Genomic DNA, 115,343 nt, shown 5'->3' with positions numbered 1-115,343 from the left:
TCCCTCCCGCCCCGCGTTCGGGTTGCCGGTGCGCGCGAAATTCGTCCAGTATGACATCATCGCTTCGCTCACCTCGTGATTGTGCGGGTGTACGAAATTGCCGACGATCGGCAGGATTTTTTTCAGCGTGCCGAAGACATATACGACTTCAAGGCCATGCGGCGTGCCGCCGAGAACGCGCAACAACGGCGGCTGGAAATCGAAATTGTAATGGTAGACGGGCAAGCCGCTGCGGCTCGCCGCGCGGGCGATCATGCGCGCGGGCTCCACGAAATTGGCGTCGCCCCAGATGTGATCGGCGAGCGTGTCGGGCGTCATGATGAGTTGCGGGCGATAGAGCGCCGACATCTCGTCGATGCGGTCGGACACTGCGCGGAAGACATCGTCGGTCTTCACCTTCAGGGCCGCGCGCAGCAGCACGCCTTCATAGCTGTTCGATCCGACGACAAGCGGCACCTGCGCCTGTTCTCCCGCCTCGAACGCCTTCGCGATCTGCGTCGTGAAGAAAGCTCCATCGATGAAGGGCGAACTGTCGGAAAGCTTCGGATTGCGCCCGAGCGTTTCGACCAGATCGCGCCAGTTGATCGCGCGAAGACCCGCCAGGGCGAGGTCCGGGGGCAGTCTGAAGGCGCGCGCGGATGTTTCGCCGATCTCGTGCGCCGAGAGGTAGGTGGAGGTGGAGGCCGACAGCGTCGGCGCGATCCAGCGGCCGCCGCCCGACTGCACGATCGCTTTCTGAAAGAGGCCGCGCGCCGACGGCGCGGTCATGAGCGCGAGAACGCTGATGCCTCCCGCCGACTCGCCGAACAGCGTCACGTTGTTCGGATCGCCGCCGAACGCCGCGATATTGCGCCGCACCCAGTCGAGCGCGGCCTTCTGGTCGAGAAGGCCGAAATTCGCGGTGGGTTCTCCAACGGCGGCGGCCTCACGCGTCAGATCGGGATGGCCGAAAAAGCCGAGCACGCCGAGCCGGTAATTCAATGTCACAACCACGACGCCGCGATTTGCGAGCGCGGCGCCGTCGTAGATCGGCATGCGCGACGATCCCGTCGTGAATGCTCCGCCATGGACCCAGACCATCACCGGAAGGCGTTCGCTCGCGGCTTGTGCTGGGGACCAGACGTTGAGCGTGAGGCAGTCCTCGTTCATCTCGCCGGACTTGACCTGCCTGCTTTCCTTCTGAGAACAGGCGGCGCCGAAGGACGTAGCGCTGCGTACGCCGTCCCATGGCCGAGGCGGTTGCGGGGCGCGCCAGCGAAGCGCCCCGACCGGAGGCGCGGCATAGGGGATGCCACGGAAGATGCTGAGCCCCGTGAAGTCGCTTTCGCCCTCGACGATGCCGGTATCGAGGCGCGCGGTTGCGCGAAACTGGGCTGCGGCGGGATGGACGGTCGCTGCGAGAAACAGCGCGGCGAGCGCGGCAAGAAACGGGGATGCGGTACGCATGGTCGCCCCTGGGCGAGAGCAGTCGCGCCACTGTCGGCGCCAACAATCTTGAAGCGCACGATGAAAGCAATCTGAAGGCGAGCTTGCGTCAAGGCGCGGCAGACGAGCGAGGAAGGGCGAAAGACCTGATGCGCCGCTTTGAAGGTGACGCGGGCGCGGGCTTGGCGTAAAAAGCCGCCATGCGGATCCTCATCACGAACGACGACGGCATCGAAGCGCCCGGGCTCGATGTTCTTCAAAAGATCGCCAACGATCTTTCCGACGATGTCTGGGTGGTCGCGCCCGAGACCGACCAGAGCGGCGCCGCGCACTCGCTCACGCTGCACGAGCCGCTTCGCCTGCGCAAACTCTCGGACCGGATCTTCGCCGTGAAGGGCACGCCGACGGACTGCGTGATCATGGGCGTGCGCCATGTGCTGGCCGACAAGGCACCGGACCTCGTTCTGTCGGGCGTCAACCGCGGCTCGAATGTTGCCGACGACGTGACCTATTCCGGCACGATCGCGGGCGCCATCGAGGGGACGCTTCTCGGCATTCCGTCTATCGCCATGAGCCTCGCCGTCGACTGGGAAGACCTCGACAGGATCCACTGGCAGACGCCGATGCAGTTTGGAGCCGACCTCGTTCGGACGCTGCTGGAGGCCGGATGGCCGAAAGATGTTTTTTTAAATGTAAATTTTCCGGACAGGGAACCGGAACGTGTCCAAAGAATTAAGATCACCGAGCAAGGGCGTCGTGACCCTGACTATCTCCGCATCGAAGACCGCATGGATACGCGCAACAACCCCTATTACTGGCTGGGGTTCAAGCCGATGTCCATGATCACGGGGGAGGGGACCGACCTTCACGCGGTCAAGTCGGGCGCAATATCCGTCACGCCGCTTTGCCTCAACCTGACGCACAGAGAAACCTGTCGGAAGCTGGCAACCGTTATCGAAAAATAGGGGTTGGCAGTCGCGTCCGGAGGGGAAACCTTATGATGGACGAGCGGCTGGAAAGTCTGATCTACCTTCTGCAGCGGAACGCCATCGCCGATCCGCGCGTGCTCGCTGCCATGAGGGACACCCCCCGCGATTTCTTCATAGAGGCCGCAAATCTGAAGCCGCTTGCCTATGCCGACGAAGCGCTTCCGATCGAATGCGGCCAGACGATTTCACAGCCCTATATTGTCGCCTACATGACCGAGCGGCTGAACGTGCAGCGCAAGCACGATGTGCTCGAAATCGGCACCGGTTCAGGGTATCAGACCGCGATCCTCTCCCGGCTGGCGCGCCATGTCTATACGATAGAAATTCACGAGGAGCTTCACCGGCTGGCGGTCGGTCGTTTCAAGGCGCTTGGCCTCGACAACATCACCGCGCTCTGCGGCGATGGGTCGAAGGGCTGGCCGGAGCACCGGCTTTTCGACCGGATTCTCGTCACGGCGGGGGTCAGCGCGGCACCGCCCGACCTCGTGGGCCAGCTCGGCCCCTGCGGCGCCATGGTGATTCCCCTCGGCAAGACGTCCTCGCAGCGGATCGCGCTCGTCGCCCGCGCCGAGACCCGGGTGGATTATCAGAACCTTATTCCCGTCCGCTTCGTGCCGCTCCTCTGACCTGCGCCGCGCGGCTTGTGGCACGCAAAATTCTCTTGCCTTGGCGATGGCATCGGCGCATTGAGCCCCGCTTCAGCACGTTGAGGGGCTCATGGACTATCTTTCGCCTGAGGTCGCTGTCCTTCTGACAGCGGTCGGTCTTGTCGCCGGCTTCGTCGATGCCATTGCCGGCGGGGGCGGGTTGCTGGCGATACCGGCGTTGCTGGCGGCGGGCCTCCCGGTGCAGGCTGCTCTGGCTACTAACAAGCTGCAGGGCACCTTCGGAAGTTTCTCGGCTTCGTTGAAGTTCATCAGAAGGGGTTACGTTTCCTTCGATGAAATCCGCGTGCCGATCGCATTCACCTTTGCCGGCGGCGCGCTCGGGGCAATCCTCGTTCAAACGCTCGACCCGGGGTTCCTTCGGTCGCTGATCCCGGTGCTTCTGATCGCCAGTGCGCTCTACTTCATGTTCTCGCCTCACATTTCGGATGTGGAACGGCACCAGCGCATGAGCCACGCAATGTTCGGCGCGCTGGTCGGAACGAGCATCGGCTTCTACGACGGCTTTTTCGGACCGGGAACAGGCTCCTTTTTCGTGGTGGCGTGCGTGTCGTTGCTCGGCTTCACGATGACGAAGGCTACCGCGCATACGAAAGTGCTGAACTTCACCAGCAATATTGCCTCCCTCATCTTTTTCATCGTCGGCGGCAATGTGGTCTGGGAGGTCGGGCTGCTGATGGCGCTGGGGCAGGTGATCGGGGCCCGTCTGGGAGCCGAAGTCGTTATCGGCAGGGGCGCGGCAATCGTCAGGCCGATGCTCGTGACGGTCTGTTTGATCATGACGGTCAAGCTAGCGCTCGACGCCTATGCGCCGGGCTGGGGGCGAGCCGTCCTCGCGTTTGCCCATTAGCTGGGCCAGGTCGCTCGGTTTGACGCAGCGAGGCAATCAGCAACCCATACGCACGGGCGCGGATCGCCGTACCGCGAGCGTTGATCCCGGGTCGCCAGGTTCATTCGATATTCGTCGATCCGTTTAAATCAATATTAAGCACTCGCACGCATAACCTAAGGAAAGTGAGGTGTGCTGCGATGAGTAAAGTAAATGCGGTGGGCAAGCGCGAGCCCTCATATGTACGCGCAGCGTTAAAGATCGGTATCGGTTGCGTCCTGTTGGGCGGATGCAGCTCCGGCGGAACCGAGCGGTTCAGTTCAACGTCATTCGGAAGCGGCTACGAGACGGCCGCCGCGCCTTCCCAAGCCGCGCCTTCGAGTGTCGCGGACGCATCGCGTCAGGGAAGCGGCTCGGCAAGCTACAGCCAGAGCGCTTACCGGCAAAAGGCCAATCAGACTCAGGCGGCCTATCAGACGCAGGCCAATTATCAGCGCCAGCCCGCCGCCACCGGATATGCCCAGACTGCCGCGTATCAGCCGAACCAGCAGGGTGGCGGCTTCCAGCTTGCGAGCGCAACTCCCCAGCAGGGCGGTTATCTTCAGGTTTCGCGCGTCGATCTGCCTCCGCTCGCGGGGCAGCAGCAGTCTTCGGCCTCGAACGGCGTGAAGACGGCGGACGGTTATGGCCGCTACAATCAGGCGCCGCTACCCGATGGCAGCTATGCGGGGCCGCGCGTCTACACGCCCTACGATGATGGGCCTCGCGATTCCACGCCCCCGGCGCCTCCGCCGCCTCCGACGGTCTATGAACCGCGTTACGAGCGCGACGCACCGCCTCCTCCTCCGCCGGTCTATAATGATCGGCGATCGGATGTCGCGCCGCCCTACGAGCAACGGCCCGCGCCGCGCTACGCCGAACCGGCACCGCGCGACTATTCACCCGCGCCGCGAGAGTACTCTTCGGCCCCCGCCGCCGGAGAACGCGATTTCTATGAGCCGCGCCGCCGCGAAGAAGCGCTTACGCCGAAGCTCGGCCCGCGCGCTGGCTCTGGCGTGAATGGAACGGAGATCAAGTCGCCGAACTCGACGGTCGCGTCGGAACGCGGCATCGGCAAGACCATCACCGTGAAGCCCGGCGACACGCTCTATTCGCTGGCGATCCGCCACGGCGTCACGGTCGACATGATCGCCCGCGCGAACGGCCTCGACCGGCACAACAACGTCCGTCCGGGCATGGATTTGCTGATCCCCGGCTCAGATCCTGCGAAGATGGCGACGGATCAGGCGCCGAAGGCTCAGCCGGTCGGTTGCCAGGGCGACGGCTGCCACGTGGTGAAAAAGGGTGAGACGGTGGCCGCCATCGCTCGCGGGTATGGGCTCACCGAGAAGCAGATTCTCGAAGCGAACCATATCCCGAACGCGCGCCTCATCAAGGTGGGCCAGACGCTTGCCATCCCTGGACGAGAAGCCCCGCGCCAGGAAATCGCGTCGAACGGCGTGAAGCCGGAAGCACCGATTGCGGAGCCGCAGCAGCGGCAGACCGCCGATGCACAAGCCGCGCCGGAGCCCGCTCATCCGCAGGTGGCCGACGCGACCAACCCGCTGAAGGCGCCGCCGACCGACGTCAAGATGACGTCCGCGCGGCAGGAGCCGACCTGCGAGGCCGCGCTTGCCAATCCACTGCCGCGCATGGGCAAAAGCTTCCGCAAGCCGGTGGAGGGAATGGTCATCGGGCAGTTCGGTCCCCAGCAGGACGGCAGCGTGAACGAGGGGCTTACGATCTCCGTGCCGAAAGGCACGCCCGTCAAGGCCGCCGAGAATGGCGTCGTAGCCTATGTCGGCGACGAGCTGCCGGGCTTCGGCAATCTGATCCTGATCCGTCATGCCGACGAGTTCGTAACGGCTTACGCCCATACGGACGAGATCATGGTCAAGAAGTGCGATGTGGTGAAGCGCGGGCAGGTGGTTGCCAAGGCCGGTTCGACCGGCGACGCGAGCCAGCCGCAGCTCCACTTCGAGATCCGCAAGAACGCGAAGCCCGTCGATCCGGCGCCGCTCCTCGGCTCGTAATCTGAAATCGCGGGTACCGGCGCAACCGGTATCCGCTCCCCGCCCGCTCTCTTCCTTCTGTCTCCGTCTTCCTTCTTTCTCCCGTCTTCCGATCCGAAATATTTCGCCGCCGTTTTCCCGTGGCAGGGAGATGGCGCGAACGCGAAGGGAAAAGCCCTTCGCCCTAAATCCCGTGACGCGCCCTGTCCCCTTCCAGTACGGCGCGCACGGGATTTTTCATTTCGACGGGTGACGCGTCGAGTCGGGTGGCATCAGCTCTTGAACAGATCCTTGTGCGTCTCGCGCAGCACGTTCTTCTGCACCTTCGCCATGGTGTTGCGGGGCAGGGCGTCGACGAAGAACACGCGCTTCGGCAGCTTGTAGTTCGCGAGCCTCACCTTCAGCGCATCGTGGATCGCCTTCTCGTCGAGGCTTCCGTCCTTCGTCTTCACGACGACCGCGACCACGCCCTCGCCGAAATCCGGGTGCGGCACGCCAATCACGGCGCTCTCGAACACGCCCGGCAGCGCATCGATCTCGCTTTCCACTTCCTTCGGGTAGACGTTGTAGCCGCCGGTGATCACGAGATCCTTGCCGCGCCCGACGATATGCACATAGCCCGACGCGTCGATCTTGCCGAGGTCGCCGGTGATGAACCAGCCGTCGCGGAACTCGGACGCGGTCTTCTCCGGCATGCGCCAGTAGCCGATGAACACGTTCGGCCCCGTCACCTCGATCATGCCGATTTCGTCGGCGCCGAGAAGCTCGCCCGTCTCCGGGTTCGCGATGCGCACCGCCACACCCGGCAGCGGGAAGCCGACGGCACCCGGCACGCGCTCGCCGTCATACGGGTTCGACGTGATCATGTTCGTCTCGGTCATGCCGTAGCGTTCGAGGATGCGGTGGCCGGTCTTTTCCTCGAAGGCGCGGTGCGTGTCGGCGAGAAGCGGCGCCGAGCCGGAGATGAACAGCCGCATGTCCTTCGTCGCCTCGCGGGAGAGGCGCGCGTCGTCGATGAGGCGCGTGTAGAAAGTGGGCACGCCCATCATCGTTGTCGCGCGCGGCAGCAGGCGGAACACCTCGTTCGGGTCGAACTTCGGCAGGAACAGCATCGACGCGCCGGAACGGAAGATCACGTTCGAGGCGACGAACAGCCCGTGCGTGTGGAAGATCGGCAGCGCGTGCAGCAGCACGTCCTTGTCCGTGAAGCGCCAGTATTCGGCGAGGGCGCGCGCGTTCGAGGCGAGGTTCTCGTGCGTCGTCATCGCGCCCTTGGAGCGGCCAGTGGTGCCCGACGTGTAAAGGATCGCGGCGAGATCGTCCGGGCCGCGCGCGATATTTTCGAAGGTTTCGGCCTTGTCGGCGGCAAGCTCGATCAGCGTGCCGTCCCCCTCGGTGCCGAGCGTATAGCAGCCCGCGACGCCCGTTTTGGTGCAAAGCGCAGGCGCGTTGGCATGCGACGGACGCGCGATGAAGACGGTCGGCTCCGCGTCGCCGAGAAAATACTCAAGCTCGGCATCGGTGTAGGCCGTGTTCAGCGGCAGATAGGCGGCACCGGCGCGGACGCAGGCGAGATAGAGGAACAGCGCTTCCGGCGACTTTTCCACCTGCACCGCCACGCGGTCGCCCGGCTTGACACCGGCCGCGACGAGAGCGTTCGCGAACCGCGCGGTCAGCGCGAGGATGTCGCGGTAACGGAACTGTCGGCCTTCACCCGTCTCCAGCGCGACCTTGTCCAGATCGGCCCAATTCGCGCTCAGCTCGGAAAATAGATGGTTTGTTCCTGACATGGTGACACGTCCTGCTGCCCTGTTTTCCAGGCTAGCAAACACGCATGACATGGCGAAACAACCACCTCCTTAAAAAGTGTTGCACGCTCTGAAGTTAGCGTGATCGCGGCAAGTGTATGCAATATAGCTTTTTGAAAGTGCGCATTGCATACATAAGGCCCGGTGATTGCGTATCGTGCATGCGACTCCCGTTTTGCGGTCCGAGCGCAATCAACCGACATCTTTCCGTGTCCGCCGCGGCAGATGTGAACGGGCCATCGATGGCCTGGATTAACCTGATCGGATCCCGCTCCGGCGATTTTTGGTTGGAGTCAGGGAACGGACGATGCCCGAATTCGGGACGGCCTGTCTCGTGAAGCGACGGTTTCCGAGGTGGCGGAACCCGGCTGTCAGGCGCGCGTCATGACCAGCGCCGCGCCGACGAAAATCAGGCCGACGCCGATCCAGCGCGTCCTTGTCACTTCCTCGCGCAGGATGAAGCGCGAGAGGATGGTGATGGCGATGAGGTTCAGGCTGCAGATCGTGAAGGCCACGCTTACATCGAGGAGCTTCAGCGCTTCGGTGTAGATCAGCGCCTCGGCGGCGAGCGCGATCACGCCGGCGGAAATCCACATGAACCAGCGCATTTTCGTCATGGTGGATTTCTTGAGGAACACCTGCCCGATGCCTTCGAGAAGAGCGCAGAGGACGACGAGCAGGATTCCGAGGGTGGTGCCGTTCATGATGCTTCGGGCCGGGATGAAAGGTTGGGTTCGCTTGTGAGCGGTTTTGTCTGGCTGATGAAGAAGACGCCCGCGATCACGAAGATCACACCCGCCACTTCAACCGCATCGAAGGTTTCGTGCAGAAGCAGCACGGACGTGACCGGCACGGAAGCGAAACTAAGCGACGCAATTGGCTTCGCATAGGAGAGATCGGCTTCACCCAGCACCATGAGCCAATTGAAGAATTGCAGCGTCATGATGGCGACGACGCCGAGAAACAGCGGATTTCCGAAAATTCCCGACACTGTCGATGATACCGAGAGGTTGACTTCCGGCGCGTCCAGAACGGCGGTCTTCCAGACGACCTGAAGCGTCGTGTCGAAGGCGATCGCGGCGATAAGCCCGATGAGGAGTTTCCACCTCAGCCTGCCGTTTATGATCATGACGGTCCTCGATAGATTGGATGCATGCCATCCACCATTATCGGGGCGATTTCAGGACGGCCCGTTAACTTGTCGATGCCTTGGCTTTCCTGAGGCGGACGAGATCGAGTTCATGCACCGCTTCGCTGACGAGATGGTCGAGGCGCGCGTTTGCCGCTTCGTCGATGATCCGGCCGCCTTCGATGGTCTTGTCGGACAAAAAGATGCCGGTGGGCAGCGTCTTTGCGCCGAAGAATCCGAACAGCGGGCGAAGCTCATGCTCGATGACAAGCGCGTGGCGGTCGCTGCCGCCAACCGCGATGAGGCCCACCGGCGTCTTGAGCAGGGCAGGGTAGGCGAGAAGATCGATCAGGTGCTTCAGCATCCCCGTATACGATCCCTTGTAGACGGGGGTGCCGACGATGAGGAGGTCCGCCTTCTCGATGGCGTCGAGCGCGCGAATCACAGGCGGCGCCGCCTCGTCGCGACAGCGGATGGCGAGCCAGGGCAGAAGTTCCGCGATATCGAGGAGCGTTTGTTCGACATCGGGCGCATCCCCGACGCGGGCGAGCGTCGCCTCGACGACAGAGCGCGTCCGCGAGGGCGAGGACACGCTTCCCGTAACACCGACGATTTTAAGCACGTCTCATCTCCGGATCGGCGTTGGCTGCGCGAGCTTCGGGGCGCGAATCATGTCACGCGGCGGTGTGGGCGCCAAGCCCATGCACGCGGTTCATAAAAAAGTCTCAGAGTCGTGTCCCATAAACTTTAGTTAAAGGAGCTTTGATATTGGTCAAGTCTGCACTGCCCGTCCTTGAAGAAAGTGCCTCGGCGCATCGCCTTCTGAAGAGCCGCTCCGACCGGCGCCGGGAGGACACGCGCCGCAAGCTTCTGAGGGCGACATATGAAATCGTCGCCGAGCGCGGCCTCGAAGGGCTTGTCATTCAGGACATTACCGCGCGGGCGGACGTCGGCTACGGCTCCTTCTACAATCATTTCCCCTCCAAGGAAGCCATCGTCAGCGCGGCAATCGAGGCGTTTCGCCTGCATACGAAGGGTATGTATGAAAACCTCGACGGCCTCACAAGCGACCGCGTCGAAGCGTTCGCCAACGATGTGCGTGTCTGGCTGCGCGTCGCGAAAACCGATCGCATGTGGGGTTGGTTCATGATCCGCGCGGTTCTCTCGGGGAATGACTTCCGCTTCGGTATCGGCGATCTTATCCGGCGAGCCGTCGCGGCGGGCATCGAAGAGGGCGTCTTCAGGCATCAGGACGTTGACATGGCGCGCGAAACCGTCGCGGGTCTCCTGCTGCTGGCGACACTGAAGCTCGTTTCGGGCGAGGTGGACGACGATTACGCCGACAGGATCATCAGCACGGCGCTTTCCGTGCTGGGCGTGCCGGATGCGAGCATTCGCGAGGTGATGGCGAAGCCATTGCCGGATGTGGCGTTGCCCGCCTTTCTCGCGGCCGCCTGACGTCAGCGCGATGCGTAAAGGAAGTCGGCCGGCAACCCGAGACGCTGGCATGACTGTACGGCAGGGCTCGAATGAAGCACGATCCGGTCGGCAAGCGCGGCTGCCTGACGAAGGATCGCGCGTTCAAAGGGGCGCAGTCCGTAAGATGGCCCAAGCCCGAGACGTTCGCGGATCCGTGGCGGCGTCAGGCTCACCGCGGCGCGCACGAACAGCGGCTGGGCGAGATAGGCGGCGGGCGTGAGTGCCCGCGACACGGGCGGCACGATGCGTGTTGTGCGCATGATGTCGAGAAACTCGAAAATGATCGGCGATGGTTCGAGGCGGGGCAGCATGGCTGCGAACGCCGCGTCAAGCTCTGCCTCGGACCGGGGCGGCAGGGTCGCGCCATAGAGGCGGGCGGCGGTCTCCCCCTCGCGGTAGTAGCGGTCCCGGTCGGCCTGCGGGATCGGCCTGGAATACGTGTGGTAGGCTTGCAGGAAGCCGTAGGCGGCTGTCGCCTGCACCCAATTGAGAAGTTCGGGATCGTCGGCGCAGTAGGGCTCGCCGCCCGGCGTCGTGCCTTTCACGCGGGCATGCATGCGTCGGACGCCCGCGATCATCGCTTGCGCGGCGTTAGCCGGACCGTAGACCGTCATCATCGCCGCGAGCCCGGTCCGGCGCAGCCGTCGCAGCGGCTGCGTGCGAAAGGAGGTGCGCTCCCACACGCCGGTACGCACGCGCGGTTCCGCGAGTTCGAGGATAACGGCCGCCACCCCGCCTATGAAGACGGTGAGCGGGTTCTTGAATACGCGCCATGAAACCTGCGTCGGCTGGCCGAGGGCCGGCTCACCGGCCGCGCGGCTGAAAACCATCGCGCGCCCGTCTTCGGGTTCGAGGAGCGCGCGGCTCGCCCGGTCGAGGCGTCTTGCGAGCGCGCCGTGGAAAAACGTTTGCGCCGTTACGGCGTTCGATCCCGACAAGGATGCTCCCGGCTTCTGAGGTTCAGCACGAAAATCGCGGCCGCATAACACCTTCAGGTCGATACGGGTCCGCGCAGCGGCGCTCCCGTGCCCGTCCAAGTGTGACCGAACATTGTGGTTTTTTCCACGGGTGCTTGATGCAGCCCTTGTGGATTGGGCTGCGATATGCAATTTCACACGATCAGATGCGGGGCGAATGCGCCCGCGGCAACGATTCCCGTTGCTTCGATAACTTCGCCGATCAACGGCCAACGAGATTCCGGACAATGCAAGTTACAGAAACTGTTTCAGACGGGCTGAAACGCCAATTGAAGGTCGTCGTGCCCGCCGCCGATCTGAAGGTGAAGGCTGAATCGAAGCTCGAAGACCTGAAATCCAAAGTGAAGCTCAACGGCTTCCGGCCCGGCAAGGTGCCGCTTGCCCATGTGCGCCAGATGTACGGCAAGTCGGTCATGGCCGAAGTGCTGGAAGAAACCGTCGGCGAATCGAGCTCGAAGGCGCTTCAGGAGCGGAACGAACGCCCCGCCTTCCAGCCCGACATCAAGCTCCCGGAAGACGCCGAGGCGGTCCAGCGCATGATCGATGGCGCGGCCGATCTCGAATATACGATGTCTTTCGAGGTGCTGCCGAAGATCGAACTCACCGATCTCAAGGCGATCACGCTGACGAAGGATGTCGCCGATCCCAAGGAAGAGGACGTCAAGGGCGCCATCGACCGTCTTCTCAAGGCGAACGTGGCCTATGAGACGAAGGATGGCGCCGCCGAGGCCGGCGACCGCCTCACCATCGACTTCAAGGGCAGCATCGATGGCGAGCCCTTCGAAGGCGGCGCTGCCGAGGATGCGTTCCTCGTGCTCGGCTCCGGCCGGTTCATCCCGGGCTTCGAGGACGGTCTGATCGGCGCGAAGAAGGGCGATCAGCGCGACGTCAAGGTGACGTTCCCGCAGGACTATCAGGCGGCGCATCTCGCGGGCAAGGACGCGGTCTTCGACGTGACCGTCAAGGACGTCGCGAAGCCTGTCGACGCGAAGGCCGACGACGAGTTCGCGAAGACGCTGGGCCTCGAATCCTTCGCGAAGCTCGAAGAAGCGGTCCGCGATCAGCTTCAGAAGGAGCTTGACGGTGCGACGCGCGCAAAGCTCAAGAAGGCGGTGCTCGACGTGCTGGACGAGCGTCATTCCTTCGAATTGCCGAATACCCTCGTGACGAGCGAGTTCGAAGGCATCTGGCGCGGCATCACCCGTCAGCTCGAACAGGCCAAGAAGACCTTCGAGGACGAAGGCTCGACCGAAGAGAAGGCGCGCGCCGAATATCAGAAGCTCGCCGAGCGCCGTGTGCGCCTCGGCCTTGTGCTCTCCGAGATCGGCAATCAGAACGAGATCAAGATCCTCGATGAGGAAATTCGCCGCGCCGTCATCGACCGCGCCCGCCAGTTCCCTGGACAGGAACGCGAGGTCATCGAGTTCTATCGCAAGAACCCGAACGCGCTGAACGAACTCCGCGCACCGGTCTACGAGGAAAAGGTCATCAACTTCGTCCTCGAACTCGTGAAGACGGAGGAGAACAAGGTTTCTCCCGAAGATTTGATGAAGTCGCTGGCGGAGCTTGAGCGCGAGCAGGCCCTGCTGGACGGTGGCATCGAAGAGGAACACGAGCACGTGCATGGTCCCGATTGCGATCACGATCACGACCATGCCGGGCACAAGCACGGCTAAGGCAGCGCCGCGCAAGTTTTCGCGCGGATGATGCCGGACGGATCGTGATCGCGTTGATGACAACGGGATCGGCTTTCGAATGAGCGCGCGCTACCGACCGGTTGCGCTCCCGCTCAAATCATCCCATGTTTGGTGTGGCACCTCGTGTGCCGCACCAAATTCACAAGCCACCGGCTTCGGTCGCGCCCGCGCCTCGCGTGCTGCGGGCTCTCCCCAGAACGAAGTCATCTTCGGCTCTCATCACGGCCTGGAGTAACGCCATGCGCGATCCCGTTGAATTCTATACAAGCCAGCTCGTTCCCATGGTCGTCGAACAGACCAACCGCGGCGAGCGCGCCTTCGACATCTATTCGCGCCTTCTGAAAGAGCGCATCATCTTCCTGACCGGGGTCGTCGAGGACAACATGGCCTCGCTCGTGATCGCGCAGCTTCTGTTTCTCGAATCCGAGAACCCGAAGAAGGAGATCAACATTTACATCAATTCGCCGGGCGGCCATGTGACCTCCGGCCTCGCCATGTACGATACGATGCAATTCATCCGCCCGCCCGTTTCCACGCTTTGCGTCGGTCAGGCGGCGTCGATGGGTTCTCTGCTGCTTGCCGCGGGCGAGCCCGGCATGCGCTGGGCGCTGCCGAATGCGCGCGTGATGGTTCACCAGCCTTCGGCCGGTTTCCAGGGGCAGGCGAGCGATATCGAACGGCACGCCGAGGACATTCTGAAAACCAAGCGCCGGCTTAATGAAATCTATGTCAAGCACACAGGGCAGCCATACGAAGTCATTGAACGCACCCTGGACCGTGACCACTTCATGTCTCCAGAACAGGCGAAAGCGTTCGGCATTATCGACGACGTTCTGACGAAGCGCGCCGCCGCTGAAGAAACAGGAAATCCGGGACGTTCGTGACCGACCTAGAGCTTCACGGGCACGTTCGAAAGTCCGGGTATGATTTTTAACGGACTGGAAAGTATAAGCAGTCCAACGTCCCAGACGGCCTTCGGGCAGAGTTGCGAATCGAAGCTATGGACAATCGCCCCAGAAGCCGTAAGACTATGGGGAAGCATGCGAGGAGGGCGGTGGATCGCTGGCTTTGCGGGTGCGGAATAAACCGGGAACGGTTGTTCTGGTCATCAGTCGGGCACAATCCATCGCCACATTCTGGCATGTGGGTGCTAAGGTAGGTCAATGACGAAAGAAAGCAGGGGTCACGACTCCAAGAATACGCTCTACTGCTCGTTCTGCGGCAAGAGCCAGCACGAAGTCCGCAAGCTTATTGCAGGGCCTACGGTGTTCATTTGCGACGAGTGCGTCGAACTCTGCATGGATATCATTCGCGAGGAGAACAAAAACTCCTACGTGAAGTCCCGCGACGGGGTTCCGACGCCTCAGGAAATTTGCACGGTCCTCGACGACTACGTGATCGGCCAGGACTATGCGAAGCGCGTTCTTTCGGTCGCCGTCCATAATCATTACAAGCGCATCAATCACTCCGCGAAGAACAACGACGTGGAGTTGGCGAAGTCCAACATCCTGCTGATCGGCCCGACCGGTTGCGGCAAGACGCTGCTCGCGCAGACGCTCGCGCGCATCCTCGACGTGCCCTTCACCATGGCGGATGCCACGACCCTGACCGAGGCGGGCTATGTCGGCGAGGATGTCGAAAACATCATCCTGAAGCTGCTTCAGGCGGCGGATTACAATGTCGACCGCGCGCAGCGCGGCATCGTCTACATCGACGAGGTCGACAAGATCAGCCGCAAGTCGGACAACCCGTCCATCACGCGCGACGTGTCGGGCGAGGGCGTCCAGCAGGCGCTGCTCAAGATCATGGAAGGCACGGTTGCCAGCGTTCCTCCGCAAGGCGGCCGCAAGCATCCGCAGCAGGAGTTCCTGCAGGTCGACACGACGAACATCCTGTTCATCTGCGGCGGCGCGTTCTCCGGCCTCGAAAAGATCATCGCTCAGCGTGGGAAGTCGAGTTCGATCGGTTTCGGCGCCAAGGTGTCCTCGGAGGACGACCGGCGCACGGGAGAGATCCTGCGCGGCGTGGAGCCTGAAGACCTGCTGAGGTTCGGTCTCATCCCGGAATTCATCGGGCGCCTGCCGGTTCTGGCAACGCTTGAGGATCTCGACGAAACCGCGCTTGTGAAAATCCTGTCCGAGCCCAAGAACGCGCTCGTGAAGCAGTATCAGCGCCTCTTCGATATGGAAGGCGTGCAGCTCACGCTGTCCAACGAAGCGCTCAAATCCGTCGCCCGCAAGGCTATCGAGCGCAAGACCGGCGCAAGAGGTCTCAGGTCGATCATGGAAGCGATCCTGCTGGACAGCATGTTCGAGCTTCCCAGCCTGAAAGGCGTCGAGGAAGTCGTGATCAGCCCGGAAGTGATCGAAGGGAACGCCAAGCCCTTGCGGATTTACGCCGAGCGACTAGATGAATCATCGAGTGCCTGATGACACGGTTTGTTAACCGCAAGCCCGTCTCAGCCTATTTTCATCGGACCCCACCAAGCACAGGCAGCGCCGTTATCGGCGCTCCCTTTACTGCGGCCATTAACGTCTTGATAACTGCGCTATGGACTGACGGCTTATCCGGCATGTACTGTCGGATGAGCAGCGGCGAGACGCGGGTGGCGGCCATAAGGCCGGGATCTCCGGCTGCTACAGGATGATGACAGCGGGCCTTTGCGCTGTCGGATTGAGGAGAGCGACATGACGAATCCAACCGACAATCCCAGGGCGCCGGGCAAGGGCGAGATCTTTCCGGTGCTTCCCCTTCGGGACATCGTCGTTTTCCCATACATGATCGTTCCGTTGTTTGTGGGGCGCGAGAAGTCCATCAATGCGCTCGACGAAGTGATGCGCACCGACCGGCAGATCCTGCTCGCCGCGCAGAAGAACGCGGGCGACGACGATCCGGAGCCCGACGCCATCTACACGATGGGCATGCTCGCGACCGTGCTTCAGTTGCTGAAGCTGCCCGACGGGACCGTCAAGGTGCTGGTGGAGGGGACGACCCGCGCGCGCATCAAGGATTTCGTTCCGAACGACAATTACTTCGAGGCGGAAATCGAGCGCATCGAAGAGACGCTCGGCAATCAGGACGAGATCGAGGCGTTCGCGCGCTCGGCGATCAGTCAGTTTGAAAACTACGTCAAGCTGAACAAGAAGATCTCTCCCGAGGTTCTGAGCACGCTCAACCAGATCGACGATTATTCGAAGCTCGCGGACACCATTGCTTCCCACCTCGCGATCAAGATCGGCGACAAGCAGGAAATCCTTGAGCTTCTGTCCGTGTCGGAACGGCTTGAACGCGTCTTCACGCTCATGGAGAGCGAAATCTCGGTGCTTCAGGTCGAGCGGAAGATCCGCAGCCGCGTGAAGCGCCAGATGGAGAAGACCCAGCGCGAATATTACCTGAATGAGCAGATGAAGGCCATTCAGAAGGAACTCGGCGATTCCGACGAGCGCGACGATATCTCCGAGTTCGAGGAGAAGATCGAGAACACGAAGCTTTCGAAGGAAGCGAAGGACAAGGCCGTCGCCGAGCTGAAGAAGCTCAAGCAGATGAGCCCGATGTCGGCCGAAGCGACGGTGGTGCGCAATTACCTCGACTGGCTGCTTTCCATCCCGTGGGGGGTGAAAGGCAAGGTAAAGAAGGATCTCGAAGAAGCGCAAGCCGTGCTCGACGAGGATCATTATGGTCTTGAACGCGTGAAGGACCGCATCGTCGAGTATCTCGCGGTGCAGAAGCGCACGAACATGCTCAAGGGCCCGATCCTGTGTCTCGTCGGCCCTCCGGGCGTCGGCAAGACCTCGCTCGGCAAGTCGATCGCGAAGGCGACGGGCCGCGAGTTCGTGCGCATGTCGCTCGGCGGCGTCCGTGACGAGGCGGAGATCCGCGGCCATCGGCGCACCTATATCGGCTCGATGCCCGGCAAGGTCATCCAGTCGATGCGCAAGGCGAAGAAGACCAATCCGCTCTTCCTCCTCGACGAAATCGACAAGATGGGCATGGATTTCCGCGGCGATCCGGCATCCGCGCTGCTTGAGGTGCTGGACCCGGAGCAGAACCACGAGTTCAACGATCATTACCTCGAAGTCGATTACGACCTCTCGAACGTGATGTTCGTCACGACCGCGAACACGCTCGACATTCCGCCCGCGCTTCGCGACCGTATGGAGATCATCCGGCTCGCGGGCTATACGGAAGACGAGAAGCTCGAAATCACGAAACGCCATCTTCTGCGCGGCCAAATGGAGGCCCACGGCCTTCAGCCGGGCGAATGGACGGTCGATGACGATGCCATCGTCGAGGTCATCCGCCGCTACACCCGCGAGGCGGGCGTGCGCAGCCTTGAGCGAGAGATAGCCAAGCTTGCCCGCAAGGCCGTGAAGCTGATCGAGAGCGGCAAGCAGGTGAAGGTGCATGTCACGCTTGAAAACGTGCACGATTTCCTCGGCGTGCAGAAATACCGCTATGGCGAGGCCGAGCTTGAGGATCAGGTCGGCGTCGTGACCGGTCTCGCCTGGACGGAAGTCGGCGGCGAGTTGCTGACCGTCGAAGGCGTCATGATGCCTGGCAAAGGCCGCATGACCGTCACGGGCAATCTGCGCGACGTGATGAAGGAGTCGATTCAGGCTGCGAACGCCTATGTGCGCAGCCGCAGCATCGCCTTCGGAATCGAGCCGCCGCTGTTCGACAAGCGCGACATCCACGTGCACGTGCCGGAAGGCGCAACGCCGAAGGATGGCCCCTCGGCGGGTGTGGCGATGGTCACGGCCATCGTTTCGATCCTTACGGGCGTTCCGGTTCGCCGCGACGTGGCCATGACGGGCGAGATCACCCTGCGCGGTCGCGTTCTGCCCATCGGTGGCCTCAAGGAGAAGCTGCTTGCGGCTCTTCGCGGCGGCATCAAGCGCGTCATCATTCCGGAGGAGAATGCGAAAGACCTCGCGGAAATCCCGGATAATGTGAAGAACGCGCTCGAAATCATCCCGGTGGCGCGGATGGACGAGGTGCTGGCGATTGCGCTCACCCGCAAGCTCGATCCCATCGAATGGGACGAGGCCGCCGCGCTTGCCGCCGCGCAGATCAAGGAGATCGGCCAGACATCGGTTGCGGATGGCAGCGGCCTGCCGCACTGATGCCCGACTGCTGAAAAGTCAAAGTGCGAAGGACGAGGCCGCCGCCTCGTCCTTTTCTTTTTATCGGCTCCGGTTCAGAGCGTCTGCGGCGACCAGTCGGGGGGCGCGAGTTCAAAGCCTTCGAAGCTGAACGCCGGAGCCACGATGCAACTCACCAGCGTCCATGCGCCAAGGCTCACCGCCTCCTGCCAGGCGAAGGCCGGAACGACGCCCTGAAACGCTTCGCCGCCGCCCGCATTCGGGCCAAGGGTGATGGTTGCGCGTCTTCCGTCGGCGTGGGCTATGCCAAGCGCCAGCGGTGCGCCAGCCTGCCAGATCCAGATCTCCGCCGCATCGACGCGATGCCAATGCGACCGCTCACCCGCAGCCAGCAGGAACAGGATCGTGCTTGCTGCTCCCCGTCTATCGGCTTGCGGGGCGTCGTCGACTTGGGGCTCGTCCCGCCACAACTCGCGATAATGGCCGCCCTCGGGGTGTGGCTTCAGATCGAGCGCCGCGCGAGCCTGATCGGCGGTCAGCATGGGGTCGCGAAAATCGGCTTGCACACTCGTCATCGGAACCATCGGCATGTTGGCAATCGCGTTCGAGACAGGACTTTCGAAGCGTCCCAGCGTCGGCACAGGTCACAGAGCGATTTCAGCTTGTTCGAGCCGTCGTGGAAGCAGCGTCGAGCCCGGAATGTAGGCGTCGAATGCGGCCCAGAACTGTCCGCGAAGCTGATCGCGCTCCATGAGGATCTCATGGTGCGCGCCCGGAATCACGATGAGGCGGCAGTTCTTGACGCGGCTTGCGAAACGCTCCATGGCGGCGTTGGACACGATTTGATCGTTGCCGGCCGCGAGCATGAGGGTCGGCACGCGGATGCTCTCCATGAAGGCGGTCGAGGCGAGCGTCGCGATAGAAGCGCACGCGGCCTGCACCCAGCCGATGGTCGGCGCGCCGATGCCAAGCTCCGGGGCGGCGCGGAGCACGTCCTGCGCGCGCTCGTATCGAAGTCGATCCGACGTCAGCGGGTTGCCCTCGAACGGCGCACGCTCCCAAAGCTTGTCCTTCCCGCCGGGTATGAAACTGTCGCCGAAGCCCAGCAGCGTCAGCGCTTCCGCCGCAGCGCCGATGCCTCCCTTGCGCTTTTCGGTCTGTGCGAAATCGATCATCGGCGCGGTAAGAACGATGCGATCCCACCAGCACACCTTCGTCTGAGCGAGACGCAGCACGAGATGTCCGCCCATCGAATGCGCGAGGCAGTAATAGGGCGGCGGACAATCGGGCAGCACGATGCCCGACATGAAGCGGCGAACGTCGTCGTCGAACTGCGCGAAGTTTTCGACGTGCCCCTTGGAACGGTTCCTCAGCATGCGCGATGAGCCGCCCTGTCCGCGCCAGTCCATGGTCGCGACGGCGAAGCCCCTGCGGCGCAGGTCGCCGATGGTCTCGAAATATTTCTCGATGAACTCCGTGCGGCCGTGGAAAAGACAGACCGTGCCGATGCGCCGCTCCGCCGTCGTGTCCCACCGCGCATAGCGGATCTGCAAGCCGTCGCGCGTGGCGAAGGTGCCGCAGATGGCGCCGCCAGGGACGGGATTGCGGGTGATTCCGGCCAATTCGGCCGAGAGTGAGGGCGCCTTAGTCGCCATGTACGGGCGGTCCTTGCTGTTCGTGGAAAAACTCTACCGCATGCGCACTGCGCTGCTCAAGCACCCCTTGACAGCGAAGATGTCCGAAATAAATTTATGGGTGCAGGCCAGTCGGCTGCAAACCTACACTCCGGCCTTTAAGGCGGAGGAAACTTCTCGCTTGATAAGGAGAAAACACATGCGTCGTCTTGATCTATCCCCTCTGTATAAGTCCGCGATCGGCTTCGATCACCTTGCCAATGTGCTTGACCAGCTCTCTGGTCTCGAAAGCGAAAGCGGCTTCCCACCCTACAACATCGAACGTCTGGGCGAAAATGTCTATCGCGTTACCATGGCAGTCGCCGGTTTCGGTGAGAACGACCTCTCCATCGACGTGAAGGAGGGTACTCTTACCATCCGCGGCGAAAAGAAAGGTGAAGCCGCCAACCGGGCCTACATTCATCAGGGCATCGCCGCGCGCAATTTCGAGCGCCGTTTCCGGCTTGCCGATTACGTCGAGGTGTCCGGTGCCGCGCTTGAGAACGGACTTCTGCACGTCGATCTGAAGCGCGAATTGCCTGAGGCCATGAAGCCGCGCACGATCCAGATCACGAAGGGCGCTCCCCAGCCCCGCGTGATCGAGGGCGATGCGGCCCGCAAGGTGGAGGCGGCTGCGTAACGCAGCCCCGCGCCTCACGGCCTCAGCGAAGGGCGGGCGCAAGCCTGCCCTTTTTTGTGCGTGGGCGGCGGAAAAGCGCTGCGACCTCCACATGCGCCGAATAGCGAAACTGATCGAAGGCCGCGAGCCGCGTCAATTCGAACCCGCCTTCCGCAAGAATGGCAGCATCGCGCGCCAAGGTGGCGGGATTGCACGACAGCATCACGACGGCAGGAATTTTCGACTGCGCAAGCGCGCGCGCCTGCGTCTCCGCTCCCTCGCGCGGCGGATCGAGCACGGCGGCTGCGAAGGCGTTCAACTCCTGAAAGCCGAGCGGATTGCGAAACAGATCGCGGCGGACCGCCTTCACGGGCTTGAGGCCCTTCGCCTCTTTCGCGGCAAGGGACAGCGCGGCAACGGCGGCGGCATTGTCTTCGCAGGCGGTGACAGGCGCGCGTGTCGCCACCGGAAAGGTGAAGGCGCCGAGGCCCGCGAAAAGGTCGCATACCGGCCCCTTTCCCACTCCCGCCGCGTCGAGCGCCTCGACCGCGAAGGCGGCCATGTCGCGCTCGCACGCCTCGACCGCTTGCAGGAACGCGCCTTCGGGCAGCACCATGCGCGCAGGCCCGGCGGCGCCCCGCGGCGGGGCGTTGATGAAGATCGCCTCGCCATTCCATGCGGCCCGGATCGCGCCGGCCGCCTGAAGTTCAGCCTCGATTGCGTGCCGGGCGCTCGTCTGAAGGCGGGGCCCGGCGATGGCGACGTCGAGCCCGTTATCTGCGGCGGTGACGTGGATCTTCGCTTCGCCGCGCTCCGCCATCGCGCCCTTTAGCCCCGCGCGAAATCGCGGAAGCGCGGCGGCGATCCGTGGCAGCAGGATAGGGCATTCCTCTATGTCGACGAGATCGTGACTGCGCGACGCGTTGAAGCCGAGACGAAGCGCGCCATCCTCCTTGCGGGCGGTGAAAACGGCGCGGCGGCGGCTCGAAACGGGGTAGGTCTTAAGCGGCTCGACTGACGGCGCGCGGACGCGGGCGTGGGCGAGCGCCGCTTCCACAAGCCCGGCCTTCCAGGCGTCATAGGGCGCCGCTGCCCAATGCTGGAGCGCGCATCCTCCGCAGACGCCGAAATGGCGGCATACGGGCGCGATCCGCTCGGGGCTTGCGGCTTCCACCGCGATGAGCCGATTTTTGCCCGCGCGGACCTCGGCACGCACGACTTCGCCCGGCAACGCGAAAGGAATGTGCACAGCGACGCCGCCGACCCGCGCGACGCCGTCGCCCTGCGCACCCATGGTCTCGACGGCGAGCGTCACCGCTTCCGCGCGGTTCGGCGGGCTATCGCTCGCGCGAGGCTGCGACGAGTGTTTCTTCATTGCCGTCCTGTCCCTTGATCGGCGAGGCGATGGCGCCAATCGCGCGCCAGCCTTCCGCCTCGATGCATGCCGTGACGCGCTCCACCGCCGCGCGCCGCAGGCTTTCGTCCTTCACGATGCCGCCCTTGCCGATGCCGTCGCGGCCGACCTCGAATTGCGGCTTGACCAGCGCTACGAGCCACGCGCCGGGCGCGGCGAGCGGCAGCACCGCGGGCAGCACCTTTTCGAGCGAGATGAAACTCACGTCGCAGGTCACGGCCTCGATCGGCGCATCGAAGAGCGCCGGGGTGAGAGTGCGCGCGTCCCGCGCTTCCATCGACACGACCCGGACATTTTGACGCAGCGACGCATGGAGCTGATCGCGGCCCACATCCACCGCATGGACGCGGGTTGCACCCCTCTCAAGCAGCACCTCGGTGAAGCCGCCAGTCGAGGCGCCGACATCGAGGCAGTTTCGCCCGTGCGGAGACAGGCCGAATGCGTCGAGTGCCGCTTTGAGCTTGAGGGCGCTCCGCGCGACATACGGCATCTTTTCAAGCACTTCAACGTGTTCGTCTTCAGAGACTTCGAGTCCCGGTTTGACGTCGGTTCGTCCGCGCACGCGGACAACGCCCCGGCGGATCATGTCCTGCGCCTTCGAGCGCGTTTCCGCCAGTTCGCGCCGGACCAGAAGATGGTCGAGTCGGATTTTCACACGCAGTCCCAAACCTTCGTAAATATCGACATTAAGCTTGTTGCAAATGACAATGTTTGGCGCAATCATCGGCACCCTGTGTTGTCTTCGGCAACCGGATCAAGCGCTATTTCCAATCCTCTGAAGGATGTTGAAAAAGCACATGTGAGAGAAGACTGCCTCCTTCGCGGCCTAGGTCGCCAGAAGGCCGTGAAGCGCGAAGTAACCAGCGCATAGCCGTTCAGGCTCGAAAAGCAACCAACCTCACACAATACTTGGGAAATCAAACCATGATGCTTGTCCGCACCTATCTCTCGAACAGTGCGATCGAGGGGGTAGGCATTTATGCTGCCGAACCAATCAAGAAAGGAGACGTGATCTGGCGGCTGGAGCCGAAGTTCGACGTTTTCTTCACCGAGGCCGACATCGAAGAATTGCCAGCCCATATGCAGGATTTCATTCAGCGCTACTCCTACCCGCATATGACCAGGAAGGGAATCTGGGTTCTTGAAGCGGACAACGGCCGTTTCATGAATCATAGCGAGACGCCCAACACCGACTTCACCGATGCCGATCTGGGCTATGCCATCCGCGACATCGCGGTGGGCGAGGAAATCACCTGCAACTATCACGAATTCGATTCCACTTTCCAGGGGTGGTTCCCGAGCCTGACGAAGGTGAACGGAGACGCACACTCCCACACGTAAACCCGCAGAAGAGGCCCCCGGATGTAGCGTGTCCGGGGGCTCCGGTGCGCAAAGTGCTGTTGCGGCTCGGCCATAGGAACGAAATTATCGATTTTCGGCACGTGATATTTACCCAAACCGTGTCTATAGATTCCTGTTGGAATTTTTAGCGGGGGACGAATCATGCGGTCGGCTGCAAGGAAAAACTGGACGCGGGTTTTGTGCTTCGGGCTCGCCGGTCTGTCGGTGCTGACGGTTGCCGTGCCGGAAAACGCTGGGGCGGAGTGCTATGTTCAGGCGCCGCTCCGGCCCGTCCATCGGACCTTCATCCGCCGGGATGTGGTGGAACCGGGCGTTTACGAGGTGAGCCGTCGGCCGGGCCAGCATGGGGTGATACAGCAACAGGTTGCCGTCGCTGGCGCTGTCGTGTGGCACGAGACCCCGCCCGTATACAAGACGGTGACCGTGCGTGTCAGAAAGCCCGGCGGTTCCATCTGGCGCGAGCAGTGCGTGGGCGGTCAGGCCGCCGTGTGCCGCGTGCGCGTTCCGCCGCAGGAATTCCTCGTCGAAAAGCAGGTGCTCGTGCGCCGGGGCCACCGTTGGGCCGAGCAGGTGACGCCCGATGCGGTTGCGCTGACCGAGCGGCGCGTGCTGCTGCGTCCTTACAAGAACTATGCCCATTTCCAGCGGCCCTACATCGCGTTCTCTCGTGAGCGTGTGACCGTGCAGCCCGAGGGCGCGCGCTGGGTTCCGGCTCCGTCGCAGCCGCAGTGCTGCGAGCCGAAATGCTGAGTGATCGGCGGCACCGGTCGGAGTCTTCCAGACTTCGCGCGGGCCTCGCTGAGGCGGCGCGGCGGCGTGTCCCGACCGAATGCACCGATCTGCGTGCGGTGCTGGGGGGCGGCCATCATGAGCGGAGCAGGCTAGCGGCTTGATCAGGCGCTCGCATGCCGACCGCTCGAACTCCTTCGCACATTGAGAGGAGACGTTGTTGCAGCCAACGCCTCGTGCGTGCGTGCTGCTCGCCGAGGGTGTCATCCGGCCTGGATCGGCGTGCGTTTAAATCGGACTCGATCTGACGCAAGGAAGCTGACGGACCAAGGCCTCACCGCGTCGCGCCCACACGACGCGGCAGCCTCGCGCGGAGGGTTGGCCTAGAACGCGAGGCGACTGCCCGCGGAGCGTTGATCCTGGTGCCGGGGCCTCCTGCCCTGACCTTGCGCTTCCCCGTTTTCTGAATCAGAAGGTGCGCTCTATCTCTTGCCTCGTGGTGCGTCCTGTCAGCAGGCCCGCCATGCCGCGCTCCAGCGGGACGCCGGGAGCGAACAGGTCACGGCGCACGGACATTCATGCACTCGATGCCGGAACGCTTGAGCTTCTGGCACACCGATTTCGCCTGTGCCTCGTCGTCGAAGCGGGCGAAGCGGGCGCGGAACATCGTCGCGCCGCTCGACAGCGAAACCGGCATGATGAAGTCGGGATGCGACTTGCAGAAGGCCGGCCCCAGCGCTTGCCGCACGCTTTCAAGCCTGAGTTGCGCCTGCGAGTGGTCGGGGAACGCGCCCACCTGCACATGATAAGGGCCGGGCTGATCCATCGCCTCGCGTGCGCCTGTCGCTTCCGCCGTGGCGATGGTTCGAGGTTCAGGCGCGGCAGTCGACGCAAGCGTAACCTGAGCCGAGGCCAACCGAGGCGATGAATAAGGGGCGGCGTTTTCCTCAGCCTCTCCGTCGGTCTGGACGGCGGCAGCGGCGAGAGGCGCAACCTCGGGAAGCCGGACTGTCTTGTTGTGGACCGACATGTTCTTCGGCAATTTTTCACCGGGAGCGGGAAAAGTGACGGTGACGGCCACCTGCTTCGCGCCGGAGGCCGTCGCGCCATGATCGACCATCGCTCGGCCCGTCGCCTCCTCGGGCTCGTCCGTGGCGGTGTCTGATGTCTCGGCGGGCTCGCGGGTGGCGCGCACGGCAAGACCGTTTTCGAGCGACGAGAAAAGAATTGCGTTCGAAGTGCTGTCAGGCTTGCGCTTGAGTTGAAGCTCGGCGGTCGGCAGGCGCGACACGCGCCTCAGATGCCCCGTGCCGCCCGATTGCGCGGCCGCAGCCGGAGCAGGCTCCTTCGCGGCGGGCTCGGCGGACGCGACACGCTGCGGTTCCGGCGCGCGGCTCTCGCTCTTGCGATCGGCCGCCGTCGAAGGTTTCTGCGGCGTGGCCTGAGCGAATTGTTTCGGCGCGAAAGACGACACGAGCGCCCCCGCATTCTTCGCGGCGGTGAATGTCATGGCTTTCGGCCATGAAGCGTCAAGGATATTGCGCATGGCGGCGTTTCGCACGCTGGCGGACGATCCGCCCAGCACCACGGCGATGAGCCTCTTCTCTCCGCGTCGCGCGGTGGCAAGAAGATTGAAACCCGACGCCGAGGTGAAGCCCGTCTTCATGCCTTCCATGCCGTCATATGAAAACAGCATGGTGTTGTGGTTGCGGTAGATTTCGCCGCCATACTGGAAATATTTCGTCGAGAAGACGCGGGACCGCTCGGGGTAGTCGGTCAACACCGAGCGGGCGAGGATGACGAGATCCTGCGCCGTGGTCCGCTGTTCGGAATTCGGCAGGCCGGACGCGTTGCGGAACGTCGTGTTGAGCATGCCGATGGTGCGCGCCTTCTGCGTCATGCGGCGGGCGAATTCCTCCTCGCTGCCCGCCAGCGCTTCGGCAATGACGACAGCCATGTCGTTCGCCGACTTGGTGACGATGGCGCCGATGGCGTCGGAAACCGTGATTGTGTCGCCGGGATCGAGGCCGAGCTTGGTCGGCGACTGCGAGGCGGCGTAACTCGAAACGCGCAGCTTGGTGTTCATGGCGAGCTTGCCGTCGCGGAGCGCGTCGAACAGCAGATAGAGCGTCATCACCTTGGTGACGGACGCGGGGAAGCGCGGATCGGTGGGGTTCTTCGAGATGAGAATGCGCCCGGTGTGGAAGTCGACCACCATGGCGGAACTTGCCGGAGAGTAAGACGGCGTTCTGGCGGCTCTGCGGCGAGCATCGGCGGGACTGGAGAGCACGAGCAACAGAGCGCCCGCGAGCGCGCAAAGAAGCGTCCCACGCAAGGGCGCACCGGCGCATGCCATATCGACCCGAGGCCCCTCAGCCGGTGCCAAGCCCCTATTTTGCCACGGAAATTGAAAACGCAAATTTCGAACCACGGCGGTGTGAAACCCCAGAAACGTGTCTTCAGCAAGGCGCCGCGTCAAGGCGTCGCGTGAGCGATCAACCTCAATGCAAGGTTGTTCGTTCAGCTTGCTATACCTGCACGGGCATTAATTCGGTCTTACCCATTCCAGACGTGGGGCGTGGCATTTCGATCGGGCCGACGGCATTCTTGAGTGTTTGGAAACACCGCTGCGTGATGAACAAGGTGCCGCCCTTTCAATGTATGAAGGGGAGCACATATATTCGATGTGGCGCCGGGCTTCGGGGGCCTTGACAGACGAAACCGATAAACGGGATGATGCAAGGTGATGGCCTCGTTTCCGCGCGCGTTATGGAGGCGTCAGGCAGAATGGCAGACGCTTGAAACGTTCAGGCTTCCGATAGGGTCTCGAATGGTTGCTGCGATGGCGGGCAATAACGGTTTCAAGGACGACAACGGCCTGAAAACAGGTGTCGTAACAAAAACTCGTCCCAAGACGAAACGACCGAGCCTCTACAAGGTTCTCCTCCTCAACGACGACTACACGCCGATGGAATTCGTCGTTTACGTGCTTGAACGGTTCTTCAACAAGCCGCGCGAGGAAGCCACGCGCATCATGATGCATGTTCATCAGAAAGGCGTCGGGATCTGCGGCGTTTATACCTACGAAGTTGCTGAGACGAAAGTCACCCAGGTGATGAATTTCGCGCGCCAGCATCAGCATCCCCTTCAGTGCACTATGGAAAAGGAGTAGGTGCGGCAGTGCCATCATTCTCAAACAGCCTGGAAGAGTCGCTCCACCGCGCTATCGAATACGCCAACGAGCGGCATCACGAATACGCAACGCTGGAACACCTGCTCCTTTCGCTGCTGGATGACCGCGACGCGTCTTCTGTCCTTAGAGCCTGCAATGTCGATGTGGAGCGGCTCAGGGCCAAACTCACCGAATTTCTCGACAAGGAGCTGAACAACCTCGTCCTAGACCAGGACGGCGAGGCGCAGCCGACCGCGAGCTTTCAGCGCGTGATCCATCGCGCTGTTGTGCATGTGCAGTCTTCGGGCCGCGAAGAAGTGACGGGCGCGAACGTGCTCGTTGCGGTTTTCGCCGAGCGCGAGAGCAACGCCGCCTATTTCCTGCAGGAGCAGGACATGACGCGGTTCGACGCCGTGAACTTCATCAGCCACGGCATTTCGAAGCGGGCCGGCATGTCCGAACCGCGCGGGGTGCGCGGCGTCGAGGACGACGCGACGACGGTCGACGGCTCCGACGACAAGAAGCGTTCGACCGATGCGCTCGAAGCCTATTGCGTCAACCTCAATCAAAAGGCAAAGGACGGCCGCATCGATCCCCTGATCGGGCGCGACAAGGAAATCGAGCGCACCATTCAGGTTCTCTGCCGCCGGTCGAAGAACAACCCCCTTTATGTGGGCGATCCGGGCGTGGGCAAGACCGCCATCGCCGAAGGCCTCGCGCGCAAGATCGTGCGCGGCGAGGTGCCGCAGGTGCTCGCCAACGCGACGGTGTTCTCGCTCGACATGGGCACGCTGCTTGCGGGGACACGCTACCGCGGCGACTTCGAGGAGCGCCTCAAGGCGGTGATGAAGGAGATCGAGGCCTATCCGGGCGCGATCCTGTTCATCGATGAGATCCACACCGTGATCGGCGCGGGCGCGACCTCGGGCGGTGCGATGGATGCGTCGAACCTGCTGAAGCCCGCGCTGCAATCCGGCGTGCTGCGCTGCATCGGCTCGACCACCTACAAGGAATATCGTCAGCACTTCGAGAAGGACCGCGCGCTCGTGCGGCGCTTCCAGAAGATCGACGTTGCCGAGCCGACCGTGGAAGATGCGGTGGAAATCATGAAGGGGCTCAAGCCTTACTTCGAGGACTTCCACAACATCAAATACACGAACCAGGCGATCAAGGCGGCGGTGGAGCTTTCCGCGAAGTACATCCACGACCGTAAGCTTCCCGACAAGGCGATCGACGTGATCGACGAAACCGGCGCATCGCAGATGCTGCTGCCGCCCTCGAAGCGCAAGCGCACCATCGGCGTGAAGGAAGTGGAAGCGACCGTGGCCACCATGGCGCGCATCCCGCCCAAGACGGTGTCCAAGACCGACACGGAGCTGCTCCGAAACCTCGAAGGCGATCTGAAGCGCGTCGTGTTCGGTCAGGATCAGGCGATCCACGCGCTTGCCGCCGCGATCAAGCTCGCCCGCGCTGGCCTTCGCGACGCGGAAAAGCCCATCGGCTCGTATCTGTTCTCCGGCCCGACGGGTGTCGGCAAGACGGAAGTGGCCCGCCAGCTCGCGAGCCTGCTCGGCGTGCAGATCCTGCGCTTCGACATGTCGGAGTACATGGAGCGGCACACGGTGTCCCGGCTCATCGGCGCGCCTCCCGGCTATGTCGGCTTCGATCAGGGTGGCCTGTTGACGGACGGCGTGGACCAGAATCCGCATTGCGTGCTTCTCCTCGACGAGATCGAGAAAGCACACCCGGACCTGTTCAACGTGCTGCTTCAGGTGATGGACCACGGCAAGCTTACCGACCATAACGGCAAGCAGGTCGATTTCCGCAACGTGGTGCTCATCATGACCACGAACGCGGGCGCGGCCGACATGGCGAAGCCCGCCATCGGCTTCGGCAGCCAGCAGCGCGTGGGCGAAGACGAGGAGGCGATCAGGCGCATGTTCTCGCCGGAGTTCCGCAACCGCCTCGATGCCGTTATCCCGTTCGCCCGCCTCTCGCGCGAGATGATCGGCAAGGTGGTCGAGAAGTTCATATTCCAGCTCGAAGCGCAGCTCGCGGACCGCAACGTGGTCATCGAACTGACGCCGGAAGCCATGGAATGGCTCGCCGAGCACGGCTACGACGAACATTATGGCGCAAGGCCCCTTGCCCGCGTCATTCAGGAGAGCATCAAGAAGCCGCTGGCCGAGGAACTTCTGTTCGGCAAGCTCGAAAGCGGCGGGACGGTGCGTGTCGTTGTCGAGACCAAGGACGGGAACAGGACGCTGGCCTTCGAGGTCATCGAGACGAAGCCGCCGGTCAAGGTCGAAGATGCCGAGGCGGGCGAGGGCGATGGCCCGGCTTTGTTGCCGAAGGGCGCGGCCTGATCGAATGAAAGTCGCTGCGGGTTTCGCGGCGTTCGAAAGGAAAAAAAACGCCGGAGCGCACACCAGCGCCCGGCGTTTCGTATATGAAGGCTATGGGCTTGGCGGTCGGAAACCCCGGCGAGCATTCTATCTCCATGCCGCGAATAGGGTGCGCACGACGCCGCCGTTGAGTTGCGGGTCGATCAGCCTGTCAGCGTAGATCGAGCCCGTTTAACCGCAGGAAGGACACTGTCCCTCCGACTCTGGTTTTCGCAAATGCAATCACGAATACACGAAGGCCGCAGAGCGAAAGCTCTACGGTGTGGAGGTTACTCTTGTCTGATTGGCGAAATGCTGACGAACTGTCAGCCAGCATAAGGAACCAGCGGGATGAGCGTCAGTCCCGTGGCCAATGCAATTGCCGCCCACTCGGAGAAATTAAGCCTAGCCATATGAAGTCTCCTTCAACATGTTGTTGCCAAGGGTTTATTTTCCCTAGTCTGTATTGTCACTTTAGCCGCTGTATCGAGGATGATGAAGTAACAAAGTCTCACAAAGTCTTTATGGAACGATATCGCAACGGTGGATTCTCGGCGCATGCACATGCGGCTCCGGCCTGCTTGCGGGGTCGCCTCGCTGTCGCCAACGCCTGATGGGTTCCCGGGCGGGGCACGACCCGGCGTTTTTGAGCGTGCTTTCGAGCGGATCAGAAGCGATAACGCTCGAACGTTCATGGCCGCTTCGGCCGTCTCTTGAGGCCAGATTGCTTTGCACCCCAACCGTCGCCGCGTCGGCGAACATCACCCCCGATGACACGCACTGAAGCCGGTTTCCGCATGGCGTTTCGCGATGCCGCCCGGGCGCCCGCCGCCGTGCTCTGCCTTTCGTTCGTGGGCTTCGGCGTGCTGTGCCACGGCAACGGCGTGGGCCTCACCTTCTCGCTTTACACCACCATTTTCATGTATGCGCTGCCGGGGCAGGTAATGCTCGTCGACCAGATCGGGCGCGGCATGCCGCTCTGGACCGCGGCGCTGGCGGTCTCTTTCACGGGCGTGCGCCTGTTGCCGATGACAATCGCGCTCGTACCCTATCTGCGTGCGGGGCGAGGGACGCGGCCCGTCGATTATTTCGCCTCGCATTTCGTATCGGTGACGCTCTGGATCGAGAGCATGCGGCGGGTGCCGTTCCTGCCGCGCGGGCTTCGGCTGCCGTTCTATTTCGGCCTTACGACGATGCTGGTGGGCGTGAGCACGCTTGGCACGGTGGCGGGCTATCTCATCGCCGACCGCCTTCCGCCCATCGTGGCTGCGTCGCTGATCTTCCTCACACCCGTCTATTTCCTCATGGGGCTTTCCGCCAATGCGCGCGCCGCGGCCGACTTCGCGCCGATCCTCATCGGCTTTTGCCTCGCGCCCGTGTTCATGTGGCTCGTGCCGAGCCTCGACCTTGTGCTGAGCGGGCTTGTCGGCGGAACCGTCTCGTTCCTGCTGTTCCGGCGCAAGGTGTGGCGCGCAGGGAAAGCGTAAAGGCAGCCGCGATGCACGACAGCACATGGATCTGGCTTTCATTCGCCATCGTCGGGACCGCGGCGAGCGACATATGGCGGTTTGCAGGCGTGTTCCTGTCTCGCGGCGTCGACCCGGACAGCGCGGTGATCGCGTGGGTGAAGGATGTGTCGACGGCGCTGGTCGCCGCGCTCATCGCGCGCATGCTGCTTTCGCCCACGGGTGCGCTCGCGGGCGTCGGCGATGCGGTGCGTTTCATCGCGTTCGGCGCCGGGCTTGCCGCCTTCGGGCTGTCCGGACGCAGGCTCGCGGTCGGACTTCTGGCCGCCGAGGCCGCCTTTTTCGCCGCGCACGCCCTGCTCGAAACGTAGGGAACGCGCGTTTCGTTCGGCCATTGGAAATGGCCGTGCAACCGCCGATGTAAGGGGCGCAGACGCAGGCAATCGTATCGCCGTCAAGAAATTTGCGAAAAATCAAAACTGCGGTCGGCTTCCTGCAAGCCCCGCACGGTTTGATCATCGTCCATGGAGATGTCGAATGTCTCAAACGGCAGACCGAACGGGCGCAGGGTCTTCGATCCTTGCAGGCACACGCCCGCTCGTGGCGGATGATCTGGCCGCCCGCTTCGCCGCACAGCTTGTGTCCGAGTCCGGGTGCTCGGATCTCGCTTCCGATCGCGCCGCCACGTTTTCGGCGCTCGCGGCCGAGGCCTTCGAAAACCTGCGCCGGCGTCATTCCCACGCGCCGGAGATTTCGATCCGCTCCCTGACCTCCCACGAGGGCGAAAACATCGTCATCGACATCGCGAACGACGACATGCCCTTCCTCCTTGATTCTGTGCTGGGCGAGTTGCGCGAGCTTGGGCTCGTGCCTTTCCTTGTCGCGCATCCCATCTTCGAGGTCGAGCGGGACGGCAACGGCGTCCTTGCCGCGCTCGCGCCGGCCGCGCCCGAGCCGAACGGCCGCGTCCGCGAAAGCGTCATGCATCTCGAAATCGCAAGGCCCGGCATCGCGCCGTCGTTTGAAACCATCGACCGGGCCCTCCGCCGCGTCATCGCGGATACGGCGCTCGTGGTCGGCGACTTCCACGCCATGACCGACCGCCTCAAGGCCGCGATCTCCGACATCGAACGGAACCCGCCGCCCGCGTCGCCGCAGACGAACGCCGAAGGGCTCGATTTCCTGCGCTGGATCGCCGAAGACAACTTCATCTTTCTCGGCGTTCGAGAATTCGCCTACGACGCACGCGTCGGCGAACTCGTCCCGCAGACGGAGCGAAGTCTCGGCCTTCTGCGCGATCCCGACCGCATCGTGCTGCGCGTCGAGCCGAGCCGCGTGCTGACCCCCGAAAGCCGAGCCTATTACCTTAACGCGCCGCCCGTGGTCGTCATAAAGGCGAACGCGAAATCGACCGTTCATCGCCGCGTTCACATGGACGCCATCGCCGTCAAGTTGCACGACGCAGAACGCTGCGTGACGGGGCAGATCGTCTTCGCGGGACTGTTCACCGCGAGCGCCTTCAACCTTCCCGTCCATGACGTTCCCATCCTTCGGCGCACGGTGAAGAAGGTCCTTCGGCGCTCGCGACATCCGGCAGAGAGCCATTCCGGGCGAGCGCTCCTGAACGTCCTTGAGACCTTCCCGCGCGAAGAGTTGTTCCAGATTTCGCCGGAGCGGCTGTCGACCGTCTCCGAGGAGATCCTAAAGACCGAGCTTGCACCGCGACCGCGCGTGCTGGTCCGCCGCGACGAGTTCCGCCGTTTCGTGACTGTGCTCGTCTACGTGCCGCGCGAGAAGCACAACACGAGCGTCCGCGAGCGGATCGAGGCGATGCTCGCCGAGGCGTTCGACGGCCGCTTCGAGCAGACGACGCCGTATTATCCCGAAAGCGCGATGGTGCGCCTTCAGGTGGAGATCTGGAAGGCGGACGGCGACCTGCTCGACCCCGCCGAGCGGGATCTCGAAGCGAAGGTCGAGGACATCATCACCACCTGGGCGGATCGCTTTTCCGCGCGCGTGCTCGCCGAGCGCGGCAGCGACGGGCAGACGCTGATCGAGAAATACCGGGACGCGTTTCCGGCGGGCTATCAGGAGCGCAACGACGCCGAACGCGCGCTCAAGGATATCGAGCGGTTCGAGAAGCTCACGGAAGGGCACCGGACCGGCATCGACCTTTATCGCGCGGCCGACGCGGAGCCCGGTGCGGTGCGGGCGACGCTGCAACAGCTCGACGAGCCGCTGACGCTCTCGCGGCGGGTGCCGATCCTTGAAAATCTCGGCTTCGATGTGATTTCCGAGCGCACCTATCTGCTCACGCCGAAGGCCAATGGCGGCGCCAGGCGGTTCTATCTGCACGACATCGACCTCCGTCTGCGCGAGGGCGACGCGGCGACATTCTGCGAGCGGCGCGGGGCGCTTGAGGACGGCTTTCTCGCCGTGTGGGCCGACGCCGTGCCGAACGACCGCTTCAACGGCCTGATCCTCGCGGCGGGGCTCGACTGGCGGCAGGCGGCGCTCATCCGCGCCTATGCGGCCTATTACCGCCAGACAGGGGCGACCTATGCCGCTGCCTATGTCGCCGAAACGCTCGACAAGCATGGCGCAATCGCCGCCGACCTGTTCCGTCTGTTCGAGGCGATGTTCGATCCCGCGAAAGGCGGCGACGCGGATCGCGAGGCGGCGCGGGCCGAGATTTCGGCGCGCATCTTCGCCGCGCTCGACGCGATCCCGTCGATGGATGATGACCGTATCCTGCGGCAACTCACCTCGCTCATCGAGGCGACGCTGCGCACGAATTTCTACCAGAAGGGGCCGGATGGTGCGCCGCCCGAAACAATCGCCTTCAAGCTTCGAAGCCGCGACATTGCATGGCTGCCCGCGCCGAGGCCCCATGCCGAGATCTTCGTCTCGTCGCCGCGCTTCGAGGGTGTGCATCTGCGCGGCGGACCCATCGCGCGCGGCGGGCTTCGCTGGTCGAACCGCCCGCAGGATTTCCGCACCGAAATTCTCGGCCTCGCCAAGGCCCAGCAGGTGAAGAACGCCGTCATCGTGCCGCAGGGCGCGAAGGGCGGTTTCGTGCCGAAAGCGACGGGTGGCGCGAACCGCGACGCGACCTATGACGAAGGCGTCGCGGCCTACGAGGGGTTTGTTTCGAGCCTCCTGTCGCTCACCGACAATCTGGTGAAGGGCGAGATCGTGCCGCCTGCCGACACCGTGCGCCGCGATGGAGACGATCCCTATCTCGTCGTTGCCGCAGACAAGGGCACGGCCACGTTCTCCGACTTCGCAAACGAGATCGCCGCGAAGCGGGGCTTCTGGCTCGGCGATGCGTTCGCGAGCGGCGGCTCGGCGGGCTACGATCACAAGAAGATGGGCATCACCGCAAAGGGCGCGTGGGAGGCGGTGAAGCGCCATTTCCGGGAGATGAACGTCGACATCCAGACGACGCCGTTCACGGTGGCGGGCGTGGGCGACATGTCGGGCGATGTCTTCGGCAACGGCATGCTGCTTTCGCGCAAGATCCGGCTCGTCGCCGCCTTCGATCACCGCGACATCTTCATCGATCCGGCGCCCGACCCCGAGGCGAGCTTCGAGGAGCGCAAGCGCCTGTTCGAGCGCCCGCGTTCGAGCTGGCAGGATTACGACCGCGCGAAACTTTCGGCTGGCGGCGGCGTCTACAGCCGCAAGGAAAAGTCGATCGCGCTTTCGGAGGCCGCACAAAAGCTTCTCGGCGTCGGCGCGCAGGCGACCCCGCAGGATGTGATGGCCGCGATTCTTCGCGCTGACGTGGATCTCCTCTGGTTCGGGGGGATCGGCACCTATGTACGCGCCAGCACCGAAACGGACCAGCAGGCCGGCGACAAGGCAAACGACGCGATCCGCGCGGCGGCGAACGAGCTTCGCGCGAAGGTGATCGGCGAGGGCGCCAATCTCGGTGTCACGCAGAAAGGGCGCATCGAGTTTGCGCTCGCGGGCGGGCGAATCAACACGGACGCCATCGACAACTCGGCGGGCGTAAACACGTCGGACGTGGAGGTGAACATCAAGATCGCGCTTGGCCGCGCGGTCGCGGAAGGCAAGATCGATACGCCGGAGCGCAACGCCATTCTGTCCGCGATGACGGACGATGTCGCCGCCTCGGTGCTGCGCAACAATTACCTGCAAACGCTGGCGCTCAGCGTCGCGGCAAGCGACGGGCTGGCGGAACTCGGTTTTCACCAACGCCTGATCCAGAGCCTCGTGAAGGATGGCCGGCTCAACCGCGCCGTGGAAGCACTGCCGACCGACGCGCAGCTTGCCGAGCGCGCGGCGCAGGGAAAGCCGCTGACGCGCCCGGAACTCGCGGTGCTGCTCGCCTACGCAAAGATCGTGCTCGAAGACGATCTCGTGAAGTCGATGGTGCTGGACGATCCATTCCTTGCCCGCGAACTTCCGGCTTATTTCCCGCCCGCCATGCGCGAGCGCTTCGCCGCCGAAATCGACGCGCATCCGCTGCGCCGCGCCATCATCGCGACGAGCCTTGCGAACGATATCGTCAATCGCGGCGGCCCGACCTTCGTCGTGCGGCTGACGGACGAGACCGGCCAGCCGCCGGAGGCCGTCGCCTGCGCTTTCGCGGCGGTGAGCGCGATTTACGATCTGCCGGCGATCCACGCAGGGCTCGATGCGCTCGACGGCCGGATCGACAGTGCGGAGCAGCTACGGCTGTATCGCACCGCGCGCGATCTTCTGCGGCGGCAGGCGGGCTTCTTTCTGCGTCACCACCGCTTCAGGGATGGGCTGGAGCAGGGCATTGCGCCCTATGCGCGAGGCGTCGCGGCGCTTGCCGCCGCGTTCTCCGGGGATACGGCGGCGCTCCTGCCTGAAAGGGCGGTCGCGAGGCTCGCCGATGCTGTGGCGCGGCTTCAGAAGACGGGACTTTCGCCGGAATTTGCACGGCGCTTCGCTGCGCTCGAACCGCTGGCGCAGGCGCTCGATATCGTGCGGGTGGCCGGGGATATGGAAGCGCCGGTTGAAGATGCCGCGCGCGTCGTCTTCGCCATCCGCGACGCGTTCCATCTGGACGACATCGCGGCGGCGTCGGAAGCGCTCGCGGAAGGCGACCATTTCGACCGTCTGGCCGTGGATGCCAGCCTCTCGGGGCTCGCTTCGGCCCAGCGTCGGCTTGCGCGAAGCATTCTGGCACAATCGGCTCGCCGCTCGGATTTCGCGGCCTGGCGCGCCCGAAACGAAGCCGCGGTGAGCCGCGTGGCAGAAGGGCTGGCCGAGGTGCTCTCGGGGCGCGGGCTGACGCTTGCGAAACTCACCGTCGCCGTCGCGCAGTTCCGCGATCTCTCCGCGCCGTGACAAGCGGTCTTCCGCGACGATAAATGCGTTCTTTGCGGAGCCGTATTTCGCGGATGGATTGACACTTTGCTATGATTTGACCATGCTTGGAGGTAATGGCAGCAATGCGCACTCCGAGAGCCTCGATTCGCGAGCAGATTTTCTCGTGGAGGCCGCTGCCTCCCCTCAGCCAACTCCAGAATAACAGTCAATTGGGATTTTAGATGGCCGTAAGCCCTTTCTACGACCCCCGCATCGATTTCTTCCGAGGCATGTCCCTCATCTTCATATATATAAATCACATCCCCGATAATGCATTTACCTATCTGACGACGCGCACCTATGCGCTATTCGATTCGGCAGAAGTATTTACATTTATCGCCGGATACTCAGTTGCACTTGCCTATTACAGTCTTGTTGGGCGTGGTTTCCAAGCCTATGCGGTAAAAACATTACGCCGAGCGCGAACGATCCTGCTTCATCATATCGCTCTTGTCATCATACTTCTTTCGGCTGCATTCATGCTCGGGAAGTACGCGCAGATGATGACGGGATATGAAGCATTCATCGAAACGATCGAGCAAAATCCCCTGAAAGTCGCGCTGGGCTTGCCTCTCCTCGCCTTTCAGGCTCCTTTGCTCGACATTCTTCCTATGTGGGTTGTCGTGATGCTCATGGCGCCCTTCTTGATCTGGCTCAGAACGCGAGGCGAATTGCCTCTTCTCGCAGTCTCGGGGATGATGTGGATGTTCGCATCGCGCTTCTTTCCGAGTATTCCCACGCTTACAGATTCCGTTCCGTGGAATTTTAATCCATTCTGCTGGCAACTGCTTTTTTCTCTCGGCCTCATTTTCGGATGGCGCACGCGCACCGGGATGCCTCCGGTCGCATCCGGAGATGCGCGCGTTGTGCTCGATATCTGTGCCGCTTTTTTCGTGCTTTTCAGCGCAGTCGTGCTCATGACGTTGGCGTCTCAGACCGTAGACGACCTGATGGCCAACCGGCTTCGAGTCATGTATTTCAGCCTGAACAAGCAGACTCTCGACTTGTGGCGCATCGTCGGCCTTCTGTCCTCCGCCTACCTCGTCGCGCGCCTTATCAGTCGTGACGCCGCCTGGTTGAACCTCGGATTGTGCAGGCGGGTTCGTGCTGCGGGAGGGGCTTCGCTGCCGATTTTTTCGCTAACCGTCGTTCTGTCCTTCGCTGGCAAGTTCATTGCCCTCGATCTCGGCAAGTCGATTGCTGCGGACGGGTTCGTTACGCTCGCAGGTGTCGCGATCATTCTCGGCGCTCCCCTTGTCTGGCACTCGGAGCTCGCGCAGGGAAGTTTCCGGAAGGTTGTCGGCGGTTTTCGGAGCCGGTCGGTTGTCCGCTCCTGATTGATGGCGCTGAGTCACTTTCCTGCGGCCGATGCGTGATGTATGTCTCCGAACGACACATTGCTTGGTCAACATCTGCATTTCGGAGGTGAGAATGACACGTCGCGCCATTATCGATGCACCGGGCCTTGGAAAGGCGCTCGGGCCATATTCCCGTGCCGTCTGGGCGGGGAACACGCTGTTTCTGTCGGGCCAGCTCGGCACCGACCCGGTGACGAACAAGCTCGTCGACGGCGGGGCGGGACCGGAGACGGACCAGATCCTGAAGGGTATCGCCGCCGTGCTGAAAGAAGCGGGCCTCACTCTCGACAACGTCGTGAAGTCGAACGTCTACCTCACCGACATGAACGACTTCGCGGCCATGAACGCCGTTTATGAGACGCATTTCACGGCGCCGTATCCCTCCCGCACGACAATCGGCATTACGGCGCTTCCCGGCGGCGCGCATGTCGAGATCGAAGTCGTCGCGGTGAAAGACTAAATCGCACGAATACGGTCGCAGCGACTCGCGACCACGGCAACTGCGACCACTCCTCTGGCGCACGGCAAAGCGAAAGCGCGGCAATGTCTAAGGTTGCGCTATCGTTAACTTGCCACGTCAGCTTTTACCGCATAACTTGTGCGAAACACGGGTGGGCGACTGGAGCGCGTTCGCGAGAATGCGCATTCGGCTGCCCTTTTTTCTGTAAGTTGTGGCTGTCTGCCGCGCGTCGGGCAAAGCGGCGAACGTGTTCTGATGGGGCTGGAGAGGGTTGTCATGAATCTGAGTTTCACGTCGCGGCTGGCGCTGATCGCCTGCCTCTCGACCGTTGTCCCGCAGGCGATGGCACAGGACGCCGATAGCCGGCCACCGCTCGCCGATCTGGACGCGCTCGCGACGACGGAGCCGCAGACCGAAGCGGGGCCGGAAAATGCCGCGCCCGCTCCCGGTTCGCTCGACGACGTCAAGGCGGAAGTCACGCCGCACAAAGCTCCAGCCGTGCATGCAGCCAATCCTTCCGTCAAGAATGCCGCCGCGAAGCACGAGACCCCGGCGGCGTCAGACTCCCCGATCGAAAGCGCAATCCCCGATCCGCTCGCTCCGCCCGAGGATGATGGAGCGGCGCTGCTTGCCCCCGGTGCACCCGCGCATCCCGCGGCTGCCGCTGAAGCGCCTGCCGGCGATGCCGTTGCGCCGCTCGTCGTGGAGCGCGCCGCCAACGCGGGCGGCAAGGCGGACGCTCGCGACGATGTCGGCGCAGTGAAGGCGTTCTATAACGCGACCAAGGGCAAACCCATCTGGACCACGGCCGAGGGCTTCACGCCCGCCGCCCTCAAGACCATTCGCGAGATCCGCGCCGCCGACAGCTACGGCCTCGATGCCACAGCGTTCGAGCTTCCCGACAGCGCCGGCGCCACACCCGAAGCGCGCGCCGATGCCGAAGTGAAGCTCTCGCTCGCCGTGCTGAAATATGCGCGCCACGCGCGGGGCGGCCGTCTCGACCCGCCGTCGATCAGCCCCGCGATGGACCGCAAGCCGCACGTCTACGTGCCGAAATCTGTGCTCGAAGCCATCGCATCGGCTGACGAGGCCGATGCATATCTGCGCGGCCTGCATCCGAAATCCGAGCAGTTCAAGCAGCTTCGCCAGGCACTCATTGCGCTCGGCAAGGCCACAGACAGCGGCGCCCCATCCATCCGCATCCCCGCCGGGAAGACGTTCAAGCCCGGCGACGACGACGCGCAGATCGCGCTCATCAGGAAGCGCCTCAACGCGGGTCTCGAAGCGCCTCGCGACACGATTTACGACGAAGCGTTGCTCGTCGCGGTGAACCGTTTCCAGAAGGAGCGCGGCCTTGAGGTTAACGGCATCGTCGACAAGAAGCTCCGCGCGGCTTTGAACGAAGGCGTCGGTGTCTCGGTCGAAGAAAAGAAGATGCGCCTCATCGTGAACATGGAGCGCTGGCGCTGGATGCCGGACAATCTCGGCGATTTCTACGTCTGGAATTCGATCCCCGAACAGATCACGCGCGTATACGATCGCGGCCGGATGGTGTTGCAGGAGCGTATCGTCGTCGGCAAGCCCGCTTCACAAACCCCGTCCTTTTCGGCGAACATGCAGTTCGTCATCTTCAACCCGGAATGGGGCGTGCCGGACGGCATAAAGGCCAACGAGATCGCGCCGAAGCTCAGGCGCGCGGCGCCAAGTGCCCCCGTCGAAGATTTCTTCGACTTTCTCGGTGGTCGGCGCAACGCGGGCGGCGGTGGCGGAGGAGGTGCGTCGAGCGTTCTTCAGCGGCTCGGCGGTCTTCGCGTGACCTACAACGGACGCGATGTCGATCCCGATTCGGTCGACTGGTCTCGCGTGGACGTGCGCCGCTACAGCTTCATTCAGCCCGCCGGGCCGCGCAACGCGCTCGGTATGGTGAAATTCCGCTTCCCGAACAAGCACGATGTTTACATGCACGACACGCCGGAAAAGAGCCTGTTCGGCTCGGCCACGCGCGCGTTCAGCCATGGCTGCATGCGCACGCAAAATCCGCTGCGCTTCGCGGAAGTCATTCTCGCCTACGACAACGGAACGACGCCCGAGCAGATCCGCCGCCAGATCGAAACCGGTCAGACGGTCGAGAACAAGCTCACCAAGACGATTCCTGTTCACATGGTGTATTTCACGGCCGCGCCGGATGAAAAGGGCGAGATCCGCTATTTTTCAGACCTTTACGGCCTCGATGCACGCGTCGCCAGTGCTCTCAAGGGAGAGAGTTTCCGGTTCGCGGGCGATCCCGTCGTTGCGGTAGCGCAGGAGCCGGCCCAGCCGCAGCGCGAGGCACGGGATACCACATCCGACCAGCGGCTCGATCAATATGGACGCCCGGTTCGCGGCGCCGACCCCTACGGGCGCGAACCTCAACCCCGTCCGCGCGGACGCGAAGCCTGGAGCCCGTTCGACTGGTAGCGGCGGGGGCGTGCAGCCCCGGACAGCATTCGCTCATTCACGAAGCGCATGCGTTTCGAGGAGGATGCCGGTGCTCAGGGAAAAAAGGTGCCGCTCGGAAGGTCTTCAGGGCGAGCTTTTGGCGGACGCCAAGCTGGTGTTCGTGCTTACGCCGGTTTCCCGGCAGGACGGCGCCGCAATGAAGAGTTCTGGCGCCCTTTTCAATGCGTCATGAGCGTGCTTCGGGCGTATCGCCGTTTCGTCCGCCGGTTTTCTTCAGAAGGCGCACACCGTCGATTATCATCGACCTGTCCGCAGCCTTCAGCATGTCGTAGAGCGTGAGGCAGGCCACCGAAACGGCCGTCAGCGCCTCCATCTCGACGCCGGTCTTGCCGGTGGCCTTCGCGAGCGCCTCGACACGGACGCCCGGACGTTCGCGGCGCAACTCAAACGCGACGCTGACCTTCGAAAGCGAAAGCGGGTGGCATAGCGGGATGAGGTCGGCGGTGCGTTTCGCCGCCATGATCCCGGCGACCCGCGCAACGGCCAGCACGTCGCCCTTGGCGATGGCGCCGTCCTCAATCAGCGTCAAGGTTTCGCTCGCCGTGACGAGCCAGCCTTCCGCTATCGCCGCGCGCAATGTTTCGGCCTTGTCCGCAACGTCGACCATGGCGGCCTCGCCCTTCCCATCGATATGGGAAAGCCCGCTCATGCGGTGGCGGCCTGCCCTTGGCCGACAGAACGGCCGAGAAGGGTGCGCGTCGCGGCTGCAACGTCGTCGTGGCGCATGAGACTTTCCCCAACGAGGAATGCGCCCGCGCCTTCTCGCATGAGCCTTTCAATGTCCGCCGGGGCGAAGATGCCGCTTTCGGAAACGACGATCCGCCCCGGCGGAATGAGGCGCGCCAGCCTTTCGGTCGTCTCCAGCGTGATCTCGAAGCTGTTGAGGTCGCGGTTGTTGATGCCGATCAGCCAGGAATCGAGCGCGAGCGCGCGGCTTAACTCGTCCTCGTTATGCACTTCCACGAGCACATCCATGTTGTGAGTGCTCGCGGTCGCAATCAACTCTTCGGCCAGAGCATCGCTCGTGCAGGCCATGATGACGAGGATGCAGTCCGCACCCATCGCGCGCGCCTCCGTCACCTGATAGGGATCGACCATGAAATCCTTGCGCAGCACCGGCAGCGAGCAGGCTTCTCGCGCAGCGACGAGATAGGCCGGCGCGCCCTGGAACGACGGTCCGTCCGTCAGCACCGAAAGGCAAGCCGCTCCGCCAGCTTCATAGGCGCGCGCGATGGCGGCGGGGTCGAAATCGGGGCGGATCAGCCCGCGCGACGGACTGGCCTTCTTCACCTCGGCGATCAGCGCCGGCTCGACCACGGCCACGCGGCGCGAAAGCGCGTCGAAGAAGTCTCGCGCTCTCGGCGCGGCGGCGGCGCGATCCTCAAGCTCGGCAAGCGGAACCTGCGCTTTCGCGGCGGCCACTTCCTCTTTCTTGTAGGCGACGATGCGGTCGAGAATGCTCATGGTTTATCCTGTCACGGCCGCGTTCGGCCGGTCGTCATTGGCGGCGTCGGGAGTGTCGGCGCTGGCGGCGATCAGCGCGTCGAGTGCCTTTTCAGCGTATCCTTCATCGATGGAGGCCGCAGCGAGCGCCGCACCGTCGCGAAGGTTCGCCGCACGGCCCGCGACGATGAAGGCGGCAGCGGCATTGAAAAGCACGATATCGCGGAAGGCCCCCGGCTTGCCGCGAAGAAGCGCACGCATTGCGATGGCGGCGTCTTCCGGCGTCCCCGCCTGCAGATCGTCGAGACGCGCTTCCGGCAGCCCGGCATCCCTCGGGTGCACGTCGAATGTCGAGAACGTACCGTTCTTCAATTCGACCACGCGGCTTGTGCCCGTTGTGGAAAGTTCATCCATGCCGTCGGCGCCATGCACGGCCCATACGTGGTGCGCCCCATTGCGCCGAAGCACTTCCGCCATGGGTTGGAGCCAATCCTCTGAATAGGCCCCGATCAGCATGCGCTTTGCGCTGGCCGGATTGGTCAGCGGCCCGAGCAGGTTGAAGATCGTGCGCAGTTTGAGCGCGGCCCGAACCGGCGCGGCGTGGCGCATCGCGGGGTGATGCGTCGGCGCCCACAGAAACGTCAGCCCGGCTCGTTCGAAGCAGCGCGCGTGCCGCTCGACCGGCATTTTCAGCGTGACGCCAAGCTTTTCGAGCACGTCGGCCGCGCCCGATTTCGACGATACCGCCCGGTTGCCGTGTTTCGCCACGGGCACGCCGGCGCCCGCCAGCACGAAAGCCGTGGCGGTCGAGATATTGAAGGTGCCCTTTGCATCGCCGCCGGTACCGACGACATCGAGCGCGCCTTCCGGCGCTTCGACCGGCACCATCAGCGACCGCATGGCGGCGACCGCGCCCGCGATCTCATCCACCGTTTCCCCGCGCGCCTTCAGCGCCGCGAGGAAAGCCGCCAGTTCGATCTCGGAAACCGCGCCGTGCATGATGGCGAGGAAGGCCGCGCGCGCCTCCTCCTCGCTGAGCGTCGCCCCGATGGCGGCTTTTTCGAGCGCGAAACGGAAGCCGGCATGAAGGTCGACGGGGGAAGCGACAGGCGCTGTTGCGGGCGAAGTCATCGTCAGCCTCACGCTGCCACGGTTGCGGAGGGCGCGGAAGGCAAAAGCCCCGGCTTTCTCGGCGAGAAGCGGACCCCCGCCAGCGTCAGGAAGTTCGCGAGGATCGCGTGACCGTGCTGGCTCGCGATGCTCTCGGGATGAAACTGCACGCCATATGTCGGCTCGTTCTTGTGTTCGAGCGCCATGATAAGCCCATCCGATGTGCGCGCCGTCGCGGTGAGGCAGTCGGGCAGGGTGCCGCTTTCGACGATCAGCGAATGGTAGCGCGTCGCCTCGAACGCATCCGGCAGGCCGCGAAACAGGCTCGTGCCCTCATGATGAATGTTCGATATCTTCCCGTGCATGAGGATCGGCGCGCGGATGACCTTTCCGCCGAACGCCTGCCCGATGGTCTGATGGCCGAGGCAGACGCCGAACAGCGGGATGCGGCCCTTGTTCTCGCGCACGAGTTCGAGGCAGATGCCCGCCTCGTTGGGCGTACACGGGCCGGGCGACATCACAATGGCTTCGGGCTTCTCGGCGAAGACTTGGGGCACCGTCTTCTCGTCGTTGCGATAGACCAGCGTTTCCACGCCGAGATCGCCGAAGTAATGGACGAGGTTATAAGTGAAGCTGTCGTAATTATCGATGATGATGATCATTATTCTTGTCCTTGGCCATGCGGCGGAACCGTATTTCCCAGGCCCGATGACGGAAGCGTGTTCGGCGTGATGAAGAGGCGGACGCGGCCCGCCCCCGGCTCCAGATCGCTCCACGCGTCGGCGTCGAAATTGAAGCTGACGATGGCGGCGGTCGGCAATTTTTCCTTCAGCGCGTGACGCTCGGCGCTGCCGGGCTGAGCAAGCGTCACGGCCAGATCCTGCAAGCCGGGGTTATGGCCGACGAGCATCACGTGATCCGCGTCCCCGGGGCTTTCCCGCAGAAGCTTCAACAAGGTGCGTTCGCTCGCCTCGTAGATCTTCTTTTCGAAGCGCTCCTCCGGCGGATTGTCCCACGCGGCGGCAGCTGCCAGCTTCAGCGTCTGCCGCGTACGGACAGACGGCGAGCAGAGGATGAGATCGGGGCGGACGCCGCGATCGCGCAGCGCGGCTCCCATTTTCGGCGCAGCCTTGAGGCCTCGGTCGTTCAGCGGCCGGTCGAAATCGTCGATATTCGGATTGTCCTTGTCGCCGGATTTGGCGTGGCGGAACAGCGTTACGGTCTTCATGGCACCTACTCCAGAACGCCCCGCTACTGACCCCGCCCGGCCTGTCCGGCGAAACGCACCGCCTCTTCCGCCGCCCGGAATAGCGCCTTCGCCTTGTTTTCGCACTCCGCCTGCTCGGAAGCAGGAACGGAATCGGCAACGATGCCCGCGCCCGCCTGCACATACATGGTGCCATTCTTCACGATCGCGGTGCGAAGCGCAATGCACGTGTCCATCTCGCCGTTCGCCGCGAAATAGCCGATGCATCCGGCATAGACGCCGCGCTTGTCGGTTTCCAGCTCGTCGATGATCTGCATCGCCCGCACCTTCGGCGCACCCGACACCGTGCCCGCCGGGAAGCCCGCCATCAGCGCGTCGATGGAATCATATTTCCCGTCGAGGCGTCCGACGACATTCGAAACGATGTGCATCACCTGGCTGTAATATTCGAGGAAGAAGCTTCCGGTGACATGAACCGTGCCGACCTCGGCGACGCGGCCGACATCGTTGCGGCCGAGGTCGAGCAGCATGAGGTGTTCCGCGCGCTCCTTCGTGTCGGCGAGAAGGTCGGCGGCGAGGCATTTGTCGTCTTCCGCCGTGGCGCCTCTGGGGCGCGTGCCCGCGATGGGGCGAATGGTGACTTCGCCGTCGCGGACGCGGACGAGGATTTCGGGGCTTGAGCCCGTCACCGCGAAATCGCCGAAGTTCAGGAAATAGAGGAAGGGCGACGGGTTCACCCGGCGAAGCGCCCGATAGAGCGCGAAGGGAGGCAGCTCGAACGGCGCGGCAAAGCGCTGCGACAGCACCACCTGGAAGATGTCTCCGGCGGCGATGTACTCTTTCGAGCGCGTCACCATGTCCATGTAGGCCTGCGCCGGCATGTTGGACGTGGCGGCGGGGATCGCATCGAAGACGCCGTCTGCCGAGGAGGCATGCGCGCTTTTCTGTTCGAGCGTGTCCTGGATTTCCGTCAGCCGGTCGATGGCGCGCGAATAGGCGGCTTTGGCCGACAGGCCCGGTCGCGGGCGGACCGCCGCGACGATGGTCATCTCGTCCTTCACCCCGTCGAAGATGAGCATGACGGTCGGGCGCATCAGAAGCGCGTCGGGCACGCCGATGGGATCGGGCTTGTCGGACGGCAGCCGCTCGACGAGGCGCACGGTGTCGTAGCCGAGATAGCCGAACACGCCCGCCGACATGGGCGGCAACGTCGCCGGAATATCGATGTGCGAGGCCGCGAGCAGCGACCGCAGCGCCTGAAGCGTGCCTTCGCCGGTGCGCTGGAACGCATCCGCGTCGACCAGCGGGTCGGTGTTGATCTCGGCCACGTCGCCATGAGCGCGGAACAGAAGGTCGGGATCGAGGCCGATGATCGAGTAGCGGCCGCGCACGGCGCCGCCTTCGACGGATTCCAGCAGGAAGGAATATGGCCGCGACACGCCGAGCTTCAGCATGGCTGAGACAGGCGTTTCGAGGTCTGCGACAAGGCGGGTGAAGACGAGCTGCGCGGCGCCCGCGTCGTAACGGGCGGTGAACTCAGCAACAGAAGGTTCGACCTTCATCGGATTTTTCTCGGAATTGGGATTGCGTCTCTCGGGGGAAATCAAACGAGAGAGAGACGCCATCGAAAGCTATTCACCGTCATACGAGCCTCCCGCCACGTTGGCGAATGCCTTGCGGTCGATGGAGATCGGCGACGTCGTCGTGATCCTGTTCAGGAAGCCGGAGAAATTGTCATCCGAGATTGCACCGGCGAGTTGCTGTTCCAGTCCCTTGGCCTGCTCTTCCGAAAGGGGACCGGGAGGCGTGATTTTTGCGACCTGGAAAACAGCGCGCGACGTGCCGTTTTCCGAGGCGGCCGAACCGGCGCCGCCTTCGGGAAGGGCGAAAGCCTGTGCAACGGCGGCTGGCGGAAGACCGTCTTCCTTGCCGTTACGCTTCAGCGGCTGGCTCGTCTTGACGGTCGCGCCGACGCTTTTCGCAACGGCGGCGATGGCTTCGCCCTTGTCGAGCCGCGCTACGAGATCGCGAGCCCTCGATGAGAGCCTGTCGCGAACCTGATCGGCGCGCCATGCCGCCTCAACCTCTCCCTTGACCTCTTCGAGAGGCTTCTGGCGCGGCTTGACGACATCGTTCACTTCAAACCATGCATAGCCGCCGCCCTGAAGGCGGATCGCCTCGTTCTCGACGCCGACATCGGATTTGAAGGCGGCATCGACGAGTTGTGCGGCGGGCACGGCGGAGATCGTCAGCGGCTTGCCGTCGGCGCCATTGGCCGAACGGTCGAACGTGACTTCCTCAAGCGGCAAATTCAGTTTCCGGGCGCTGTCGGCAAGCGGAACGCCCGTCGTGCGGTCTTCCTCGAAGGCCTTGATGAGGCGTTGGAATTCGCTCTGCGCGCGGACCTTGGCGAGGTCGGCGCGGATCTGCTCCTTGACCTGATCGAAGCTGCGTTCCTGCCCCGGGATCACGTCCAGCACGCGGATGATGACCGTCGACACCGGGCCGTCCACGGGCCGCGCCGTCCATTCCTTTTCGGTCGAGAAGGCCGCCTTCACGATGGCGTCGTTCATGCCGAATTTGTCAGCGAGTTCCTGACTGGAAACGACGCCCGCATCGATATCGGGCTGGTTGAAGCCTGCGTCCTTTGCCACGCCGAGAAAGTCCCGCGCGCCGGACTTGAGCTTCGCATAGGCTGCGTCGGCATCCGCGCGTGTCTTGAAGGGGATGATCTCAAGCTTGCGACGCTCAGGCACGGAATAGACGGAGGCCTTGGCCGCGTATTCGGCCTTCAGATCGGCGTCCGGGATGGTCAGGCTCTTCGCGACCGTCTGCGGCGAGATGGCAAGCGCCGAGACCTTGCGAAGTTCGGGCGTCGTGAATTGCGGTTTGCGGTCCTCGTAGAAAACCTGAAGTTCGGCCTCTGTCGGAGCCGGCACGGCACCCGCCGCCTCGGGCGCAAGGATGAAATAGGCCAGCGTGCGCTGTTCGTTGCCGAATTTGTTGTAGGCTTCGAGAAGCGCCTTCGAAACCACGCCGCTGCCTTCAAAGACGCCGCGCAACTGACGCCGCACGAGATCGCCCTTATATTCCTGCTCGAAGAAGGGCGCCGTGTAGCCGATATTCTGAAGGAAGCGATGATATTTGTCGGCGCTGAACACGCCCTTGTCCTGGAAAACCTCAAGGCTCGTGATGCCCCGGCGCACGCCCTCTTCGGACAGACCGACGCCAAGTTCCTTCGCTTCGAGATCGAGCGCGGCGTCCTGGATCAGGCCCTGAAGCACGCGGTTCGGAAGGCCGAAAGCCTGCGCTTCCGCGGGCGAGATGCGCCGTCCGGCCTGCTGGCTGACATTTTCGAGAACGCGCTGATACGCGCGGCGGAAATCTTCCGGCGATATGTTGACGGAGCCGACGGTCGCCACGCTCTGTCGCCGCTCGCGGTCGCCGTAATAATTGCCGCCCATGCTGATGGCGAACGCGCCGATCAGGATGGCGAACATAACGAAGACGGCCACTTTCCGGAGGAAATGCATCAGCTAAAGTCCTTGAATGCTCAAGCCAGAGCAGGCTTGATTCGGGCGCGCATTTCTTGCACGTTTCGCGTTGGCCGTAATTTAGAGAATAAAAACGTGCGCGCAATATCAAGATTCGCGAGGTCGGCCCGCTTCAACAAATTCCTCCGCGCGCCCTGTTCCACCGAGAGAAACGCTATGTCCGGACCGAAGCTATATGTCGCAGGCAATTGGAAGATGAACGGCCTGCGGCCCGACCTCGCACAGATACAGGCCATCCGCGATGGCATTGCATCCGTTGAGAACGCGCCCGACGTCACCGTCTTCCCCCCCGCGACACTTCTGCATGCCGCATCCCAGATCGTCGAGGGGTCGTCAGTCGAGATCGGCGCGCAGGATTGCCATGTCGGTGAAAGAGGCCCGTTCACCGGCGATCTCTCGGCGCTGATGCTGAAGGAGTCGGGCGCGACCACCGTCATCCTCGGCCATAGCGAGCGGCGCGGCGAACATGGCGAGACCAGCCGCGAAGTGCGCGCGAAGGCGGCGACCGCGCTCCGCGCCGGCGTCAAGATCGTGGTCTGCATCGGCGAGACGCGCGGTGAGCACGTCCGTGGCCTGACCGCGAGCGTTTGCCGCCGCCAGCTCGCCGACAGCCTTCCGGACGAATCGACGCCGGAGACCACCATCGTCGCCTACGAACCGGTCTGGGCCATCGGCTCCGGCGTCTCGCCGACGACGGAACAGATTACGGCCGTCCACGAGGTCGTGCGCGGCTGTCTCAGGGATCGGTTCCGCGAGACGAGCGGCATGCGCTGGCGCGTCCTTTACGGCGGCTCGGTAAGCCCCGCAAATGCCGCATCGACTTTCGATAGCCCGGAGGTGGATGGCGTGCTGGTCGGCGGAGCGAGCCTCAAGGCGGCGACGTTTCTCGAAATCGTCACGGCGGCGGCTCGCGCCTCGGAGAGGCGGGCCTCGCTTCCAACGCGTTGATCTTTCCGTTATGCAAGGACGCTACAAGATACGCTTGATGCGAGACAACGGCCTGATCGCTTCAGGAAAGGCGCTGGCGATGACATGCGATGCGAAACCTACCGGAAACGCAGGCAGAGGTGCGTTGATTGGCGCGGCGGCTCTCGCGGTCGTCCTTGCGATGGCTGGCGGGGCGAACGCCGCGCAGGCGGACAAGGCGTTGTGCGCCAAGCTCACGCAGGATCTTCAGGCGCTCAAGGCGCTCGACGTGGACCGCCTCATGGAGCGAGGCCCGAACTGGGCCGTGGCGAACCTCTCCGCGTCCGACCTCAATCTCGTCCGTCAGTATATCGATCTCGACGAGCAGATGAAGTTCCGCTGCATGGCGCCGAGTTCGCTCGTGCAACTCAAGAACCTGGAAGACGAGGATGAGGAGGGTGCGAAACCGCAGGCCGGGCCGGACAGCGCGCCGGCATCGGCTGGCGCCGATCAGCCCGCGAAACCCAAACCGAAGGCTGGCGCGACGACGCAGGCACAGAAACCTGTCGCGCAGAAGCCCAAGCCGCCCGCCCCGGCGCAGGCCGGTATTGTCGGCGCCCAGTAGCGTAACGCCGACGCCGAACCGATTCAGCACACATCGATCGCGGCGCGACGGTCCTCCGGCCGAAGGCCACGGGGCGATAGGGCCGCACGGACGTCCCCCGAATCGAGGACGCGCGCGCAAAGCCTTGCCGCATTCCGCAGCCCTGCCGCGTGATCCGCCGCGCTCATGTCGGCCGTCGCATCCGCCACCACGAAGGCGCGGATATCGCGCGCGAAGGCTTCGAGCGCTGTGGAGAAGCACCCTATCGATGTGTAGAGGCCCGTGATGATCACGCTGTCGCGTCCAAGCCTGCGCAACATCACTTCAAGATCGGTTCCGTAGAACGCGCTGTAGCTGCGTTTGGCGATGGAGCGGATGCGCCCCTCATTGCCGAGAAGGGCCGGATCGAGCTTCGCGCCCTCGCCGCGCGGCCCCCGCCCCCACAGCTCCGACATGAGCCCTCGCTCCTGCATGCCATGCGCTTCGGGCACAATGGACGCGAACACGGGCACGCCCATTTCAGCGCAGGCAGCCCGCAAGCCCGCAACCTTGCCGACGAGATCGGCGCGCGTCACGGCATCCGGCAACGCATCAAGGTAATGCCGCTGCATATCGTGAATGAGAAGCGCACATCGGCCGGGTTCAAGAGCCCAGCTCGCCCTGTTTTCCTGTATCACCGCATCTATCCCCTTCAAGGGCCGCCGTGACAGGTGAGGGCTGGACGAAAAGACCATGCGCGCGCCGGACACGGCGGCAATGGTCACGAATGACGACCTGCCGCTCCCTAGAGGAAGCGCCAATAAAACTTAGCCGGCATTGGTGCGGCGGACATCGTCATCATGGGCGGCTTTTACACCGGTTTCATGTCTTCGGCAACGGGGGCAGTGTTGCCCACCTCCGGCTAATATCAGCCCGCGCGCTTGATCTTGCCGCCGAAACCGGTATGTATGGGGCAACTTTTCCGAAATTCCCGACCGGTCGAGAGAAATGGCAAACGTCCTTCTTGTGCTTCATATCGTCGTCGCCGTGACGATGATCGTGATTATCCTCCTTCAGCGGTCGGAAGGCGGCGCGCTCGGCATGGGCGGTGGCGGCGGCGGTTTCGTCAGCGGGCGCGGCGCGGCCAACGTGATGACGCGCACGACTGCGATTCTTGCGGCGATCTTCTTTCTGACGTCGATCACACTCGGCATTATCGGCCAGCGCAAGACGCCCACCTCGGCGATCACGCCCACGAGCACCACAGCGCCCGCGAGCGCCCCTTCTCAGGCTCCGGCCGAAAGCGCGCCGGCTTTGCCCAAGCTCAGCATTCCGAAGCCGGCGGCACCCGCTCAGTAGCCGCCGCAAGGCAGACCGAGGCGGCGCAATGGCGCCCCTCACCCGACAACGCTAGAAGTTGAAAACCGCAAGCACGCCCTTTCCCTCGGGCGCGCGAAGGATTACGTTCAAGGTCCATGGCGCGATATATCTTCATTACCGGCGGCGTGGTTTCCTCACTCGGAAAGGGGCTCGCATCGGCGGCTCTTGGCGCGCTTCTGAAAGCGCGCGGCTATTCCGTGCGATTGAGGAAGCTGGATCCCTATCTCAACGTCGATCCCGGCACGATGTCGCCCTATCAGCACGGCGAAGTGTTCGTTACCGACGACGGTGCGGAAACCGACCTCGACCTCGGCCATTACGAGCGCTTCACGGGCGTCTCGGCCCGCCGCGACGATAACATCACCACCGGCCGCATCTATCAGAACGTGCTCTCGGCGGAGCGCCGGGGCGATTATCTCGGGGGCACGGTTCAGGTCGTCCCGCACGTGACGAACGCGATCAAGGACTTCGTGCTCTCCGGCAACGAGGATGCGGATTTCGTGCTCGTGGAGATCGGCGGCACGGTCGGCGACATCGAGGGCCTGCCGTTCTTCGAGGCGATTCGCCAGCTCGGCAACGAACTGCCGCGCCGCGAGGCGATCTTCATCCATCTGACGCTGCTGCCCTACATCAAGGCGGCGGGCGAGTTGAAGACCAAGCCCACGCAGCACTCGGTGAAGGAACTGCGCTCCATCGGCATCCAGCCCGACATCCTGCTCTGCCGCTCGGAACTGCCGGTGCCGAAAAGCGACCGCGCCAAGATCGCGCTGTTCTGTAACGTGCGGGAAAGCGCCGTCATTCAGGCGCTCGACGTGCCGAACATCTACGACGTGCCGCTCGCCTATCACGACGAAGGGCTCGACCGCGAAGTGCTTGCCGCCTTCGGCATCACCGACGCGCCCGAGCCGAACCTCGACGTCTGGCGCACGATCTCGCATCGCATCGAGCATCCCGACGGCGAGGTTTCCATCGCCATCGTCGGCAAGTACACGAACCTGAAGGACGCCTACAAGTCGCTCACCGAAGCGCTGAGCCATGGCGGCATCGAGAACGGCGTGCGCGTCAAGATCCACTGGCTCGACTCGGAGCTTTTCGAGAAGGACGACGTCGCGCCCTATCTCGAAAACATCCACGGCATCATCGTGCCGGGCGGCTTCGGCGAGCGCGGCACGGAAGGCAAGATCGAGGCCGTCCAGTTCGCCCGCACGAAGCGCGTGCCCTATTTCGGCATCTGCTTCGGCATGCAGATGGCCGTGATCGAAGCGGCGCGGCACGTGGCCGGCATCAACGGCGCAAGCTCGACCGAGTTCGGCCCGGCGATCGAGCCGGTCGTCGGCCTGATGACGGAGTGGAAGTCCGGCGAACAGGCCGTGCAGCGCCACGCCGAAAGCGACAAGGGCGGCACCATGCGGCTCGGCGCCTATGAAGCGGTGCTGGCGGAAGGCTCAAAGGTCGCCGAGATCTACGGCAAGACGCGCATCAGCGAGCGCCATCGCCACCGCTACGAGGTGAACATCACCTACCGCGACAAGCTCGAACGCGCGGGCCTTCGCTTCTCGGGCCTCTCGCCGGACAAGAGCCTGCCGGAAATCATCGAGATTCCGGATCACCCGTGGTTCATCGGCGTGCAGTTCCACCCGGAGCTGAAATCACGTCCGTTCGAGCCCCACCCGCTGTTTTCGTCGTTCATCGCGGCAGCCGTGGCGCAAAGCCGCCTGGTCTGAGGCGGGCGGCACGCGCGCTTTGCCCGATCGCCACGGAATAGCCGCCGTGGCGTGCCGTTCTTTCGCGTCAAATGCCGCCGCGGGACGCCGTGGCGGCGCTCGTAGCGGATCGTTCTCGAACCGAGGCCCATTCATGACCCTGCAATCGCTCAACAGCGTGGTGGATATTCGCGGCGTGCGCGTCGGCAACGCGCTGCCGCTCGCGCTTTTCGCGGGGCCTTGCCAGCTTGAAAGCCGGGCGCACGCGCTGGAAATGGCCGCGGCACTGAGGGAGATCGCCAGCCGTCTGGGCATTGGCCTGGTATTCAAGACGAGCTTCGACAAGGCTAATCGCACAAGCGCCAACGCCAGGCGCGGCCTCGGCCTCGACGCGGCGCTGCCGATCTTCGCCGAGATCCGCGAGAGCCTCGGCCTGCCCATCGTGACGGATGTGCACGAAGCATCGCAATGCGCGCGCGTGGCCGAAGCGGTGGACGTGCTGCAAATCCCCGCCTTCCTGTGCCGTCAGACGGACCTGCTGATCGCCGCAGCAGAAACGGGCCGCGCGGTGAAGGTGAAGAAGGGCCAGTTCCTTGCGCCGTGGGACATGAAGAACGTCGTCGCGAAGGTGCTCGCGGCGGGCAATCCGAACGTGCTCGTGACCGAGCGCGGCGCGAGCTTCGGCTACAACACGCTTGTGTCCGACATGCGCGCGCTGCCGATCCTCGCCGAGACGGGCGCGCCCGTGGTGTTCGACGCCACGCATTCGGTGCAGCAGCCGGGCGGGCAGGGCACGGCAACGGGCGGCGAAAGGCGTTTCGTGCCCGTGCTGGCGCGCGCGGCCGTGGCGGTGGGCGTTGCGGCGGTGTTCATCGAGACGCACCAAGACCCCGACCATGCGCCATCCGACGGGCCGAACATGGTGCCGCTCCGCGAGCTTGAGGCGCTGCTTCGCAATCTTCAGGCATTCGACCGGCTGGCAAAAGCGTAGGGCGGCGGCAGGCGCCGCCGTCGCGCGCGTTCAGCTTCGCGTCAGCCGCGCGGCGAAGAAGCCATCCATCCCGCCAGCATGAAACGGCAGCGTGCGAAGGCAGCCGTTCGGCGTGACTGCCTCTGGCGGCAGATTGAACGCCGCCGCATCGATGGGCAGCAGCCGCACGTCGGCGCGGTCCGCCAGAAGCCCCGCGATCTGCGCCTCGCCTTCTTCCGGTTCGAGCGAGCAGGTGGCGAAAACGAGCGTGCCGCCCGGCGCAAGCAGCGTCAGCGCGTGCGCGAGAAGCCGCTTCTGTACGCGAGCGAGCGCGGCGATGTCCTCCGCCGTCTTGAGGTAGGCGATGTCAGGATTGCGGCGGATGGTGCCCGTCGCCGAGCAGGGCGCATCGAGCAGGATTGCGTCGAAGCGGTCTTTCGGCTGCCACTCGCCGACATTGGCCTTCACGACATCGACCGAAAGCCCGAGCCGCGCGGCATTTTCGCCGAGCCGTCTGAGCCGTGCCGCCGAAATGTCGACCGCCGTCACCTGCGCACCCGCTGCCGCAAGCTGCGCGGTCTTGCCGCCCGGCGCGGCGCAGAGATCAGCCACGCGCTTGCCCGCGATATCGCCCAGCAGCAGCGCGGGCATCGCGGCGGCTGCGTCCTGCACCCACCAGGCACCTTCGGCGTAGCCTTCGATTTCCTCCACCCGGCCCTTGTGCGACAGCCGCACCGACCCCCACGGCAGAACCTCGCCCTGGAGCTTCGCCGCCCACTCGCCCGCGTCGCCCCTCACGCTGAGGTCGAGCGGCGGCTCTTCCAGATGCGCGCCTGCGATCTCGCGCGCCGTAGCCTCGCCGTAAACAGACACCCAGCGCTGCCAGAGCCACGCTGGCGTGTTGAGGTGGGCGGCGTCCTGCTCGCGAAGGATGGCGACGCGGTTCTCGCTCACACGGCGCAGAACGGCATTGATGAGCCCGCCCAGATGGCGGCTGAAGCGCGACGCCTTCGCCTGCTCGACGGCCAACCCGATGGCGGCATGCGGCGCCACATCCATGAACGCAAGCTGCGTCGCGCCCGCGATGAGAATGGCGCGCGCCTCGAAGGCATCGGCGGAAAGCGGCTTTTCGAGGAAGCGTGAAAGCATGTCCTCGATCTGGCCGAGGCGCCGCAAGGCGATGGTGGCAATCGCGCGGGCGAAGGCGCGGTCGCGCGCTTCCATGGCTGCGAAAGCGTCGCGCGCGGACGACCCTGCGAAGGCTTCGTCGAAGGATTGGTGGTCGTGCAGCACCGACTTGAGAAGGTAGACGGCGAGACGGCGGGCCATCAGCCCGGACGATGCGCCGCTTGCGGGCGCGGGTTGATCGGCGGGAGCATGTCTCGAAGAAGGTTTCGGCGCCACGAACGGGCCTTTCGCGTTGGCTCGAAGCGGAGGCTTGCTTCGTTGAAGGTCCGCACTTATGAGCAAAAGCGGCGCGTCGCACAATGGCGCTCTACCGGCGACGCGCTACATTTCCGACGAATCGCTGCTTTCGCAGGCTCTCACGCCGAATAATCAGCGGTTCCATGGCCCGATTTCAAACGGGCGGCGGCTGGAGCGCGGGCGTTGCTGCCACGGACCGCTTCCGCCCGCGCCGTCCTCGAAGCCCGGTACGGGAGACATGTGCGCGGCCGTCGGCTCCTGCGTATGGCCCATTTGGCGCGCCTGTTCGACGAGCGCGGCTATACGGTTCGCCGTGTTCGGATGCGTCGAGAAGAGGTTGTCCATGCCCTGGCCGGACAGGGGATTGATGATATAGAGCTGCGCTGTCGCCGGGTTGCGCTCGGCCTGCTCGTTCGGGATCTGGTGTGCCGCCTGCTCGATCTTCTGGAGCGCGGACGCGAGCCACAGCGGACGCTGGCAGATCTCGCCTCCGTCCTTGTCGGCCACATATTCGCGCGAGCGGCTGATCGCCATCTGGATGATGCCAGCCGCCAGAGGCGCGACGATCACCGCGAGAAGCGTGCTGATGATGCCGCCTCCGCCGTTGTTGTCGCGGTTGCCGCCGAAGAACATGCCGAAATTCGCGAGCATCGAAATCGCGCCTGCTATGGTGGCGGCAATCGTCATCGTGAGCGTGTCGCGGTTCTTGATGTGCGCCAGTTCGTGCGCAAGCACGCCCGCCACTTCCTCCTTGCTCATGATGCGCAGAAGGCCCGCCGATGCCGCGACCGCCGCGTTTTGCGGGTTACGCCCGGTGGCGAACGCATTGGGCTGTTCGGTGTGGATGATGTAGACCTTCGGCATGGGCAGGCTCGCGTTCGCCGCCAGCTGCCGCACGATGGAGTAAAGCTCGGGCGCGGTGCGCTCGTCCACCTCCTCGGCGCCCTGCTGGGCGAGCACCATCTTGTCCGAGTTCCAATAGGCGAACACGTTCATCCCCGCCGCGATCAGGAACGCGATGAGCATGCCCGTCTGGCCGCCGATGAGAAAGCCGATCGCCATGAAAAGCGCCGTCAACGCGGCGAGCAGAAGCATGGTGCGGAAGAAATTCATGGGGCTTCGTTGCCTTTTGTCGTCGAGGTTTGCCGTTGTGCGTGATCGTCACGCGAAATACGGTTCCGATTCTTACGGATTGCTTGTGTTGGTTCCGGGCCCGCTTCCCGCGGGCTCAAGTGTATTTCGGTATTGCCGCCTTTTCCCGCAAGACCTTTCCCCACTCACGGAACGGCGCAAAACCGTCAGCCTACGAACGGGAAACGCCGGAGCGGAGGGTCCGTTCCGGCGTCGTGTCAGGATGAGGCGGCACTTCGAGTGCCGGCCGATGCAAGCGGTTCAGCTCACGGCGGGCAGCGCGACGAACCGCTGGTCGCCGTTCCGCTTCACGAGCGCGAGCGCGTTCTTCTTGCCCGACTTCGAGGCGTCGGAGAGCGCACGCTTCAGATCGCCCGGACGATTCACCGTCTGGCCGCCGACGCGCAGGATGATGTCGCCTTCTGCGAGACCGGCCTCCGCCGCCTTGCCGCCCGGCTCGACGCCGACGACCGCAAGGCCTTGTCGATCGGTCGGGCTTACATCCGCCGCCGGAGCGACCGCGATGCCGAGATCGTTGAGCCCTGTCTTGCCGTCGTCCGAGAGGCTTGCGCGCTGCGTCGGCTTGTCGGGCAACTGGCCGATCTTGAGATCGACGGTCTTCGTTTCGTCGCCCCGGATCACGGTCAGCTTGGCGTTCGTACCCGGCGCAAGGTCGGCGATCTTCTTCGCGAGGTCGCGGCCGTCCTTCACTTCGGCGCCGTCCACCTCGGTGATCACGTCGCCCGTCTTGATCCCGGCCTTCTCGGCGGGGCTTCCGCTCTGCGGGGCGGCGACCAGCGCGCCCGCGGTGTTCTTGAGGCCGAGGCTGTCGGCGAGTTCGGGCGTCAGGCCCTGGATCTGCACGCCGAGCCAGCCGCGCGTGACGTGACCCTTGTCTTTCAGCGCCGCGACCACGCGCTCGACGGTCGGCGCGGGAATGGCGAACGCGATGCCGACCGAGCCGCCCGACGGCGAGTAGATCGCCGTGTTCACGCCGATGACCTCGCCGCTTTCGTTGAAGGTGGGACCGCCGGAGTTCCCCTTGTTCACGGATGCGTCGATCTGGATGAAATCGTCATACGGGCCTTCGCCGATATCGCGGCCGCGCGCCGAGACGATACCCGCCGTCACCGTGCCGCCGAGGCCGAAGGGGTTACCCATGGCAAGAACCCAGTCGCCGATCTCGGCGCCCGAGTGCGAGAACTTAGCGTAAGGAAAGTCGGTGCGTCCATCCACCTTGAGAAGCGCGATGTCGGTGCGCGGATCGGTGCCAACCACCTTCGCGGTGTAGGTCTTGCCGTCGTCCATGACGACTTCGAGGCTGACGGCGTCCTGCGCGACGTGATTGTTCGTCACGAGATACCCGTCGGGCGAGATGAAAAAGCCGGAGCCTTGCGCCGTCACGAGCTGACGCGGGCCGCCCTTGCCGCCCGGCGCGCCGCCCCATGGACCGAAGCCGCCGTGCGGGCCGCCGGGGCCGAAGAAGCGCTCGAACGGCGTGCCCTCGTAAGGATTGCCGCCACGGGGGCCGCCCTCATCATCGCCGAACGCCGCCTTGGCCGCCGCGTCCGCCTTCACACGGATCGAGACGACGGCGGGTTTCACCTGCTTCACGAGCGGCGCGAAGCTCGGCAGCCTCTGCCGCAACCCCTCACCCTGCGAAACGTTTTCGCCCTGCGAATAGGCGCGGGCGGGATTCGGCTCGAACGAGGCGGCACCGACAAACGCGCCGAGCGCGAGCGCCACCGCCGAGACGTAGATCGTACTCTTCTTGCCGAGCCGTGAGAGAATTACAGAAACGTTAGATTGCTTTTGTGCCGTGTTCGTCCGGAATTCGGGAGAAGACTCCGTCATCACTGCCTCCGAGATCGCATGAACGCGGCCTATACCTTAGCTATTCGCCGACGGGCCGCTTTGAACTGATGCGAATTTGGGGAGAAGCTTCGCAATGTGAAGCCATATCTGCGATTAAATATCTGAAAGCTTGATGCCGTCCGGCAGGCGCGGCCGCGCGAAAGGAGGCAATGTCCCGGAGCGCAACGGCGATTACGCATCCGCGCCGCCAGCCATTTGCCGCCGAGGCATAAAAAAAGCCGCCTGCGGAGAGGCGGCTTTTTCATTCATGCAGGGCGCGCTGGAAGCGGCGCGACGTGCGATCAGACGGAGGCGATGGCGCCCGAGATCCATGCGCGGAGCTGCGCTTTCGGCAGCGCGCCGATCTGCTGGCCGGCCACCTCGCCGTCCTTGAACAGGAGCAGCGCCGGGATGCCGCGAATGTTGTAGGCCTGCGCGATCCCCGGATTGCTCTCGACGTCGAGCTTCACGACCTTGAGCTGGCCAGCGAACTCTTCGGAAAGTTCCTCAAGGATCGGGCCGACCGTGCGGCACGGTCCGCACCATTCCGCCCAGAAGTCGACGAGCACGGGAAGCTCGGCCTTTTTAACGTCCTGTTCGAAAGATGCGTCGGACACGGCAGTGGTTGCCATGGAAAGCCTCTTGGTGTTGCGCGGCCCGGCAGGCCGCTGATTCATTCCCTCGGAAAGTAGGGGGGCGTGACCGGCAGCGTCAAGATGTCCGGGGCCTGCCCGGAGCTTGCGCACAGGGATTTGACGCTGAGAGGACGCAGCGGAAGAGCGCCGTTTCGATATCTTCGCCGATGGAGAAAGCCGCTCTTGTCGGCCTTGTGGGGCGCGCCGAAATAGGACGGGTGCGTGGTGTCGCCACGTGTCGAATCGCGAACGGGAGACCTCATGGCGCAACCGGTTTCTGTTGATGAAGCGCTGTCGAAAATTCTCGCCGACGTCGACCCGGTCGCCGCCGAGGCCGTATCGCTCTACGAAGCGCGAGGCCGCGTTCTTGCTGCGGACCTCGTCGCGAAGCTCGCGCAGCCGCCTTTCGACGCCTCTTCGATGGACGGCTATGCGCTTCGCGCCGCCGACATCGCCGACGCGCCCGCGCACCTTGCCGTGATCGGCGAGGCCGCCGCCGGGCACGCCTTCGCCGGGACGGTCGGGCGAGGCCAGGCCGTGCGCATCTTCACGGGCGCTCCTCTTCCGGCGGGCGCCGATGTCGTGGTCATGCAGGAGGCAGCGCGCGAAACCGGCGGCAGCGTGACGGTGCTCGAACCGGCGCCGCGCGGGGCAAATATTCGCCGACGCGGATATGATTTCGACGAAGGCCAGACGATGCTCGGCGCGGGCGAGATGCTCGACACCCGCAAGGTGATGCTCGCCGCCGCGATGAACCACGGCACGCTATCGGTCCGCCGCAGGCCGGTGGTCGCCATATTGCCGACGGGCGACGAGCTTGCCGAGCCTGGCGCTGAACTTCGCGCGGGGCAGATCGTGTCGTCCGTTCCGGCGGGGCTTTCCGCTGCGATCGAAGCCTGGGGCGGGAAAGCGAGCTGCCTTGCCATCGCGCGAGACACACGAGAAAGCCTCGCCACCGGCATATCGGGTGCGCGCGGCGCCGACATTCTCGTCACCATCGGTGGGGCATCGGTCGGCGCGCACGATCTCGTTCAAGGCGTTCTCGAAGCGGCTGGCGCGAGGATGGAAATCATCCGCGTGGCGATGCGACCGGGAAAGCCGCTCATGTCCGCGCGCCTCGGGAGCCAGCGCGTGCTAAGCTTGCCCGGCAACCCCGTCGCGGCGCTCGTTTGTGCGCGGCTTTTCCTGAAGCCGTTGCTCGACCGTATGCTTGGCCGCGTTCCAAACGATGCTGTCGAAGAAGTGCCGCTCGCGTCTGCCCTTGCCGCGAACGGCCCAAGGCAACATTACCTGCGGGCACGCCGCGAGGGGGGCACCGTCACGCCGCTTGGCGATCAGGACAGCTCCCTGGTTTCGGTGTTTGCTGCCGCCGATTGCCTCATCGTGCACGCGCCTTGCGCCGCCACTCATGATGCAGGCGACATGGTGCCGATCATCCCGCTCGACTTCTGAGGCGGTCTGAACGCATATTTGCGCTGGATCAGTGGGTCCAGCTGCCGATGCGCCCATACTTGAAGTTGTCGGCGTAGGACTTCTTGATCGCAGCGCGCGGATTCGGCTCGAACACGCGATAGGGGATCGCGTTCTTCTTCGCGTACTCCACCGCCTCTTCCTTCGTCTCGAAGAACAGGCGCACCTGGCTCAGCATGTCTTTGGAACTTGTCCAGCCCATCAAAGGCTCGATCTCGCGAGGGGACGCGGGTTCGTAGTCGAGGACCCAGTCCTTGGCCTTCGCCAGACCGGACTGCATGGCGGTTTTGGCCGGTTTATAAATTCGCGCGGTCATCTGCATTTCAATTGGAAGAAATTGCTCCTGCACTGAATTTGGGCCATACCGGCTCAAATGACAATCGCAAACAGCCAGGTCGAAGCATGACAATTCTGGTAACAGGCGCTGCGGGGTTCATCGGCTTTCACGTCGCAAAAGCCTTGCTCGCCCGTGGCGAGGAGGTTGTCGGCTTCGACAATATCAACGATTACTACGACCCCTCGCTCAAGCGTGCCCGGCTGGAACACCTTGCGGATCAGAGGGCGTTCAGCTTCGTGAAGGCGGATCTCGCCGACGCCGGAGCCGTGCGCGATACGTTCGCACGCTTCGAGCCCCGCCGGGTCGTGCATCTCGCCGCGCAGGCGGGCGTGCGCTATTCGCTGCAGAACCCGCAAGCCTATATCGACTCGAACGTAACAGGCTTTCTGAACATCCTCGAAGGGTGCCGCGCGCATCGACCGGAACACCTCGCCTTCGCCTCGTCAAGTTCCGTTTACGGGCTGAACACGACACTTCCCTTCGCCGAGGCCGACAAGACCGATTCGCCCGCGAGCCTCTACGGCGCGACCAAGAAGGCGGGCGAGGCGATGGCCCACGCCTACGCCCATCTCTTTGGGCTGCCGATGACCGGCTTGCGCTTCTTCACCGTCTACGGCCCATGGGGACGGCCGGACATGTCGCCGATGATCTTCACGAAAGCCATTCTCGAAGGCCGGCCCATCGACCTTTTCAACCACGGCCATCATGCCCGCGACTTCACCTATGTCGACGACATCGTGGATGGCGTGCTGCGCGTCGTGGATACGCCGCCCGCCGCCCAGCCGGGCAAGCCCGCATTCGAGATCTATAACATCGGCCACAACGAGCCGGTGCCGCTCACCGATTTCGTGGCCTGCATCGAGCAGGCGACGGGCAAGAAGGCGATCCGAAACCTCTTGCCGATGCAGCCCGGCGATGTGGCCGAGACACATGCGGACATCGAGCGGCTCGCGGCTGCGACCGGGTTCCGGCCCACGACGCCGATCGAGGTCGGCATTCCGCGCTTCGTGCGCTGGTATCGGGAGTATTATCGCGTCTGACGCGCAGGCGAGCGCGGCCAACCTGCATTCCGGGCGACCGGCTACACGCCTGCCCGATCTTTTTTCGACAGTCTTAGATATATCTTTGTTGCCATCGCGCCGAGATCGGCGTATGAGGGTGCTCATGAATAAGATATATCGAAGAAGGAACGAAAACATGTCGTTTAGCGATGGAGTTGAAGACCGTCTCAACAGCGGCGAACACCGCCGGGGACGCGGCTGCGACCATCACCAGAAGTGGAGCTGGTTCGCACGAGCGCGCGGCCGTTTTGACGCTCACAAGGGAGAGACGCAAACGGGCGAACGCGATTTCGCCGGAGGCTGGCGCTCGCGCGGGGGCTGGTTCGATGATATAGCCGCGCACAGACATATCGAAGGAGGTGACGAAGTGTTCGGGCATCATGGCAGGCGTGGCGGTTCTCGTCATGGCGGCGATTGGCGGGATCACCCGTTCGGGGGCAGGCGCGGACGTCACGGCCGCGCGCTGGAACAGGGCGATCTGCGCTGGCTCGTTCTCGACCTGATCGGCGAGCAGCCGCGCCATGGCTATGAGATCATCAAGGCCATCGAAGACGCTTTCAACGGCGCCTATACGCCAAGCCCGGGCGTTATCTATCCGACATTGACGCTGCTGGAGGAAACCGGCCTGATCGTCAGCGAAACGCAGGGCGCGAAGAAGCTCTACAGCCTGACGGATCAAGGGCGTGCCGAACTGGCCGCCCGCGCTCAGGAGGTCGCAGCGGTTCGCGGGAGGCTTGCGGAAGCGCGCGCCCGCTTCGGCGCCGAGCCCGCGCCCGAGATGATCCGCGCCATGGACAATCTCCGGGCAGCCGTTCAGGTTCGTCTGTCGAAGGGGGCGCTCTCGCCGGAGGCCGTTCGGGCGATCACCGCCGCGCTCGACAGGGCCGCGGGCGAGATCGAACAGAGCTGACCCCGACCGGTCGCCGCTTGCTCCCCGAAGCGGCGGCCTACAACATTTCCGGGCGAAAAAGCGACCGCCGGGAGATGATCTTGCCTGAAATCATGAACTCGCCGCCGCCGAGATAATGCAGCGTCTGCGGATGCTTCGGCGACGGCGCGACATGCGCCTTCACAACCTCGAAGATAAAGAAATTGTAGCTGTCGACGAGCGCATCGTCATGGAGGCGGCACTCGAAAGAGGCGTGGCACTCGGCGATGAGCGGCGCGCCCACCTCGCTCGCGGGTTCCGCCGTCAGGCCGAACTGCGTGAATTTGTCGATGTCGGCGCCGGACGTATTGCCGATGCCGACCACGATATCGGTGAGCGCCGTCGTCGGCAGGTTGATGACGCATTCGCGCGACTGCCGGATCAGCTCGAAGCTGTGATTTCCCGCCGAGATCATGAGACCGACGAGCGACGGCGAAAACTCCATCACCGTCTGCCAGCCGAGCGTCATGATGTTCGTGCGCCCCTGCCACGCTGAAGAAACGAGCACGATAGGCCCCGGCTCCAGATAGCGGCGCGCCTGGCTCACGGGAAAATCGGCTTTCTTCGGGTGCTTCGTCATTTTTTCGGTTTCGTGGCCTTCACCGGAGCAGGCTCCGGCTTGTACGCCGTTTGCCAGGCCTTGAAATCCTTGAGCGTGCGATCGCTCACAGATTTGGCGGCATCGCTGAGCCAACCCGCGGAGCGAGCCCTCAGATGCGCGGCGATGTCCTCGCTCCGTCCGCTCGCTGCGTGAACAGCGCCGATGTCGTGGCCCATCGCCTCAAGGAACAACCCTTGGAGGCGCTTCGGGATTTCGCCGCCAAAGTCGAGCTTGCGCGAATCCGGGGCGATGCGGCGTATCAGGTAACGCCCGCGAATATCGAGGAAAGGGTCGGGCGCGCGGAAAGGGCCATCCGCCAGTTCGCGAAAGCGCGGCGGCCATCCTTCCTTCTTGTGCGCGAAATCCCACGCCGACGGCACGAGAGCCTTCGCCTCGCGCACGATGGGCCCGCCCCGCCACGTCGCCACCGCGATGAAGCGAGGGCGGCCGAGGCTGCCGCCGCCTTTCGCGCGCGGCGCATATCCTTCGATGACGGCACCTTCCGGGAAACTCTCGGCAAAACCGGCCTTGACCTCGCCGGGCGGATCGAAATCCGGGAGCGTTTCGATTTCCGCCGCGAAATCCGCGCGCGTTTTCTCCGTCGGGGAAACGAAGGGGCGCAGCCACGAGGCGTCCCCATCGAGCACCATCGGCGCCGGTTCGGCGAGGCCACGCTCGTAGCCGGCAAGAATCGCGTCGGCTGCATGCGCGTGATCGCCGAGATCGGGCGAAAGTCCGGCGCTCACGCAAAGCCGCACGAGATCGAACGTGTAAGGCATCACGGCGGCTTCATCGAAATCGTTCACGCCCCAGATGAGACGCCCCTCGGCATCGCGCCAAGTCCCGAAATTCTCGATGTGAATGTCGCCTACGGCCAGCACATGCGGCGCGTCAGCGAGGTCGGGCAGAAGCTTCTCGACCTTTCGGGCGTAACGGAAATAGGTCGCTCGCAGGAACCTTAACGGGCTCTCGGCCATGCGCTTGTGCTTCTTGTCGAGATCGACGTCGACCACATTGCACTGCGTGCGAAGCCAGCTCTCGTATTCAGCGTTCCGTCTCACGAATGCCATTGCGCGTGCCTTCCCGTTTCCGCTGCCATCCTAACAGCGTCGGGCGCGCTTTCTATCCCGCAGGTTTTGCGAAAGGAAGTTTTCGGTGCGTTATCCGCTTACAGAGGCTCGCCGAGACGGTCGTCGCCCGACCGGCCCCGGCGTGCCGTCATGAGGATGATCGTGCCCACGACGAGCAGCATGAGCAGGACGAACACGAGCACGAGCGCCGATTCCTCGATCCAGGCGATGGCGGGCACGGATAACGCCATGACAAGGCCGAGCACGCAGGTTTGCCACGAAAGCGTATGGACGCCCGCGACGAAGGTTCCAAGCGCAAGGAGCAGAAGGATCGCCAGCCCCGTGGCATCGGTGCTCAGCATGCGCTGCACGTCCGAGATGAGGAGCAGGTTCATAGCCACGAGAAAGGCGGTCCAGTGCAGCGCTTGCGTCCATACGAGGCGCACGCGGTCGGCGCGGGTGCGCGCGTGCGGCCAGCCGCTGATGACGCAGACGAGACCTGTGATAAGCGCAAGAAACTCCCAATAGCCGACGAGCGCCTGTCTCGTCATGCTCGTATAGGCGACGCCGACGAGCGTGAGGACGAGAACCACGACCTGCGGGATGGCCTTGTACAAGACGTGGCCCTGACGCGGCTCGACCGATTCCTCATGAATGCGGGTTTCGACGTCGGAGTCTGCCATGTGACTGCCCCTGCTTCTAAGTCGAGAGCAGTATCGCCGTGAAAGCCTTCGGGACTCTGCCCGCCTCTAACCTGTTTCGATTCAAATTGCGGGGGAGGGCTCGAAAGCTCGCCCCTGCCTGCGCGCCCGCGCAACTATTCGCCTGACTGCCGCAGTGGGACGCGCAAATCTCACGCCCTATGGCGTGCTTATCTTCTCTCGCTCAAAAGAATGGACCGGGTGCGCCAGATTGTTTCATGGCACATCCGGCTTGCTGGCCAGCAGGAGGAGCGGAAGCTACTTTATCCCGCTCTTCATGTTGAGAAGGAATACAGAAATAACTGCCGAAAGAACAATGATGTCAACCCAGATCCACACGGGGTCCATGGGAAGCCTCCTATGTTGACGTGATCACCAAGTTGAAGCCGCCATGTTGCCATAGCGCCTTTATGCGATTTGACAAAAATCATCCGATTTCTCGCGAAATATTGGATGGGTTGCCTACAGCATCTCAACTTGATGGAATAAAACTATACCCGATAATGTATATGAGTAAATAAACCCGTTTCGTTCTTCACCGTGCCGACGAACGACGACGCGAAAGCCCAGGCGCAACCGCTTGTATTTTTCAATTCAGTTTCAGGGGCTTGTGAGGGCGCACGCGTTGTCATGCGACATTGCGTCTCTCGCTCCCGATCATCGGATTATTCGATCGGGTCGGCGCGAATCGACGTTCGAAGCATCGACAGGTCGGCTGGCCTTGTCAGGCGCGGCCGCCGCCGGAGTCCATCGATCAGGTGTCAGCGGCTGCGCCAGATGCCGAAGGCCGCCACGATCGCGAGCGCGCCTGAAACCAGCACGTTGTAGCCCGCCAGCGACACGCCCCAGATGCGGAGCGCCGCCTCGTCGCACCGCACGACGGCGTTGTTCCTCAGGCTTTGGAGCAGCGCTCCCGGCTTAAGCGTGCCGTCGCTCGCGCAGGTGTCGGGGCCCGGCCAGAGCTTCCACTCTGCGCCCGCGTGATAGACGCTGAGCCCCGCGTTGTAGAGAAAGCCGATCATCAGCGCGGCAAGGATCAGTGCGGCAACTCTGGGCGCACGCGTGGCGAACCATGCGGCGAGGATGCCGCCGGGGATGCCGGCATAATAGGGGATGCGCTCTTCGAGACAGAGCGGGCAGGGCGCGTACCCGGCGAGTTCGAAGGACCATGCGGCGGTCAACGAGATGACGCTCACGGCCGCGATCACGAGAGCGGCGGTCCGTGCATCGAGGGATGCCCGTTCGCCGCGAGTTGTTGCGGAGTTATATGACATATCGAACAATGAGGAACCCCGAGACGATCACCGCCGCGAACCCTGCCGTCACCATTTCGAGGCGGCGTTCGAGGAAATCGCGGATCGGTTCGCCATAGATATGCAGCAAGGTGGCTTCAAGGAAGAAGCGAACGCCCCGGGTGATGAAGGAAAGCAGGACAAACAGCCAGAAATCGTAACCTGCGAAGCCGCTCGCGATGGTCACGAGCTTGAAGGGGATCGGCGTCAACCCCTTGATAAGGATGATCCATGCACCCCACTCGGCATAGGTGGCGCGGAACGCATCCATGTTCTGGCCGTAGCCGTAGAAGTCGATGATCCACTTGCCGAGCGTGTCATACAGCAGCGCGCCGATGGCATAGCCGACGATCCCGCCTATGACCGATGCCACCGTGCACCAGGCCGCGAGCTTGAACGCGCGCTCGCGCTGCGCCAGCACCATCGGGATGAGGAGTGCATCGGGGGGGATCGGGAAGAAAGAGCTTTCGGCAAAGGACACCAGCACGAGCGCGAGCAGCGCGCGCGGGCCTTCGGCGAGACGCATTGTCTTTTCGTAGAGGCGTCGAAGCATGAGCGGAGCTTTCGAAAAAGGCTGATGCCGGATAGCCCGGCCCGCTCTGCTTGTCCATAAGGTCGTCAGAGCTATCGTCTTTGCATGCGCTTGCGTCAGGAAACGTGCAACAATAAGGCTGAGGCCGGTGGAGCGAATTTGACATCAGACCCCCTGTTCCTGCGAACTTCGGCTCGACTGTCAAATTCAAAGGCTCCATCGGGATCGTATCGGCGGTCCTTGCGATTTTTGCATTTGCTTGCAAGGGGCCGTAACCGGTTGAAATGTGGGAAGCGGACCATCAAAGCGAATGTCCCGACTGAGCGTTACTTATCAGGTCCGTAGCGACGCGGCGTCGATCGAGGCGAGAGCGGCGGCGATCGCGGTCGAGCAGAGCGTGGAGATGCCGCTCGACGCCATCGCCGACGCGGGCGTTCTCCGCGACATCGTCGGCGAGGTGCAGGGCATAAGCGAGGCGGCGCCCGGTCTGTTCGAGGTTCGGATCGGCCTCGCGGTCGACACGACGGGTTACGAGGCGGGTCAGCTTCTCAACATGCTGTTCGGCAACAGCTCGATCATGCCGGATGTGACGCTCGTCGACGCGGAGATCCCGGAAGCCATGGCGCGGGCGTTCGGCGGGCCGAATATCGGCATCGGCGGGCTTCGCGAGAAGGCTGGCGCAGGCGTTCGCGCGCTCACCTGTACCGCGTTGAAGCCGCAGGGTCTGTCGCCGGACGAACTCGGCGCGCTTGCCGCGCGGCTCGCGGCGGGCGGCATCGACTTCATCAAGGACGATCACGGCCTTGCCGATCAGATCTACAGTCCCTTCGCCGACCGAGTGCGCGCCGTCGCCAGCGCCGTGCGCGAGACGAATGCGAAGACGGGCCACCGCACGCTCTATGCGCCGAATGTTTCGGGCAGCTTCGATCAGGCGGCGGACCAGATCGCGCTGGCCGAGGCGGAGGGGGGCGAGGCGGTGCTCGTCGAGCCGATGCTGATCGGCGTGTCGAACTTCCATCGCCTGACGCGGCTGTTCCCGAATGTCGCGTTCATCGCGCACCCGGCCATGGCGGGCGCGGCCCGCATCGCGCCGCCCTTCCTTCTCGGCACGCTGTTCCGTCTTTTCGGCGCGGATGTCACCATCTACCCGAATTATGGCGGCCGCTTCAGCTATTCGCCCGAAACCTGCCGCGCCATCGCGCAAGCCGCGCGCCGGCCGTGGTGGGACATCAAGCCCTGTTTTCCCTGCCCGGCGGGCGGCATGACGCTTCAGCGCGTGGACGAACTTCTGGATTTCTACGGTGCGGACACGATGTTCCTCATCGGCGGCAGCCTGCTCGCGGCACGCGAGCGGATCACGGACGAGGCGGCCGCGTTTCAGGCGCGCGTGGTCCGCCATTTCGAGGGATCGCTGGCATGACGGATCGCGAAAGCTCCAACATTCGCAGGGCCAGGATATATTCAAGCGCGGCGGATGCCGGTCCGCTTGAAGAAAACGCGTCAAAACAGGAGGCCGGGGCGCCCTCCCGCCTCGGCGACGGCGCCTTCCGCTGGGATGGCGTGGACGTTCTCGCCTACAAGGACGAAGGCAGCGCGCCGTTCAGGGCGATCACGCGGCAGGTGCTTTTCCAGCGGCCCGAGCTTTCCTGCGAGCTTCGCTATTTCGAGATGGCGCCGGGCGGCCATTCCACCTTCGAACGGCACAACCATGTGCACGGCGTGATGATCTTTCGCGGGCGCGGGCTTTGTCTCGTCGGGGAAGAAGTGCGCGAGGTGGCCGCGCCGGATCTCGTTTTCATCCCGCCGATGACGTGGCACCAGTTTCGCGCGAGCGCGGGCGAGCCTTTCGGCTTCCTGTGCATGGTGAACGCCGAGCGCGACAAGCCGCAGCTTCCGACACCGGAAGAACTGGCGGAGTTGCAGAAGAATCCGGCCATCGCCGCGTTTCTGGCCCAAGCTGATTAGCTTGCCGGGCTGCCGCGCCGGTGCCTACTTCCCGAGCGCCTCAACCATCGCTGCGACGGCTTTCATCTGCGGGGCCTTCTTCGTGAGGAAATCGAGGCCGGTATAGCCCCACCAGTCCCAGCAGGCGTTGGGATTTGCGGCCGACGCCTCGACCTGCGGGAAAAGCACGATCAGCCGGTTCGTCGCGGCCCAATCGGCGAAGCCCGACTTCTTCGTCACCGCGTCGCCGACGAGCGCGCGGGTCTGCTTGCAGCCGTGGAACAGCACATGCACGCGGCAGCCGCCGCCGCGACAGGCGGGGGGCACATAGACCACGCCTTCATCCGCCAGCGTTGCGTCGGATGAAGCGTAGCGGCGCTGGTCGAAAAGCGCGAAATCCGCTTCCGCCGCGGTGCCCTTCGGTTCGAGAGCACCATGGAGGAAACGCAAGATCGCCCCGGCCTGATCGTAGTTGCAGTTGTTGACGAAAGGCGGCTCGGACAGCTCGCACGCATTTCCCGCGCCTGCCGTGGAAAACGCATGGCCGCCAGCCCCGCCCGAGACGAAATCGATGTTCGCTTCGGGCACCCCCGCCGCGAGATAAAAGGCGCGTGCGGCCTTCACCACGGAGAGCGCAACCGTGCGGTCGTTCGCGCCCGAATAAAGGTAGATCTTCGACGTCTTGAGATTCGACAGCGGATCGATTGAGCCAGCGTCCGCAAGCTTCTTCGCCTGCGCCAGCAGCCGGCCCGCGTCGAGCACGCCGAGAGACGAAAGGTAGTCGGCCATGCAGCCGTTCTGCGCCTGCGCCGTGTTCAGCGCGAGCGCCGCCGGGAAGATGGGGATCGCCTTCGCGCCCGCGCTCATGGCGCATCCGAACGGCCCGGCCGCCACGATGCCGGCGCCTTTGACGCGCTCGGAAAAAGCGACCTGAAACTGCCCGGCCATGTAGCCGCCGGACGAGAGCCCCGATACGGTCAGCCTCGATGTGTCGGCCTTGAGCGCAGGCAAACTGTCGGCGGTGGTGGCCGTGCAGCCTGCCGCTGCCAATGCTGACGCCACCGCTGCCATTTTTACCGGCCCGAGCGACATCACCGGAAAAGCCAGCCGAAGATGCCGGAGCCGCCGCGCCGGGCACCGCCGTTGCCCCCGCCGCCGCCGCCGAAGACCGTCGTCCACGGGTTCTCGTCGCGCCGGGCCGCCTGCGGCATTTCCTGCCTCGGTTTCCTCAAGTCGTAGGTGCTCGAAAGTCCGTCGGTGTCGGTGACCGTGACGCCATATTGCGTCCACGCCCATTTCGATTTTGCCTCACCCGTGATGTAGGGCTCGATGCCCGCCACCTGAGCGCGCGAAAGATCTATGATGGCGACATATTCGTGAGGGAGTGCGCCCTTCTCGCCCGACCGGTAGCGCAACAGGCCGATGCCCGCGAGCGTTTCCTTAAGCGGCGTCCATTCGAGGATCTCCGCCGGCGCATCGCCCTGCGTTTCGAGGATCACCGGCAATTTGGGATAGCGTTCGTTCAGCGCCGTATAGTGACCGCCCGAGGAGCGGAACACCTCCCAGCCGTCGACGGCAGGCGCGAGAGGCTTCACCACGGCATCGGCCGTCTCGCCGCTCGCCGCCTTGTAGCCGTCGCGCAGGTCGCGATTGAGCGGATCGAGTTCGAGAGCCCTGCGGTAATCGGCGATGGCTTCGTCACGGCGCCCGCCGCGCTCTCGGTAGCTGCCCCGGAAGCGATAGGCGTCGGCGTGGGCGGGCGCAAGTTCGATGGCCTTCGACAAGTCCGCGTCCGCACCGTCCGTATCGCCCGTTCCATATTTCGCCTGACCGCGCCAGAACCAGGCTTCCGCGGCGTTTGCGTCCAGCGAGATCGCGTGGTTCAGGTCTTCCAGCGCGAGGTCGGCGCGCTTGCGTTCGAGGTTCTGCGAGGCACGCCCGATCAGCGCCGGGACGTTGTCCGGAGCGATTTCGACGGCCTTGGTGAAATCGCGAAACGCCTGAGCGAAGCGCCTTTCCTTTGCGTGGGCTTGTCCCCGCGCCACATAGAGCGCGGCGTTGTCCGGGGCGAGCGCGATCACCTTGTCGAGATCCTGCGCCGCCTCGTCGTTCCGCTTCAGCGCCGCGTAGATCGCCGCCCGGTTCTGGTAGGCCGGGGCGAATTGCGCGTTCAGAGCGATGGCGCGGTTCAGATAGCGAAGCCCGGTGTAGAGGCGGCCGGAGCCAGCCGCGATCCTTCCGCACCCGTTCAGGGGGATGGAACTTGCGGGCATCAGTTCGATTGCCTTGCGGAAATCCTTTTCGGCGGCGTCCTGGTGGTTGAGCTTCTGGCTCGCATTGGCGCGGTTCGCATAGGCCGCGCCGAAATCGGGCGAAAGCGCCACCGCGCGGTCGAAGTCCCGGAAGGCGTCCTCCGGCCGGTTCATTTCCAGAAAGACGTTGCCGCGATTGTTCCAGGCGAGCGCGTAGTCAGGGTTGAGCGAAACCGCCTTGGTGAAGTCGGCAGCGGCGTCTTCAAGCTGTTTCATGCGCCATTTCGCGACGCCGCGATCCGAAAGGATGGTAGCCTGACGAGCGGCCGGCAGACCCGCCTCGCGAAGCGCCTCGTCATAGGCAGTGACGGCGAGGTCGTAGCGGCCGCGAAGGAGCGCCGAACTTCCCTCCTGCGCCTTGAGCGCCGTCTTGTCGGGCGCGGCACTTGCCGGCCCCGCGATACCGAAAGTCAAGACTGCCGCGGTTAGGATCGAGGCGAAAGCCACGGTCGCGCCCGCGCGCCGGACGGCGGCAGAGCCTGCTTTACCCTGTTCGCGCATTCCGCTAACACAATGAAAACCACTGCGACGTTTGAGCCAATGGCGCATCGAAACATTCCCATCCTGCGCGGACTTGCTCTCGGCCTAGCCCTTATCGCCGCCAAACCTTGTGCGGGGAGCGGCGCGGTGGAGTATAGCGGTGTGGCGTCCGCCAAGGAAGCACCGCTCGAAGCGCGCACCATCGGCGACAATAGCCGACAATGGGTAAAAACCGCGCAAAACAATGGCGCATCCGCTGACGATGCGGACGCCGAAGCGCAGCGGAAGCTGAAGCAGGAACTCGATCGCCTGCGGCGTCAGCCCCGCGAGGGCTGGGCAACGACGACGCCCACCACCCCGCAGAAACCGCCGCAGCAGCAACAGAAGTCATCGCCTGTCAACGTCGGCGAAGCGCAGCCGAAATCGAAGCGGCCCGCCGCCACAACCGGAACCGCCGAGGCGCAGCAGAAGCCGAAGCTCGCAGCTCCGGCGGCCGCGCCCATCGAAGCGCCGCTTCCGATTGGCCCCGCCATCGACCCCGAGATCGACCGTGCGGCGGGAAAGGTGCTGTTCCTTCGCTTTCCCGGCACGCTTCCCGCCGATGTCGGTCCGAAAGCCATGCGCGCCATGCTGCAATCCGGCCAGATTGCAGGCGCGATGTTCTCGCGGCAGAATATCGCTTCCAAGGCTCAGCTGCGCGACCTCGTGAAGTTTCTCTGGCAGGGAAACGCGGCTCAACGGCCCTTCTTCGCGATCCGCGAGATCGGCGGCAAGGAAGACGCGCTGCCGCAATTGAAGGAGTTCGAGGCGTGGCCCGCTCCTGGCGACATAGCGGGCAGGGGCGATCCGGAGTACGCCTATTCCACCTATCGCTCGCTCGGTTTCAACCTTGCGCATCTCGGCTTCAACCTGAATTTCGGCCCGGCGCTCAGTCCTTCGGGGGCGGCGGCGGACCCGTCGAGCTTCGGCGCCAATCCGCTGCAATCCGGCGTTTTTGCCAAGACTTTCATCCTGGGCCACAAGGACACCAACGTTATTGCCGTGCCGGTGGTGGATCAAAGCGAGCTTTCCGTGCGCGCCCTGAAGTCGCTGCTCGTCGCCTATCCGGGCACACCGGTCGCCGCGACCATCGGCGACGAGACGGCATCGCTTTCGGCCTATGAAAACCTCGTGCGGGGGCCTCGCTTCTGCTTTCTCACGATGACGGCGGGCGCCGCTGAAACGGTGTCTTCATTCGCGAAGGGGTGCGACGTGCTGGTTGTGGACGGCGGCAAGGAAAGCCCGGCGGCGACGCGCGCGGCTCTGGCGGGTGCGATTGCCGACGCCGTGAGAAACGGCACACTTGCGCTGGCGGACCTTCAGGCGTCGGCGCAGCGCCTGTCCACGCTTCGCGGCTCCGCGGCAGCGATATCCAACGGATTTACGACGACGTCGCAGTAAGATGCTTGAATGTACAACCATGGGTTGGTATGAGCCGGGTTGATACAGTTCGGCGAGCAATCCCTTGGCGACGATCGCGATCCTGCATGCGAACCACAAGCATCCCGCCTATACGGGCGCTTCGCTTCGCGCGGGCGCGTTGGGCGGAACCGAAAGCTCGGCGATTTATCTCGCGGAGGCGCTTGCGCGGCGCGGCCATCGGGTCTTCGCGCTGAACCGCCTCAAGGCGTCGTCTGTGGAAAGCGGCGTGACATGGCTACCGCTCGACAGCCGCTCAGATCTGCCGCCTGTCGATGTCGCCATCGCGCTCAACTCGGACCGACTTTATTGGGGTTTCAAGGCGCGCCACAAGCTGACATGGCTGCATACGCCGCCGACGCTTCGCAAATTTCTCAAGCGGCGTAATGCGCTCGCCCTCCTCTGGCATAGGCCGACGGCGGTGCTGCTCGGTGGCTACCACGCATCGACGCTCGACCGGCGCGTGCCGTACCGCCGTCGCGTGGAGATCGCCCACGGTGTGGCGCAAATGTTCTTCGCGCCGGAGCCGGACGCGACGCCACGCGCTGCGAAGGCCGTCTTCTGTTCGCGGCCCTCGCGCGGTCTCGATTTCGTGGCGCGGCTCTGGCCCGGTATTCGCGCGGCCGTTCCCGATGCGGAGTTGCACGTATTCTGCCCCCAGTCGAGCCTTGATGAAGCCGCCGCGCGCATCGGCGGTGCCGGACCGGGCGTGCAGATACGCGGGGGCGTCGCGCGGGCAGAGCTTGCGGCCGAACTCAGGACAGCGCGCGTGATGCTCATCCCCGGCGACCTCGACGAGACCTTTTGCCTTGCGGCTGCGGAGGCAACGGCTTCGGGCGTTCCGCTCGTCACATGCGGGATCGGCGCGCTGAAGGAGCGCGTGCGCCACGGCGAAACCGGCTTTCTCGCCAGCAGCCCCGAGACTTTCACCCGGCATGCCAGCGAGGTACTCGCGGATGACGCGCTCTGGCTTCGCCTCAATCGCGCGTGCATAGCCGGGAGCGGGCTCGCCCGCTGGGACGACCGCGCCGCGGAGTGGGAGCGGCTTTTTTCGGCGCTCGATGCGTGCGATGCTCCTGCCCTCGAACCTTTCCTCGTTGCCGCGCGATAAATCCGTCCGGTTGGCGGACGTCCCATCGCCGACAACCTCGCTGGAGAAAAGATCGCATGACCACGGAACTTACGATGCTGGCGTGGACCGTCGTGCTGGCCATCGTGCAGATCGGCCTTTTCTCCATCGCACGAACGGCGCAATACGGCGCGAAATGGAACATGGGCGCGCGGGACGAAAGGCAGCCGCCGCTCAATCCGATAGCGGATCGGCTGGGCCGCGCGCAGGCGAACCTTTACGAGACGCTGCCGCTGTTCGTCGCCGCGGTGCTCGTGGCACACGCCGCGGGGCGGGAAAGCGCCACCACCGCGCTCGGCGCGCAGCTCTATTTCTGGGGACGCGTCGCCTATGTGCCGCTTTATGCCTTCGGCGTTCCCTACATTCGCACTCTCGTCTGGGGAGTGGCTACGGCCGGGCTGCTGATGGTTCTGTGGCCGCTTCTCGGATAGCGCGACAAGGCGTGAGGGCATGAAAGCCACGCGTCGTCGCCGCAAGGTGTTCCGTGTTGCCCCTTATGTCTTGCCTCTTTGGGGCGCGCCGCTACAGTCGCGCCCACAAGCAGGGCCGGTTCGCCGCTCCGTTTCCGCGCCATTGAGGCAGCGAAGGAAACTCTGCCGCGGCTCGAACGTTGATGCGAGCGGCCCTCGCTTCGACAGGCGGCAGCGCCGGCGCATTGAACGGACGATAAATAAACCTATCGCTTGGATTCCAGGCGAAAAGCCATCAGGCTCAGGGAGTAAAGCGTCAGCATGGACAATACGATCCGTCTCTCCCCGCATGCAACGTTCTGGGTGGCGGTCGTCGCCCTCGGCACGATGGGGCTCATGGTGTTCGCCGACGTGCTGATGCCTTTCGCGGCGGGGTTCGTGCTCGCCTACCTGTTTCACCCGCTGGTCAATCGGCTAAACCGCATCGGCGTCCATCGCGGCGCGGCGGCGTTTGCGATCATCGCGGTGCTGATCCTGATCTTCGTCGCGATCTTCGCGCTGCTCATTCCTCCGCTGGTCGATCAGCTTCGGCAATTTGCGCAGGATCTGCCGGGCTATTATCAGCGCGCGCGCGCCTATCTCTGGGAGCATTACCCGCAATATATCAAGTCCATTCAGAGCACGGTCCAGCAACAGGAGGGTACGGGCGCGGCGCAGGGGCAGGCACAGGATGTGGCTGGCGTGGTCGCGGGCTATCTGCGGAGCCTTGCGGAAAGCAGCCTCGCCTTCTTCAACACGCTCGCGCTTCTCTTTCTGACGCCGGTGGTGACGTTCTTCCTGCTGCGCGACTGGGACAAGATGCTCGCGTCCGTCGACAGCCTTCTTCCGAAGCGGGACGCTCCGACGATCCGCAAACTTGCGGGGGAGGTCGACGACACGATTTCCGGCTATCTGCGCGGGATGTTCATCGTGCTGTCGATCCTGTCGGTGTTCTACATGGTGACGCTTGGCCTGATCGGGCTCAATTACGGCCTCCTCATCGGCCTTTTCGCAGGCATCGTCAGCTTCGTGCCATACCTCGGCTCGACGAGCGGCTTGCTGGTCGCAGGCGGTGTTGCGCTTGCTCAATTCGCGCCGGATTACGCCATGGTGGCGCTCGTTGTCGGGGTTTTCATCTTCGGACAAGTCATCGAGGGCAACGTGCTGACGCCGAACATCGTCGGAAATCAGGTGCGGCTACATCCGGTATGGCTTCTTTTCGCGCTCGTCGCGTCGGGTTATCTTCTCGGCTTCACCGGCCTTCTGATCTCGGTACCGCTTGCAGCGGTCATCGGCGTGCTGGTGCGCTTTGCGATCCGAAAATATCAGGAAAGCGAAATTTATGACGAGCAAAAGGGTAGCGCCGCAGTGGAAGCGGTCGAAGGCACGAAGCCGCGCAAGACAGCGGCCATCGGCTGAGGCCGGTTGATGTCATCCCAGCTCGTGCTCGATCTGCCCCGGCGTTTCGCCTATGACGAGGGCGATTTCTTCGTGACGGCCCGAAACGGCCGCGCCTTCGGCCTCGTCGGCCAATGGCCGGACTGGCACGCGCCTGCGGCCGTCATCTGGGGCCCGCCGCAATCGGGCAAGACATATCTCGCCCATATCTGGAGCGCGCGGGCGAACGCGGCATTCGCCGATCCCGCGCTTCTCGGAAGTCACATTTGGGCCGCGCCCTGGCAGCCGCTCGTTCTGGAAGATGTGGACGCGTCAGGGCTGCCCGAGACGGCGCTGTTTCATCATCTGAACCTGGCGCGCGAACACGGCTCGTTCATTCTCCTGACCGCGCGAACGCCGCCCGGAAGCTGGCGGATCGCGCTGCCGGATCTGCGCTCGCGCATCCGCTCCTATCCAACGGCCGAAATTCAGCCCCCGGACGAGGAGCATCTGGCCGCGCTTCTCCTGAAGCATTTCAGCGATCGCGGCATCGAGATCGCCCCGGACGTGATTGCCTATCTCGTCCAGCGCATCGAGCGTTCGATGGCGGCGGCGGATGCCGTGGCGTCTCTGCTCGACAAGGCGGCGCTGGCCGAACGCCGCCGGATCACGCGCAGCTTCGCGGCCAAGGTCTTGAAGGCGGCGGGGGGCGGACCGGACAGCGGGGACGACGAGCCGGACGACGGCATCTGAAGCCGCGCGCCCCGAGGGCCGCGCAGGACCGCCCTGCGCCGACAGGTGCCAACGCCTTTGCGTCGCCGGATCGCCCGAGCAAATCCGCCGGAAGAAGCTCTTGCGACGGTGCGGGCGCGGCGTCATCTTTTTAAGTTCAGTTTGTTCGTCGCGTGAACGTCCGCACCATCGACCGCTGCGAGCGAAACGTGCCTTCCGGCGTTTTGCCTCGGTGTCTTGTGTTCGTCATGTCACAAAGCGCTTCCAAGCTCTGAGTGCGCAATTCACGCGTCACAAGGACGCCAAAACGGAGATCATGGAAATGAAAATCGCCGAAGCCGAACCTGCCCCCACATACCGGGACAGAATAGAAGCCTTTGGCGTGGAACGCTTCTTCAACAGGGAATTGTCGTGGCTCGCATTCAACAAGCGCGTCCTTGAGGAATCGGCGAACACCCGCAACCCCCTTCTGGAGCGCGTTCGGTTTCTGGCGATTTCGGGCTCCAACCTCGATGAGTTCTATCGCGTGCGCGTGGCGGGTCTGCACGAACAGGCGGCGACCGAAATCGTTGAAGTCTCGCCCGACGGACTGACGCCGAAGCAGCAGGTGGACAAGATCAACGAATCCGTCGTTCCGCTTTCCGCGATCCAGCAGGAGCGCTGGAACGCGCTTCGCGAGGACATGGAGCAGGAGAACATCCAGATCGCCACCGCGGCGTCGATTTCCGACGCGGAACGGGACTGGCTCGAAATCTATTTCATGCGGCGGGTTTTTTCGGCGCTGAGTGCCGTGGCGGTGGACGCCGCGCATCCTTTCCCGCACGTGCAGAGTCAGGAACTGGTGCTCGTGCTGGAATGCACGCGGGAACTCACTCTCGTCCGCGATTCGGATTTCGAGGGCGAACCGCGCCTGATGTATGCGCTTGTCGTGATCCCGAACGGTCTCGATCGCTTCATCCGACTGCCGCAGACGGAAGGCGAGGGCGGCAAGCCCGTGATCCGCTTCATCGCGATGGAAGTGCTGATCGCGCTTTACGCGCACACGCTGTTGCCGGGCTTCAAGGTCAGGCATGTCGGCCTCTTCAGGCCGCTGCGGAACAGCGAAATCGAGTTTCAGGAAAAAAGCGAGGATCTTCAGAAGGTGCTCCGCAAGGCGCTGGTGCGGCGCCAGCTCGGCGAGGTGATCCGGCTCGAAATGAGCGCGTCGTTGCCTGCGCCCGCGCGCGAACTCATCATCGCCGGGCTCAAGATCGGGCGAGACGACGTGGTGCCGGTCGACGGGCTTTTCGCCATCGCCGACGTCTCGCAACTTATCGTGAACGACCGGCCGGATCTGCTCTACAAGCCCTTTGAAATCCGCTTTCCGGAACGGATCGCCGAGTTCGACAATGACTGTTTCGCGGCCATCTCGGCCAAGGACATCATCGTTCATCATCCGTACGAGTCGTTCGACGTGGTGCTGCAATATCTGCGGCAGGCCGCATCCGATCCCGATGTCGTCGCCATCAAATGGACGCTCTACCGCACGTCGAAACGCTCTCCCATCGTGGAGGCGCTCCGGCAGGCGCGCGAGGCGGGCAAGAGCGTGACCGTGATGATCGAAGTGACCGCCCGCTTCGACGAATTGAACAACCTCGAATGGGCGAAGCAGCTCGAAGCGGTGGGCGTGCACGTGGTCTACGGCCTGACCCAGCTCGATCTCAAGACGCATGCGAAGCTCGGGCAGGTTGTGCGCAAGGAGAACGGCGAGCTTCGCACCTATTGCCACATCGGCACCGGCAATTATCACCCGGCGACGGCGAAGATCTACACGGACCTGTCCTATTTCACGGCCGACCCGGCTGTCGGCCGTGACGTGTCGCGCATCTTCAATTACGTGACGACCTACAGCCGCCCGAACAACCTCGAACGCATGTATATCTCGCCCCACGGCATCAAGGCTCGGATCATCGAGGAGATCCATAACGAGATCGCTCACGCCAAGGCCGGGCGCCCCGCCGCGATCTGGATGAAGCTCAACGCGCTCGTCGATCCCGAGGTGATCGATGCGCTCTATGAGGCGAGTCTGTCGGGCGTACCCGTCGACCTCGTCATCCGCGGCATCTGCTGCCTCAAGCCCGGCATTCGCGGACTTTCCGAAAACATCCGCGCGAAAAGCATCATCGGACGATTTCTGGAACATTCACGCATCTATTGTTTCGGGGCAGGGCACGGATTGCCATCCGAGGATGCGCACGTGTATATCAGTTCCGCCGACATGATGCCGCGCAACCTTGAGCGGCGCGTCGAGGCCATGACCGCGATAACGAATTCAACCGTCCACGAACAGGTTCTCGACCAGATCATGATCGCCAATCTGAAGGATAATCTCCAGAGCTGGAAAATCGAGAGCGATGGCAGCTCCCAGCGCTTTCATCTGAAGCCCGGCGAGGAACCCTTCAGCGCGCATGAGTATTTCATGACCAATCCCAGCCTTTCCGGGCGCGGCGGCGCACTCAAGCAGAATTTCCCGCGACGTTTCGCGGTCGCATCGGCGCCGCATGCCTGACGCAGAGAATTACATCAAGCCACCGGCTGCGGCGGCCGGATCGAATGTAAAACTCCAGCCTTCACGGGCTTCAACAAGTGTCATGGGTGAAGCGCACGCCCTGCTTGAAGGCGGGCAGCAATGTCAAGCAAACCCATGCCCCAGCGCACGAGGATGATTTGTGGATAATTCGACGCTCGGTTCGATAAGTGGGCGGTTGCCTGGCGCGCGCCCGGTGGCCGTCATCGACATCGGTTCGAACTCCATCCGCCTTGTCGTGTATGAAAGGCTCACCCGCGCTCCAACGCCTCTTTTTCAGGAAAAGGCGATGTGCGGGCTCGGCCGTTATCTCAACGAACTGAAGCGCCTCAATCCCGAAACGGTGCCAAGCGCGCTCGCCTCGCTGGCGCGCTTCCGCAAGCTCGCCGACATCTGCGGCGTCCGCGAGCGCGACATTCATCCGTTCGCGACAGCAGCGGTCCGCTGGGCTGAGGACGGCCCGGAATTTCTCGCGAAGGCGGAGGAGGCCTGCGGCGTCCCGATCCGCGTGATCGGCAACGCCGAAGAGGCGGAGCTTGCCGCCACGGGCGTTCGCGCGGGGTTCGTGAATCCGCGCGGCATCGTCGGCGACCTTGGCGGCGGGAGCATGGAGCTTGTGCGCATCGATGGCGAAACGCTGTCCGACAAGATTTCCCTGCCGCTCGGAAGTTTGTCGCTGGCCGAGAGGACACATGGCGAGAAGACCGAAGCCATTCCCATCATTGAGGACGCGCTTGCCTCGGTGGAGTGGCTCAACCATGTGCGCGGCGAAAATTTCTATGCGATCGGCGGCACGTGGCGTGCGCTCGCCAAGCTGCATATGGCCCAGACGAACTATCCGCTTTCCGCCGTGCACGGCTACAAGATGGATGCGCGAAAGGCGCTGCAAATTACCGCGCGCTATGCCAACAACTCGCCGACGGGGCTGAAGCGGCTCGCGGGCATGTCGGCGGGACGCGAGGAAACGGTGCCGTTCGGCGCGCTGCTCCTCAATTCGCTGATCCGCAAGATGCAGCCTTCCGACGTGATCTTCTCGGCGTTCGGCGTGCGCGAAGGCACGATCTACCGGCTTCTCAGCGAGGCGGAGCGCGCCGAAGATCCTCTGCTCTCGGCGTGCGAAACGGTTGCGGCCATGCGCGCGCGCTCACTCCAGCACGGGCGCGAACTGATCGAATGGACGGACGGTCTCTTCGCGCGCTCCAACGAGCACGAACACGATGACGAGCGCCGCCTGCGCCACGCGGCCTGCCTTCTGTCGGACATTTCCTGGCGCGCGCATCCCGATTACCGGGGCGAGCAGAGCGCTGTTCTCATCTCGCAATCGGCGTTCGCGGGGATCGATCACCCTGGCCGCGCCTTCCTTGCGCTGTGCGTCTACCATCGCTACGAGCGGAAGCTTCAAGGCGAGCTGATGCCGAAACTTGCACATCTTCTGCCGCGCCCGCTCCAGAAGCGTGCGCTGATCATCGGGCAAACGGTTCGCCTCGCCCATACGCTGACGGCGGGAATGAAGGGCCTGCTCCCGCAGACGACGCTTCTTTGTGAGCAGGGCAAGCTTGTGCTGTCCTTGCCGACGAAGCTCGAATCGCTCGACGGCGAGCAATTACGCCGGCGCCTGCGCTCCGTCGCGCGCGAGATGGCGTTGCAACCCGAGGTGGTTGTGTCTAAACATGTCAAACAGACATTTTTCGGGGGGTTGTTCGGGGGATAATGCGCGTCCGCGTTGAGGACGGCCCCGGCGGGGATAAGTTAAGCTTGACTCCCGTCGCTCTGTAACGGTCTTTGCATAGTTCGCAACGCTGACACACTCCTGCACCCGACGTTCCATGGATCAAGATCTCTACGCTGTTCTAGGGCTGAAGCGCACCGCGACGAACGACGAGATCCGTCGGGCGTACCGCAAGCTCGCCAAGGATCTGCATCCGGATCAGAACAAGGGAGATCCGGTCTCCGAGGAGAAGTTCAAGCGCGTGTCGGCGGCCTTCGCCGTGCTTGGGAGCCCGGAGAAACGCAAGCGGTACGACGCCGGCGAGATCGACTCGATGGGCAATGAACGCGCTCACCAGTTCTACCGCGATTACGGCGCAGGCGGCGGAAGCCGCGAATACGAAGGCTTCGGCGGCTATCAAAATGGGGGCTCGGGCGGCGGAGATTTCTCCGACATCTTCGGCGACCTGTTCGGCAGACGCGGGCCGTCCGGCGCCTTCACCATGCGCGGCATGGACTACCGCTACAACCTCGAAATCAGCTTTCTCGAAGCCGTCAACGGCGTGAAGAAGCGCGTGCAGTTTCCCGATAACGAGACGCTCGACATCACGGTGCCGGCGGGTGTCGAGAGCGGGCAGACGCTCAGGCTTCGCCACAAGGGCGGCCCGGGCGCCGGGCGCGGCGAGCCCGGCGACGCGCTCATCGAACTGAAGATACAGCCCCATCCGCTGTTTGCGCGCGACGGCGACAACATCACGCTGGAACTGCCGGTTTCGCTTCACGAGGCGGTGCTTGGCAGTCGTGTCGAGGTCCCGACCATCGGCGGGCGCGTGACGGTCGCGATCCCGAAGGGCGCGTCGAGCGGTCAGGTGCTGCGGCTTCGCGGCAAGGGAGTCACAAACGCGCGTACCGGCACGCATGGCGATCAGCTCATCACATTGAAGATCATGTTGCCGCCCGCGATAGACCCCGAGCTTGAACGCTTCATGCAGGAGTGGGCGAAGAAGCACCCCTACGATCCGCGTGCACGCTTCCGCGAAGCGGCGGGGGTCTGAGCGTCGCCTTTCCGCCACCGGCGAGACGGGGCCTTGCTGTCGCGGTCCTGTTCCGATGGTCTCGGACCTCTCGGGGTACGGCCGATAGCCGCCACGATTTCCACGATCACCCACACGGCAATGAGTGCGCCGAGGACGGCGATCGCTTCGACCGTGTGCATTCCGAAATTCAGCACCGAAAACAGCTCGTCTCCATAGTCGCCGCCAGCGACCGGGCAGGGCAGCGGCTGCCCGGGATCGAGATCGCATCCGGCGACACGCGCTGCCGCTCCCGCGCCCACCAATGCCAGAATCGGCACGAGGCACAGAAAAACGAAGAGGAGCATCAGCAAACGAAAGGCGCGCATGGGCTGTCCCTAATCCGGCGAGCCGAACCTTTTCATACTCTAATTTGCGCGTCTTGCGTAGGCCCGACCGTTTTCGTTGCCGATTGCACGAGCTTCCGCTCGGCCCCAAATGGAGGGTGCAAGGAAAAGTCAGACGATACGTGAAGTCTGGAAGCGATAGCGCGGACCCGCCGCGCCAATCTCCGGACGAGAGGAGAAACAGAGATGACCAACATCGAGGTGCCGCTCGATTCGAAATTGAGGCTGCTCACCTTCGCGAACGAGAACGGAGCCGTGCGGCTCGGCATCGTTCGACCGGACGGCCACGTGACCGATGTCGCCGAAGCGGCGCGCAAGGCGGGCCGCTCGCTCGGTTTCGACGGCACATCCATGCGCGCGCTCATCGAGGGCGGCGCGGAAGCGCTGGCGGAAGTGCGCGAGCTTGCGGCGATCGAGGCGCGTGGCGGCTTCAACGTGTCGGATCTGCGCGTCCTGCCGCCGCTGCCGCGCCTGAACGGCAATATCTTTTGCGTGGGCTGGAATTATCTGGAGCACTTCAGCGAGGGCGCTGCCTTCCGCGATCCGGCCCAGAAGCTGCCCGAGCATCCGGTGTTCTTCTCGAAGGGTGTTGCGGCGCTGAACGGGCCCTTCGATCCGATCCCCTACGATGCCGAAATTTCGGCCCAGATCGACTGGGAGGCCGAACTCGGCGTCGTGATCGGCAAGCGCGGTAAGAACATTACCGAGTTCGAGGCGCTGGATTACGTGTTCGGCTATACTGCCATCAACGACGTATCCGCGCGCGATCTTCAGAAAACCCGCCATGGCGGTCAGTGGCTCAAGGGCAAGAGCCTCGACGGCACCGCGCCGATGGGACCCTGGATCGTGCCCGCGGGCGAGTTCGACGCGAGCGCCGTGCGGATCGTAACCCGCGTCAATGGGGTCGTGAAGCAGGACGGAAACACGCGCGACATGTATTTCAAGATCCCGCGCATCATCGCGGAGCTTTCGCGGGGCATGACACTTCAGCCGGGCGACGTCATCTCCACCGGCACTCCGTCCGGCGTCGGCATGGGCCGCACGCCGCCCGAGTGGCTGAAGCCCGGCGACGTGCTGGAAACGGAGATCGAGGGTATCGGCAGGATGCGGAACGTCATCCGCGAGGCCTAAAGCCGAGCGCTGCGGTTTCGCGGAAAATCGGCGGGACGACGATGGCCGAAACCTCAAACGAAACGGAGCGCGATTTCTCGCGCCCCGCCTTTCGACCGAAATCGGAACCGAGCCTACTTGCCCTTCTTCGCCTTCGGAGCGGGCTTCGCCGGAGCGGCGGCGGCCTTGGCTGTCGCCGGCTTCTCGGCTGGTTTCGGAGCTGCTGGTTTCTTCGCCATCGTCTTATTGCCTCTAGCAATATGTTTCGGACATTGAATCGTGAGCCAGATTCGTATCGTAGAAACAAATGACGGCGATTTGTTTCCACAATTATTCAGTGGAGGCCGATTTTATTCGACCTTGTCGCGGCCCACTCCAAAAACGCCGCGTGAACTTCCCTGCAACGTGACGCGCGGCATGCGCCAGCCCAGCAGCGACTGAACCCAGCGCTTGCGGAACCGGTCGAGGGAAACGCTCTCGTGCATTGCGTGCGCGGGCTCGCCGAGAAGATGCGTGGCGATCATGGAGCGCGAATAGAACGGCGTGTCTTCGAGCGTTTGAAGCACGTTCGCCGTGTGCCCTGCGTCGATCCGGGTTTCTCGGGGCATCTTCCAGTAGCGCGTCAGCGGAAGGTCACAACGCTCGCGAAGCTCCACCGGGCCGACGCTTCCATCGGCCGCGATCCTGACGCCCATGTTGAACCTCGCGCCGTTCTGCCGGATGCCCTCATAGAGCATCACCGCGCTGTCAGAGAGGGCGGCACGCGACCAGTTCCAGTAAGAGAAACCGTCCTCGAGCGGCTCGTCGCCGCGATTGGTGTCGAAATAGCCGGTGCCGGTCCATGAAACGGCGGGCGCGTCGAATCGCGCCTCCACGCGGGCGCGCGGTGCGATCGGCGCCCACAGATGGCGGCCGCTCGTGCCGAAGTCGGTGGCGAAGTCGCTCCGTATTTCGGGTTCGAGCGTGACGACGCCTCGCACGGGGAGCCCCGTCACCGGAGCCTTCTCGTCGATGTTCACGGTGAGGCGCGTTCCGTCCCACGAAAGGCTCGACGGTCCGATGGCCAGCAATTCAGGCGTGGCGCCGAGCGCGTGGCGGCATCGTTCGGTCATGGCCCAGCGCGCAGCGCCCCGCCCGTAAACCGCAACATTGATGGAGCAATGTTGCGTTGGGTCGATGAGCGCACGGCGGCGTTCCTTCGCATAATACGGCGAGAAAACGCTGCCGATGAAGGCGATGATCGTCAGTCCGTAGCGATGGTCTGAACTGAACGCATCGACATACCACCAGGCGTAGCCATTCGGCGCAACAGTCTCGGCAAAGCGAGGTCCGAAAGTAGCGCCTCCGATGCGAGAGCGCCAGACAGCGCCGCCATCGGAATGCCCGGCCCCGGATGGACGCTCCCCCCCGCGAAATAGAGGCCCGGCATCGCCGAGCGCGTCCCCTGTCTCTGGAACGAAGCCATCCACCCGTGCGAGGCTCGGCCGTAGATCGCGCCCCCCGTTCCCGGCAGCAGCGTCTCGAAATCCTGCGGCGCGGCTCTCACCATCGCTCCCGGCAGCGGGCGAAGCGTGAGGCCGCATGTTTCCATCAGCCGGAAAGTCTTCGTCTCGCATTCTTCGATCTCCGCTAGGCTGAGGCCGGAACCATTGAGAAGGGCAGGCGCGTTGACGACGGTCAGGAAGCGTTCGGCGCCGTTTCCGCTTCGCTCCCCGCATCCGTCGCGATCCTGCGCGCACAGATAAACAGTTGGCGCGGCCGGAAGTTTTCGCTGCCGGAATATAGCGTCAAATTCCGAGCTATAAGGTGCGGCTGGAAAGAAGACAGTATGCCGCGCCAGAGGCAAGCCCGAAACGTCCGCCTGAAAGGCGAGCGTCAGCGCCGACAGCGAACGTCGGCGAGGCGGAACGCGGCGGGTGGCGTTCGCGGCATCGCGGCCGAGGTGGCCCGCCGCGACGGGAGAGGGGTCGGCGTTGAGCACCACGGCTTCGGCGGCGACATGCTCGCCACTCGCGAGGCGAACGCCCGAAGCCCGGCCGAATTCGGCGGTCACTTCCGCCACTTCCATGCCGTAGCGGTAGACGACGCCGAGCCGTCGCCCGAGCGCTTCGAGCGCGCGGGCGATCTTGTGCATACCGCCGTCCACGAGCCACACGCCCTGCTGCTCGACATGCGCCACGAGCATCAGCGTCGCGGGCGAGGCGAAAGGCGAGGCGCCGCAATAGGTGGAGTAGCGCGCGAAAAGCTGGCGCAGCCGCGCATCGCTCATGTGGCGGCAAACGGCGTTCCAGAACGTCTCGTAAGGGTTCATGCGCCAGAGATCGGAGAAGGCGAGGGGGCCGACGCGCCAGATCAGTTTCGGCAGGCTCGGCTTCTGCGCCCGGATGAACGAGCGGTCTAGGATGCGATAGATTTCGGCCGCCTCGCGGCAGAAAGCGCGGTAGCCTTTCGCGTTCTCAAGCCCCGCGAAACCCGCGATCACGTCGAAGCTTCGCCCTTCGTCCGCGAAGAGGTCGAGCGTGCTTCCGTCTTCCCACACGTGGCGCGCGATGATTTCCGCGGGCGTGACGGTGAGATAATCCGAAAGCGAGGCGCCCGCCTTTTCGAAAATCGCCTCGAAGACGTCGCGCATGGTAAAGACGGTCGGGCCGGCGTCGATGGCCACTCCGCCTGCGTCGACTTCGCGCATCTTGCCGCCCGGCTTGTCGAATTTCTCGACAACGGTGACGGCCAGACCTTCTGCGGCGAGACTGACAGCGGCGGACAGCCCGCCTATGCCCGCACCGACGATGACGACACGAGTCTCCGGCAAATGTATCTCCCGCAAGAACGGCGTTGACACGCCGACCGGTGACCGTCCAAGAGTGACGGCAGGGCTTGGGACAAAAAGCAGAACGAACAGGCCACGCGCGGTGACTCTCTCTCGAAATATCGCAAAATTGGATAAACGAAGCAACTTTACCGCGCTGCTGGATCGCGCGTTTGCGTTCCGCGACCGGGTGCTGTCGAGCCCGCGCTTCATCCGTTTCGCCGAAACGTTTCCGCTGACGCGCCCGATTGCGCGGCGCGAGGCGGGGGCGCTGTTCGATCTCTGCTCCGGCTTCATCTATTCGCAGGTGCTGCTGTCGTGCGTGCGGCTCGGCCTGTTCGATCATCTGCGCGACGGACCTTTGGCGCGGGACGAAATCGCGCGGCGGCTCGGGCTTGGCGAGGATGCCACGGCGCGGCTTCTGACGGCGGCGGTCGCCCTGCGGCTCGTGGAGGAGCGAAGCGGCGGGCGTCATGGCCTCGGGCGGCTCGGCGCGGCCGTGCTCGCGAGCCCCGGTCTCACCGCGATGGTGGAGCATCACGGCCTTGTTTATCGCGATCTGACCGATCCGGTGGCCCTGCTGCGCGGTGACGCGGAGGCGCATGGCGCAGGCGAGCCGATGGCGGACAAGGGTACGCATCTGGCCTCCTACTGGCCCTATGCCGAGGGCGACACGAGCGCGGATCGCGACGCGGTTTCAGCCTATACGGCGCTGATGGCGGCAACGCAGCCCGCCATCGCCGAGGAAGTGCTCGACGCCTACGATTTCAGGCGCCACCGCTGCCTGATGGATGTCGGCGGCGGCGACGGCACGTTCCTGCGCGCGGCGGCAGGGCGCGTGCCCGGCCTCGACCTCGTGCTGTTCGACGTGCCCGCCGTGGCCGATCTCGCCGATGCGAAATTCGAGGCGGCGAACCTCGCTCACCGGGCGAAAGCGGCGGGTGGCGATTTCACGAAGGACTTGCCGAAGGGGGCGGACGTCGTGACGCTCGTTCGCGTGCTGCTCGACCATGACGACGAAACGGCGCTGAAAATCCTCACATCGGTCCGCGCCGCGTTGCCGCAAGGCGGCGTGCTGGTGGTGGCCGAACCGATGGCGGGAACGCGTGGCGCCGAGAAGGTCGCGGCCTATTTCAGTTTCTATCTGATGGCAATGGGACGCGGCAGACCCCGCACCGAAGCGCAGCTTCGCGGCCTGCTGCGGCGCGCCGGTTTCACCTCTGTCAGGCGCCGCGGCACTCATCAACCCCTGCTCGTTCGCGTGCTCGAAGCCTCATTCTGACATCTAGAACGAGTGTAAGTTTGAATTGACATATAAGTCGGTCAAGCTAGGATGACACGGCTTCCGAAGAGACTAGTTGCGCAATGGCCCTCCTTCAAGAGTTCCCAATCGAGACGATCGCAGTCGTTCTGGAAGAGCCCGAAAAGCTCGGCCTGCGGCGGCTTGCGCTTCCATCTCCGGGGGATGCCGATGTCGTTGTCGACGTCGAATGGAGCGGCATCAGCACGGGCACGGAACGCCTGCTTTATACCGGGCGCATGCCGCATTTTCCGGGCATGGGCTATCCGCTGGTGCCGGGCTACGAGTCCGTGGGCCGCATTTCATGGGCGGGTCCGGCTGCCGGGATCGCGGTCGGCGAGCGCGTTTTCATTCCCGGAGCAAACTGTTACGGCGAAATTCGCGGGCTCTTCGGCGGCACGGCGTCACGCATCGTGATGCCGGGCGCACGCGCCATTCCGATTGCCGAAAGCCTGGGCGAGCAGGGCATTCTTTTCGCGCTCTCGGCGACCGCGCATCACGCGGCGTTCTCGGACAAGGGCGCTCCCGCCGACCTCATCATCGGCCATGGCGTTCTTGGTCGTCTCATTGCTCGCATCGTGGTCGCGAGCGGTGCTCCGGCGCCGACGGTTTGGGAAAAGAACCCGGCGCGTTTCGATGGCGCGCAAGGATATACGGTGCTCGATCCCGATCAGGATCCGCGCCGCGATTATCGGGTCATCTGCGACGTGAGCGGGGACTCAGGCATCATCGACACGCTGGTGGCGCGGCTCGCGCCCGGCGGCGAAATCATCCTCGCCGGTTTCTATGCCGACCGGCTTTCCTTCAGCTTCCCGCCCGCCTTCATGAAGGAAGCGCGGTTCAGGGTCGCTGCACAGTGGCAGAAGGCCGACATCGCGTCCGTGTCGAAACTCGTGGACAGCGGCCTTTTGTCGTTTGACGGGCTGATCACACATCGCGTTTCTGCCGACAATGCGCCTGCCGCATATCGCACGGCGTTCGAAGATCCGGCCTGTCTCAAGATGGTATTAGATTGGAGAACGTTAGCATGAGCCTTGACGCCAACGAAGCCAACGCCCTCGAACGGCAAGCGGCGCAGCTTCGCGCCGAGGCCCATGAAGAACCCGCCGCTCCGCCTTCGGGCGAGGCGAAGAAAGAAACGCAGATCATCGCGATCTACGGCAAGGGCGGCATCGGCAAGAGCTTCACGCTCTCGAACCTCTCCTACATGATGGCGCAGCAGGGCAAACGCGTGCTTCTCATCGGCTGCGACCCCAAGAGCGACACCACGTCGCTCCTGTTCGGCGGACGCGCCACCCCGACCATCATCGAGACGTCGTCGAAGAAGAAGGCCGCTGGCGAAGAACTGCGCATCGAGGATGTCTGCTTCAAGCGCGACGGCGTTTTCGCGATGGAGCTCGGCGGCCCGGAAGTCGGGCGCGGTTGCGGCGGTCGCGGCATCATCCACGGCTTCGAGACGCTGGAAAAGCTCGGCTTCCACGAATGGGGCTTCGACTACGTGCTGCTCGACTTTCTGGGCGACGTGGTGTGCGGCGGCTTCGGTCTGCCGATCGCGCGCGACATGTGCCAGAAGGTGATCATCGTCGGCTCGAACGATCTTCAATCGCTCTACGTGGCGAACAACGTCTGCTCGGCGGTGGAATATTTCCGCAAGCTCGGCGGCAATGTGGGCGTCGCCGGTATCGTCATCAACAAGGACGACGGCACGGGCGAAGCGCAGGCGTTCGCCGAAGCGGTCGGCATCCCGATCCTGTCGGCGATTCCACAGGACGAAGAACTGCGCCGCAAGAGCGCGAATTATCAGATCGTGGCCATTCCCGGCACCACCTGGGGGCCGACTTTCGAGGCTCTCGCCACCAACGTGGCCGAAGCGCCGCCGGTGCGTCCGAAGCCCCTTTCGCAGGACGGTCTGCTGAATCTGTTCAAAGGGGATGCGGTGGGCCGTGGAATCGTGCTCGAACCGGCATCGCAGGCCGACATGCGCGGCCATGAGATCGTTGAGAAGCCCTCCCTCGAAATCGTCTACGACGTAGCCTGAAGCCGTTTTGCGAGTTCCCATGACAGCACTTGAACGCCATTCCTCACAAGCCGCGCCCGGCGAAGTCGTTCACGACGACGCCGGACGGATCGCGGCTGCGGAGACATCGGCCGTCAAGACTGAAGCGGGCGTCGACGGCATCGCGGGCGTCGGCTGTCATGCGGGCGCCGCAGAAATGAAGAAGGCCGCCGCCTCCGCCGGACAGAGCGAGCTTCTGGAGCAGTTGGCGAAGGATTATCCGCAAGGGCCGCACGACCAGCCGCAGACCATGTGTCCGGCCTTCGGGTCGCTGCGCATCGGGCTTCGCATGCGGCGTACGGCAACCGTTCTTTCCGGCTCCGCCTGCTGTGTCTACGGCCTGACCTTCACCTCTCATTTCTACGGCGCGAAACGCACCGTCGGCTACGTTCCCTTCAGTTCCGAAACGCTCGTCACCGGCAAGCTCTTCGAAGATATCCGTGAGGCCGTTCACAAGCTCGCGGACCCGGATCAGTACGACGCGATCATCGTCACCAATCTCTGCGTGCCGTCCGCCTCCGGCGTCCCGCTGCGTCTCCTGCCGAAGGAGATCAACGGCGTTCGCGTGGTCGGCATCGACGTCCCGGGCTTCGGCGTGCCGACGCATGCGGAGGCGAAGGACGTGCTTTCCGGCGCGATGCTGCGCTATGCGCGCGGCGAGGCCGAAGCGGGCCCCGTGCAGGCGCCGCGCGGCGGACGCTCCGAAAAGCCGACCATCACGCTCGTCGGCGAGATGTTTCCGGCCGACCCCGTCACCATCGGCATGATGCTTGAGCCGCTCGGCCTCGCCGCCGGGCCGGTCGTGCCGACGCGCGAGTGGCGCGAACTTTATTCCGCGCTCGACTGCGCCGCCGTCGCGGCGATCCACCCCTTCTACACGGCGTCGTTCCGCGAATTCGAGGCGGCTGGCCGCTCGATCGCGGGCTCCGCGCCCGTCGGCTATGACGGCACGGCTGCGTGGCTTCTAGCCATCGGTGAGCTTTGCGGCATCGCGCGCGACAAGGTCGACACCGCGCTGAACCGCATCTTGCCCGCCGTCCGCACCGCGCTCGCGAAAGCCCCGGTACAAGGCCGCATCGTCGTTTCCGGCTATGAAGGGTCTGAACTGCTGGTTGCGCGCCTGCTGATCGAAAGCGGCGCGGATGTGCCCTATGTCGGCACGGCTTGCCCAAAGACGCGCTGGTCGGACTCAGACCGCGAATGGCTCGAAGCGAAGGGCGTTCGCGTCCAGTACCGCGCCTCGCTCGAACAAGACATCGCTGCGGTGGACGAGTTCCATCCCGACCTCGCCATCGGCACGACGCCGGTCGTGCAGCACGCGAAAGCGAATGCGATCCCCGGCCTCTATTTCACCAACCTCATTTCCGCGCGACCGCTCATGGGCGTCGCGGGCGCAGGCTCCCTCGCGCAGGTGGTCAATGCGGCCATCGCCAGCAAGGCCCGCTTCGAGGAAATGAAGGCATTCTTCGGCAGCGTCGGCACGGGCTACCAGGCCGGTGTGTTCGATGAGGCTCCGAAAGAACCCGCGAAGGTCAAGGAACTGCCGTTGAAAAAGCCGTCGGCAACCGATCTTCCGAAGGAGGCCATCGGATGCTGATCGCCGATCTCGACAGGGCTGGCGGCTATTGGGGCGCGGTTTACGTCTTCACGGCTGTCAAGGGGCTTCAGGTCATCATCGACGGGCCGGTGGGCTGCGAAAACCTGCCGGTGACGGCGGTGCTGCATTACACCAACGCGCTGCCCCCGCACGAGCTTCCCATCGTCGTCACGGGGCTTTCCGAGGAAGAACTCGGCAAGACCGGGACCGAGGGCGCCATGAGACGCGCCCACAAGGTTCTCGATCCGAGGATGCCGAGCGTCGTCGTCACGGGCTCCATCGCGGAGATGATCGGCGGCGGTGTCACGCCCGAGGGCATGAACATCCAGCGCTTCCTTCCGCGCACGATCGACGAAGATCAGTGGCAGAGCGCCGACCGCGCGCTCGTCTGGCTCTGGAAGGAATACGGCGTCAAGAAGAAGGCCAAGGCGAAGCCGAAGGGGGCCGACGCCAAGCCGAGCGTGAACATCATCGGGCCGAGCTACGGCGTTTTCAATACGCCGTCCGACCTGGCCGAGATCCGCCGCCTGGTGGAAGGGATCGGCGCCGAGGTCAACCTCGTCTTCCCGCAAGGGACGCACCTGAACGACGTTCCGCGCCTCGCCGACGCCGATGCGAATATCTGCCTTTATCGCGAATTCGGCCGCCTCTTGTGCGAGGCGCTCGACAAGCCCTATCTGCAGGCGCCGATCGGGCTGCACTCGACGACGAAGTTCCTGCGCGCGCTCGGCGAAACGCTTGGTCTCGATCCCGAGCCGTTCATCGAGCGGGAGAAGCAGACGACGATCAAGCCGCTCTGGGATCTCTGGCGCTCGGTGACGCAGGACTTCTTCGGAACGGCAAGCTTCGCCATCGTTGCGAACGAGACATATGCGCGCGGCGTCCGCCATTTCCTTGAGGATGAGCTGGGGCTGCCTTGTACTTTCGCAGTATCCCGGCGCACGGGAGCGAAGACCGACAACGACGAAGTGCGCCGACTCGTCCGCGAAAAGCCGCCGCTGGTGCTGTTCGGCTCGTATAACGAACGCATGTATCTGGCCGAAGCGGGCGGACGTTCGATGTATATCCCCGCTTCTTTTCCGGGCGCGATCATTCGCCGCCATACAGGAACGCCCTTTATGGGCTACGCTGGCGCTACCTACCTCGTGCAGGAAGTCTGCAACGCATTGTTCGACGCACTTTTCAATATTCTGCCCTTGGGGAAAGATCTGGACCGGATCGAGGCGACACCCTCTCGTTTGGTGCGCCAGCTCCCCTGGGACGAGGACGCCAAGGCACTTTTCGACGAAATCGTCGAAGGGCAGCCGGTGCTCGTTCGTATCTCGGCGGCAAAGCGGCTGAGGGACGCAGCGGAGAAAGCCGCGCGCGATGCGGGAGAAGTGAGGGTTACAGTGGCGCGCCTCGGCCAGACGAGCGCGTTGGCTGTCGATGGGAGGGCCGCATGACGGCTGCGGATCTCGAATCGGGCAAGACTGAGAAGGATACGAAGACCGTGTCTTCCCTGACCGCTCAAGGCTGCCATACGCACGCCCGCATCCGGGCGCGGGAGGCGCAGGAGTTTCGGCTGATGTTTATCGCCACTTTCCCGCTTTTTCTGGCGGCAGGGCTGGTGAAGCGTGCAGTTTCCCCGCGACGCGGTGCCGCGCGGCGGAAATCCGTCTTCGCTGAAGCCCGCGCGGCTGCCAATACGTGTATTCCATTCGCGTTCATGCGATAGGAAAAGGTTTCGCCCGGAATTCGGGCAACAAGAACTCCATGGCGGAGAACGCCATGGCGACCCGGCCGCGAGGGCAATGCGCGGTAACTGCAAGAGTCCACTTTAGCGGAGATCAAGCTTATGGCTCAAGAAGAAAGGGATGTCTCGCTCACCGGGCTGACCGAAGGCGAGGCGAAGGAATTTCACAGCATCTTTGTTGCTAGCTTCATCGGCTTCAGCATCGTTGCGATCATCGCTCACGTTCTTGCTTGGAACTGGCGTCCTTGGGCTCGCCCGCTCGCCGACCTCGGCGACGGCGTGCAGACCGCGGCCCTGACCATCGTCCAGTATCTCGCCTAATTCATAAGGAGAAAATCACATGTGGCGCATTTGGCTTCTTTTTGATCCCCGCCGGGTTCTGGTCGCGCTGTTCGCGTTCCTGGTTGTCCTGGGTCTCCTGATCCACTTCATCCTCCTCAGCACCACCCGCTACAACTGGATCGACACTCCCGCTCCGGCTGCGGCTGCTCAGAACTCCGCCCTTCCGGCTCGCTGAGCGGTTGGGACCACACAGAATGGCGGATGAGGATAGTCGCGCCTCATCCGCTTTCTTGGGACTTTTTCAAAGGGAGGTCGAGCGGCGGCTCGCCTCCTAATTGGAGGTGAGCGATGGCATTGCTCAGTTATGAAAAAAAATACCGTGTTCGAGGTGGCACCCTCGTAGGGGGCGACCTTTTCGACTTCTGGGTGGGCCCATTCTATGTCGGATTTTTCGGGGTCACCACGCTGTTCTTTGCTATCCTTGGAACGGCTTTGATCGTTTGGGGGGCTGCCCAAGGGCATACTCTCAATATCTGGAAAATCAACATCGCTCCTCCAGACCTCAGTTACGGTTTGGGTGTGGCTCCCCTTGCAAAGGGCGGTCTGTGGCAGCTCATCACGATCTGTGCCACCGGCGCGTTCATCTCATGGGCGCTGCGCGAGGTTGAAATCTGCCGCAAGCTGGGCATCGGCTATCACGTGCCGATCGTCTTCAGCGTCGCGATCTTTGCGTATCTCACCCTTGTCGTCATCCGTCCGGTTCTCCTGGGCGCCTGGGGCTTTGGCTTTCCCTACGGCATCCTCAGTCACCTAGATTGGGTATCCAACACCGGATATCAATATCTGCACTTCCACTACAACCCTGCCCACATGCTCGCGATCTCGTTCTTCTTCCTGACGGCGCTCCTTCTCGCGATGCACGGCGGTCTCATTCTCTCGGCCCTCAATCCCGGTGACCGCGATGTCGTGAAGACCCCCGAGCACGAAAACGCCTTCACACGCGATCTTCTGGGTTATTCCGTCGGCACCATCGGCATTCATAGACTCGGTGTTTTCACAGCGATCATGGCGGTTCTCTTTAGCGCCCTCTGCATCCTGCTGAGCGGACCCTTCTGGACCAAGGGTTGGCCCGAGTGGTGGAACTGGTGGTTCAACATCCCAGTCTGGCGCTAGGGGGGGAACATACCATGGCCGAATATCAAAATATCTTTACGCAAGTTCAAGTTAAGGGACCGGCCCATCTGGGCGTGCCCCTCTATCGCGACCAGTACGGCCGCACCGGCAAACCGTTCCACGTCTATCTGCTCGGCATCATCGGTGACGCGCAGATCGGCCCCATCTATCTCGGCTTGACCGGCGTCGCTTCGATCATCTTCGGGTTCATCGCCATCGAGATCATCGGTCTCAACATGGCCGCCTCGGTGGATTGGAGCCCCGCGCAGTTCGTGAAGCAGCTTCCCTGGCTCGCCCTCGAGCCGCCGGCACCGGAGAACGGGCTTAAAATCCCGCCGTTGAATCAAGGCGGCTGGTGGCTCTGGGCCGGCTTCTTCATGACGGCTTCGGTGCTTCTGTGGTGGGCTCGTACTTACCTCCGCGCCCGTCAGCTCGGCATGGGCACGCACATCGCCTGGGCTTTCGCTTCCGCGATCTTCCTGATGCTGTCGCTCGGTCTTTTCCGCCCCGTCCTCATGGGCACCTGGGGTGAAGCGGTTCCGTTCGGCATTTTCCCGCATCTCGATTGGACAACGGCGTTTTCGATCCGCTACGGGAACCTGTACTACAACCCGTTCCACATGCTCTCGATCGCCTTCCTCTACGGTTCCGCGCTTCTCTTCGGGATGCACGGCGCCACGATCCTCGCGGTCAGCCGTTTCGGCGGTGAGCGCGAAATCGAACAGTCGACCGATCGCGGCACCGCGCTTGAGCGCGCTGGTCTCTTCTGGCGCTGGACCATGGGCTTCAACGCTTCCATGGAATCGATCCATCGCTGGGCTTGGTGGTTTGCGGTTCTCTGCCCGGCCACTGGCGCTATCGGTATCCTTCTGACCGGAACTGTCGTCGATAACTGGTACCTCTGGGGCATCAAGCACGGTATCGTGCCCGTTTATCCCGAGACTCTGCCCGTCGTCGTTGACCCGGCCCTTCTTCCGGGAGCTCCCAAATGAGTTACAAGCAACGAATCCTGACCCTTGCCCTTGCGGGCGCGGCACTGGCGGTCTTCCTGGTTGTCTTTGCCTATTACACGCTGCAGCGTCCTACCGTTGAATGGCTGCAGTGGGGGTATCGCGGTACGGGCTTGGTGCACATCGTCAACTCCCGCGATATCGACAGCCCGACGCAGAAGGCGCTGCACGCTGTCCCCGAGCCGGAAGAGAAAATCGATCCGGCTGGCACGAAGGCTTCGGCCGTGTATCAGAACGTCAAGGTTCTCGGCGATCTCGACTCGAACGAGTTCCTGCGGTTCATGACGGCGATCACCAAGTGGGTGGCGCCGGAGCAGGGCTGCGCGTACTGCCACAACGAAGCGGATTTTGCTGACGAGAACGTCTACACCAAGATCGTTTCTCGCCGCATGATCCAGATGACCCAGGATCTCAACGCGAAATGGAAGTCTCACGTTGCTATCAAGGGACAGGGCGTCACCTGCTACACCTGCCACCGCGGCAATCCGATCCCGAAGAACGTCTGGTACACTCCGGTCGAACCTCGGTTCTCGAAGGCTCTGCTCGGCAATCTCGCCGGCCAGAACCAGCGCTCTCCGGCCGTTGGCCTGACATCGCTGCCGTTCGATCCGTTCACGCCCTTCCTCGTGAAGAGCGAGCAGATCCGGGTCACCGGTCCGACCGCCCTGCCGACGACGAACCGTCAGTCGCTCAAGCAGGCGGAATGGACCTACGCCCTGATGATTTCCTTCTCGAAGTCGCTCGGCGTGAACTGCACGTACTGCCACAACACTCAGGACTTCGCATCCTGGGGTGCAAGTTCTCCGCAGCGTGTGACTGCCTGGTATGGCATTCGCATGGTTCGGGACATCAACAACAACTACATCAATCCGCTGACGCCGCTTTACGCGAACGTCCCAGGCCGCAAGGGCCCGGCTGGCGACATCGCCAAGGCGAACTGCGCGACCTGCCACCAAGGCGCTTTCAAGCCTCTCCGTGGTGTGAGCCAGCTGAAGGATTATCCCGTGCTCGCGGGTCCCTCCGCTGCGGTGAAGACGCAGTAACTCAAAGACAGATGCCGGCGCTTGCCGCCGGCATCTTTTTGCCATTGCTCAAGAACAGAAACCCTCGCTCCAGCGGGGGTTTTTGTTTTTCGCGTCGAGAGGCCAGTGCGCCCTGAAGCAGTATCCGTTCGGGCCGCGTCGCATTCGTCGGCCTTCGCGCATTGTCGGGGTTATTCGGGATGATGTGGCCGCCCGACCGCCCGCGTTGCGATCCAGACGGCGCCTCCACCTTCTTGCGTTTCTGAAAGTTGGAAAACGCCCGAACCTTTCCGTCGGGCTCGCTGCGGGAAGACTCAACTCCGGTCTTCAAACGAGGGGCCCATGTCGGTCGACCCAAGGTGGCGGATGCGCCGGGCGTCGCCGCGATACGCGCCCAGAGACACGCCGAGCGCCAACGACGCCAAACACGTGTCGAGCGCCTTTTTCTCCGGCTCGACGATCGAGGCGGAGCGGGTGTTGAGAAGCGATGCGCGGATGTTCGCAGCGGGGTAGAGCTGCCTGAGCGCCAGGCGATAGGCTGCCAGTTGCGCGACGTAAGCGGCAGGCAGTTGCTCGCCGTCCGAAGGCGCGCCCGATTTGTAGTCCAGAAGCTCGACGTCGCGCCCGCCGAACGAGATGCGGTCGCACTGTCCAAGGATTGCGGCTTGCCGTTCTTCCGTTCGCAGCACGACGGCAATCCCGGCCTCCGTGAGCACCCGGTCGCCGCACTGCCGAAGGTCAGGCATGGCAAGCAACATCCCGACACTTGCGAGAGCGGCTTCGATGCGGTCGCCGGGAAGACTGTCGCGGAACGCCGCCGCCACGAGCTGGCCAGCCTCGGAACGTCTGTCTGCGGGCAGGCCGGGAAGGATTTCGAGAAGGCGGTGAACGAGAAGGCCGGTCTTTTGTGCTACCTCCCTCGGGATGGCGTCTTGCGGTGTGGCCGACTCCGATCCAAAGGCTTCCAGCGCCGGCTCGGCGAAGGCGCCGGGGAGAGAAACGAGCGCATCCCCATCAAAATTGGCGGACGGGTCGCCAGAAGGCGATCCCGGCGCGGCGCAAAAACTTTCGAGCGCGGACGCGGCGAGAAGCATGCGGCCCCGCCCCATGGTAGGCGTTTTGCGAGCCCAGTCGGGCAGGGCGGTCAACTTTGATCCGCCGAAGTCTCGCCCGGCGAAGCCGACGCCCGGCAATACCGATCCGAAGCGCCAGAACGCGCGGCCGCTATCGTCGACGCCCTCGACCGCGTGCGGCTCAAGCGCCGTCTTCACCGTGTCGAACCAGCAGCCTTCGGGCAGCGTCTCGCCCGTGTGGGCGCCCACGATACAGAGACGGTCGCGCGCTCGCGTCATGGCTACATAAAGAAGGCGCGCCGATTCATGCCTCGACGCTTCGGCAAGCTCGCTCTTTTCATTTGCGACGGGCGAAAGCGCGCCAGAACCCTTGATCGCCCAGACAGGCACGCGAACGCCATCGGCGGGATCTTCAAGAGCCAGCACGGGTGGCTGCCGTCCAGCCTTCGTGCTGCACGCATCGGCAAGGATGACGACCGGCGCCTCAAGGCCCTTTGCGCCGTGAACCGTCATGATCCGCACTTCCCGCGGCGCTTGATCCGTCTCGCGCTTAACCTCGGCCGCGCCCTGACGCACAAAAGAGAGGAAATCCGCGAGCCTCCCGCGCTCCGCCGCGCTGAAGTTTTCAGCGAGGTTCAAAAGCTCGTCCATCGCATCGAAGCATTGCGCGCCGAGCCTTGCGCCGAAGACCGAGCGGCCATCGACAAGGCCGTCGATGCGCGTGCCGCCGTTCTTTGAGCGGCTTCCCTCGCCAGGATCGGACGCCGCGGGCAACGGATGATCGAGGATGCGGGCGTAAAAATCGAACGGGGAAAGACTGTGTGCCAGATCGCGCCATAAAGCGATTCGTGTGGCTGCTTCGGTGAAGCGGGCCCCTGAGCCAGACTCGCCGTTTACGCCAAGCGCGGCCCAAAGCGAGCCTCCGGGCGGATGGCGCAGCGCGAATAGGTCGTCGTCGGAAAATCCGAACAGCGGACCTTTCAGCACAGCCGCGAGGGCCAGGTCGTCCTCCGGCTGGAGCAGCGCATCGCCAAGCGCGAGCAGGTCCATCACCGCGAGGTCGTCCACGAGCGACATTCTGTCCGCGCCCGCTACGGGCACACCCTCGCGTTTCAGCGCGGCCTGAAGCAGGCCCGCCATTGGCTGCCGCTTCTTCAGAAGGATCAAGATGTCGCCCGGCTCGATGGAGCGGCCCGCGCGCCCGAGCGCTGCGCCGCCGTCGAGCCAGCCGCGCACCTTCGCCGCGATCCGCGCCGCAAGCGCCTCCGCCGGTTTTGCGGTGGCCGCCGCGTCTCCTTCCGGCGTCCAGACATCGCCCTTGTCTTGCCGGGTGCCGCTTTCGGGCTGCCAAAGCTCGACAAGGCCCCCATCGTCGTCGCGATTGGCGATGTGCGGCATGGGCGCGGCGCTCAAGCCGTCGCCCAGCGTCGCGGAAACGAGGTCGACCGCCGAAAGCACCGGCGCGAGTGTCCTGAACGAGAGGTCGAGGCCCACGGTCCGGAACGGCATCTGCGTCATGCGCGCCTTCTCCGAGTAAGCCTCGCCGAACGCGGCCAGAAATTCGGGGCGTGCGCCCTGAAAGCCGTAGATCGACTGCTTTTCGTCGCCGACCGCGAACAGCGTCGGCATGCTCGCGCGCGCGCTCTCGCCGGAGAAGAACTCGGCGGTCAGCGCGTTGACGATGGCCCACTGCTCGGGGCTCGTGTCCTGCGCCTCGTCGACGAGGACGTGATCGATGCGGCCGTCGAGCTGATAGAGCACCCATTCAGCCGCGTCGTCGCGGCGGAGAAGCTCCAGCGTCTTTTCGATGAGATCGTCGAAATCGACAGCGCCCAGCGCGTGCTTCTCGGTCTCGTAGGCATCGAAGATCGCCGCCGCGAGCCGGAACAGCGCCGCCGTCGCCGCGACGACCTTCGCGGCGCAGATCCTTCGGTCGAGGTCGAAGAAGACGGCTTGAGCCCTTGAAAGTTGCTCGCACAAGGCGGGCGCGCGCCGCTGGGTCGGAGCGGTGGCCAGCCTTTTTTTCGGCTCCCCGCTTTTCGTCCCGAGCGCCGCTTTGATGCAGGCGCATCTGGACGCAGCGTCCGGCGCGCCCATCGCCAGACGCAAATTCGCGGCAATCTCGGCCTCGGTCTTCCCCCCCTCGGCAAAAACGGCGACGATCTCGCGGATCGCGTCATCGCTCAGCACCTCCGCCGCGCGATCGGTGAGACCGGCAGCGGTTTCGTTTGCCGCAAGTCCGAAGATACGCCGAAGCCGCGCTTCCACCGGTGCTATGCGGTCTCCTTCCGGCCCGACGCTCAACAGATAGCGGATCGTGCGACGATGGCCGAGCATCTCCTGCAGCACGCGACCGAATTCGTCCTCGGCCGCATGGGCGACCGCAGTGGTGAGGGCATCGCGCATCGCGCCGGTTTTCGCCCCGGAGAAGGCTTCCGCCTTCGCAGCCGCCAGCGCGTCGCGCGCCTCCTCCTCCGTCATCACGCTGAAGCCCGGCGGCACGTTGGCCTCGAAGCTGAAGCGGCGCAGCAGGCGTTCGCAGAAACTGTGAATGGTCATGATCGGCAGGCCGCCCGGCGCATCCGTCACGGTCGCGAACAGCGTGCGCGCGGCGGCCAGCTCGCCGGCCTCGGCCGGCCGGTCGAGCAGCGCCGAAAGTGCCGCATCCAGCGTGGGCGCATCGGCGGTGGCCCATTCGCCCATCGTCTTCAGCACGCGCGCTTCCATCTCGGCGGCGGCGTTCTTGGTGAAGGTCAGGCAAAGGATCGAGCGCGGCGCGGCGCCCGCGAGACAAAGCCGCAGGATGCGCTGGACGAGGACGTGCGTTTTGCCGGTTCCCGCATTCGCCCGCACCCAGGCCGAAACGAAAGGATCGGCGGCCGACCGCTGCTTGCGACTGGCCTCGGCGAGGCGGGCTTCGCGGATTGCGTCAGTCATCGCCGCCGCCTCCGTCTTCCACTCCATTGTCTTCACCGCCAGCCGCCGCCGACCATTCCTTGACGCGCGCCAGATGCGCATACGGGTCGTTGTCGGCCTTGTCGCGGAAGATCGCGCGGGCCTCATAGGTGTAAGGCGTCGCCTCGTCGTCGAAGCGCGCGATGCGCAGGAGCAGCCCCGCCTTCGCGGCGGCGATGGCTTCCCCGCACGGCATCTTCAGCGTGACGATGTCGCCCGGTGGCTCTCCGCCTGACGCCACGATATAGCAGAGGTCAGGCGCGCTGTTCGCCGGCAGTCCAGCGAACGCGCCTTCGATGGCGAGCATGCCTTCCAGCGCGAGCTGAGGCGCGCCTCTCCGCGCGGATGTGGTTGCCGCATTCGCGCTGGTCTTGAAGTCGAAGATCCGCAGAGAACCATCCTCGCCAAGGTCGATGCGATCCGCTCGCGCCGTCACTTCAAACGGTCCTGCCGCTCCTTCTGCCGTGAGCTTCACCTTGCCGCCGACCTCGCTCTTCAGGAGCCGCAGGCCCTTTCGCCTTTGCGCTTCCGTCGCCGCGAACCAGTCGGCGAAGCGGGCGAAGCGTGGACGCCAGAACGGCGCGGAGTCGAGGTCGAAGCCGAGTTCCTCAGCCGCGCGGTCGAGGCATGCGACGAGGCGTGCCGCAGCATCCTCCGGCACGCGGTCGGGCCAGGCCTCGAAAAAGCGGTTGAGCGCCGCGTGATAGAGCGTGCCCTTGTCGCGGGCGTCGTGGGTCTCGCCGATGCGGCGCAGCGCTTCGAGCCCGAGGATAGAACGAGCGTAGATCGCATAGGGGTTCGCGAACCACGTCTCGATGGCGGTGACGGAAAGGCGGCGCGGCCGAGCGGACAGCGGCGGACGCGGCTCCGGCGGCGCGACGGGCGTAACCGCCGCAGGCGCGCGGCGCGCCCGCGCCAATTCGAGCCATGCCGCGCTGGAGTCGATCTCCGCGAACCGGCCCACGCCGCGCGCGAGCGTGGCGATGCGCGCGACCCAGCGGCTCGGGCGTGCAAGGCTGCCATTCGCCTTCTTGGCGCGGGTGAGCACGACGCGCGGTGCGGCGGCGGCGAGCGAGGCGAAATCATGCGCGGCCTGCCCGACGCGGCGTTCCTCGGGCGAGAGGCCCACGATAGTCCGGTCCTGCCGGTTCAGCCAAGGGCTCGGCCCCGGCGTCTGCGGCCACACGCCCTCGTTCAGCCCGCCGAGGACGACGACGTCGGCAGTAAGAAGGCGCGCGTCGAGAGGGCTCAGGAGCAACAGGCGGGGATGCGGACTGTGCGCGTCGGATGTCGGCTCCGTCCGCGCCAGTTCGGCGAAAAAGGCGGCATATTCCTTGATGTCGAGCGCGAGGGGCGGCACGTCGACGGCAAACACGTCGGCAAGCGAAGGTCTTTCTCCGCTCTCATCGCACACGAGGCCGATAGCGGCGAGACGCGCCAGCGCTTCGTCATGCACGCTCACCCAACGGAAGAAGGGAAGGGGGGAATCTCCGTTTCCGTCGCCGTGCTCCGGTGCCGGGTCGGCGGCGTTCGCGGTCAGCGGCGACAGCGCATCGAGCACGTCGCCCGCGAGAAGCCGCGCGGTTTCCCATTCCTCGGCGCCGATCCGGCGCATGGCCGGGTGCCGGGCTTCGCCGCTCGCAATGGCGTGCTGCGCGCGGGCAAGCGCCGCCGGAATGCCGTTCATGGTAGCCGGGCGCCACATTTGCCGCGCGGCGCCGAGATCGACGAGTTCGGCGAGGCGAAGAAAAAGGGCGCGGTTCGCGCCATGCGCGAGCCTGAGCAGCGCCGTGAAATCCTCGGGCTTGCCGCTTGACACCGCGGCCGCCACGCGCAGGGCGAAAGCATGGCGCGGCGCGGCGGGTGGTTCGCTTGCCATTCCCCACCCCGCAAGGGCATGGCGGACGCGAGCCCTCAGCGCGTCGTCGGGCGTGACGAGCGCGACATGCGCAGCTTCATCTTCGAGGGCGGCGCGAAGGATCAGCGCGACGACCGCCGCTTCTTCCTGACTCGTTTCGGCTTCGACGAGCGTCAGCCCCGGCGCGAGCGTGCCGCGCGGCGCGGCATGCAAGGAAACGTCCGAGGAGACTTCGCGGCCGGTTGTCTCTGCGTCAGCGTCGGCGCGGCCCGCCTCGGTCTTCCGGGCTGCCACATAATCCGCCCATCTCGCCGTCGTGGAGGCGGGCCGCAGGGCCTCGCTGAGGAACGCCGCGCGGATCGGATCGCCGCCAGCAGGCAGAGCGCGCGCGGTTTCGATCTCGCGCACACCGTCGCGGTCGACGCCAAGTCGCGCGAGCAACTGCCAAAGGCCGTGCTGCGGATGCTCCGGGTGCTGTGAGATGGTCTGCCACGATGCGTCATCGAGCGCGCGGTCGAGGTCGTGCAGAATGACGGCCGAGCGCGCACGCCCGACAAGCGCCTCCATCAGTCCCATGGTCGCGGCGACGCTGCCGGTCGACCCGGCGACGATCACCGGCGCGCTGCTCGCTCGGATGAACGCCGCCTCAAGCGCCATGAGGCGATTGCGGCGTTCTTCGCGGTCGAGACGGCGGCTGCGCTTCTTGTGCGCATCCCAAGCCTTGCGCACGGCGCGCAGGATCTGCAGCGAGATCTGCTCGCTGCCGGAAGCGTGGCCCCTGTCGAGCCGGTCGATTTTCGAGAGGTCGGCCCGTTCGCGGTGTGCGTCGTCGATGAGGCTTGCGATGTCCGCCGCGATCTTCGCCGCGCTCGCCGCCGTCACGGCAGAGAACAGTTGCTCGCCAAGCTCCATCCGCGTGCTGTGGATGTCTCGCGCGGCCTTCATCGCCGCAGCGCTCACATGGACGCGGCGTTCGATATCCCCGGCAGGTTTCGGCACGTCCAGCGCCTCGCGGAGGAGGGCGAGCGCGGCCCCGGCGTCCATATGTGGGGCGTAGGCCGCGAACATGTCGAGCGGATCGGCGTCGCCCAGCACGGGGATGCGCGGGAGGAAGGTTGCACCGCAGGGGCTGAGGTCGAGGAGCGCGAGCTTCAGCGGCGTGACGGCGGCTTGCGACGGCACATAGACATTCAGCGCCGGGAGGTCGTGCGGCTCGGGCTCGCCTTCGCCGAAAAACGCGCCGTCCAGGATCGCGGCGGCGAGCGCGGGCAGAAACGGGCGATGCGGCGGACAGGTGAAGACAGGGGCGGCGCTGGCGCGCGCGGCCGAAAACCCAAGTTCAAGCTGTGCGCCGCCGTCCCTCATTCAGGAACCGTTCCGCATCCGCCAGGGCTTCAGGCGTGCCGACATGCATCCACGTTCCATTCAGTTCCACCCCGAACAATCGACCTTGAGCCATAGCCTTGTCGAAGATTCGGTTCAAGGAGAACGCCCGATCGGCAATACCGTCGAACAGCGCCGGGTTGAGGATCGACACGCCCGCATAGACATGCGCCGCTTCGCCCTCGGAAGGGCGCCGCGCGAGACGGCCATCCTCGCCCAGAGTGTAATCGCCGCGCCCGTCATAGCCAAGGCTCCGGTCGCGTCGCGCGAGCAGGAGAAGCACGTCCATGCGATGCGGCTCCCACGCGGCGGTCAGCGCGGCAACGTTCGAGCGCCCGCCGTCTTTCCAGACGCTGTCGGAATTGTGCACGATGAAGGGATGCGGGCCCAGAAGCGGCAGGGCCCTTGCGACGCCGCCACCGGTTTCAAGCACGGCGTCGCGTTCGTCGGAAACGACGATCTCCGGCGTGGGTCGCCCCTGGAGATGCGTTTCGATCAGGTCCGCGAGATAATGCACGTTCACCACGGAGCGCGTGATACCCGCCTCCGCCAGCCGGTCGAGCGCGTGATCGATCAGCGCGCGCCCGTCCAGGCGGACGAGCGGCTTCGGGATCGTGTCGGTGATGGGCCGCATGCGCGTTCCGAAGCCCGCCGCCAGCACCATCGCGGTATTGATCTTGTCTTCGCGCGCCATTCCATCTCCACGAAAAGACCGCGAGCCGGTATGCAAGCTTCGCGGCCACACACCGCTAGCCGCACCCCGCGCCGCGTCTGCCAAAGGGCGAAGGAGCGCAGAAAATCGCCGTGAGCATGGCGGCTCGCGTTTTAAGCGGGAAAATATGTCAGCGGACACTGGTCTGGCTTGGGTGCCCGGGCTGGCAGTCTGGCGGCTCCGAAAGCGACCGCTCGACATGAAAATGGCCGGGAAGCCCCGGCCATCGCGTCGTCTTTGCTGTCGTCACGCTGCCAGATGGCGCAGCCTGTCCGGCCGGGTGCTGGGACGCGCGAGCGCGCTGTATTCTTCCATCAGCGATTTCGTGATCTCGCCGACGGTAAAGCGATACTCGCCGATTTCCGAGACGGGCGTCACTTCCGCGGCCGAACCGGTCAGGAAGCACTGCTCGAAACCCGCCATCTCCTCCGGCTGGATCCGGCGTTCATGCACCGTGATGCCGCGCGCCTTCGCCAGCGCGATGAGGGTCTGGCGCGTGATGCCGTTCAGGAAGCAGTCGGCGTTCGGCGTGTGGATCTCGCCGTCCTTCACGAAGAAGATGTTTGCGCCCGTGGCCTCGGCGACGTAGCCGCGCCAGTCGAGCATCAGCGCGTCGTTATAGCCGAGGTCCATCGAGCGATGCTTCTCGATGGTGCAGATCATGTAAAGCCCGGCGGCCTTCGCGGTGGAAGGGGCGGTGGCCGGATCGGGCCGGTGGTACTGCGCGAAACAAAGGCGGATGCCCTTCAGCCGCTCCTCCATCGGGAAGTATGAGCCCCAGTCCCAGACCGCGACGGCGACGTGGATCCTGGAGTGCTTGGCGGCGACGCCCATCTCTTCCGGGCCGCGCCATGCGATCGGACGGATGTAGCCTTCATCGAGCTTTTGCGCCTTGATCACGTCGCGATACGCCTGATCGAGCTGTTCGGCCGAATAGGGAACCTCGAAGCCGAGGATTTCAGCCGACGCGCGAAGCCGCTCGGAGTGACGCCGGGAGGCGAAAACCTCGCCTTCATAGATGCGCGCGCCTTCGAACACGCCGCTGCCGTAATGGAGTGCATGCGTCAGGACGTGAACCTTCGCATCGCGCCACGGTACGAGGCCGCCGTCCATCCAAATGAAACCGTCGCGTTGGTCATAAGGAATAGGGGCTGGGCCAGCCATCGTAAGTCTCCATTCGTTCTTGATCTTGTTCGTCGAAAATCGGTGCGCAAGGCACACGAATCCAGCCTCGGAAATGCCGAAGTGGATGAAATAAAGCGCTTCAATATCGCTTGCGTCCAGTCAAAAGTTATCATCACTTATCGTCAAGCTCTTGCAAAGAATGAGGCCCGCCTGCCCATGACTTCCGTGACAGCGTCCGACGTGTCGGCGTCCGAGATGGACGCGCCCCCGCTTTCCGACGACGCTCCGCACATTCTCGTTGTCGACGACGACGAGCGCATTCGCGATCTGCTCGCGGGATATCTCCGTCAGAACGGGTTTCGCGTGACGCAGGCCAGCGACGGCGCTGCCGCGCGCGCGAAGCTTCGGAGCATCGCGTTCGACTGCCTCATCCTCGACGTCATGATGCCGGGTGAGAGCGGTTTCGACATCGCCGAGTGGTTGAGGACGGAATCCGACGTCGCCATCCTGATGCTGACCGCACGCTCGGAGCCGGAGCACCGCGTTCGCGGCCTGGAACTCGGCGTTGACGACTATGTGGCGAAGCCCTTCGAGCCGCGCGAACTTCTCCTGCGCCTGCAGAACATCCTGCGCCGCCACGCTTCGCCCAAGACGAAGCACGGAGAGGTGCGTTTCGGGCCTTTCGTGTTCGACCTCAAGAAAAACGAGTTGAAGCGCGGCGATGAGCCGATCCGGCTCACGGACCGCGAGCGGGAGGTGCTGCGCGAATTTGCGCTGGCCGGCGGAGAACTCGTTTCGCGCGAGGATCTCGCGAGGCTCGGTGAATATGAGAACGAGCGCGCCGTCGACGTTCAGATCAACCGGCTTCGTCAGAAGATCGAGACCGACCCGGCAAACCCCGCCTACCTCCATACGGTGCGGGGCAAGGGCTATATTCTCTATCTGGACTGAGGCCGCATGCGGTTTGCTGCGCGCAAATCGCCTCACGCCGGACGGCGCCAAACAGAGGGGTACGGGCCATTTCGCTGGACCTGACCGATAAGGCAAGCGGCACAGCCGCCACCGTCACGCCCTCCGTGGCGCAGGAAGGCGAGCCTCTGGCGCGCGCGCCATTCCTTTCGCGCGTGTTTTCCGTTCTCGGCTCGCTCGCGCCGAAGGGCCTCTATACGCGTGCGCTCATCATCATCATCGCGCCGATCGTCATCCTTCAATCGATCCTTGCCTTCGTCTTCCTCGACCGGCACTGGCAGGTCGTGACGCGCCGCCTGTCTGTCGCAACCGCGCAGGATATCGCGATGCTTGCCGATACCTACGAGGCAATGACGGCGAAAACACCGGACGATCTCGACCGCCTTTCCCGTCTTGCGCGCGAAAACCTCTCGCTTTCGGTCCGCTTCCTTCCCGGCGATCAACTGCCGGTTACACGATCGAAGCCATTCTTCGGCTTTCTCGACCGCTACCTTTCGGGGGAAATCAGCCGCCGCATCAACAGGCCGTACTGGATCGATACGGTCGGCTCGTCGAACTACATCGAAGTCCGCATCAAGCTTGACGGGGCGGTGATGCGGGTGCTTGCCCAGCGCGCGCAACTCATCCCGTCGAACACGCATTTCTTTATCGTGTGGATGGTGACCTCGGCGACGATCCTGCTCATTGTCGCCATCCTGTTCCTGAGGAACCAGATCCGCCCGATCCTGGCGCTGGCCGATGCCGCAGACCGTTTCGGGCGTGGACGCCCCGCGCCACCGGATTTCCGGGTTCGCGGCGCGCGCGAGGTGCGGCTTGCGGCGCAAGCTTTTCTCGACATGCGCGACCGCATCGAGCGCCACGTCGAACAGCGTACCATCATGCTCGCGGGCGTGAGCCACGATCTGCGCACGATCCTCACCCGCTTCCGTCTCCAGCTTGCGATGATGCGCGCACCGCAGATCGAAGCGCTGAAGCGCGACGTCGACGAGATGCAGCAAATGCTCGAAGATTACATGGCCTTCGCGAAGGGTGCCGCGGGCGAGAAGATCCGGCGCGTCGATGTCCGCAGCATTCTCGAAGAATTGCAGGCGGCGGTGGAAGAGCCTGGCAAGACGCTTCGGCTCGACGTGCGGCAGAATCCGCTGATCGTGGCGCTGCGCCGCAACGCGTTCAAGCGCGCTGTGCTGAACCTCGTCACCAATGCAACGCGCTACGCGAACACGATCCAGATTCGCGCGCTGCGTTCGCACGGCTGGCTTACGGTCGTGGTGGAGGATGACGGACCCGGCATTCCGGCCGACAAGCGGGAAGTCGTGTTCCGGCCGTTCCACAGCCTCGACGCCGCTCGCAACCAGAACAAGAAAAGCTCCGGGCTGGGACTCGCCATCGCGCGCGACATCGTGAGGAGCCACGGCGGCGACATTACGCTCGACAAAAGCAATCTCGGCGGCCTGAAGGCCGTGATCCGCATTCCGTCGAAGCACGTGAGCGAGGACGTCGCCGCCGATTAGGCCGACGCCAAACCGCCCGCCGGAATGAACCCTTTCCCTCGGTCGTTATGTCGCCGCGTTCGCCGGGCAAGCCTCGCGCAGGCAGCGCCCGTTATGCAACCCCCATGGGATCAACACCTGTCATCGACATTGCGGAAGCGCCCCGCTCCTCCGCACTTTCGCCAGGCGCGCACATCCGACAAGACGCGCCGCCTTCGCCCGCCACGATTTGCATCGGCATCTGCACGGTCAGGCGGCCCCGAATGCTGGAGCGCTGTATCCGCTCGGTTGCCGCCCAGACAGGCGTCGACAGTCATGACGTGCGCATCGTTGTCGTGGAAAACGACACCGCGCCCGCATGCAAGGCTATTGTCGAGGCCTGCGCCGCCGCGTCCCATTTTCCCGTCCGATATATTCACGAGCCAAGGCGCGGCATCCCAATGGCTCGCAACCGGGTACTCGACGCGGCGCTGGCGATGAATGCAGATCACGTCGTGTTTCTCGATGACGATCAGGTTGCACACCCGACATTTCTCGCGAAACATCTCGATGCGGCGAGGCGCGACGGCGCGGACGTAGTGCAGCCGCACATCGTGCCGATCTTTCCGGACCCGCCGCCGTTCTGGGCGACCGGCGACACGGGGGTGGTGGAGCTGGTGGAGACAGATACGCCCCTCTCCGAACGACTCCGGGGCTCCGCCGGGACATGCGGCGTGATGTTCTCAGCGCGCCTGATCCGCCCCGAAGGCATGGCGCTGCGTTTCGACGAGCGCCTCGCGCTGGCGGGCGGCGAAGATACAGACTTTTTCGCCCGTGCGCGCTCGAAGGGCGCCGTTGTCGCCTGGTCGCGCCTGCCGGTGGTGATGGACGAGGTGCACCGCTCGCGCCTGACCTACAGGCGGTATGTTGCGCGGGGCCTTGCGCATGGTGGCCGGAAGTTTGCCCATTACCGCGAGACGAAAGGGTTCGGTGCCGCGCTGCGCAAGCATGGGCCGGAGGTCGCGTCCCGGTTCGTGCGCGGTGTCCTCCAGCTGATCGTTGCGCCGCTGTTCGCACCGTTCGATATGCGCAGGTTCAAGTTCAGCGCTCTCGAAGGGGGGCGCAACATCGCCATCGCGGCGGGCGTGCTCGGTGCGATCTTCTCGCTTCAATACGAGTACTACCGGCAGATCGATGGTTATTGACCGCTGAAGGGGGCGACCATGGCCGCCCGCAAGCGGGCTGAAGAGCGCTTGAAAGCGTCCAAATCCACCGGGGAGCGCTTCAGGCGTGCCCGAGGCGGCGCTTCAGGAAATCCTCGACCGTAAAGGCCGCCTCCATGGCGCCGCTGCGGATCAGGAAATTGAAGGTCGGCTTTCCAAGCCGCTTGCCGAGCTTGCGAAGGCGCCTGCGTCCATCGTTGTGCTCGATCGTGGCGGGATGGTTCAGCGGTCCGTAGATCGCGGAGTTCGGAACGCGCCAGAGATTTTCCTCGACGCCTCGCGACTTGCCACGCGCCGGGTCGATCAGGTGCAGCCATTTCTCGCGATAGGTGGGGATGTGGATCAGATGCGGGTTGTTGGATCGCATCGGCGTGCGCAGCATCGGCACGGACGCAAAATTCGCCTCTTCCAGTTCGACATCGTACCGGTCGACGGCGTTCGCACGCAGGTTGAAACGGAGGTGATCGATCCCGCCCGTTCGCATGGCTGCAAGCAGATCTTCGATCGAATGCTGAATCAGCGGCGCGTTGAAACGCCAGTCATGTTCGAGCTGGAAGGCGTAATCCGTCTCGCTCAGCACGATGCTTTTGCGATAACCGAAGGCGAGGCCATATGTGTAATGAATCTCGAAGGGGCCGAGCGGCTTGTGAAACTCCGAGATCCGCCGGCAAAGCGCATCGTAGCTCCGCTTGAAGGGAAAGGGGTCGACGAAATAGCGCGTCCGCGCGACTGCGTCGCTGCCGAAGCAGGCAACGAAGCTTTCCACCGTCTCCTGCAACGGGATTTTTCGGACATCCACTTCCGAGCAATTCGAAAACACGTTCAGCGTGATCTGCGCGCCAGCGTTCGTCATGGGCAATCCTCCGCACCGGAACGCTCTATCATGGGTGGCGGTTGATATCCACGGCGCACGTCAAGGTTGATGTGGACGAAAGCGGATAATCTCGCAGCCGAGCGAGGCGCCGGGGACGCGGTCCAGCTTCTCCACGACGACGCGCACTTCCATCGCGCGCCGGTGCGAGAGGCAATGCTCGGCCACGCGCTCGGCCAGCGTCTCGGTCAGAAGGACGTGCCCCGCGGCCACCGCGTCCCGAATTCCGTCGATGATGAAATCGTATGACACGACGCTCGACAGATCGCCCGGCCGATGCGCGCCCGGGAGCACGGAAAGCTCGACCGTGAAGCGCACGCGTTGCTCGATGCCTTTTTCCTCGTTCCAGATACCGATACGGGCAGGCAAAACGAGGTCGCGCACGAGAACCCGGTCGTAAGGGCGCTGGCGCGCGTCGCCGGTGTCGGGCGCGAGGATATTTTGCAGGGAATATGTCGTTGCCATTGGAACTTCCTGAATCCACCCTTCCCGAGGCCGAGGGAATTGAACGAGCGCCCTACACAGGTCGCTCCGGACGTCGCGCCACATCAAAGCGTTTCACAACGCTTGGGCAGGTCGTCTTGTGCCGGGCCGTTTGAAGAAGCCCTTTGCGCCCGCGCTCGATCGCGACGGCGCTGGTACTCCGATTGCAGCCATCGCCCTTTTCACCCGGGTCATCGCATATCCACGCCCGAGGCAAATGTCGAGGTTTTCCGCGCGGTCATTGCGCCTTCGTCATGAAGGCGCCTGGCTCGGCTGCGGTTCCGCCGCACCGCGAAGAGGTCTTGGATGAAACACACCAATTTTCCAAAAATGGAGACTAAAGGAAATACTCTATTATACAATACTTCACTAATCGTCGCCTGTTCCGCGATATTCCTCCAAGTATCGTGGACTTCCACGGCACTTTTTGCCCTAAATCGCATCAACGCAGTTTGGGAGCAGAGGAAATCAGCCATGAGACGACAATCGATGCTATCGGGGGCGGCTTTTCTAGTTGCCGCTTGCGCACTTTGTCTACCGCTTGTATCTGCGTCCGCCGGCGGTTGGGACGCCTCGGACTATTCGGGCGCGCGCGCCGACATGAGTGAACGCGCCGGCGAATGGAGCGAACGCCTCAGGGATCGCATGCGCGACGATTATGAAAGGCGTGAGCGGCGCGCCGCTCTCCGCGAAATGCTGGCCGACCCCGAGGCCCGCGCGGAATTGCGCGCGATGCTGGTCGAGGCCATGCGTGAACGCAGCATGCAGGGCGGTATGTACGATCGATGGGGCGCTCCGCGCAGCGACATGATGGATCGCATGCGCGATCGGGCCGGGATGATGGGACGCGGCGATTGCCCGGGCCGGAGCGTCATGCGTGACGAGATGCGCGGTGAAATGCAGGGAGGCATCAAAGAGCGCCTTCAGTCCGGTGCCAATCGCATGGCTGACCGGAGCGACGATATCCGCGAACTCATTCTTGAAAGGCTGCGGAAAAACGGAGAGGTCAGGCTTCTGATTGCGCGGATTCAGGATCGGGTCGCGCCAGACTCCGATGAAGGCGACGATGACGACGACGACGGAAAACTCTGAACGGCGATTTTTCTGAAAATCGGACGAGCCGCGACGCAGTCGTGAGCTTCGAGCCGGGTCGGGGCGGGGAGGACCGACAGCAAACAATACGGAGAACGACCATGTACAAAGCAGTGCTTCTTGTGGCGGCGCTCGCGCTGACGCCGCTTTCCGCGATGGGTCAGGAGCCGCAGCAGCAGCGCGGCCAGAGCGGCGGCGGCCAGCAGATGGATATGGGGGGAGGCCCGACGGGTGGGGCCATGCAGCGGCGCGAAGGATCGAGCGGCGGCATGGATGAAGGCTCCCGCACCAGCCGCCGCGACGACATCCTCGACCGCCTGTCCCGCTCCGAGCTTCGCGACCGCGTTGCGATGGCCATGGGCCGCATCGAGGACGCGTGCGGCGACGACATCGACCGTTTCTGCGGAGAAGTGACGCCCGGGCGCGGGCGCATCGCCTCTTGCATGGAAGCCTACTCGGACCAGTTGAGCCGCCGTTGCCGCTTCACGCTGCGGCGCGTGTCCCGATCCATGCAGACCGCCGTCCGCGACGTCGCCGATTCCTGCCGCGCCGCGATCCGCACGCAATGCGGTGACGCGGAAAACCGTGATGCCTGCATGGGGCAGAAGGTTTCGTCGCTTCCGCCTTCGTGTCAGATGATCGTCGCCGCCGCGAAGCAGTATCCCGGCATGATGGCGTCGGCGCAAGGCGGCCGCATGGACGCATCGGGTAACGCACCGGCGGATAACGGCAAGGGCCAACAGCAAGCGCAATCCGGCAAGTCGGACATGCGCAACATGCCTGTGTTCAGCGCCGACGGTGTCAATCTCGGCAAGGTCGTGCAGGTCGACCGCGCGTCCGACGGGAGCATCAAGTCGGTCAAGATCGAGATCGGCCGCTTGCTCGGTCTCGGCGAGCGGGTGGTGAACATCACCTCCGACGAGCTTCAGCAGATGGCGGACCGCATCAAGCTAAGGTTGAACAGCGATCAGGTGCGCAATCTTCCCGATACTAGAAGCGGCCAGCAGACGCGATAAGCGCCAGGGCCAGAACGAAAATGGCCGGTAACCCCGGCCATTTTCACGCGATCCTGGCGGAATGCTAAGGTGTCAGGCGGCGCCGCGTATCAGATACGGAACCGCATCGGCGGTCGGGGCCGGTTGCGGAGCCGGCGCGGGCTTTCGCGGCTGGGGCACGGCTGGCAGGACGCGGGCCTTCGGCAGAATGAGCGAAGCTTCGGTGCCAACGCCGAGCTTGCTGCGAAGCTCGAACCGTCCGCCGTGAAGCTCGGCCAGGCCGCTGACAATGGGAAGTCCGAGGCCCGTTCCGCTTTCGCCGGTCCTGAGCGCGAGAGATCCCTGCCCGAAAGCACGCAACACCTGCGAGATTTCCTCTTCCGGAATGCCGGGGCCGTTATCGCGCACGGAAAGCACAGCCTCGCCGCTCGGCAGGATACCCGCCCGAACCGCGATCAGGCCGCTTTCGGGCGTAAATTTGATCGCGTTGGAAAGGAGGTTCAGGCAGATCTGACGGACCGCGCGCTCGTCGGCCATGATTCGCGGCATGTCGGGCCGGAAGTCGGTCACGACACGCAGGTTCTTCGCGTGCGCATCGATGCGCAACAGCCGCAGGCTTTCGAGCGCTGTCGCGGCGACGTCGATCGGCTTTTCGGTCAGCTCGTATCGGCCGGCCTCGATGCGCGACAGGTCGAGGATCTCATTGATGAGCTTCAGAAGGTGGCTGCCGGACTCGTGGATGTCGGCGGCGTAGGAGCGATAGTTCTCGTTGTCGATCGGGCCCAGAACTTCATCCTTGATCATTTCGGAGAAGCCCATGATCGCGTTGAGGGGCGTGCGAAGCTCGTGGCTCATGTTGGCGAGAAACTTCGACTTGGCCACGTTAGCCGCTTCCGCCCTTACGCGAGCCTCGTCGGAGGCGGCTTTCGCCTTCTCCAGTTCATCGATGAGCCTGTCCTTCTCCGCGCGGTAATCGAGCATCGAAAGCGCGGTCCGCTGGAGGTTCTTCACGAGGAAGACGAAGTAGAAGTGGATGCCGACCGCAACGACCGCGAGGGCCCAGTAAAAGGGCTCGCCCGTCATCAGGAAGCGCAAAACGAGCGCGCCCGTTACCGGCGCCGTCCCGGCATGCAGGATCTGCATCACGGAGGCGGCGAACATCATCCTGATCGCGGTAACGACGGTCAGCGCCGCAAACAGGAAGAAGAAAGCTGCCTGGGATTGCACCACGAAAGGGGTGAAAGCCACGGCCGCCCAGCAGACGCCGTAAAGGAATTCAGCAGCCGCAAGGTTGCGCCGCCATTGCACGAGATCGACTGTCTCGCGTGGCTGGCGCTTGAAGCGCCGACAGAGGGCGAGAAGTATGCCCTCGGAAATGAAGATGGTCGCAAGCCAAAGGAGAAGCTGACGCGGCTCCGCCGCCCAGTTCAGCATGGTGGCGGCGACGAAAATGGCGAGAATGGGAACGGTCAACGCAGCAACGGTTTCGTTGCGTACGAACATGATCAACAGGTCGTAGGCGAAATCGTGCTTGACCGCAGGGGGTTCACTCTGTTGCGGAACAACGTTGCTCGTATTTTGCTTGAATCGACGCCATCTCAAGGAACGAGCGGTACTCATCAACCCATCATCCACTTTTCTGGAGGGAGTTCTGCGCTCTGCTGCCCAAGGCACGCGCCGTTCCTGAAGGATCGCGCCAAAGTGCTAATATTGCGTTGATATTTGTTTATCCGCTTGAAAGGTCGTTTTTGTTCCGCGACACTTGAGACTTTCGCGGAGCCTGGTTAAAAAAATGAAGATCCTCGACGAGAAGCGTGCACCAAATCCCCGCCGTGTCCGTGTGTTTCTGGCTGAAAAAGCCATCGCGGTTCCTTACCAGGACGTCGACATCATGACCGGCGCTCACAAGTCGGAGGCGTTCGGCCGGGTTAATCCGGTGCAGCGCGTTCCTGTTCTTGTTCTGGACGACGGAACGGCAATTTGTGAATCGATGGCCATCTGCCGTTACTTCGAGGCGCTGCAACCCGAACCGTCGCTTTTGGGGCAGACCCCGCTCGAAATCGGCACCATCGAAATGTGGAATCGCATTGCGGAGATAAATTTCCTTTTTCCGGTCATGCATTATTTCCGGCATACCCACCCGGCGATGGCGAGCCTGGAGGTTCCGCAGGTCGCCCCTTGGGCCGAGGCCAACAAGCCGCGCGTTTCCGACATCATTCGCACCCTCGATCGCAGGCTGTCCGAAACGCCGTACCTCGCGGGGGAGCGTTTTTCCGTCGCCGACATTACAGCCATGGTCGCGACGGATTTCATGAAGCCCGCCCGGCTTGCCGTGCCCGAAGGTGTGCCGCATTTCGCCCGGTGGTATGCCGATGTTTCCGCCCGTCCTTCATCCAAAGCATGAGGCTCGTATGGATCTGACAGTCATTGGCTGTGGCGACGCTTTCGCCTCCGGCGGCCGGTTCAACAGCTGCTATCTTCTCGATACTTCACACGGCCGCCTCATGATCGACTGCGGGGCGACTTCGCCGCACGCGTTGAAAAAGGCCGGCATCCGCGCCGCCGATGTCGACGCGATCCTGATCTCGCACTGTCACGGCGATCATTTCGGCGGCCTGCCGTCCCTCATTCTCGAACGCATGTTCATCGACCGGTCGGACAAGCCGATGGAAATCCTCGGCCCCCCCGGCATCGAAAATCGATTCGGGAACCTGATGGAATGCGTCTACCCAGGCATTCTAGGCGGGAAGAAGGGGTTCGAGATTCTCTTTCGCGACCTTAATCCGGGTTTCGCCGTCGAATGGCGCGGCCTTCTGATAGAGGCGTTCGAGGTAGACCATTTTTCCGGTTCGCCCTCGCTCGCCTTGTCGGTCAGCGACGGCGACAAGCAATTCAGCTTTTCCGGGGATAGCGGGTTTTG

98 protein-coding genes (2 of these 98 cut by a window edge) are annotated in these 115,343 nt (G+C 63.8%); 57 read left to right on the top strand and 41 right to left on the bottom strand.

The features are described from left to right. On the bottom strand, window positions 1-1,446 hold the 5' portion of the coding sequence (locus tag QM659_RS01680) for a carboxylesterase/lipase family protein (protein WP_415187140.1). The gene continues 156 nt to the left of window position 1, outside the view; 1,446 of the gene's 1,602 nt are visible here — the first part of the coding sequence; its start codon is at window positions 1,444-1,446; its stop codon lies off the left edge, out of view. A 179-nt stretch (window positions 1,447-1,625) separates the two neighbouring features. Here QM659_RS01680 and surE point away from each other — a divergent pair, with 179 nt between their 5' ends. From surE to QM659_RS01660, 4 genes are all read left to right on the top strand, one after another. Further along, on the top strand, window positions 1,626-2,390 hold the full coding sequence (gene surE / locus QM659_RS01675; protein ID WP_415187139.1) for a 5'/3'-nucleotidase SurE: 765 nt from the start codon (window positions 1,626-1,628) through the stop codon (window positions 2,388-2,390). A gap of 32 nt (window positions 2,391-2,422) precedes the next feature. After that, window positions 2,423-3,040, top strand: coding sequence for a protein-L-isoaspartate(D-aspartate) O-methyltransferase (locus QM659_RS01670; protein WP_415187138.1), 618 nt, complete (start codon window positions 2,423-2,425; stop codon window positions 3,038-3,040). A gap of 91 nt (window positions 3,041-3,131) precedes the next feature. Further along, window positions 3,132-3,929, top strand: a complete 798-nt coding sequence (locus tag QM659_RS01665) for a TSUP family transporter (RefSeq protein ID WP_415187137.1) — start codon at window positions 3,132-3,134, stop codon at window positions 3,927-3,929. A 179-nt stretch (window positions 3,930-4,108) separates the two neighbouring features. Further along, a complete protein-coding gene (locus QM659_RS01660; RefSeq protein ID WP_415187136.1) occupies window positions 4,109-5,980 on the top strand; it encodes a peptidoglycan DD-metalloendopeptidase family protein in 1,872 nt (623 codons plus the stop codon). Window positions 5,981-6,231: 251 nt separating this feature from the next. On the opposite strand, the gene QM659_RS01655 is transcribed toward QM659_RS01660, so the two are convergent. From QM659_RS01655 to QM659_RS01640, 4 genes are all read right to left on the bottom strand, one after another. Next, complete coding sequence (locus QM659_RS01655) at window positions 6,232-7,749, bottom strand: malonate--CoA ligase (protein ID WP_415187135.1); 1,518 nt, start codon at window positions 7,747-7,749, stop codon at window positions 6,232-6,234. A gap of 389 nt (window positions 7,750-8,138) precedes the next feature. Next, on the bottom strand, window positions 8,139-8,471 hold the full coding sequence (locus QM659_RS01650) for an SMR family transporter (RefSeq protein WP_127077513.1): 333 nt from the start codon (window positions 8,469-8,471) through the stop codon (window positions 8,139-8,141). Beyond that, window positions 8,468-8,896, bottom strand: a complete 429-nt coding sequence (locus QM659_RS01645) for a hypothetical protein (RefSeq protein ID WP_415187134.1) — start codon at window positions 8,894-8,896, stop codon at window positions 8,468-8,470. Before QM659_RS01645 ends, QM659_RS01650 begins: the two co-directional genes overlap by 4 nt. A 64-nt stretch (window positions 8,897-8,960) precedes the next feature. Further along, window positions 8,961-9,518 (bottom strand): NAD(P)H-dependent oxidoreductase, encoded by a 558-nt coding sequence (locus tag QM659_RS01640; RefSeq protein WP_303485280.1) that lies wholly within the window; start codon window positions 9,516-9,518, stop codon window positions 8,961-8,963. 146 nt (window positions 9,519-9,664) lie between these two features. Between QM659_RS01640 and QM659_RS01635 the strand changes: the two genes are divergently transcribed. Next, on the top strand, window positions 9,665-10,354 hold the full coding sequence (locus QM659_RS01635; RefSeq protein WP_415187133.1) for a TetR/AcrR family transcriptional regulator: 690 nt from the start codon (window positions 9,665-9,667) through the stop codon (window positions 10,352-10,354). Window positions 10,355-10,356: 2 nt separating this feature from the next. Here QM659_RS01635 and QM659_RS01630 read toward each other — a convergent pair whose 3' ends face one another. Further along, on the bottom strand, window positions 10,357-11,313 hold the full coding sequence (locus tag QM659_RS01630) for an oxygenase MpaB family protein (protein ID WP_415187132.1): 957 nt from the start codon (window positions 11,311-11,313) through the stop codon (window positions 10,357-10,359). A 266-nt stretch (window positions 11,314-11,579) separates the two neighbouring features. Here QM659_RS01630 and tig point away from each other — a divergent pair, with 266 nt between their 5' ends. The 4 genes from tig (at window position 11,580) to lon (ending at window position 18,172) form a co-directional block, all read left to right on the top strand. After that, on the top strand, window positions 11,580-13,028 hold the full coding sequence (gene tig, locus QM659_RS01625; protein WP_415187131.1) for a trigger factor: 1,449 nt from the start codon (window positions 11,580-11,582) through the stop codon (window positions 13,026-13,028). A 260-nt stretch (window positions 13,029-13,288) separates the two neighbouring features. After that, window positions 13,289-13,933 carry an ATP-dependent Clp protease proteolytic subunit gene (locus QM659_RS01620; protein WP_127077507.1) on the top strand — a complete coding sequence of 215 codons (645 nt, stop codon included), beginning with the start codon at window positions 13,289-13,291 and terminating at the stop codon, window positions 13,931-13,933. Between the two features lie 279 nt (window positions 13,934-14,212). Continuing rightward, entirely contained in the window at window positions 14,213-15,478 is a 1,266-nt protein-coding gene (gene clpX, locus QM659_RS01615) for an ATP-dependent Clp protease ATP-binding subunit ClpX (protein ID WP_127077506.1), read from the top strand. 258 nt (window positions 15,479-15,736) lie between these two features. Then, window positions 15,737-18,172, top strand: a complete 2,436-nt coding sequence (lon, locus tag QM659_RS01610; protein ID WP_303485291.1) for an endopeptidase La — start codon at window positions 15,737-15,739, stop codon at window positions 18,170-18,172. Between the two features lie 74 nt (window positions 18,173-18,246). Here lon and QM659_RS01605 read toward each other — a convergent pair whose 3' ends face one another. Next, the gene (locus tag QM659_RS01605) at window positions 18,247-18,735 is read right to left on the bottom strand and encodes a cupin domain-containing protein (RefSeq protein ID WP_415187160.1); all 489 of its coding nucleotides are present in this window, start codon (window positions 18,733-18,735) and stop codon (window positions 18,247-18,249) included. A 60-nt stretch (window positions 18,736-18,795) separates the two neighbouring features. After that, complete coding sequence (locus QM659_RS01600; protein ID WP_415187130.1) at window positions 18,796-19,806, bottom strand: alpha/beta fold hydrolase; 1,011 nt, start codon at window positions 19,804-19,806, stop codon at window positions 18,796-18,798. Between the two features lie 178 nt (window positions 19,807-19,984). On the opposite strand from QM659_RS01600, the gene QM659_RS01595 reads away from it, so the two are divergent. Then, complete coding sequence (locus QM659_RS01595) at window positions 19,985-20,464, top strand: Hsp20 family protein (RefSeq protein ID WP_415187159.1); 480 nt, start codon at window positions 19,985-19,987, stop codon at window positions 20,462-20,464. 22 nt (window positions 20,465-20,486) lie between these two features. On the opposite strand, the gene QM659_RS01590 is transcribed toward QM659_RS01595, so the two are convergent. Both QM659_RS01590 and QM659_RS01585 read right to left on the bottom strand, forming a co-directional pair. Next, window positions 20,487-21,818, bottom strand: a complete 1,332-nt coding sequence (locus QM659_RS01590; protein ID WP_415187129.1) for a class I SAM-dependent RNA methyltransferase — start codon at window positions 21,816-21,818, stop codon at window positions 20,487-20,489. Further along, on the bottom strand, window positions 21,781-22,512 hold the full coding sequence (locus QM659_RS01585) for a TlyA family RNA methyltransferase (protein ID WP_415187128.1): 732 nt from the start codon (window positions 22,510-22,512) through the stop codon (window positions 21,781-21,783). The genes QM659_RS01590 and QM659_RS01585 overlap by 38 nt, the downstream gene beginning before the upstream one ends. A gap of 269 nt (window positions 22,513-22,781) precedes the next feature. On the opposite strand from QM659_RS01585, the gene QM659_RS01580 reads away from it, so the two are divergent. Next, window positions 22,782-23,198 (top strand): SET domain-containing protein, encoded by a 417-nt coding sequence (locus QM659_RS01580; protein WP_127077499.1) that lies wholly within the window; start codon window positions 22,782-22,784, stop codon window positions 23,196-23,198. Window positions 23,199-23,360: 162 nt separating this feature from the next. Further along, window positions 23,361-23,969, top strand: coding sequence for a hypothetical protein (locus QM659_RS01575; RefSeq protein WP_415187127.1), 609 nt, complete (start codon window positions 23,361-23,363; stop codon window positions 23,967-23,969). Window positions 23,970-24,507: 538 nt separating this feature from the next. Here QM659_RS01575 and QM659_RS01570 read toward each other — a convergent pair. Continuing rightward, the gene (locus QM659_RS01570; protein WP_415187126.1) at window positions 24,508-26,283 is read right to left on the bottom strand and encodes an SPOR domain-containing protein; all 1,776 of its coding nucleotides are present in this window, start codon (window positions 26,281-26,283) and stop codon (window positions 24,508-24,510) included. Between the two features lie 507 nt (window positions 26,284-26,790). On the opposite strand from QM659_RS01570, the gene clpS reads away from it, so the two are divergent. From clpS to QM659_RS01530, 8 genes are all read left to right on the top strand, one after another. Then, complete coding sequence (clpS, locus tag QM659_RS01565) at window positions 26,791-27,120, top strand: ATP-dependent Clp protease adapter ClpS (RefSeq protein ID WP_127079723.1); 330 nt, start codon at window positions 26,791-26,793, stop codon at window positions 27,118-27,120. A gap of 8 nt (window positions 27,121-27,128) precedes the next feature. Further along, on the top strand, window positions 27,129-29,486 hold the full coding sequence (gene clpA, locus QM659_RS01560; protein WP_303485309.1) for an ATP-dependent Clp protease ATP-binding subunit ClpA: 2,358 nt from the start codon (window positions 27,129-27,131) through the stop codon (window positions 29,484-29,486). Between the two features lie 788 nt (window positions 29,487-30,274). Further along, a complete protein-coding gene (locus QM659_RS01555) occupies window positions 30,275-30,991 on the top strand; it encodes an AzlC family ABC transporter permease (RefSeq protein WP_415187125.1) in 717 nt (238 codons plus the stop codon). 11 nt (window positions 30,992-31,002) lie between these two features. After that, on the top strand, window positions 31,003-31,341 hold the full coding sequence (locus QM659_RS01550) for an AzlD domain-containing protein (protein ID WP_303485314.1): 339 nt from the start codon (window positions 31,003-31,005) through the stop codon (window positions 31,339-31,341). A gap of 166 nt (window positions 31,342-31,507) precedes the next feature. Then, a complete protein-coding gene (locus QM659_RS01545) occupies window positions 31,508-36,316 on the top strand; it encodes an NAD-glutamate dehydrogenase (RefSeq protein WP_415187124.1) in 4,809 nt (1,602 codons plus the stop codon). A 203-nt stretch (window positions 36,317-36,519) separates the two neighbouring features. Next, a complete protein-coding gene (locus tag QM659_RS01540; RefSeq protein ID WP_415187123.1) occupies window positions 36,520-37,674 on the top strand; it encodes an OpgC family protein in 1,155 nt (384 codons plus the stop codon). 94 nt (window positions 37,675-37,768) lie between these two features. Next, entirely contained in the window at window positions 37,769-38,155 is a 387-nt protein-coding gene (locus QM659_RS01535) for a Rid family detoxifying hydrolase (protein WP_415187122.1), read from the top strand. 276 nt (window positions 38,156-38,431) lie between these two features. Continuing rightward, entirely contained in the window at window positions 38,432-40,612 is a 2,181-nt protein-coding gene (locus tag QM659_RS01530) for a L,D-transpeptidase family protein (protein ID WP_415187121.1), read from the top strand. 208 nt (window positions 40,613-40,820) lie between these two features. Here the strand turns inward: QM659_RS01530 and moaC are convergent, their stop codons facing one another. From moaC to QM659_RS01495, 7 genes are all read right to left on the bottom strand, one after another. Further along, complete coding sequence (moaC, locus tag QM659_RS01525) at window positions 40,821-41,303, bottom strand: cyclic pyranopterin monophosphate synthase MoaC (protein WP_415187120.1); 483 nt, start codon at window positions 41,301-41,303, stop codon at window positions 40,821-40,823. After that, window positions 41,300-42,118, bottom strand: a complete 819-nt coding sequence (gene trpC, locus QM659_RS01520; protein ID WP_415187119.1) for an indole-3-glycerol phosphate synthase TrpC — start codon at window positions 42,116-42,118, stop codon at window positions 41,300-41,302. The genes moaC and trpC overlap by 4 nt, the downstream gene beginning before the upstream one ends. Before the next feature lie 3 nt (window positions 42,119-42,121). Continuing rightward, window positions 42,122-43,228: an anthranilate phosphoribosyltransferase gene (trpD, locus tag QM659_RS01515; protein ID WP_415187118.1), complete on the bottom strand. Its 1,107-nt coding sequence runs from the start codon at window positions 43,226-43,228 to the stop codon at window positions 42,122-42,124. 8 nt (window positions 43,229-43,236) lie between these two features. Continuing rightward, the gene (locus QM659_RS01510) at window positions 43,237-43,869 is read right to left on the bottom strand and encodes an anthranilate synthase component II (RefSeq protein ID WP_415187117.1); all 633 of its coding nucleotides are present in this window, start codon (window positions 43,867-43,869) and stop codon (window positions 43,237-43,239) included. Further along, on the bottom strand, window positions 43,869-44,435 hold the full coding sequence (locus tag QM659_RS01505) for a SixA phosphatase family protein (RefSeq protein WP_415187116.1): 567 nt from the start codon (window positions 44,433-44,435) through the stop codon (window positions 43,869-43,871). Before QM659_RS01505 ends, QM659_RS01510 begins: the two co-directional genes overlap by 1 nt. Before the next feature lie 23 nt (window positions 44,436-44,458). Next, complete coding sequence (trpE, locus tag QM659_RS01500) at window positions 44,459-45,976, bottom strand: anthranilate synthase component I (protein ID WP_415187115.1); 1,518 nt, start codon at window positions 45,974-45,976, stop codon at window positions 44,459-44,461. Between the two features lie 69 nt (window positions 45,977-46,045). Beyond that, a complete protein-coding gene (locus QM659_RS01495) occupies window positions 46,046-47,947 on the bottom strand; it encodes a peptidyl-prolyl cis-trans isomerase (RefSeq protein ID WP_415187114.1) in 1,902 nt (633 codons plus the stop codon). A 177-nt stretch (window positions 47,948-48,124) separates the two neighbouring features. Here QM659_RS01495 and tpiA point away from each other — a divergent pair, with 177 nt between their 5' ends. Further along, window positions 48,125-48,916 carry a triose-phosphate isomerase gene (tpiA, locus tag QM659_RS01490; RefSeq protein WP_415187113.1) on the top strand — a complete coding sequence of 264 codons (792 nt, stop codon included), beginning with the start codon at window positions 48,125-48,127 and terminating at the stop codon, window positions 48,914-48,916. Between the two features lie 37 nt (window positions 48,917-48,953). Next, window positions 48,954-49,499 carry a hypothetical protein gene (locus QM659_RS01485; RefSeq protein WP_415187112.1) on the top strand — a complete coding sequence of 182 codons (546 nt, stop codon included), beginning with the start codon at window positions 48,954-48,956 and terminating at the stop codon, window positions 49,497-49,499. 23 nt (window positions 49,500-49,522) lie between these two features. Here QM659_RS01485 and QM659_RS01480 read toward each other — a convergent pair whose 3' ends face one another. Continuing rightward, window positions 49,523-50,242 carry an isochorismatase family protein gene (locus QM659_RS01480; RefSeq protein WP_415187111.1) on the bottom strand — a complete coding sequence of 240 codons (720 nt, stop codon included), beginning with the start codon at window positions 50,240-50,242 and terminating at the stop codon, window positions 49,523-49,525. Window positions 50,243-50,465: 223 nt separating this feature from the next. Between QM659_RS01480 and secG the strand changes: the two genes are divergently transcribed. The 3 genes from secG to kdsA all read left to right on the top strand — a co-directional run bounded on the left by secG (window position 50,466) and on the right by kdsA (window position 53,531). Further along, window positions 50,466-50,816 carry a preprotein translocase subunit SecG gene (gene secG, locus QM659_RS01475; protein ID WP_415187110.1) on the top strand — a complete coding sequence of 117 codons (351 nt, stop codon included), beginning with the start codon at window positions 50,466-50,468 and terminating at the stop codon, window positions 50,814-50,816. A gap of 116 nt (window positions 50,817-50,932) precedes the next feature. Next, the gene (locus QM659_RS01470; RefSeq protein ID WP_127077479.1) at window positions 50,933-52,561 is read left to right on the top strand and encodes a CTP synthase; all 1,629 of its coding nucleotides are present in this window, start codon (window positions 50,933-50,935) and stop codon (window positions 52,559-52,561) included. A gap of 133 nt (window positions 52,562-52,694) precedes the next feature. Beyond that, window positions 52,695-53,531: a 3-deoxy-8-phosphooctulonate synthase gene (gene kdsA, locus QM659_RS01465; RefSeq protein ID WP_415187109.1), complete on the top strand. Its 837-nt coding sequence runs from the start codon at window positions 52,695-52,697 to the stop codon at window positions 53,529-53,531. 30 nt (window positions 53,532-53,561) lie between these two features. On the opposite strand, the gene QM659_RS01460 is transcribed toward kdsA, so the two are convergent. From QM659_RS01460 to trxA, 4 genes are all read right to left on the bottom strand, one after another. After that, window positions 53,562-54,839, bottom strand: a complete 1,278-nt coding sequence (locus QM659_RS01460; RefSeq protein WP_415187158.1) for an RsmB/NOP family class I SAM-dependent RNA methyltransferase — start codon at window positions 54,837-54,839, stop codon at window positions 53,562-53,564. Window positions 54,840-55,067: 228 nt separating this feature from the next. Further along, complete coding sequence (gene htpX, locus QM659_RS01455) at window positions 55,068-56,048, bottom strand: zinc metalloprotease HtpX (protein WP_415187108.1); 981 nt, start codon at window positions 56,046-56,048, stop codon at window positions 55,068-55,070. A gap of 279 nt (window positions 56,049-56,327) precedes the next feature. Next, window positions 56,328-57,920, bottom strand: a complete 1,593-nt coding sequence (locus QM659_RS01450) for a Do family serine endopeptidase (RefSeq protein WP_415187107.1) — start codon at window positions 57,918-57,920, stop codon at window positions 56,328-56,330. A gap of 302 nt (window positions 57,921-58,222) precedes the next feature. Next, window positions 58,223-58,552 carry a thioredoxin gene (gene trxA, locus QM659_RS01445; protein WP_127077475.1) on the bottom strand — a complete coding sequence of 110 codons (330 nt, stop codon included), beginning with the start codon at window positions 58,550-58,552 and terminating at the stop codon, window positions 58,223-58,225. Window positions 58,553-58,816: 264 nt separating this feature from the next. Here trxA and glp point away from each other — a divergent pair, with 264 nt between their 5' ends. Beyond that, window positions 58,817-60,007, top strand: coding sequence for a gephyrin-like molybdotransferase Glp (gene glp, locus QM659_RS01440; RefSeq protein ID WP_415187106.1), 1,191 nt, complete (start codon window positions 58,817-58,819; stop codon window positions 60,005-60,007). Window positions 60,008-60,035: 28 nt separating this feature from the next. Here glp and QM659_RS01435 read toward each other — a convergent pair whose 3' ends face one another. Further along, window positions 60,036-60,341, bottom strand: coding sequence for an ETC complex I subunit (locus QM659_RS01435; RefSeq protein ID WP_303485379.1), 306 nt, complete (start codon window positions 60,339-60,341; stop codon window positions 60,036-60,038). Between the two features lie 86 nt (window positions 60,342-60,427). Between QM659_RS01435 and QM659_RS01430 the strand changes: the two genes are divergently transcribed. Together QM659_RS01430 and QM659_RS01425 are read left to right on the top strand one after the other, a co-directional pair. Beyond that, window positions 60,428-61,402 carry an NAD-dependent epimerase gene (locus QM659_RS01430; protein ID WP_415187105.1) on the top strand — a complete coding sequence of 325 codons (975 nt, stop codon included), beginning with the start codon at window positions 60,428-60,430 and terminating at the stop codon, window positions 61,400-61,402. A 157-nt stretch (window positions 61,403-61,559) separates the two neighbouring features. After that, window positions 61,560-62,333, top strand: coding sequence for a PadR family transcriptional regulator (locus tag QM659_RS01425; protein WP_415187104.1), 774 nt, complete (start codon window positions 61,560-61,562; stop codon window positions 62,331-62,333). Window positions 62,334-62,370: 37 nt separating this feature from the next. Here the strand turns inward: QM659_RS01425 and QM659_RS01420 are convergent, their stop codons facing one another. The 5 genes from QM659_RS01420 to QM659_RS01400 form a co-directional block, all read right to left on the bottom strand. Continuing rightward, window positions 62,371-62,931, bottom strand: a complete 561-nt coding sequence (locus QM659_RS01420; protein WP_415187103.1) for a flavin reductase family protein — start codon at window positions 62,929-62,931, stop codon at window positions 62,371-62,373. Further along, window positions 62,928-64,022, bottom strand: a complete 1,095-nt coding sequence (locus tag QM659_RS01415; protein ID WP_415187102.1) for a DUF2252 family protein — start codon at window positions 64,020-64,022, stop codon at window positions 62,928-62,930. Before QM659_RS01415 ends, QM659_RS01420 begins: the two co-directional genes overlap by 4 nt. 98 nt (window positions 64,023-64,120) lie before the next feature. Beyond that, window positions 64,121-64,705 carry a hypothetical protein gene (locus QM659_RS01410; protein ID WP_127077468.1) on the bottom strand — a complete coding sequence of 195 codons (585 nt, stop codon included), beginning with the start codon at window positions 64,703-64,705 and terminating at the stop codon, window positions 64,121-64,123. A gap of 779 nt (window positions 64,706-65,484) precedes the next feature. Further along, window positions 65,485-65,997: a disulfide bond formation protein B gene (locus tag QM659_RS01405; protein WP_415187101.1), complete on the bottom strand. Its 513-nt coding sequence runs from the start codon at window positions 65,995-65,997 to the stop codon at window positions 65,485-65,487. After that, window positions 65,987-66,568 carry a YqaA family protein gene (locus QM659_RS01400; protein WP_127077466.1) on the bottom strand — a complete coding sequence of 194 codons (582 nt, stop codon included), beginning with the start codon at window positions 66,566-66,568 and terminating at the stop codon, window positions 65,987-65,989. Before QM659_RS01400 ends, QM659_RS01405 begins: the two co-directional genes overlap by 11 nt. A 289-nt stretch (window positions 66,569-66,857) precedes the next feature. On the opposite strand from QM659_RS01400, the gene QM659_RS01395 reads away from it, so the two are divergent. Then, window positions 66,858-67,967: a RuBisCO large subunit C-terminal-like domain-containing protein gene (locus QM659_RS01395; protein ID WP_415187100.1), complete on the top strand. Its 1,110-nt coding sequence runs from the start codon at window positions 66,858-66,860 to the stop codon at window positions 67,965-67,967. Continuing rightward, window positions 67,964-68,512, top strand: a complete 549-nt coding sequence (locus QM659_RS01390) for a cupin domain-containing protein (protein ID WP_415187099.1) — start codon at window positions 67,964-67,966, stop codon at window positions 68,510-68,512. Before QM659_RS01395 ends, QM659_RS01390 begins: the two co-directional genes overlap by 4 nt. A 24-nt stretch (window positions 68,513-68,536) precedes the next feature. Here QM659_RS01390 and QM659_RS01385 read toward each other — a convergent pair whose 3' ends face one another. Both QM659_RS01385 and QM659_RS01380 read right to left on the bottom strand, forming a co-directional pair. Continuing rightward, window positions 68,537-69,562, bottom strand: coding sequence for a poly(3-hydroxybutyrate) depolymerase (locus QM659_RS01385; RefSeq protein ID WP_415187098.1), 1,026 nt, complete (start codon window positions 69,560-69,562; stop codon window positions 68,537-68,539). A 20-nt stretch (window positions 69,563-69,582) separates the two neighbouring features. Beyond that, the gene (locus QM659_RS01380) at window positions 69,583-71,217 is read right to left on the bottom strand and encodes a tetratricopeptide repeat protein (RefSeq protein ID WP_415187097.1); all 1,635 of its coding nucleotides are present in this window, start codon (window positions 71,215-71,217) and stop codon (window positions 69,583-69,585) included. A 126-nt stretch (window positions 71,218-71,343) separates the two neighbouring features. Between QM659_RS01380 and QM659_RS01375 the strand changes: the two genes are divergently transcribed. The 8 genes from QM659_RS01375 to QM659_RS01340 all read left to right on the top strand — a co-directional run bounded on the left by QM659_RS01375 (window position 71,344) and on the right by QM659_RS01340 (window position 81,756). Continuing rightward, window positions 71,344-72,723, top strand: coding sequence for a hypothetical protein (locus QM659_RS01375; protein WP_415187096.1), 1,380 nt, complete (start codon window positions 71,344-71,346; stop codon window positions 72,721-72,723). A 64-nt stretch (window positions 72,724-72,787) separates the two neighbouring features. Then, complete coding sequence (locus QM659_RS01370) at window positions 72,788-73,852, top strand: glycosyltransferase family 4 protein (RefSeq protein WP_415187095.1); 1,065 nt, start codon at window positions 72,788-72,790, stop codon at window positions 73,850-73,852. A gap of 56 nt (window positions 73,853-73,908) precedes the next feature. Next, entirely contained in the window at window positions 73,909-74,301 is a 393-nt protein-coding gene (locus tag QM659_RS01365; RefSeq protein WP_127077459.1) for an MAPEG family protein, read from the top strand. A gap of 300 nt (window positions 74,302-74,601) precedes the next feature. Beyond that, the gene (locus tag QM659_RS01360; RefSeq protein WP_415187094.1) at window positions 74,602-75,738 is read left to right on the top strand and encodes an AI-2E family transporter; all 1,137 of its coding nucleotides are present in this window, start codon (window positions 74,602-74,604) and stop codon (window positions 75,736-75,738) included. A 9-nt stretch (window positions 75,739-75,747) separates the two neighbouring features. After that, window positions 75,748-76,449, top strand: coding sequence for an HdaA/DnaA family protein (locus QM659_RS01355; RefSeq protein WP_127077457.1), 702 nt, complete (start codon window positions 75,748-75,750; stop codon window positions 76,447-76,449). 301 nt (window positions 76,450-76,750) lie between these two features. After that, window positions 76,751-78,976, top strand: coding sequence for an RNA degradosome polyphosphate kinase (locus QM659_RS01350; protein ID WP_415187093.1), 2,226 nt, complete (start codon window positions 76,751-76,753; stop codon window positions 78,974-78,976). A 160-nt stretch (window positions 78,977-79,136) separates the two neighbouring features. Further along, window positions 79,137-80,705, top strand: a complete 1,569-nt coding sequence (locus tag QM659_RS01345) for an exopolyphosphatase (protein WP_415187092.1) — start codon at window positions 79,137-79,139, stop codon at window positions 80,703-80,705. Between the two features lie 115 nt (window positions 80,706-80,820). Continuing rightward, entirely contained in the window at window positions 80,821-81,756 is a 936-nt protein-coding gene (locus QM659_RS01340) for a DnaJ C-terminal domain-containing protein (RefSeq protein ID WP_415187091.1), read from the top strand. Here QM659_RS01340 and QM659_RS01335 read toward each other — a convergent pair. Beyond that, the gene (locus QM659_RS01335) at window positions 81,714-82,103 is read right to left on the bottom strand and encodes a hypothetical protein (RefSeq protein ID WP_415187090.1); all 390 of its coding nucleotides are present in this window, start codon (window positions 82,101-82,103) and stop codon (window positions 81,714-81,716) included. The two genes, QM659_RS01340 and QM659_RS01335, sit on opposite strands and share 43 nt — an antisense overlap. A 204-nt stretch (window positions 82,104-82,307) precedes the next feature. Between QM659_RS01335 and QM659_RS01330 the strand changes: the two genes are divergently transcribed. Then, complete coding sequence (locus QM659_RS01330; RefSeq protein ID WP_415187089.1) at window positions 82,308-83,252, top strand: fumarylacetoacetate hydrolase family protein; 945 nt, start codon at window positions 82,308-82,310, stop codon at window positions 83,250-83,252. 329 nt (window positions 83,253-83,581) lie between these two features. Here the strand turns inward: QM659_RS01330 and QM659_RS01325 are convergent, their stop codons facing one another. Beyond that, the gene (locus tag QM659_RS01325; protein ID WP_415187088.1) at window positions 83,582-84,343 is read right to left on the bottom strand and encodes a carotenoid 1,2-hydratase; all 762 of its coding nucleotides are present in this window, start codon (window positions 84,341-84,343) and stop codon (window positions 83,582-83,584) included. A gap of 131 nt (window positions 84,344-84,474) precedes the next feature. Beyond that, window positions 84,475-86,043 (bottom strand): 1-hydroxycarotenoid 3,4-desaturase CrtD, encoded by a 1,569-nt coding sequence (gene crtD, locus QM659_RS01320; RefSeq protein ID WP_415187087.1) that lies wholly within the window; start codon window positions 86,041-86,043, stop codon window positions 84,475-84,477. 127 nt (window positions 86,044-86,170) lie between these two features. On the opposite strand from crtD, the gene QM659_RS01315 reads away from it, so the two are divergent. The 11 genes from QM659_RS01315 (at window position 86,171) to pufC (ending at window position 96,236) form a co-directional block, all read left to right on the top strand. Further along, complete coding sequence (locus tag QM659_RS01315; RefSeq protein ID WP_415187086.1) at window positions 86,171-87,322, top strand: methyltransferase; 1,152 nt, start codon at window positions 86,171-86,173, stop codon at window positions 87,320-87,322. Window positions 87,323-87,429: 107 nt separating this feature from the next. Then, complete coding sequence (gene bchC / locus QM659_RS01310) at window positions 87,430-88,371, top strand: chlorophyll synthesis pathway protein BchC (RefSeq protein WP_415187157.1); 942 nt, start codon at window positions 87,430-87,432, stop codon at window positions 88,369-88,371. Then, window positions 88,368-89,378: a chlorophyllide a reductase iron protein subunit X gene (locus QM659_RS01305; protein ID WP_415187085.1), complete on the top strand. Its 1,011-nt coding sequence runs from the start codon at window positions 88,368-88,370 to the stop codon at window positions 89,376-89,378. The genes bchC and QM659_RS01305 overlap by 4 nt, the downstream gene beginning before the upstream one ends. A gap of 19 nt (window positions 89,379-89,397) precedes the next feature. Beyond that, a complete protein-coding gene (gene bchY, locus QM659_RS01300; RefSeq protein WP_415187084.1) occupies window positions 89,398-90,993 on the top strand; it encodes a chlorophyllide a reductase subunit Y in 1,596 nt (531 codons plus the stop codon). Continuing rightward, window positions 90,987-92,438, top strand: coding sequence for a chlorophyllide a reductase subunit Z (gene bchZ, locus QM659_RS01295; RefSeq protein WP_415187083.1), 1,452 nt, complete (start codon window positions 90,987-90,989; stop codon window positions 92,436-92,438). The genes bchY and bchZ overlap by 7 nt, the downstream gene beginning before the upstream one ends. Next, window positions 92,435-92,710 (top strand): hypothetical protein, encoded by a 276-nt coding sequence (locus QM659_RS01290; protein ID WP_245434117.1) that lies wholly within the window; start codon window positions 92,435-92,437, stop codon window positions 92,708-92,710. Before bchZ ends, QM659_RS01290 begins: the two co-directional genes overlap by 4 nt. Before the next feature lie 120 nt (window positions 92,711-92,830). After that, window positions 92,831-93,049, top strand: a complete 219-nt coding sequence (gene pufB, locus QM659_RS01285) for a light-harvesting antenna LH1, beta subunit (RefSeq protein ID WP_127077445.1) — start codon at window positions 92,831-92,833, stop codon at window positions 93,047-93,049. 19 nt (window positions 93,050-93,068) lie between these two features. After that, window positions 93,069-93,245: a light-harvesting antenna LH1, alpha subunit gene (pufA, locus tag QM659_RS01280; RefSeq protein WP_127077444.1), complete on the top strand. Its 177-nt coding sequence runs from the start codon at window positions 93,069-93,071 to the stop codon at window positions 93,243-93,245. Between the two features lie 113 nt (window positions 93,246-93,358). Continuing rightward, window positions 93,359-94,183 (top strand): photosynthetic reaction center subunit L, encoded by an 825-nt coding sequence (gene pufL, locus QM659_RS01275; protein ID WP_127077443.1) that lies wholly within the window; start codon window positions 93,359-93,361, stop codon window positions 94,181-94,183. Between the two features lie 14 nt (window positions 94,184-94,197). After that, the gene (gene pufM / locus QM659_RS01270; protein ID WP_127077442.1) at window positions 94,198-95,175 is read left to right on the top strand and encodes a photosynthetic reaction center subunit M; all 978 of its coding nucleotides are present in this window, start codon (window positions 94,198-94,200) and stop codon (window positions 95,173-95,175) included. Beyond that, window positions 95,172-96,236: a photosynthetic reaction center cytochrome PufC gene (gene pufC / locus QM659_RS01265; protein WP_415187082.1), complete on the top strand. Its 1,065-nt coding sequence runs from the start codon at window positions 95,172-95,174 to the stop codon at window positions 96,234-96,236. Before pufM ends, pufC begins: the two co-directional genes overlap by 4 nt. Window positions 96,237-96,529: 293 nt before the next feature. Here the strand turns inward: pufC and addA are convergent, their stop codons facing one another. The 4 genes from addA to QM659_RS01245 all read right to left on the bottom strand — a co-directional run bounded on the left by addA (window position 96,530) and on the right by QM659_RS01245 (window position 105,360). Then, window positions 96,530-100,225: a double-strand break repair helicase AddA gene (gene addA, locus QM659_RS01260; protein ID WP_415187081.1), complete on the bottom strand. Its 3,696-nt coding sequence runs from the start codon at window positions 100,223-100,225 to the stop codon at window positions 96,530-96,532. Next, complete coding sequence (addB, locus tag QM659_RS01255) at window positions 100,218-103,466, bottom strand: double-strand break repair protein AddB (protein ID WP_415187080.1); 3,249 nt, start codon at window positions 103,464-103,466, stop codon at window positions 100,218-100,220. Before addB ends, addA begins: the two co-directional genes overlap by 8 nt. Continuing rightward, complete coding sequence (locus tag QM659_RS01250) at window positions 103,441-104,178, bottom strand: nucleotidyltransferase family protein (protein ID WP_415187079.1); 738 nt, start codon at window positions 104,176-104,178, stop codon at window positions 103,441-103,443. Before QM659_RS01250 ends, addB begins: the two co-directional genes overlap by 26 nt. Window positions 104,179-104,442: 264 nt before the next feature. Beyond that, window positions 104,443-105,360, bottom strand: a complete 918-nt coding sequence (locus tag QM659_RS01245; protein ID WP_415187078.1) for a branched-chain amino acid aminotransferase — start codon at window positions 105,358-105,360, stop codon at window positions 104,443-104,445. A 177-nt stretch (window positions 105,361-105,537) separates the two neighbouring features. Here QM659_RS01245 and QM659_RS01240 point away from each other — a divergent pair, with 177 nt between their 5' ends. The 3 genes from QM659_RS01240 to QM659_RS01230 all read left to right on the top strand — a co-directional run bounded on the left by QM659_RS01240 (window position 105,538) and on the right by QM659_RS01230 (window position 108,964). After that, window positions 105,538-106,272: a response regulator transcription factor gene (locus QM659_RS01240; protein WP_415187077.1), complete on the top strand. Its 735-nt coding sequence runs from the start codon at window positions 105,538-105,540 to the stop codon at window positions 106,270-106,272. Between the two features lie 125 nt (window positions 106,273-106,397). Further along, on the top strand, window positions 106,398-107,801 hold the full coding sequence (locus tag QM659_RS01235) for an ATP-binding protein (protein ID WP_415187076.1): 1,404 nt from the start codon (window positions 106,398-106,400) through the stop codon (window positions 107,799-107,801). A 47-nt stretch (window positions 107,802-107,848) separates the two neighbouring features. After that, entirely contained in the window at window positions 107,849-108,964 is a 1,116-nt protein-coding gene (locus QM659_RS01230; protein ID WP_415187075.1) for a glycosyltransferase family 2 protein, read from the top strand. Between the two features lie 79 nt (window positions 108,965-109,043). Here the strand turns inward: QM659_RS01230 and QM659_RS01225 are convergent, their stop codons facing one another. Continuing rightward, complete coding sequence (locus tag QM659_RS01225; RefSeq protein ID WP_415187074.1) at window positions 109,044-109,835, bottom strand: hypothetical protein; 792 nt, start codon at window positions 109,833-109,835, stop codon at window positions 109,044-109,046. Window positions 109,836-109,895: 60 nt separating this feature from the next. Next, window positions 109,896-110,318 carry a dihydroneopterin aldolase gene (locus tag QM659_RS01220; RefSeq protein ID WP_415187073.1) on the bottom strand — a complete coding sequence of 141 codons (423 nt, stop codon included), beginning with the start codon at window positions 110,316-110,318 and terminating at the stop codon, window positions 109,896-109,898. Between the two features lie 324 nt (window positions 110,319-110,642). Between QM659_RS01220 and QM659_RS01215 the strand changes: the two genes are divergently transcribed. Both QM659_RS01215 and QM659_RS01210 read left to right on the top strand, forming a co-directional pair. Beyond that, a complete protein-coding gene (locus QM659_RS01215) occupies window positions 110,643-111,428 on the top strand; it encodes a hypothetical protein (RefSeq protein ID WP_415187072.1) in 786 nt (261 codons plus the stop codon). Between the two features lie 101 nt (window positions 111,429-111,529). Continuing rightward, a complete protein-coding gene (locus tag QM659_RS01210) occupies window positions 111,530-112,444 on the top strand; it encodes a PRC-barrel domain-containing protein (protein ID WP_415187071.1) in 915 nt (304 codons plus the stop codon). 72 nt (window positions 112,445-112,516) lie between these two features. Here the strand turns inward: QM659_RS01210 and QM659_RS01205 are convergent, their stop codons facing one another. Further along, the gene (locus QM659_RS01205; RefSeq protein ID WP_415187070.1) at window positions 112,517-113,926 is read right to left on the bottom strand and encodes a sensor histidine kinase; all 1,410 of its coding nucleotides are present in this window, start codon (window positions 113,924-113,926) and stop codon (window positions 112,517-112,519) included. A gap of 289 nt (window positions 113,927-114,215) precedes the next feature. Between QM659_RS01205 and QM659_RS01200 the strand changes: the two genes are divergently transcribed. Beyond that, a complete protein-coding gene (locus QM659_RS01200; RefSeq protein WP_415187069.1) occupies window positions 114,216-114,827 on the top strand; it encodes a glutathione S-transferase in 612 nt (203 codons plus the stop codon). A 7-nt stretch (window positions 114,828-114,834) separates the two neighbouring features. Further along, a protein-coding gene (locus QM659_RS01195) for an MBL fold metallo-hydrolase (protein ID WP_415187068.1) crosses the window boundary here: on the top strand, window positions 114,835-115,343 show its 5' portion. Its footprint extends 235 nt past the window's final position; the window shows 509 of its 744 coding nt (coding positions 1-509); the start codon lies at window positions 114,835-114,837; its stop codon lies off the right edge, out of view.

The sequence above is a fragment of the Rhodomicrobium sp. genome (assembly GCF_047605405.1).
In the GTDB taxonomy this organism is placed as follows: domain Bacteria; phylum Pseudomonadota; class Alphaproteobacteria; order Rhizobiales; family Rhodomicrobiaceae; genus Rhodomicrobium; species Rhodomicrobium lacus.
This window is presented reverse-complemented; position numbering and strand designations above follow the sequence as displayed.

Bases quoted from the DNA above. Each gene is read 5' to 3' on its own strand.
- surE (WP_415187139.1), top strand. From the start codon at position 1,626: ATGCGGATCCTCATCACGAACGACGACGGCATCGAAGCGCCCGGGCTC.
- QM659_RS01670 (WP_415187138.1), top strand. From the start codon at position 2,423: ATGATGGACGAGCGGCTGGAAAGTCTGATCTACCTTCTGCAGCGGAAC.
- QM659_RS01665 (WP_415187137.1), top strand. From the start codon at position 3,132: ATGGACTATCTTTCGCCTGAGGTCGCTGTCCTTCTGACAGCGGTCGGT.
- QM659_RS01660 (WP_415187136.1), top strand. From the start codon at position 4,109: ATGAGTAAAGTAAATGCGGTGGGCAAGCGCGAGCCCTCATATGTACGC.
- QM659_RS01655 (WP_415187135.1), bottom strand. From the start codon at position 7,749: ATGTCAGGAACAAACCATCTATTTTCCGAGCTGAGCGCGAATTGGGCC.
- QM659_RS01650 (WP_127077513.1), bottom strand. From the start codon at position 8,471: ATGAACGGCACCACCCTCGGAATCCTGCTCGTCGTCCTCTGCGCTCTT.
- QM659_RS01645 (WP_415187134.1), bottom strand. From the start codon at position 8,896: ATGATCATAAACGGCAGGCTGAGGTGGAAACTCCTCATCGGGCTTATC.
- tig (WP_415187131.1), top strand. From the start codon at position 11,580: ATGCAAGTTACAGAAACTGTTTCAGACGGGCTGAAACGCCAATTGAAG.
- QM659_RS01620 (WP_127077507.1), top strand. From the start codon at position 13,289: ATGCGCGATCCCGTTGAATTCTATACAAGCCAGCTCGTTCCCATGGTC.
- clpX (WP_127077506.1), top strand. From the start codon at position 14,213: ATGACGAAAGAAAGCAGGGGTCACGACTCCAAGAATACGCTCTACTGC.
- lon (WP_303485291.1), top strand. From the start codon at position 15,737: ATGACGAATCCAACCGACAATCCCAGGGCGCCGGGCAAGGGCGAGATC.
- QM659_RS01605 (WP_415187160.1), bottom strand. From the start codon at position 18,735: ATGGTTCCGATGACGAGTGTGCAAGCCGATTTTCGCGACCCCATGCTG.
- QM659_RS01600 (WP_415187130.1), bottom strand. From the start codon at position 19,806: ATGGCGACTAAGGCGCCCTCACTCTCGGCCGAATTGGCCGGAATCACC.
- QM659_RS01595 (WP_415187159.1), top strand. From the start codon at position 19,985: ATGCGTCGTCTTGATCTATCCCCTCTGTATAAGTCCGCGATCGGCTTC.
- QM659_RS01590 (WP_415187129.1), bottom strand. From the start codon at position 21,818: ATGAAGAAACACTCGTCGCAGCCTCGCGCGAGCGATAGCCCGCCGAAC.
- QM659_RS01580 (WP_127077499.1), top strand. From the start codon at position 22,782: ATGATGCTTGTCCGCACCTATCTCTCGAACAGTGCGATCGAGGGGGTA.
- QM659_RS01575 (WP_415187127.1), top strand. From the start codon at position 23,361: ATGCGGTCGGCTGCAAGGAAAAACTGGACGCGGGTTTTGTGCTTCGGG.
- clpS (WP_127079723.1), top strand. From the start codon at position 26,791: ATGGCGGGCAATAACGGTTTCAAGGACGACAACGGCCTGAAAACAGGT.
- QM659_RS01555 (WP_415187125.1), top strand. From the start codon at position 30,275: ATGACACGCACTGAAGCCGGTTTCCGCATGGCGTTTCGCGATGCCGCC.
- QM659_RS01550 (WP_303485314.1), top strand. From the start codon at position 31,003: ATGCACGACAGCACATGGATCTGGCTTTCATTCGCCATCGTCGGGACC.
- QM659_RS01545 (WP_415187124.1), top strand. From the start codon at position 31,508: ATGTCTCAAACGGCAGACCGAACGGGCGCAGGGTCTTCGATCCTTGCA.
- QM659_RS01540 (WP_415187123.1), top strand. From the start codon at position 36,520: ATGGCCGTAAGCCCTTTCTACGACCCCCGCATCGATTTCTTCCGAGGC.
- QM659_RS01535 (WP_415187122.1), top strand. From the start codon at position 37,769: ATGACACGTCGCGCCATTATCGATGCACCGGGCCTTGGAAAGGCGCTC.
- QM659_RS01530 (WP_415187121.1), top strand. From the start codon at position 38,432: ATGAATCTGAGTTTCACGTCGCGGCTGGCGCTGATCGCCTGCCTCTCG.
- moaC (WP_415187120.1), bottom strand. From the start codon at position 41,303: ATGAGCGGGCTTTCCCATATCGATGGGAAGGGCGAGGCCGCCATGGTC.
- trpC (WP_415187119.1), bottom strand. From the start codon at position 42,118: ATGAGCATTCTCGACCGCATCGTCGCCTACAAGAAAGAGGAAGTGGCC.
- trpD (WP_415187118.1), bottom strand. From the start codon at position 43,228: ATGACTTCGCCCGCAACAGCGCCTGTCGCTTCCCCCGTCGACCTTCAT.
- QM659_RS01510 (WP_415187117.1), bottom strand. From the start codon at position 43,869: ATGATCATCATCATCGATAATTACGACAGCTTCACTTATAACCTCGTC.
- QM659_RS01505 (WP_415187116.1), bottom strand. From the start codon at position 44,435: ATGAAGACCGTAACGCTGTTCCGCCACGCCAAATCCGGCGACAAGGAC.
- trpE (WP_415187115.1), bottom strand. From the start codon at position 45,976: ATGAAGGTCGAACCTTCTGTTGCTGAGTTCACCGCCCGTTACGACGCG.
- QM659_RS01495 (WP_415187114.1), bottom strand. From the start codon at position 47,947: ATGCATTTCCTCCGGAAAGTGGCCGTCTTCGTTATGTTCGCCATCCTG.
- tpiA (WP_415187113.1), top strand. From the start codon at position 48,125: ATGTCCGGACCGAAGCTATATGTCGCAGGCAATTGGAAGATGAACGGC.
- QM659_RS01485 (WP_415187112.1), top strand. From the start codon at position 48,954: ATGCGAGACAACGGCCTGATCGCTTCAGGAAAGGCGCTGGCGATGACA.
- secG (WP_415187110.1), top strand. From the start codon at position 50,466: ATGGCAAACGTCCTTCTTGTGCTTCATATCGTCGTCGCCGTGACGATG.
- QM659_RS01470 (WP_127077479.1), top strand. From the start codon at position 50,933: ATGGCGCGATATATCTTCATTACCGGCGGCGTGGTTTCCTCACTCGGA.
- kdsA (WP_415187109.1), top strand. From the start codon at position 52,695: ATGACCCTGCAATCGCTCAACAGCGTGGTGGATATTCGCGGCGTGCGC.
- QM659_RS01460 (WP_415187158.1), bottom strand. From the start codon at position 54,839: ATGGCCCGCCGTCTCGCCGTCTACCTTCTCAAGTCGGTGCTGCACGAC.
- htpX (WP_415187108.1), bottom strand. From the start codon at position 56,048: ATGAATTTCTTCCGCACCATGCTTCTGCTCGCCGCGTTGACGGCGCTT.
- QM659_RS01450 (WP_415187107.1), bottom strand. From the start codon at position 57,920: ATGACGGAGTCTTCTCCCGAATTCCGGACGAACACGGCACAAAAGCAA.
- trxA (WP_127077475.1), bottom strand. From the start codon at position 58,552: ATGGCAACCACTGCCGTGTCCGACGCATCTTTCGAACAGGACGTTAAA.
- glp (WP_415187106.1), top strand. From the start codon at position 58,817: ATGGCGCAACCGGTTTCTGTTGATGAAGCGCTGTCGAAAATTCTCGCC.
- QM659_RS01435 (WP_303485379.1), bottom strand. From the start codon at position 60,341: ATGACCGCGCGAATTTATAAACCGGCCAAAACCGCCATGCAGTCCGGT.
- QM659_RS01430 (WP_415187105.1), top strand. From the start codon at position 60,428: ATGACAATTCTGGTAACAGGCGCTGCGGGGTTCATCGGCTTTCACGTC.
- QM659_RS01425 (WP_415187104.1), top strand. From the start codon at position 61,560: ATGTCGTTTAGCGATGGAGTTGAAGACCGTCTCAACAGCGGCGAACAC.
- QM659_RS01420 (WP_415187103.1), bottom strand. From the start codon at position 62,931: ATGACGAAGCACCCGAAGAAAGCCGATTTTCCCGTGAGCCAGGCGCGC.
- QM659_RS01415 (WP_415187102.1), bottom strand. From the start codon at position 64,022: ATGGCATTCGTGAGACGGAACGCTGAATACGAGAGCTGGCTTCGCACG.
- QM659_RS01410 (WP_127077468.1), bottom strand. From the start codon at position 64,705: ATGGCAGACTCCGACGTCGAAACCCGCATTCATGAGGAATCGGTCGAG.
- QM659_RS01405 (WP_415187101.1), bottom strand. From the start codon at position 65,997: ATGTCATATAACTCCGCAACAACTCGCGGCGAACGGGCATCCCTCGAT.
- QM659_RS01400 (WP_127077466.1), bottom strand. From the start codon at position 66,568: ATGCTTCGACGCCTCTACGAAAAGACAATGCGTCTCGCCGAAGGCCCG.
- QM659_RS01395 (WP_415187100.1), top strand. From the start codon at position 66,858: ATGTCCCGACTGAGCGTTACTTATCAGGTCCGTAGCGACGCGGCGTCG.
- QM659_RS01390 (WP_415187099.1), top strand. From the start codon at position 67,964: ATGACGGATCGCGAAAGCTCCAACATTCGCAGGGCCAGGATATATTCA.
- QM659_RS01385 (WP_415187098.1), bottom strand. From the start codon at position 69,562: ATGGCAGCGGTGGCGTCAGCATTGGCAGCGGCAGGCTGCACGGCCACC.
- QM659_RS01375 (WP_415187096.1), top strand. From the start codon at position 71,344: ATGGCGCATCGAAACATTCCCATCCTGCGCGGACTTGCTCTCGGCCTA.
- QM659_RS01365 (WP_127077459.1), top strand. From the start codon at position 73,909: ATGACCACGGAACTTACGATGCTGGCGTGGACCGTCGTGCTGGCCATC.
- QM659_RS01360 (WP_415187094.1), top strand. From the start codon at position 74,602: ATGGACAATACGATCCGTCTCTCCCCGCATGCAACGTTCTGGGTGGCG.
- QM659_RS01355 (WP_127077457.1), top strand. From the start codon at position 75,748: ATGTCATCCCAGCTCGTGCTCGATCTGCCCCGGCGTTTCGCCTATGAC.
- QM659_RS01350 (WP_415187093.1), top strand. From the start codon at position 76,751: ATGAAAATCGCCGAAGCCGAACCTGCCCCCACATACCGGGACAGAATA.
- QM659_RS01340 (WP_415187091.1), top strand. From the start codon at position 80,821: ATGGATCAAGATCTCTACGCTGTTCTAGGGCTGAAGCGCACCGCGACG.
- QM659_RS01335 (WP_415187090.1), bottom strand. From the start codon at position 82,103: ATGCGCGCCTTTCGTTTGCTGATGCTCCTCTTCGTTTTTCTGTGCCTC.
- QM659_RS01330 (WP_415187089.1), top strand. From the start codon at position 82,308: ATGACCAACATCGAGGTGCCGCTCGATTCGAAATTGAGGCTGCTCACC.
- QM659_RS01325 (WP_415187088.1), bottom strand. From the start codon at position 84,343: ATGACCGAACGATGCCGCCACGCGCTCGGCGCCACGCCTGAATTGCTG.
- QM659_RS01305 (WP_415187085.1), top strand. From the start codon at position 88,368: ATGAGCCTTGACGCCAACGAAGCCAACGCCCTCGAACGGCAAGCGGCG.
- bchY (WP_415187084.1), top strand. From the start codon at position 89,398: ATGACAGCACTTGAACGCCATTCCTCACAAGCCGCGCCCGGCGAAGTC.
- bchZ (WP_415187083.1), top strand. From the start codon at position 90,987: ATGCTGATCGCCGATCTCGACAGGGCTGGCGGCTATTGGGGCGCGGTT.
- QM659_RS01290 (WP_245434117.1), top strand. From the start codon at position 92,435: ATGACGGCTGCGGATCTCGAATCGGGCAAGACTGAGAAGGATACGAAG.
- pufB (WP_127077445.1), top strand. From the start codon at position 92,831: ATGGCTCAAGAAGAAAGGGATGTCTCGCTCACCGGGCTGACCGAAGGC.
- pufA (WP_127077444.1), top strand. From the start codon at position 93,069: ATGTGGCGCATTTGGCTTCTTTTTGATCCCCGCCGGGTTCTGGTCGCG.
- pufL (WP_127077443.1), top strand. From the start codon at position 93,359: ATGGCATTGCTCAGTTATGAAAAAAAATACCGTGTTCGAGGTGGCACC.
- pufM (WP_127077442.1), top strand. From the start codon at position 94,198: ATGGCCGAATATCAAAATATCTTTACGCAAGTTCAAGTTAAGGGACCG.
- pufC (WP_415187082.1), top strand. From the start codon at position 95,172: ATGAGTTACAAGCAACGAATCCTGACCCTTGCCCTTGCGGGCGCGGCA.
- addA (WP_415187081.1), bottom strand. From the start codon at position 100,225: ATGACTGACGCAATCCGCGAAGCCCGCCTCGCCGAGGCCAGTCGCAAG.
- addB (WP_415187080.1), bottom strand. From the start codon at position 103,466: ATGAGGGACGGCGGCGCACAGCTTGAACTTGGGTTTTCGGCCGCGCGC.
- QM659_RS01250 (WP_415187079.1), bottom strand. From the start codon at position 104,178: ATGGCGCGCGAAGACAAGATCAATACCGCGATGGTGCTGGCGGCGGGC.
- QM659_RS01245 (WP_415187078.1), bottom strand. From the start codon at position 105,360: ATGGCTGGCCCAGCCCCTATTCCTTATGACCAACGCGACGGTTTCATT.
- QM659_RS01240 (WP_415187077.1), top strand. From the start codon at position 105,538: ATGACTTCCGTGACAGCGTCCGACGTGTCGGCGTCCGAGATGGACGCG.
- QM659_RS01230 (WP_415187075.1), top strand. From the start codon at position 107,849: ATGTCGCCGCGTTCGCCGGGCAAGCCTCGCGCAGGCAGCGCCCGTTAT.
- QM659_RS01225 (WP_415187074.1), bottom strand. From the start codon at position 109,835: ATGACGAACGCTGGCGCGCAGATCACGCTGAACGTGTTTTCGAATTGC.
- QM659_RS01220 (WP_415187073.1), bottom strand. From the start codon at position 110,318: ATGGCAACGACATATTCCCTGCAAAATATCCTCGCGCCCGACACCGGC.
- QM659_RS01215 (WP_415187072.1), top strand. From the start codon at position 110,643: ATGAAACACACCAATTTTCCAAAAATGGAGACTAAAGGAAATACTCTA.
- QM659_RS01210 (WP_415187071.1), top strand. From the start codon at position 111,530: ATGTACAAAGCAGTGCTTCTTGTGGCGGCGCTCGCGCTGACGCCGCTT.
- QM659_RS01205 (WP_415187070.1), bottom strand. From the start codon at position 113,926: ATGTTCGTACGCAACGAAACCGTTGCTGCGTTGACCGTTCCCATTCTC.
- QM659_RS01200 (WP_415187069.1), top strand. From the start codon at position 114,216: ATGAAGATCCTCGACGAGAAGCGTGCACCAAATCCCCGCCGTGTCCGT.